This window comes from Olivibacter sitiensis DSM 17696 (assembly GCF_000427965.1).
GTDB classification, from domain to species: domain Bacteria; phylum Bacteroidota; class Bacteroidia; order Sphingobacteriales; family Sphingobacteriaceae; genus Olivibacter; species Olivibacter sitiensis.
In genome coordinates this window covers 1-115,343 of the sequence record NZ_ATZA01000004.1, presented here as the reverse complement: position 1 = coordinate 115,343, position 115,343 = coordinate 1, and the positions used below count along the sequence as shown (strand labels likewise).

General features: G+C 44.5%; 106 protein-coding genes, 5 tRNA genes and 1 pseudogene (1 of these 112 running past the window's edge). 59 read left to right on the top strand and 53 right to left on the bottom strand.

What is annotated here, in order from left to right; translation table 11 throughout:
- The 3 genes in view from A37S_RS0103880 to A37S_RS0103870 are tightly spaced (at most 23 nt apart) and all read right to left on the bottom strand, a layout consistent with a single transcriptional unit that may run on beyond the window.
- A protein-coding gene (locus A37S_RS0103880) for a LytR/AlgR family response regulator transcription factor (RefSeq protein ID WP_028295846.1) crosses the window boundary here: on the bottom strand, positions 1–306 show its 5' portion. It extends 441 nt beyond the left edge of the window; only the first 306 of its 747 coding nucleotides appear in the window; the start codon lies at positions 304–306; its stop codon lies off the left edge, out of view.
- The gene (locus A37S_RS0103875) at positions 303–1,346 is read right to left on the bottom strand and encodes a sensor histidine kinase (protein ID WP_028295845.1); all 1,044 of its coding nucleotides are present in this window, start codon (positions 1,344–1,346) and stop codon (positions 303–305) included. Before A37S_RS0103875 ends, A37S_RS0103880 begins: the two co-directional genes overlap by 4 nt.
- Positions 1,347–1,369: 23 nt before the next feature.
- Positions 1,370–2,251, bottom strand: coding sequence for a LiaF transmembrane domain-containing protein (locus tag A37S_RS0103870; RefSeq protein WP_051292705.1), 882 nt, complete (start codon positions 2,249–2,251; stop codon positions 1,370–1,372).
- 69 nt (positions 2,252–2,320) lie between these two features.
- Here A37S_RS0103870 and A37S_RS0103865 point away from each other — a divergent pair, with 69 nt between their 5' ends.
- The 23 genes from A37S_RS0103865 to A37S_RS0103750 all read left to right on the top strand — a co-directional run bounded on the left by A37S_RS0103865 (position 2,321) and on the right by A37S_RS0103750 (position 23,737).
- On the top strand, positions 2,321–2,569 hold the full coding sequence (locus A37S_RS0103865) for a hypothetical protein (protein WP_028295843.1): 249 nt from the start codon (positions 2,321–2,323) through the stop codon (positions 2,567–2,569).
- Positions 2,570–2,571: 2 nt separating this feature from the next.
- Complete coding sequence (locus A37S_RS0103860; RefSeq protein ID WP_036601147.1) at positions 2,572–4,752, top strand: glucoamylase family protein; 2,181 nt, start codon at positions 2,572–2,574, stop codon at positions 4,750–4,752.
- Positions 4,753–4,808: 56 nt separating this feature from the next.
- Positions 4,809–6,122: an MFS transporter gene (locus tag A37S_RS0103855; RefSeq protein WP_028295841.1), complete on the top strand. Its 1,314-nt coding sequence runs from the start codon at positions 4,809–4,811 to the stop codon at positions 6,120–6,122.
- Positions 6,123–6,199: 77 nt separating this feature from the next.
- Positions 6,200–7,033, top strand: a complete 834-nt coding sequence (gene ygiD, locus A37S_RS0103850) for a 4,5-DOPA-extradiol-dioxygenase (protein WP_157278398.1) — start codon at positions 6,200–6,202, stop codon at positions 7,031–7,033.
- A gap of 114 nt (positions 7,034–7,147) precedes the next feature.
- Positions 7,148–7,336: a 30S ribosomal protein S21 gene (gene rpsU / locus A37S_RS0103845; RefSeq protein ID WP_028295839.1), complete on the top strand. Its 189-nt coding sequence runs from the start codon at positions 7,148–7,150 to the stop codon at positions 7,334–7,336.
- A 76-nt stretch (positions 7,337–7,412) separates the two neighbouring features.
- Positions 7,413–8,345 (top strand): tyrosine-type recombinase/integrase, encoded by a 933-nt coding sequence (locus A37S_RS0103840; protein WP_342663579.1) that lies wholly within the window; start codon positions 7,413–7,415, stop codon positions 8,343–8,345.
- Positions 8,346–8,360: 15 nt separating this feature from the next.
- A complete protein-coding gene (gene hpf, locus A37S_RS0103835; RefSeq protein WP_028295837.1) occupies positions 8,361–8,711 on the top strand; it encodes a ribosome hibernation-promoting factor, HPF/YfiA family in 351 nt (116 codons plus the stop codon).
- A 340-nt stretch (positions 8,712–9,051) separates the two neighbouring features.
- A tRNA-Thr gene (locus A37S_RS0103825) sits at positions 9,052–9,124 on the top strand.
- 14 nt (positions 9,125–9,138) lie between these two features.
- Positions 9,139–9,219 (top strand) — tRNA-Tyr (locus A37S_RS0103820).
- An 80-nt stretch (positions 9,220–9,299) separates the two neighbouring features.
- A tRNA-Gly gene (locus tag A37S_RS0103815) sits at positions 9,300–9,372 on the top strand.
- Between the two features lie 69 nt (positions 9,373–9,441).
- Positions 9,442–9,513, top strand: a tRNA-Thr gene (locus A37S_RS0103810).
- Positions 9,514–9,576: 63 nt separating this feature from the next.
- Positions 9,577–10,764, top strand: coding sequence for an elongation factor Tu (gene tuf / locus A37S_RS0103805; protein WP_028295836.1), 1,188 nt, complete (start codon positions 9,577–9,579; stop codon positions 10,762–10,764).
- A gap of 74 nt (positions 10,765–10,838) precedes the next feature.
- Positions 10,839–10,909 (top strand) — tRNA-Trp (locus A37S_RS0103800).
- A gap of 25 nt (positions 10,910–10,934) precedes the next feature.
- Positions 10,935–11,129, top strand: coding sequence for a preprotein translocase subunit SecE (gene secE / locus A37S_RS0103795; RefSeq protein WP_028295835.1), 195 nt, complete (start codon positions 10,935–10,937; stop codon positions 11,127–11,129).
- 37 nt (positions 11,130–11,166) lie between these two features.
- Positions 11,167–11,712 carry a transcription termination/antitermination protein NusG gene (nusG, locus tag A37S_RS0103790; RefSeq protein WP_028295834.1) on the top strand — a complete coding sequence of 182 codons (546 nt, stop codon included), beginning with the start codon at positions 11,167–11,169 and terminating at the stop codon, positions 11,710–11,712.
- Positions 11,713–11,908: 196 nt separating this feature from the next.
- Positions 11,909–12,352, top strand: a complete 444-nt coding sequence (gene rplK / locus A37S_RS0103785) for a 50S ribosomal protein L11 (RefSeq protein ID WP_028295833.1) — start codon at positions 11,909–11,911, stop codon at positions 12,350–12,352.
- 23 nt (positions 12,353–12,375) lie between these two features.
- Positions 12,376–13,074 carry a 50S ribosomal protein L1 gene (rplA, locus tag A37S_RS0103780; RefSeq protein WP_028295832.1) on the top strand — a complete coding sequence of 233 codons (699 nt, stop codon included), beginning with the start codon at positions 12,376–12,378 and terminating at the stop codon, positions 13,072–13,074.
- Positions 13,075–13,076: 2 nt separating this feature from the next.
- Positions 13,077–13,595 (top strand): 50S ribosomal protein L10, encoded by a 519-nt coding sequence (gene rplJ, locus A37S_RS0103775; RefSeq protein ID WP_028295831.1) that lies wholly within the window; start codon positions 13,077–13,079, stop codon positions 13,593–13,595.
- A 74-nt stretch (positions 13,596–13,669) separates the two neighbouring features.
- Positions 13,670–14,050, top strand: a complete 381-nt coding sequence (gene rplL, locus A37S_RS0103770; RefSeq protein ID WP_028295830.1) for a 50S ribosomal protein L7/L12 — start codon at positions 13,670–13,672, stop codon at positions 14,048–14,050.
- A gap of 200 nt (positions 14,051–14,250) precedes the next feature.
- A complete protein-coding gene (rpoB, locus tag A37S_RS0103765; protein ID WP_028295829.1) occupies positions 14,251–18,060 on the top strand; it encodes a DNA-directed RNA polymerase subunit beta in 3,810 nt (1,269 codons plus the stop codon).
- A 72-nt stretch (positions 18,061–18,132) separates the two neighbouring features.
- Positions 18,133–22,419 carry a DNA-directed RNA polymerase subunit beta' gene (rpoC, locus tag A37S_RS0103760; RefSeq protein WP_028295828.1) on the top strand — a complete coding sequence of 1,429 codons (4,287 nt, stop codon included), beginning with the start codon at positions 18,133–18,135 and terminating at the stop codon, positions 22,417–22,419.
- A gap of 174 nt (positions 22,420–22,593) precedes the next feature.
- Positions 22,594–22,902, top strand: coding sequence for a DUF3467 domain-containing protein (locus tag A37S_RS0103755; protein ID WP_028295827.1), 309 nt, complete (start codon positions 22,594–22,596; stop codon positions 22,900–22,902).
- A gap of 13 nt (positions 22,903–22,915) precedes the next feature.
- On the top strand, positions 22,916–23,737 hold the full coding sequence (locus A37S_RS0103750) for an SDR family NAD(P)-dependent oxidoreductase (RefSeq protein ID WP_028295826.1): 822 nt from the start codon (positions 22,916–22,918) through the stop codon (positions 23,735–23,737).
- Positions 23,738–23,772: 35 nt separating this feature from the next.
- Here A37S_RS0103750 and lysS read toward each other — a convergent pair whose 3' ends face one another.
- Complete coding sequence (lysS, locus tag A37S_RS0103745; protein WP_028295825.1) at positions 23,773–25,491, bottom strand: lysine--tRNA ligase; 1,719 nt, start codon at positions 25,489–25,491, stop codon at positions 23,773–23,775.
- A 358-nt stretch (positions 25,492–25,849) separates the two neighbouring features.
- On the opposite strand from lysS, the gene A37S_RS0103740 reads away from it, so the two are divergent.
- Together A37S_RS0103740 and A37S_RS0103735 are read left to right on the top strand one after the other, a co-directional pair.
- Entirely contained in the window at positions 25,850–26,452 is a 603-nt protein-coding gene (locus A37S_RS0103740; protein ID WP_157278395.1) for an RNA polymerase sigma factor, read from the top strand.
- A gap of 30 nt (positions 26,453–26,482) precedes the next feature.
- A complete protein-coding gene (locus A37S_RS0103735; RefSeq protein WP_028295823.1) occupies positions 26,483–27,880 on the top strand; it encodes a hypothetical protein in 1,398 nt (465 codons plus the stop codon).
- Positions 27,881–28,283: 403 nt separating this feature from the next.
- On the opposite strand, the gene A37S_RS0103725 is transcribed toward A37S_RS0103735, so the two are convergent.
- A complete protein-coding gene (locus A37S_RS0103725) occupies positions 28,284–28,766 on the bottom strand; it encodes a DUF4293 domain-containing protein (protein WP_028295821.1) in 483 nt (160 codons plus the stop codon).
- A 244-nt stretch (positions 28,767–29,010) separates the two neighbouring features.
- Between A37S_RS0103725 and truA the strand changes: the two genes are divergently transcribed.
- The 6 genes from truA (at position 29,011) to A37S_RS23520 (ending at position 35,953) form a co-directional block, all read left to right on the top strand.
- A complete protein-coding gene (gene truA, locus A37S_RS0103720) occupies positions 29,011–29,784 on the top strand; it encodes a tRNA pseudouridine(38-40) synthase TruA (protein WP_028295820.1) in 774 nt (257 codons plus the stop codon).
- Positions 29,785–29,786: 2 nt separating this feature from the next.
- Positions 29,787–31,559 (top strand): ABC transporter ATP-binding protein, encoded by a 1,773-nt coding sequence (locus A37S_RS0103715; protein ID WP_036601141.1) that lies wholly within the window; start codon positions 29,787–29,789, stop codon positions 31,557–31,559.
- A gap of 185 nt (positions 31,560–31,744) precedes the next feature.
- A complete protein-coding gene (gene sucD, locus A37S_RS0103710) occupies positions 31,745–32,626 on the top strand; it encodes a succinate--CoA ligase subunit alpha (RefSeq protein ID WP_028295818.1) in 882 nt (293 codons plus the stop codon).
- A 72-nt stretch (positions 32,627–32,698) separates the two neighbouring features.
- Positions 32,699–33,193: a methionine-R-sulfoxide reductase gene (locus tag A37S_RS23525; RefSeq protein WP_028295817.1), complete on the top strand. Its 495-nt coding sequence runs from the start codon at positions 32,699–32,701 to the stop codon at positions 33,191–33,193.
- A 38-nt stretch (positions 33,194–33,231) separates the two neighbouring features.
- On the top strand, positions 33,232–35,481 hold the full coding sequence (locus A37S_RS0103700; RefSeq protein WP_051292703.1) for a GH92 family glycosyl hydrolase: 2,250 nt from the start codon (positions 33,232–33,234) through the stop codon (positions 35,479–35,481).
- Between the two features lie 70 nt (positions 35,482–35,551).
- Positions 35,552–35,953, top strand: coding sequence for a septal ring lytic transglycosylase RlpA family protein (locus A37S_RS23520; protein ID WP_245586300.1), 402 nt, complete (start codon positions 35,552–35,554; stop codon positions 35,951–35,953).
- A gap of 81 nt (positions 35,954–36,034) precedes the next feature.
- Here the strand turns inward: A37S_RS23520 and A37S_RS0103690 are convergent, their stop codons facing one another.
- From A37S_RS0103690 to A37S_RS0103660, 7 genes are all read right to left on the bottom strand, one after another.
- Complete coding sequence (locus A37S_RS0103690; protein ID WP_028295815.1) at positions 36,035–37,144, bottom strand: outer membrane beta-barrel protein; 1,110 nt, start codon at positions 37,142–37,144, stop codon at positions 36,035–36,037.
- A 476-nt stretch (positions 37,145–37,620) separates the two neighbouring features.
- Positions 37,621–38,598, bottom strand: a complete 978-nt coding sequence (gene miaA / locus A37S_RS0103685; protein ID WP_342663578.1) for a tRNA (adenosine(37)-N6)-dimethylallyltransferase MiaA — start codon at positions 38,596–38,598, stop codon at positions 37,621–37,623.
- Entirely contained in the window at positions 38,516–39,133 is a 618-nt protein-coding gene (locus A37S_RS0103680; protein WP_028295813.1) for an IS1096 element passenger TnpR family protein, read from the bottom strand. Before A37S_RS0103680 ends, miaA begins: the two co-directional genes overlap by 83 nt.
- Positions 39,134–39,207: 74 nt before the next feature.
- Positions 39,208–40,629, bottom strand: a complete 1,422-nt coding sequence (locus tag A37S_RS0103675; RefSeq protein ID WP_028295812.1) for a CCA tRNA nucleotidyltransferase — start codon at positions 40,627–40,629, stop codon at positions 39,208–39,210.
- A 174-nt stretch (positions 40,630–40,803) separates the two neighbouring features.
- Complete coding sequence (locus A37S_RS0103670; protein ID WP_028295811.1) at positions 40,804–41,367, bottom strand: L-threonylcarbamoyladenylate synthase; 564 nt, start codon at positions 41,365–41,367, stop codon at positions 40,804–40,806.
- A complete protein-coding gene (locus A37S_RS0103665) occupies positions 41,364–42,491 on the bottom strand; it encodes a glycosyltransferase family 4 protein (protein ID WP_245586299.1) in 1,128 nt (375 codons plus the stop codon). The genes A37S_RS0103670 and A37S_RS0103665 overlap by 4 nt, the downstream gene beginning before the upstream one ends.
- Before the next feature lie 11 nt (positions 42,492–42,502).
- Positions 42,503–43,321: a 2,3,4,5-tetrahydropyridine-2,6-dicarboxylate N-succinyltransferase gene (locus A37S_RS0103660; RefSeq protein ID WP_028295809.1), complete on the bottom strand. Its 819-nt coding sequence runs from the start codon at positions 43,319–43,321 to the stop codon at positions 42,503–42,505.
- Between the two features lie 234 nt (positions 43,322–43,555).
- On the opposite strand from A37S_RS0103660, the gene A37S_RS0103655 reads away from it, so the two are divergent.
- The 4 genes from A37S_RS0103655 to A37S_RS0103630 all read left to right on the top strand — a co-directional run bounded on the left by A37S_RS0103655 (position 43,556) and on the right by A37S_RS0103630 (position 47,315).
- Complete coding sequence (locus A37S_RS0103655; protein WP_028295808.1) at positions 43,556–43,960, top strand: RNA-binding S4 domain-containing protein; 405 nt, start codon at positions 43,556–43,558, stop codon at positions 43,958–43,960.
- 760 nt (positions 43,961–44,720) lie between these two features.
- Positions 44,721–45,551: a glycosyltransferase family 2 protein gene (locus A37S_RS0103640; RefSeq protein ID WP_245586298.1), complete on the top strand. Its 831-nt coding sequence runs from the start codon at positions 44,721–44,723 to the stop codon at positions 45,549–45,551.
- 6 nt (positions 45,552–45,557) lie between these two features.
- Positions 45,558–46,343 carry a glycosyltransferase family 2 protein gene (locus A37S_RS0103635; protein ID WP_028295805.1) on the top strand — a complete coding sequence of 262 codons (786 nt, stop codon included), beginning with the start codon at positions 45,558–45,560 and terminating at the stop codon, positions 46,341–46,343.
- Between the two features lie 60 nt (positions 46,344–46,403).
- Positions 46,404–47,315 carry a glycosyltransferase family 10 domain-containing protein gene (locus tag A37S_RS0103630; protein WP_169719429.1) on the top strand — a complete coding sequence of 304 codons (912 nt, stop codon included), beginning with the start codon at positions 46,404–46,406 and terminating at the stop codon, positions 47,313–47,315.
- 72 nt (positions 47,316–47,387) lie between these two features.
- On the opposite strand, the gene A37S_RS0103625 is transcribed toward A37S_RS0103630, so the two are convergent.
- The 7 genes from A37S_RS0103625 to A37S_RS27000 all read right to left on the bottom strand — a co-directional run bounded on the left by A37S_RS0103625 (position 47,388) and on the right by A37S_RS27000 (position 55,177).
- Positions 47,388–48,503 (bottom strand): glycosyltransferase family 2 protein, encoded by a 1,116-nt coding sequence (locus A37S_RS0103625; RefSeq protein WP_028295803.1) that lies wholly within the window; start codon positions 48,501–48,503, stop codon positions 47,388–47,390.
- A 108-nt stretch (positions 48,504–48,611) separates the two neighbouring features.
- Positions 48,612–49,805 (bottom strand): glycosyltransferase family 4 protein, encoded by a 1,194-nt coding sequence (locus A37S_RS0103620; protein WP_028295802.1) that lies wholly within the window; start codon positions 49,803–49,805, stop codon positions 48,612–48,614.
- Positions 49,806–50,212: 407 nt separating this feature from the next.
- Positions 50,213–51,019, bottom strand: coding sequence for a glycosyltransferase family 2 protein (locus tag A37S_RS23515; protein WP_051292701.1), 807 nt, complete (start codon positions 51,017–51,019; stop codon positions 50,213–50,215).
- On the bottom strand, positions 51,016–52,269 hold the full coding sequence (locus tag A37S_RS0103605) for a glycosyltransferase (protein WP_028295801.1): 1,254 nt from the start codon (positions 52,267–52,269) through the stop codon (positions 51,016–51,018). Before A37S_RS0103605 ends, A37S_RS23515 begins: the two co-directional genes overlap by 4 nt.
- Positions 52,266–53,393 carry a polysaccharide pyruvyl transferase family protein gene (locus A37S_RS0103600; RefSeq protein WP_028295800.1) on the bottom strand — a complete coding sequence of 376 codons (1,128 nt, stop codon included), beginning with the start codon at positions 53,391–53,393 and terminating at the stop codon, positions 52,266–52,268. The genes A37S_RS0103605 and A37S_RS0103600 overlap by 4 nt, the downstream gene beginning before the upstream one ends.
- 4 nt (positions 53,394–53,397) lie before the next feature.
- A complete protein-coding gene (locus A37S_RS23510; RefSeq protein WP_051292700.1) occupies positions 53,398–54,474 on the bottom strand; it encodes a nitroreductase family protein in 1,077 nt (358 codons plus the stop codon).
- 535 nt (positions 54,475–55,009) lie between these two features.
- Entirely contained in the window at positions 55,010–55,177 is a 168-nt protein-coding gene (locus A37S_RS27000; protein ID WP_157278392.1) for a hypothetical protein, read from the bottom strand.
- Positions 55,178–55,255: 78 nt separating this feature from the next.
- Between A37S_RS27000 and A37S_RS26090 the strand changes: the two genes are divergently transcribed.
- Both A37S_RS26090 and A37S_RS0103580 read left to right on the top strand, forming a co-directional pair.
- On the top strand, positions 55,256–56,266 hold the full coding sequence (locus A37S_RS26090; RefSeq protein WP_051292699.1) for a helix-turn-helix transcriptional regulator: 1,011 nt from the start codon (positions 55,256–55,258) through the stop codon (positions 56,264–56,266).
- A gap of 178 nt (positions 56,267–56,444) precedes the next feature.
- Positions 56,445–57,068 carry a hypothetical protein gene (locus A37S_RS0103580; RefSeq protein ID WP_157278389.1) on the top strand — a complete coding sequence of 208 codons (624 nt, stop codon included), beginning with the start codon at positions 56,445–56,447 and terminating at the stop codon, positions 57,066–57,068.
- An 89-nt stretch (positions 57,069–57,157) separates the two neighbouring features.
- Here the strand turns inward: A37S_RS0103580 and A37S_RS0103575 are convergent, their stop codons facing one another.
- Genes A37S_RS0103575 through A37S_RS23500 form a run of 3 tightly spaced genes read right to left on the bottom strand, consistent with a single transcriptional unit; the run spans position 57,158 to position 62,240 of the window.
- Entirely contained in the window at positions 57,158–57,730 is a 573-nt protein-coding gene (locus tag A37S_RS0103575) for a TlpA family protein disulfide reductase (RefSeq protein WP_028295798.1), read from the bottom strand.
- Between the two features lie 5 nt (positions 57,731–57,735).
- On the bottom strand, positions 57,736–59,172 hold the full coding sequence (locus A37S_RS0103570) for a RagB/SusD family nutrient uptake outer membrane protein (protein WP_028295797.1): 1,437 nt from the start codon (positions 59,170–59,172) through the stop codon (positions 57,736–57,738).
- A gap of 5 nt (positions 59,173–59,177) precedes the next feature.
- The gene (locus A37S_RS23500) at positions 59,178–62,240 is read right to left on the bottom strand and encodes a SusC/RagA family TonB-linked outer membrane protein (protein WP_051292698.1); all 3,063 of its coding nucleotides are present in this window, start codon (positions 62,238–62,240) and stop codon (positions 59,178–59,180) included.
- Between the two features lie 147 nt (positions 62,241–62,387).
- Between A37S_RS23500 and A37S_RS26995 the strand changes: the two genes are divergently transcribed.
- The gene (locus A37S_RS26995; protein ID WP_157278386.1) at positions 62,388–62,573 is read left to right on the top strand and encodes a hypothetical protein; all 186 of its coding nucleotides are present in this window, start codon (positions 62,388–62,390) and stop codon (positions 62,571–62,573) included.
- Positions 62,574–62,709: 136 nt separating this feature from the next.
- The gene (locus tag A37S_RS0103555) at positions 62,710–63,111 is read left to right on the top strand and encodes a hypothetical protein (RefSeq protein ID WP_028295795.1); all 402 of its coding nucleotides are present in this window, start codon (positions 62,710–62,712) and stop codon (positions 63,109–63,111) included.
- A 7-nt stretch (positions 63,112–63,118) separates the two neighbouring features.
- Here A37S_RS0103555 and A37S_RS0103550 read toward each other — a convergent pair whose 3' ends face one another.
- The 10 genes from A37S_RS0103550 to porD form a co-directional block, all read right to left on the bottom strand.
- Positions 63,119–63,982, bottom strand: a complete 864-nt coding sequence (locus A37S_RS0103550; protein WP_028295794.1) for a HEPN domain-containing protein — start codon at positions 63,980–63,982, stop codon at positions 63,119–63,121.
- Between the two features lie 35 nt (positions 63,983–64,017).
- The gene (locus tag A37S_RS26990; RefSeq protein ID WP_157278383.1) at positions 64,018–64,167 is read right to left on the bottom strand and encodes a hypothetical protein; all 150 of its coding nucleotides are present in this window, start codon (positions 64,165–64,167) and stop codon (positions 64,018–64,020) included.
- A 170-nt stretch (positions 64,168–64,337) separates the two neighbouring features.
- Positions 64,338–65,249 carry an RpnC/YadD family protein gene (locus A37S_RS0103540; protein ID WP_028295792.1) on the bottom strand — a complete coding sequence of 304 codons (912 nt, stop codon included), beginning with the start codon at positions 65,247–65,249 and terminating at the stop codon, positions 64,338–64,340.
- Positions 65,250–65,476: 227 nt separating this feature from the next.
- Positions 65,477–65,980: a D-glycero-alpha-D-manno-heptose-1,7-bisphosphate 7-phosphatase gene (locus A37S_RS23495; RefSeq protein ID WP_036601137.1), complete on the bottom strand. Its 504-nt coding sequence runs from the start codon at positions 65,978–65,980 to the stop codon at positions 65,477–65,479.
- Positions 65,981–66,478: a D-glycero-beta-D-manno-heptose 1-phosphate adenylyltransferase gene (rfaE2, locus tag A37S_RS0103530; protein WP_028295791.1), complete on the bottom strand. Its 498-nt coding sequence runs from the start codon at positions 66,476–66,478 to the stop codon at positions 65,981–65,983.
- A 19-nt stretch (positions 66,479–66,497) separates the two neighbouring features.
- Positions 66,498–67,070, bottom strand: a complete 573-nt coding sequence (gmhA, locus tag A37S_RS0103525) for a D-sedoheptulose 7-phosphate isomerase (protein ID WP_028295790.1) — start codon at positions 67,068–67,070, stop codon at positions 66,498–66,500.
- Entirely contained in the window at positions 67,061–68,005 is a 945-nt protein-coding gene (rfaE1, locus tag A37S_RS23490; protein WP_169719428.1) for a D-glycero-beta-D-manno-heptose-7-phosphate kinase, read from the bottom strand. Before rfaE1 ends, gmhA begins: the two co-directional genes overlap by 10 nt.
- A 176-nt stretch (positions 68,006–68,181) precedes the next feature.
- A complete protein-coding gene (locus A37S_RS0103515) occupies positions 68,182–69,003 on the bottom strand; it encodes an enoyl-ACP reductase FabI (protein ID WP_028295789.1) in 822 nt (273 codons plus the stop codon).
- A gap of 150 nt (positions 69,004–69,153) precedes the next feature.
- A complete protein-coding gene (gene recN / locus A37S_RS0103510; RefSeq protein ID WP_028295788.1) occupies positions 69,154–70,806 on the bottom strand; it encodes a DNA repair protein RecN in 1,653 nt (550 codons plus the stop codon).
- Between the two features lie 11 nt (positions 70,807–70,817).
- On the bottom strand, positions 70,818–71,720 hold the full coding sequence (gene porD / locus A37S_RS0103505) for a type IX secretion system protein PorD (protein WP_036601187.1): 903 nt from the start codon (positions 71,718–71,720) through the stop codon (positions 70,818–70,820).
- 194 nt (positions 71,721–71,914) lie between these two features.
- Between porD and A37S_RS0103495 the strand changes: the two genes are divergently transcribed.
- On the top strand, positions 71,915–73,120 hold the full coding sequence (locus tag A37S_RS0103495; RefSeq protein ID WP_028295786.1) for a DUF763 domain-containing protein: 1,206 nt from the start codon (positions 71,915–71,917) through the stop codon (positions 73,118–73,120).
- Here the strand turns inward: A37S_RS0103495 and coaBC are convergent.
- The 6 genes from coaBC to A37S_RS0103465 all read right to left on the bottom strand — a co-directional run bounded on the left by coaBC (position 73,117) and on the right by A37S_RS0103465 (position 77,699).
- Positions 73,117–74,328 carry a bifunctional phosphopantothenoylcysteine decarboxylase/phosphopantothenate--cysteine ligase CoaBC gene (coaBC, locus tag A37S_RS0103490; protein WP_028295785.1) on the bottom strand — a complete coding sequence of 404 codons (1,212 nt, stop codon included), beginning with the start codon at positions 74,326–74,328 and terminating at the stop codon, positions 73,117–73,119. The genes A37S_RS0103495 and coaBC overlap by 4 nt on opposite strands.
- Positions 74,329–74,390: 62 nt before the next feature.
- The gene (locus A37S_RS0103485; protein WP_028295784.1) at positions 74,391–74,705 is read right to left on the bottom strand and encodes a DNA-directed RNA polymerase subunit omega; all 315 of its coding nucleotides are present in this window, start codon (positions 74,703–74,705) and stop codon (positions 74,391–74,393) included.
- Between the two features lie 18 nt (positions 74,706–74,723).
- The gene (locus tag A37S_RS0103480) at positions 74,724–75,632 is read right to left on the bottom strand and encodes an outer membrane protein assembly factor BamD (RefSeq protein ID WP_028295783.1); all 909 of its coding nucleotides are present in this window, start codon (positions 75,630–75,632) and stop codon (positions 74,724–74,726) included.
- An 84-nt stretch (positions 75,633–75,716) separates the two neighbouring features.
- Positions 75,717–76,250: a GNAT family N-acetyltransferase gene (locus A37S_RS0103475; protein WP_028295782.1), complete on the bottom strand. Its 534-nt coding sequence runs from the start codon at positions 76,248–76,250 to the stop codon at positions 75,717–75,719.
- A gap of 118 nt (positions 76,251–76,368) precedes the next feature.
- On the bottom strand, positions 76,369–76,536 hold the full coding sequence (locus tag A37S_RS27400) for a hypothetical protein (RefSeq protein ID WP_169719427.1): 168 nt from the start codon (positions 76,534–76,536) through the stop codon (positions 76,369–76,371).
- 92 nt (positions 76,537–76,628) lie between these two features.
- Positions 76,629–77,699 carry a hypothetical protein gene (locus tag A37S_RS0103465; protein ID WP_051292696.1) on the bottom strand — a complete coding sequence of 357 codons (1,071 nt, stop codon included), beginning with the start codon at positions 77,697–77,699 and terminating at the stop codon, positions 76,629–76,631.
- Between the two features lie 314 nt (positions 77,700–78,013).
- Here A37S_RS0103465 and A37S_RS0103460 point away from each other — a divergent pair, with 314 nt between their 5' ends.
- The gene (locus A37S_RS0103460) at positions 78,014–78,559 is read left to right on the top strand and encodes a hypothetical protein (RefSeq protein ID WP_028295780.1); all 546 of its coding nucleotides are present in this window, start codon (positions 78,014–78,016) and stop codon (positions 78,557–78,559) included.
- A gap of 82 nt (positions 78,560–78,641) precedes the next feature.
- Here A37S_RS0103460 and A37S_RS0103455 read toward each other — a convergent pair whose 3' ends face one another.
- Positions 78,642–80,102 (bottom strand): DUF4270 family protein, encoded by a 1,461-nt coding sequence (locus tag A37S_RS0103455; protein WP_084163738.1) that lies wholly within the window; start codon positions 80,100–80,102, stop codon positions 78,642–78,644.
- A 37-nt stretch (positions 80,103–80,139) separates the two neighbouring features.
- Positions 80,140–80,961 carry a glycogen/starch synthase gene (locus tag A37S_RS0103450; RefSeq protein ID WP_028295778.1) on the bottom strand — a complete coding sequence of 274 codons (822 nt, stop codon included), beginning with the start codon at positions 80,959–80,961 and terminating at the stop codon, positions 80,140–80,142.
- A 152-nt stretch (positions 80,962–81,113) separates the two neighbouring features.
- Between A37S_RS0103450 and panC the strand changes: the two genes are divergently transcribed.
- The 4 genes from panC to A37S_RS0103430 all read left to right on the top strand — a co-directional run bounded on the left by panC (position 81,114) and on the right by A37S_RS0103430 (position 84,985).
- The gene (panC, locus tag A37S_RS0103445) at positions 81,114–81,959 is read left to right on the top strand and encodes a pantoate--beta-alanine ligase (RefSeq protein ID WP_028295777.1); all 846 of its coding nucleotides are present in this window, start codon (positions 81,114–81,116) and stop codon (positions 81,957–81,959) included.
- Positions 81,960–82,006: 47 nt separating this feature from the next.
- Entirely contained in the window at positions 82,007–82,357 is a 351-nt protein-coding gene (gene panD, locus A37S_RS0103440) for an aspartate 1-decarboxylase (RefSeq protein ID WP_028295776.1), read from the top strand.
- A gap of 182 nt (positions 82,358–82,539) precedes the next feature.
- The gene (locus A37S_RS0103435; RefSeq protein ID WP_028295775.1) at positions 82,540–83,679 is read left to right on the top strand and encodes an acyl-CoA dehydrogenase; all 1,140 of its coding nucleotides are present in this window, start codon (positions 82,540–82,542) and stop codon (positions 83,677–83,679) included.
- A 67-nt stretch (positions 83,680–83,746) separates the two neighbouring features.
- Positions 83,747–84,985 carry a peroxiredoxin family protein gene (locus tag A37S_RS0103430; protein ID WP_028295774.1) on the top strand — a complete coding sequence of 413 codons (1,239 nt, stop codon included), beginning with the start codon at positions 83,747–83,749 and terminating at the stop codon, positions 84,983–84,985.
- 48 nt (positions 84,986–85,033) lie between these two features.
- Here A37S_RS0103430 and A37S_RS0103425 read toward each other — a convergent pair whose 3' ends face one another.
- Positions 85,034–87,256, bottom strand: coding sequence for a helix-turn-helix domain-containing protein (locus A37S_RS0103425; protein ID WP_028295773.1), 2,223 nt, complete (start codon positions 87,254–87,256; stop codon positions 85,034–85,036).
- A gap of 257 nt (positions 87,257–87,513) precedes the next feature.
- Between A37S_RS0103425 and A37S_RS0103420 the strand changes: the two genes are divergently transcribed.
- The 5 genes from A37S_RS0103420 (at position 87,514) to A37S_RS0103400 (ending at position 92,814) form a co-directional block, all read left to right on the top strand.
- Entirely contained in the window at positions 87,514–88,014 is a 501-nt protein-coding gene (locus A37S_RS0103420) for a cupin domain-containing protein (RefSeq protein WP_028295772.1), read from the top strand.
- An 80-nt stretch (positions 88,015–88,094) separates the two neighbouring features.
- Entirely contained in the window at positions 88,095–89,978 is a 1,884-nt protein-coding gene (locus tag A37S_RS0103415; protein WP_028295771.1) for a DNA topoisomerase IV subunit B, read from the top strand.
- Positions 89,979–89,980: 2 nt separating this feature from the next.
- Positions 89,981–90,820 carry a formyltetrahydrofolate deformylase gene (gene purU, locus A37S_RS0103410; protein WP_028295770.1) on the top strand — a complete coding sequence of 280 codons (840 nt, stop codon included), beginning with the start codon at positions 89,981–89,983 and terminating at the stop codon, positions 90,818–90,820.
- A gap of 158 nt (positions 90,821–90,978) precedes the next feature.
- Positions 90,979–92,124 carry a thioredoxin family protein gene (locus A37S_RS0103405; RefSeq protein WP_084163737.1) on the top strand — a complete coding sequence of 382 codons (1,146 nt, stop codon included), beginning with the start codon at positions 90,979–90,981 and terminating at the stop codon, positions 92,122–92,124.
- A 96-nt stretch (positions 92,125–92,220) separates the two neighbouring features.
- On the top strand, positions 92,221–92,814 hold the full coding sequence (locus tag A37S_RS0103400) for a YceI family protein (protein WP_028295768.1): 594 nt from the start codon (positions 92,221–92,223) through the stop codon (positions 92,812–92,814).
- A gap of 75 nt (positions 92,815–92,889) precedes the next feature.
- Here A37S_RS0103400 and A37S_RS23485 read toward each other — a convergent pair whose 3' ends face one another.
- On the bottom strand, positions 92,890–93,729 hold the full coding sequence (locus A37S_RS23485; RefSeq protein ID WP_084163735.1) for a murein L,D-transpeptidase catalytic domain family protein: 840 nt from the start codon (positions 93,727–93,729) through the stop codon (positions 92,890–92,892).
- Positions 93,730–94,044: 315 nt separating this feature from the next.
- Between A37S_RS23485 and A37S_RS26085 the strand changes: the two genes are divergently transcribed.
- The gene (locus A37S_RS26085) at positions 94,045–94,905 is read left to right on the top strand and encodes a GLPGLI family protein (RefSeq protein WP_051292694.1); all 861 of its coding nucleotides are present in this window, start codon (positions 94,045–94,047) and stop codon (positions 94,903–94,905) included.
- 39 nt (positions 94,906–94,944) lie between these two features.
- On the opposite strand, the gene A37S_RS0103385 is transcribed toward A37S_RS26085, so the two are convergent.
- The 4 genes from A37S_RS0103385 to A37S_RS26075 form a co-directional block, all read right to left on the bottom strand.
- Entirely contained in the window at positions 94,945–97,629 is a 2,685-nt protein-coding gene (locus A37S_RS0103385; protein WP_028295767.1) for a carboxypeptidase-like regulatory domain-containing protein, read from the bottom strand.
- Between the two features lie 12 nt (positions 97,630–97,641).
- Positions 97,642–98,460 (bottom strand): GLPGLI family protein, encoded by an 819-nt coding sequence (locus A37S_RS0103380; protein ID WP_028295766.1) that lies wholly within the window; start codon positions 98,458–98,460, stop codon positions 97,642–97,644.
- Positions 98,457–99,365 (bottom strand): GLPGLI family protein, encoded by a 909-nt coding sequence (locus A37S_RS26080; RefSeq protein ID WP_028295765.1) that lies wholly within the window; start codon positions 99,363–99,365, stop codon positions 98,457–98,459. Before A37S_RS26080 ends, A37S_RS0103380 begins: the two co-directional genes overlap by 4 nt.
- A gap of 206 nt (positions 99,366–99,571) precedes the next feature.
- A complete protein-coding gene (locus A37S_RS26075; RefSeq protein ID WP_028295764.1) occupies positions 99,572–100,465 on the bottom strand; it encodes a GLPGLI family protein in 894 nt (297 codons plus the stop codon).
- A 194-nt stretch (positions 100,466–100,659) separates the two neighbouring features.
- On the opposite strand from A37S_RS26075, the gene A37S_RS0103365 reads away from it, so the two are divergent.
- The 5 genes from A37S_RS0103365 (at position 100,660) to A37S_RS0103345 (ending at position 104,001) form a co-directional block, all read left to right on the top strand.
- Entirely contained in the window at positions 100,660–101,424 is a 765-nt protein-coding gene (locus A37S_RS0103365; protein ID WP_028295763.1) for an enoyl-CoA hydratase/isomerase family protein, read from the top strand.
- Between the two features lie 55 nt (positions 101,425–101,479).
- Positions 101,480–102,526: an AI-2E family transporter gene (locus tag A37S_RS0103360; RefSeq protein ID WP_028295762.1), complete on the top strand. Its 1,047-nt coding sequence runs from the start codon at positions 101,480–101,482 to the stop codon at positions 102,524–102,526.
- A gap of 151 nt (positions 102,527–102,677) precedes the next feature.
- Positions 102,678–102,947: a YtxH domain-containing protein gene (locus A37S_RS0103355; protein WP_028295761.1), complete on the top strand. Its 270-nt coding sequence runs from the start codon at positions 102,678–102,680 to the stop codon at positions 102,945–102,947.
- Between the two features lie 249 nt (positions 102,948–103,196).
- Entirely contained in the window at positions 103,197–103,565 is a 369-nt protein-coding gene (locus tag A37S_RS23465) for a phage holin family protein (RefSeq protein WP_051292692.1), read from the top strand.
- Entirely contained in the window at positions 103,555–104,001 is a 447-nt protein-coding gene (locus tag A37S_RS0103345) for a hypothetical protein (protein WP_028295760.1), read from the top strand. The genes A37S_RS23465 and A37S_RS0103345 overlap by 11 nt, the downstream gene beginning before the upstream one ends.
- A gap of 89 nt (positions 104,002–104,090) precedes the next feature.
- Here A37S_RS0103345 and groL read toward each other — a convergent pair whose 3' ends face one another.
- From groL to miaB, 7 genes are all read right to left on the bottom strand, one after another.
- A complete protein-coding gene (gene groL, locus A37S_RS0103340; RefSeq protein ID WP_028295759.1) occupies positions 104,091–105,728 on the bottom strand; it encodes a chaperonin GroEL in 1,638 nt (545 codons plus the stop codon).
- Positions 105,729–105,848: 120 nt separating this feature from the next.
- The gene (locus A37S_RS0103335) at positions 105,849–106,124 is read right to left on the bottom strand and encodes a co-chaperone GroES (protein ID WP_028295758.1); all 276 of its coding nucleotides are present in this window, start codon (positions 106,122–106,124) and stop codon (positions 105,849–105,851) included.
- 240 nt (positions 106,125–106,364) lie between these two features.
- Positions 106,365–106,730, bottom strand: a complete 366-nt coding sequence (gene secG / locus A37S_RS0103330; protein ID WP_028295757.1) for a preprotein translocase subunit SecG — start codon at positions 106,728–106,730, stop codon at positions 106,365–106,367.
- 15 nt (positions 106,731–106,745) lie between these two features.
- On the bottom strand, positions 106,746–108,473 hold the full coding sequence (locus tag A37S_RS26070; protein WP_051292691.1) for a putative sodium/potassium/calcium exchanger: 1,728 nt from the start codon (positions 108,471–108,473) through the stop codon (positions 106,746–106,748).
- Between the two features lie 30 nt (positions 108,474–108,503).
- Positions 108,504–109,034, bottom strand: a complete 531-nt coding sequence (locus A37S_RS0103320) for an LptE family protein (protein ID WP_028295756.1) — start codon at positions 109,032–109,034, stop codon at positions 108,504–108,506.
- Positions 109,035–110,273 carry a sigma-54-dependent Fis family transcriptional regulator gene (locus A37S_RS0103315; protein WP_028295755.1) on the bottom strand — a complete coding sequence of 413 codons (1,239 nt, stop codon included), beginning with the start codon at positions 110,271–110,273 and terminating at the stop codon, positions 109,035–109,037.
- A 73-nt stretch (positions 110,274–110,346) separates the two neighbouring features.
- Positions 110,347–111,780, bottom strand: coding sequence for a tRNA (N6-isopentenyl adenosine(37)-C2)-methylthiotransferase MiaB (gene miaB / locus A37S_RS0103310; RefSeq protein WP_028295754.1), 1,434 nt, complete (start codon positions 111,778–111,780; stop codon positions 110,347–110,349).
- Between the two features lie 699 nt (positions 111,781–112,479).
- Between miaB and A37S_RS0103305 the strand changes: the two genes are divergently transcribed.
- The 3 genes and pseudogenes from A37S_RS0103305 to A37S_RS27705 all read left to right on the top strand — a co-directional run.
- Positions 112,480–113,322, top strand: coding sequence for a hypothetical protein (locus A37S_RS0103305; RefSeq protein WP_028295753.1), 843 nt, complete (start codon positions 112,480–112,482; stop codon positions 113,320–113,322).
- A 148-nt stretch (positions 113,323–113,470) separates the two neighbouring features.
- Positions 113,471–115,093: a cation-translocating P-type ATPase gene (locus A37S_RS23455; protein ID WP_211229713.1), complete on the top strand. Its 1,623-nt coding sequence runs from the start codon at positions 113,471–113,473 to the stop codon at positions 115,091–115,093.
- 44 nt (positions 115,094–115,137) lie between these two features.
- A pseudogene (locus tag A37S_RS27705) lies at positions 115,138–115,343 on the top strand (hypothetical protein); the annotation flags it as partial.

The following is a 115,343-nucleotide window of genomic DNA, read 5'->3' as shown; positions in this document are numbered from 1 at the left end:
GGAAATGGGCTTCAACAGGTAATCCACCGCATGTTGCTCAAATGCCCGAATAGCATATTCGTCAAACGCCGTAGTAAATATGACCGCAGGGCGTTGATCGAGTAGTTCCAGCATTTCAAACCCGTTGATCTTAGGCATTTGTACATCCAGAAAGATGAGATCTGGCTGCTGTGTCATAATGGTCTTGGCCGCTTCAAATCCATCCCCGCACTCTCCCAATACGTCCACTTGGGGATACTCCTCCAGGTAGTCCAAAATAATGCTTCTTGCTAGGGGCTCATCATCTATCACTAATGCTCTGATCATAGTTGCGGTATTTTGATTGTGCTGGTAAAGATATGTGTTGAGCTAGAGGTATGCAAGAGGTCGGTACGGCCGAAGAGTAAAAAGAGCCTACGTTGAACACCGCGCAAACCAAAACCAGTTCCTTTCCTAGGCGGCGTGTTTTCCTTGTCGAATGGATTGGTAATCTGTACTACCAACAGATTGTCTTCTTTTTTCATCTCCAGATCTATGTTCACCCCCTCGGTGGTGCCATACAAGCCGTGTTTGATGGCATTTTCTACCAGTGGTTGCAAGATCATGGCGGGTAGTTTGCAATCCGCACAGTCTTCCGGGTAATTAAGCGTAGTAGCTAGTCGGTGGCCAAAGCGCACTTTCTCTATTTCCAGATAAAGCTTCAGGTGTTCTATTTCATCTTCTAACGGAATTAATTGTTGATCATCCTTCCGTAATGTGCCTCTCAGAAAGTCGGAGAGTTGAAAGGTCATATTTCGAGCTTGATCGGGTTTACGACCTATTAGCGCGATGATAGAATTGAGGCTATTGAACAGAAAATGAGGTTGTAGCTGCTGTCTTAGGTTATAGAGCTCGGCTTCTTTTGCCAGTCGTTCGGCATCCATCTTTCGTTTCTCATTTTCTTTTTGACTCTGTGCCATGTTCCAGAACATAAAAATGATAGACATAGCTCCTATTACGAGCGCATTGATGCAAAAGCGCAACGGTAAGGAGAGATGTACAAATGAAAGGTAGTCCACGTCTTCTACGAGCAGCGGTAACAGGTATTTCCCTAGCGCTATGCTAATGGCCGCAAGGCTTAGTACCCAAATAATGATATTGAAATAACTACCTCGCTTGGGCTGATAGTAGTTGAGCATATTGCCAATGGTGAAAGTGCCAAACGCTACAAGCGAAGCATTTAATAAGCTGTCTTGTAGAATATTCTTCCATGAATAGGCATACCAGAGCAACAATGCAACTTGCACCCCAAAATAAACTAACCACACGAACAGTATGCTCACTATGATAAGTCTATTTTTGGGGTTTTGATCGATCGCAGTACTCATGTGTGTTTTGTTTTTTGTGGCTCTTAGAAACCTTTTATCGTTACACCTCCGAAAAGAGTTACTCCTTTGATATATAGTGTTTTGTTGTTGTCTACGTTTGAGGGGTTGATCATCCTTTTGTCGTCTACGCCCCCAAATACGGCTGACATGTCGGAATATACCTTCCAATGGGAAGGAACGATAATGGTGAATCCACCGAATAACTGTACAATCTCTATAGCTATCGGTCCCTGTATATCGGCGTTCATTAGATTGATGTCCGTGCCGCCCATAATGTTCACTACATCCCCTCCTTTAAAGTTCTTGGAGAATATGATTTTCTTAACTCCTCCGAACACGGATACAGAATCGATGAAATCTTCCTGATCGAATTGTGCGTATGCTCCCGATTGTTTATTTTCTTCTTTGCGTTGTTCATCGGTTTCTGTTTCGAAAGGGATGTCCTGCGCAAAGTCATTGGTTTCACTGGCATTTTCGCTTTCATCTACCACACGCTTGTCCCAGTCTAGACCAGGTTCTTGCGACCTTTGAGAGAATGGTTGATTGAAAGGGCGGTACTGCTTCCTTTTTTTCTGGCGATTGCCTAGTATCAGATAGAAACCTAGGCAAATGATGGCAAAAGGCCAGAAGAAATGCCCCACGTTGACATTAAATTCACTCTGTACAAGAAAAAAGACACCCAGAAAGACGAGCACAAAGGATGCTGGTTTCTGAAAATTGGATCTGGAGCCTACAATCAGGCCAATGACAATAAGGATCATGGGCCATGAAAAAATCCAATTGGGAAAGAAAAACAAGTTGAATGACTTGATGAAGGCCAAGAAGCCAATCAGGATAATAATAAGGCCAATCATCACCCTGCTGTTGTTGGCCCCTGGTTGCCGAGGATTTATATTGTTGTGCATAATTGTTTGTTCTAATTTATTTGTTTCAAAAGTACAGGGTTATTTTACACATACAAATCATAAATAGGTGTGGAGCTCCAACTTTTCGGTAAAAGTCCGCTTTTTCTCGGTGAAAATCCAATTGAGCAGGCAGTTTTCAGGAATCGGCAAGGACAACTTATTCTAAATAGCATGGATTTTATAACTAACGACCAGCAACCCACAACGAAAATAGATGGCTTGATTTTTGATAATAAAGCCACGTTCGTGGCTGCTAATCTTGCATTTGATGAAGTAGCGCTGAATATACAGATACAAAATAAACAAGTAATAAATTGAAAATGAAAAGTGTTTGCCTTATATGCAAGTTGTTCTTTTTATGCCTGATTTCGGGCGTTTTGACGGTAAAAGCGGAAACTTACCCTGAAGTTTTGTTTGAGAATAGTCCTTTACCTGTCAGCTATTTCCATTCTGAGGTAGAGTGGAATGGAAAGAGTTTTGTGCGTAATGTAAACGGTAGATTACCCGTATCAGATAGCTTGTTTTTTACTCCTGGGAATAGTTTAGTATTGCAGTATTTTTCCTTGCCCGAAAGTAATTGGATGGCGACAATTGTTTATGGAGATCGTGACGGGCATAGGGCGAATAAAGCAGACTTGTTGGTTTTCAAGATGAAACTTCATCAAGTGAGCGACACGAGTTTGTTGCCCACTATAGCCCTGAAACAAGAAGGCAGTCTATACTCTGATAAATTACCTGTTTCTAAGTATCTAAAAGAAAGTGGAAAAGGCGAATGGGCTACAGTTGAAATACCACTGAGTGATTTTGAATACTTCGATGATAAGCTGTTAATAGAAGGTGTCTCCTTTTGTCAGGATGGCGAAGGAACTTCCGAAACCAAGCTGTTTATAGATCAAATAGAGTTTATGTCGAGAAAAGTGCCTCAAATGCCTTTAACGGGCAATGCGATGCTTACCAAGACAGAGGCCAGCGAGTACCATGTGGACTTGTATTGGCAGCTTCCCTTGACTCCAAGCATAAGGTATGTGAAGATATACCGATCTCAGGATAATGAACATTTCGTTCCCGTAGCTATTAGCCCGGTTTTTTACAGGAAGTATACCGACCTACTACCGGAGACCAACCGTGATTATTATTATAAAATCGTATGGGTAGACTACAATTACAATGAGTCGCCCAGCTCGGCAGTTTTAAAAGCCGAAGCAAAAACAATGAACGACGAGCAATTGCTCACTACTATACAAAAAACTTACATAGACTATTTTATAGATAAAGGAGAAGTGAACAGCGGCATGTTCAAAATGTCTCCATTATCGTCAGATACAAGGGTATCTGTGAAAGCTTCCGGTATAGGGATTTTGGCCTTGATAGTCGGCGCCGAGCGAGGCTTCATCGGCCGAAAGGCTGTGCTGGAAAGAGTGACGAAAATGGGTAGTTTCTTGCTGAAGGCCGAGATTTACCACGGCGTGTTTCCCGAAACGCTCAATGGAAGAAATGGGAAAGTAGTGGCGACAGATAGCTGTGGGATTGCAGCCGACTTGGAATCGACCGCTTTTCTCATGCAAGGTTTGCTTGTAGCCCGCAATTACTTCGATGGGGATAAAGCGGAAGAGGCAGCTGTACGGGATATGGTAGGCACCCTATGGAAACAGGTGGACTGGCGTGCGTTTAACGGAGAGCACAACGAAGGCCTTTATCTATATGATAAGTGGTCACCAACGTGCAAATGGGAGGTGGCTAATCCTTTGGGGGGCTATAATCATAGTTTTCTTCCCTACTTTTTGTCTGTCGCATCGCCCGTGCAAGAGTATGCAATGGATAAAGAGTCCTTTCAGTATGCCTGGAAACAACCGCTAAGTTATGAAGGAGTGGTAGAACACGGCAAAGCTAAGGTGCGTGGAAACATGGATACCTTGATTAAGGACGTCTTGATAAACGAAGAATATGCCTATAAAAAGGAATTGTTTTACAATGGTGACAGTTATGTCGGCATTGATTTGGCTATAGGGAATCCGGATTCCTCGCTGTTGGAAATGCAACCTTCTTTTTTGGCTTTCGATCCAAGAGGCAAAAGAGACTCTACAGTGAATTACTTTGATAATCAACGAAATTTGGCAAGGATTCAATACCGTTTGGCATCCTCAGAAAGCGAACGTTTTGTTGGACTTACCGGTGTTTTGTGGGGGTTTTCAAAGCGAGATAGCGCCTCCGTCAAATATGTTCCAGCAGCAGCGCTATCTTCGTACCCCTATCTTAAAAACGAAACGCTGGATGCAGCACGCAATTATTATAGGCAGTTAGGAAGACTGTTATGGACGGAATATGGTTTCAGAGATGCTTTTAATCTAGAAGAGAACTGGGTGTCTACAAGCTTCGATCCCTTGCATCAGGGGTCTGTACCCGTAATGATAGAAAATGGCCGCACAGGGCTTATTTGGAAGTTGTTTATGAAGGATGAGGATATCCAGCGAGCGGCTAGAATTCTTTTCACAACGGAGTGATGACCTATATATCGGTTTTTCTTATGTTTGGGAAGAATTTATGATATATCTCGAAGATGACTGAAAAAAGAAGCAAGATATCCAAACGACGACTGAAGGCGATTTTTGGTGGATCCGTAGGGAATCTTGTAGAGTGGTACGATTGGTATGCATATTCCGCTTTTGCGCTTTATTTTTCATCTTCTTTCTTTCCGGATTCCGATGCTACCGCGCAATTGCTGAACTCTGCGGCAATTTTTGCAGTGGGATTCCTCATGAGGCCCCTAGGGGGCTATGTTTTTGGTTTTATAGCAGATAAAGTGGGACGGAAGAAATCTATGACGCTGTCTGTTTTGCTGATGTCATTCGGTTCACTTATCATAGCGGCATGCCCCGACTATCATAGCATAGGTTTGTTTGCTCCAGCTTTTTTGTTGCTGGCGAGGTTGCTCCAAGGCTTAAGCGTAGGTGGGGAGTATGGGGTCTCGGCAACTTACCTCACCGAAATGGCCACTCCCGATCGGCGTGGTTTTTATAGCAGCTTTCAGTACGTTACGCTCATAGGTGGACAATTAATTGCCCTTGGCGTTCAGTTGTTGTTGCAGCGCGTGCTACTCACCGAACAGGAGATATTAGAATGGGGATGGCGAATACCTTTTTTTATCGGAGCCATTTTGGCTGTCGTGGCTCTATATTTGCGTAGGCATTTGGACGAAACCAGGGCCTTTGAAGCTTCAAGGGGAAATGTGGAAGAAACACGTGAAAGCCCTTCCGGCCTTAAGCTGCTTTTGAAATATCCTAAGGCAATACTTACCGTTGTCGGTCTCACTTTGGGTGGCACTCTTGCCTTTTACACCTATTCCACCTATATGCAGAAATTCCTTGTCAATACGGTTGGGCTGAGCAGAGGAGAATCAACAACAATATCTTTCTTTGGACTCTTTATATTTGCTTGTATTCAGCCACTGTTTGGACTCCTGTCAGATAAAATTGGCCGTAAACCATTGTTAATTGGTTTCGGTGTATTGGGGACCTTGTGCACGTTGCCCTTATTGCATGCCTTGGAAATGGCGAGCAATATGTGGCAAGCATTTTGGATCCTACTTGCAGGACTGATTATAGTAAGCGGATATACTAGTATCAATGCCGTTGTCAAAGCCGAGTTATTTCCCGCACAAGTCAGGGCCTTAGGTGTGGGCTTGCCGTATGCGCTTACAGTAGCCATCTTTGGAGGCTCTGCCGAGTATGTCGCTCTCTTGTTTAAAAAATTGGGGCATGAATCTTATTATTATTGGTATATCACCATATGTATCGCCATTTCGTTATCCGTTTATGTCCTTATGCCTGATTCGAAGCGTTTTTCCAGCCTAGATCAGGAACCCAATGGCTAGAGAGTGACAGTTTGACTGGTTTTTCATGCCGGTTCGAAATTTGTGTGTTTGAACATGTATATTTGGAGAGAACAATCATGATGGATACATTAAAAGAGCTGCATGCCCTGTCGAATCTATACGTAAAAAGAGATGCCAAAATGCCTGTACTTTTTGTAGGGCATGGATCGCCTATGAACGCCATAGAGGACAATGATTTTACGCGAAGGTGGGCTTCCATGGCTAAAGAGATACCTCTTCCTAACGCTGTCCTGGTAATTTCGGCTCACTGGTATGCCAGTGCTACACTTGTTACCGCAATGGAACATCCAAAGACCATCCACGATTTTTACGGTTTTCCGAAAGAGTTGTTTGAAGTTGATTATCCTGCGCCAGGTAATCCGGCCTTAGCGCGAGCTTTGTCTGAGGATGTGATGGGAGCATCGCTAATAATGGACCATGATTGGGGCCTGGATCACGGAGCGTGGTCTGTAGTGAAACATATGTATCCTGATGCCAATATTCCCGTTCTACAACTCAGCATCGATTATACTAAATCGCCTGCATGGCATTACGCCTTGGCCCAAGAGCTGTCCGTGTTACGAGAGCACGGCATATTAATTATAGGAAGTGGCAATATGGTTCACAACTTGCGGATGCTATCTTGGCAAATGATACAAGGCGGTGGCTATGATTGGGCCTATGAGATGAATGATACTTTTAAGCGGCTGATAAGTGAAAAGAAGCATAATGCCTTGATCCATTATGATGGTCTCGGATCGGCAGCTCAACTGGCCATCCCCACGCCAGAGCACTATTTGCCGCTGCTATATAGCTTAGCCATGCAGGAAGACCGAGAGGATCTGGCCTTTTTTAATGATAAAGTGATAGGAGGATCTCTCACAATGACCAGTGTGAAAATAGGAAAGTAGCCTCCTGGTTTTTGTAACTGAAAAACTAAATTAAAAAAGATGGTTTTGTTTTAACTTTTTTCCTTACCTTTGTAGTCCAAAAAAATTTGTAAAAGGAAGGGGGTATACAAGATCATGATTATCGTAAATGTAAAAGATGGCGAGTCGTTAGACAAAGCGCTAAAGCGTTTTAAGAAAAAATTTGAGAAGACTGGTGTATTAAGGGAGCTTCGTTCGCGCCAAGCTTACGAAAAGAAATCTGTTACTCGCCGTACTCAAATCAAGAAAGCTATCTATAAGCAAACATTGAATCAAGAAGCCTAGACAGGTATTCTTGAGAAATAGCATATAAAAAAGTCCTTTTCCACTTAAGTGGAAAAGGACTTTTTTTGTTTGCATTTTGTTTGCTATATTAGTGATCGACAAAGGCAGCGACATCATGGAGATTGCAAGCATTCTTAATCGTTTTTTTAATTACTTAGAGTTTGAAAAGAGATTTTCGCCCCATACACTTGTTGCCTATAGACAAGATTTGGAAGATTTTTTCTGTTTCTGTGCTCAGGAAAAAACGGATGTCCAAAAAATTGGACATCGGGACGTGCGCTATTACCTAGCCACTAAAATGGAAGCGGGGATCAAGGCGGTTTCTGTAAACAGAAAGCTTACTGCTATACGGTCCTTCTTCAAATTTGCACAGAGGGAAGGCCTCTACGAGGGAGATCCCACTACCCTGGTCAAAGCGCTAAAGGTGCCAAAGAAGTTGCCGGTTGTGATAGAGGAAGACAAACTGGAGCAGCTATTGGATGCGGTAGACTCCTTTCCGGACGACTTTATAGGTCATAGGGATAGGTTAATCATCGAGATGTTGTTTGGTACGGGGATTCGTCTGGCAGAACTGCTTTCAGTAAAGGAGGCAGACATAGATTTTTACACCCAACAGATTCGGGTGTTGGGCAAAAGGCAGAAAGTGCGATTGGTGCCAATAAATGATACGTTGACAAAGCAGTTGAAGCAGTATTTATTTGAAAAAAAAAGCCAAGATTTCGATAACAATTCCGTAACTTTAATCGTTACTAAAAAAGGAACTCCGGCCTATCCTAAGTTGATTTATGGAGTTGTTACTCGTTATTTGTCTTTGGTAACTAAACAAAGCAAGAAAAGCCCACACGTGCTGAGGCACAGTTTTGCCACTGCGCTGTTGAACAAAGGGGCGGATTTGAACGCAATAAAAGAATTGTTGGGGCATGCCAATCTGGCCGCAACACAGATTTATACCCACAATTCTGTTGAACGGTTAAAGTCGATTTATAAACAAGCCCATCCAAAGGCTTAAAAAAAAGGAGGAATTATGAACATTACCACTCAAGCAATCCAATTCAAGGCGGATAAGAAATTGATTGATTTCGTACAGAGAAGAGCAGATAAGCTGGAACAGTTTTTCGATCGGTTTATTTCAGGTGAATGTTACCTCAGGCTAGAGAATGTAGAAGATGAAGCCAACAAGGTTACCGAGTTTAAATTGAATATACCCGGAGGGCAGTTGTTCGCAAAGGGACAAGCGAAGAGCTTTGAAGAAGCTACGGATTTGGCGGTGGAATCCGTTAGAAGACAGATTAATAAATACAAAACCAAGAACAAAACCAAGATCTCCAATCACAAAGAGGCATTGGTAGAGGCCGTGCAGGCCGTAGGGCTGTAATAGGTTTTTCCAAATATATTGTTGCTAAAGATGTCCCTGATGTTAGGGACATTTTTATTTTATGTCTTTTTGGGATTTACCGCATGCCATATTTTCGGAATATCGTTCTGATAGCCAGCGAGCTTTATTTTATAGCGCAGTGGTTCTGCAAAATATTTTCACTTTTTTTTTGAATTAATGGTTTGTTGTCTATCTTTGCAGTCCCAAAGGAAAGACAGTATTTCTGAAGGGGAGAAAGTGGCTTGGATCACTTTTGTTTTTTGAAAAATATAGCTCCTTAAAAAAGGTTACATAAAACTTGCGGTAGTAAAGTGAAATGGGCCAGGGAATGACTATAAATGCCTCCTTAGCTCAGCTGGTAGAGCAACTGACTTGTAATCAGTAGGTCGCTGGTTCGATCCCGGCAGGGGGCTCAATGACGATTTTTGGGGGGATACCAGAGCGGTCAAATGGGACGGACTGTAAATCCGTTGCTTCGGCTTCGAAGGTTCGAATCCTTCTCCCCCCACAATGGAGTTTTAGATTGCGGGTTTTGGATTGACCAATAGGTGTAAATCATAAATCGTATTTGTAGTCTAAAATAAACAAGCGGAAGTAGCTCAATTGGTAGAGCGATAGCCTTCCAAGCTATAGGTTGCGGGTTCGAGACCCGTCTTCCGCTCGTAATTTGAACTAAAGGTGTTAAAGCCACATGCTGGTTTTAGCCTTTTTGGTGTTGAAGAAGAAACAAGCCGATGTAGCTCAGCGGTAGAGCACTTCCTTGGTAAGGAAGAGGTCATGGGTTCAAGTCCCATCATTGGCTCGTAAGTATAAAATAAGAATAAAATCCGAAATAAAATTAACTTACTAATAATTCGCATACAACATGGCAAAAGAGAAATTTGACCGCAGTAAACCACACTTAAATATTGGTACAATCGGTCACGTTGACCACGGTAAAACTACTACGACTGCTGCTATCACTAAGGTGTTGGCAGATAAAGGTCTTTCAGAAGCTCGTTCATTCGATTCTATCGACTCGGCTCCTGAAGAAAAAGAGCGTGGTATCACTATCAATACAGCTCACGTAGAGTATCAAACGGCTAACCGCCACTACGCTCACGTTGACTGTCCAGGTCACGCTGACTATGTAAAGAACATGGTAACGGGTGCAGCTCAGATGGATGGCGCGATTATCGTCGTTGCCGCTACTGATGGTCCTATGCCTCAAACCCGCGAGCACATCCTTTTGGCTCGTCAGGTAGGTGTACCTGCTTTGGTGGTGTTTATGAATAAGACTGACTTGGTGGATGACCCTGAGTTGTTGGATCTTGTTGAAATGGAAGTGCGTGAGCTATTGTCTTTCTATGAATACCCAGGTGATGATATTCCTGTGATTCGTGGATCTGCTTTGGGCGCGCTGAACGGAGAAACTCAATGGGTAGACAAAATCATGGAATTGATGGATGCAGTAGATAACTACATTCCTATCCCTCCACGTTTGACTGAGCTTCCTTTCTTGATGCCTATCGAAGACGTATTCTCAATCACTGGTCGTGGTACCGTTGCTACAGGTCGTATCGAGCGTGGTGTGATCAATACTGGAGATCCCGTAGAAATTTTGGGAATGGGTGCAGAGAACTTGAAATCTACTGTTACTGGTGTGGAAATGTTCCGCAAGATCCTTGATTACGGTGAAGCTGGAGATAACGTAGGTTTGTTGCTTCGTGGTATTGAAAAAACGGATATCCGTCGTGGTATGGTAATCTGTAAACCAGGTTCTGTAACTCCTCACACTGAATTCAAGGCAGAGGTTTACGTTTTGTCAAAGGCTGAAGGTGGTCGTCACACTCCATTCTTTAACAAGTATCGTCCTCAATTCTACTTCCGTACTACAGACGTTACTGGCGAAATCACTTTGCCAGAAGGAGTAGAAATGGTAATGCCTGGTGATAACGTGACAATCAATGTAAAATTGATCAACGCTATCGCAATGGAAAAAGGTCTTCGTTTCGCTATCCGTGAGGGTGGCAGAACTGTAGGAGCTGGACAGGTAACTGAAATCATTGCTTAAATAATTCTTTTTAAGCAAGCGATATAGAATTTCAAAACAAAGTACCCAGTGGGTACTTTGTTTTGAATAAATACACGGGCATAGTTCAATGGTAGAATAGAGGTCTCCAAAACCTTTGATCAGGGTTCGAATCCTTGTGCCCGTGCTAATTACTACACCTTAAAATAGACATGGCAAACGTACTAGAGTTTTTTAAAGAGTCCTATCAGGAGATGACACAAAAAGTGACATGGCCTACTTGGAGTGAGTTGCAAAATTCGGCGGTGGTTGTTCTGATAGCATCTATCATTATCGCACTAATCGTTTTGGCTATGGATCAGTCTTCAACGGCTGTTTTGAATTTGTTTTACGGCACTGGTGCCTAGGTTAAGTTCAAAATAGTTTAGAAACATCATAACAGTTATGGCAGAACAAGATCTTAAATGGTATGTAGTACGTGCGGTGAGTGGCAAGGAGAAGAAGGTAAAGCAATACCTCGAAGCCGAGATCAATCGCCTTGGTATTTCTCATATCGTCCCTCAGGTTCTCATCCCAATGGAGAAATACTATCAAATGCGGGATGGTAAGAAAATCGCTAAAGAGCGGAATTTTTATCCTGGATATGTCCTTTTGCAGGCTCAGTTGGACGGTGAGTTGGAGCATGTGATCAAGAACGTGAACAGCGTTATTGGTTTCTTGGGCGACAAAGAAGGTAATGCCATTCCGTTGCGTCCATCTGAAGTGAACCGAATTTTGGGTACTGTAGATGAGATGAGCGAACAAGGTGATGTAATGAGCGTGCCATACTATGTGGGTGAGTCTGTCAAAGTTACCGATGGTCCGTTCAACGGCTTCTCTGGCGAGATAGAAGAAGTCAACGAGGAGAAGAAGAAGCTTAAGGTAATGGTAAAGGTGTTCGGTAGAAAAACACCGTTGGAGCTCAATTATATGCAGGTGGAAAAGGAATAGCCTTTCCATTTCGCTTAGACACCATATTTGCAGTTAATTTCATTTTTTTTCGATTGCTGTTGCAATTAATTGAAATTAATCTGTATCTTTGCGCACTATTTTGACCACCTTCACTGGTGGTACTTGATATATAAATGTTACGTTATAATGCTTCCAACTTACTAACAAACATTTAGTAATTAAATCTTAATCAAAAATGGCAAAAGAAGTCAGTGCGTTAGTGAAATTACAGGTTAAGGGTGGTGCAGCCAATCCTTCTCCCCCAGTGGGCCCAGCATTGGGTGCAAAGGGGGTGAATATCATGGAATTTTGCAAGCAGTTTAATGCACGTACCCAAGACAAGCCCGGAAAGGTATTGCCTGTTGTCATCACGGTTTATGCTGACAAATCGTTTGATTTTATCATCAAGACTCCTCCAGTAGCAGTTCAATTGATTGAAGTGTCTGGTATTAAGGGAGGTTCTGGAGAACCTAACCGTAAAAAGGTTGGGCAAGTAACTTGGGATCAGGTTGCCACCATTGCTAATGATAAGATGAGCGACTTGAACGCTTTTACTGTGGAGTCTGCCATGAAAATGGTGGCTGGTACAGCGCGTAGTATGGGAATCACTGTTACAGGTGATGCGCCTTGGAAAAATTAATTCATTAGAAATCAGTTAAGACAGTGGCTAGATTAACAAAAAATCAAAAAGCGGCACTATCCAAGATTGAAGTTGGTAAAGCTTACTCTCTCCAAGAGGCATCTGCCTTGGTAAAGGAGATAACCATGACGAAATTTGATTCTTCAGTAGACATCGACGTGCGTTTGGGCGTTGATCCCCGGAAGGCCAATCAAATGGTTCGTGGCATAGCTACCTTGCCTCATGGAACCGGTAAGACCGTGCGTGTCTTGGTACTTTGTACTCCTGATAAGGAGGAAGAGGCTAAAGCGGCAGGTGCGGATTACGTAGGTTTAGATGAGTATATCAGCAAAATCGAAGGAGGATGGACCGATATCGATATCATCATTACCATGCCTAGCGTTATGGCAAAAGTGGGAAGATTAGGCCGTATTTTGGGCCCTCGTAACCTCATGCCAAATCCTAAAGCAGGTACTGTAACCCAGGATGTGGGAAAGGCAGTAACCGAAGTCAAGGCAGGTAAGATAGATTTTAAGGTTGATAAAACCGGTATCATACATGCTTCAATTGGTAAGGCGTCGTTTGATGCAGATAAAATTTATGACAATGCATTGGAGATTATCCAAACCATTTCTAAATTGAAACCCTCTGCAGCAAAAGGAACATATTTTAAGAGTATTCACCTCTCATCTACGATGAGCCCAGGGATACAAATCGAAACAAAATCAGTAGCAGGGATTTAATCATGAGAAAAGAAGAAAAACAAGTAATTGTTGATGCTCTGATCGAACAGATCAAATCTTACGGTAATTTTTATATTACTGATACTGCTAATTTGACTGTAGCGAAGATCAATAACATTCGCCGTAAGTGTTTTGACAAGGGCATAAAGATGCAGGTGGTAAAGAATACCTTGATTGCAAAGGCTCTTGAAGCTGCTGGAGTAGATTCAGAAGAATTGAAGGGAGCACTGAAAGGTGCATCTACGCTTCTTTTCTCCGAAACGGGCAATGCGCCTGCCAAATTGATAAAAGAACTTCGCAAAGAAGGGGATAAACCCGTCTTGAAAGGAGCTTATATTGATTCAGCTATATTTATCGGGGACAACCAGTTAGATGCGCTTGTAACCCTTAAATCTAGGGAGGAGCTTATCGGAGATATCATTGGATTGCTTCAATCTCCTGCCAAGAATGTTCTATCTGCTCTTCAATCGGGTGGAAGTACTATTGCAGGCCTAGTTAAAACATTACAAGATAGAGGTTAATGGATAGCCTGAATATATCCGTAGCATTTGGTTAATTAATTTTCAAAAAGTAAATTCTTAAAAAAATAATAAAAATGGCAGATTTAAAGGCGTTTGCTGAGCAGTTGGTAAACTTGACAGTAAAAGAAGTTAATGAGTTAGCTCAGATCTTGAAAGATGAATATGGTATTGAGCCAGCTGCTGCAGCTGTAGCTGTTGCTGGCCCTGCTGCTGGTGGTGATGCTCCAGCTGCTGCTGAAGAAAAAACATCTTTTGATGTCATCTTGAAAGAAGCTGGTGGTTCTAAATTGGCGGTTGTAAAACTGGTTAAGGACTTGACTGGACTTGGTTTGAAAGAAGCAAAAGACTTGGTTGACGGTGCACCTAAGGAATTGAAAACTGGTGTTGCTAAAGACGAAGCCGAAGCTTTGAAAAAACAATTGGAAGAAGCTGGAGCTACAGTTGAGATCAAATAAGATTCTCCATAGCTAAATTTATTGGTCTAGACTCCGGCTCTTTGCCGGGGTCTATTCCTGTTTATGCAATTGCCCAATATTGCGGACTGAACAATGGGGTATATTATACACTGTATGTCTCTGGACAACAGTTAATTCGGATATTCGAATTAGTGGTAATTTCAGTCAGAAAAGTTTTATAAACTAAAATCTATTTTCCCTTGGCAAATAAAGATATTCGTAGCGAAAGAGTCAACTTTGCGACAAGTAGGAAGGTCTTAGACTATCCTGACTTTCTAGATGTTCAATTGCAATCTTTCAGGGAGTTTTTCCAATTGGAAACAACATCTGATAACCGCCATCAAGAAGGTTTGTTTAAGGTGTTTTCCGAAAACTTCCCTATCTCCGATTCAAGAAATATTTTCGTGCTTGAATTTTTGGACTATTTTATAGATCCGCCACGTTATGATATTCAGGAATGTATAGAACGCGGCTTGACTTATAGCGTACCGCTGAAAGCTAAGCTACGTTTATCATGTAATGATGAAGAGCACGAGGATTTCGAAACTATTGTACAGGATGTGTATTTGGGTACCATTCCTTATATGACTCCTAAGGGTACTTTCGTGATCAATGGTGCAGAACGGGTAATCGTTTCTCAATTGCACCGTTCTCCTGGTGTATTTTTTGGACAGAGTAGGCATACCAACGGTACTAAATTATACTCTGCAAGAGTGATTCCTTTTAAAGGATCATGGATAGAGTTTGCTACCGATGTGAACAATGTGATGTATGCTTACATTGATCGAAAGAAGAAATTCCCCGTTACTACATTGTTACGTGCCATTGGATATGATTCCGATAAGGATATCCTGGAACTTTTCGAGCTTGCCGATGAGGTTAAAGTGAGTAAGTCCGGTTTGAAAAAATACATAGGTCGTAAACTGGCGGCAAGGGTACTTAAGCGGTGGGTAGAAGATTTTGTGGATGAGGATACAGGTGAAGTGGTTTCCATTGACCGTAACGAGATTATCCTTGAGCGCGAGACAGTACTTGAAGAAGACCATATTGAAATGATATTGGATGCCGGCGTAAAGTCCATCATCCTCACCAAAGAGGATAACGTGAACAGCGGCGACTATTCCATCATTTACAATACATTACAGAAAGATACTTCCAACTCGGAGAAAGAAGCGGTGGAGCATATTTATCGTCAATTACGTAATGCTGAACCACCAGATGAAGAAACCGCTCGCGGGATAATTGATCGCTTGTTTTTCTCCGATAAACGATATGATCTGGGTGATGTGGGACGTTACCGCATCAACCGTAAATTAAAACTAGATACTCCTGATGAGACCAAGGTTTTGACCAAGCAGGATATCATTGCAATCGTTAAATATTTGATCAATCTGATCAACTCAAAAGCAGAAGTTGATGATATCGACCACTTGTCTAACAGGCGCGTCCGCACCGTGGGCGAGCAACTATATGCGCAATTTGGTGTGGGATTATCCCGTATGGCTCGTACTATTCGCGAGCGTATGAACATTCGTGACAATGAGGTGTTTACGCCTACCGATTTGATCAATGCACGTACTTTGTCGTCCGTGATCAACTCGTTCTTTGGCACCAACCAGTTGTCTCAGTTTATGGACCAAGCCAATCCTCTGGCGGAAATTACGCATAAGCGCCGTCTTTCGGCCCTAGGGCCCGGGGGACTTTCTCGCGAGCGTGCAGGTTTTGAGGTTCGTGACGTTCACTATACGCACTATGGACGCCTGTGTACTATCGAGACGCCTGAAGGACCAAACATTGGTTTGATTTCCTCTCTATGCGTACATGCAAAAATCAATAGTCTGGGCTTTATCGAAACTCCTTACCGTAAAGTAGAAGAAGGTAGGGTTGTAGTGGAGGAACCCGTTATCTACCTATCGGCAGAAGACGAAGATGGTAAGACTATTGGCCAAGCCAATGCCGAATACGATGATAAAGGTAATTTCTTGACATCAAAAGTAAAGGCGAGGTTTGAGGGAGACTTCCCAGTCATTGAACCAGAGCGTTTGGATTTGATGGACATCGCTCCTAATCAGATTACCTCCATTGCTGCATCGCTGATTCCGTTTTTGGAACATGATGATGCCAACCGTGCTTTGATGGGATCAAACATGCAACGCCAGGCTGTTCCATTGTTGAGGCCTCAAGCACCCATCGTGGGTACTGGTTTGGAAGGAAGAGTTGCTCGCGACTCACGCACATTGATTAATGCCGAGGGTGATGGTGTAGTGGAATATGTTGATGCCAACGAAATTAAGATTCGCTATGATCGTGATGAGAATGATAAATTGGTGTCGTTTGACGACGAGTTGAAAACTTATCCTCTTATCAAGTTCAAAAAGACTAACCAAGGTACTTGTATCAATCTAAAGCCGATAGTCCGTAAGGGTCAACGGGTAGAGAAAGGGCAAGTACTCTGTGAGGGCTACGCTACGGAGAATGGCGAGCTGGCACTTGGACGTAACCTGAAAGTGGCATTCATGCCTTGGCAAGGATACAACTTTGAGGATGCTATCGTGATCTCTGAACGTGTAGTAAGTGAAGACATCTTTACTTCATTGCACATTGAAGAGTTTGAGCTTGAGGTTCGTGACACTAAACGTGGAGAGGAAGAGCTCACTTCTGATATACCTAATGTATCGGAAGAAGCTACAAAGGATTTGGATGAAAACGGTATTATCCGTGTAGGAGCAGAAGTGAAGGAGGGAGATATACTGATAGGTAAGATCACTCCTAAAGGCGAATCGGATCCTTCTCCAGAAGAAAAGCTGCTTCGCGCCATCTTTGGCGATAAGGCTGGTGATGTAAAGGATGCTTCTTTGAAAACTCCGCCGTCTATTCGTGGGGTTGTCATTGATACGAAGTTGTTCTCACGTGCCAAGAAGGCCGATAAGAAAGAAGAAAAAGCTTTGTTGGAAAAACTAGATTTAGGTCACGAAAGGGCGGTTCGCAATTTGCGTGAGAAGCTGATAGACAAGTTATTCAATATAGTGAATGGCAAGACGTCGCAGGGCGTGTACAATGTCTATAAGGAATTGCTTGTCCCTAAAGGCGTTAAGTTCACTCAAAAAATTCTTGCTGAACTTGATTTCAATAATATAAGCCCTTCAAAGTGGACTACCGACGAGGATAAAAATGAATTGGTAAAACAAGCTTTGCACTTCTACAATATAAAGCTCAACGAAGAATTGGGAGCCTACCGCAGGGAAAAGTTTGCAATTACCGTTGGTGATGAATTGCCTTCTGGTATCGTTCAAATGGCCAAGGTATACGTAGCTAAGAAACGTAAGTTGAAGGTGGGGGATAAGATGGCGGGGCGTCACGGTAACAAAGGGATCGTAGCACGTATCGTTCGTGATGAGGATATGCCTTTCCTGGCTGATGGTACTCCAGTTGATATTGTATTGAACCCATTGGGTGTACCTTCTCGTATGAACCTTGGACAGATTTATGAAACTGTGCTTGGCTGGGCAGGACAAAAGTTGGGTATGAAGTTTGCAACGCCAATTTTTGACGGAGCTACTACCGAGGAAGTTGAAGGTTGGGTGGCGAAAGCTGAATTGCCCGCTTCGGGACGTACCTATCTGTACAATGGACTGACAGGAGAGCGATTTGATCAGCCTACTACCGTTGGTGTTATTTATATGTTGAAACTAGGACACATGGTAGACGATAAAATGCACGCACGTTCTATCGGACCTTACTCCCTGATCACCCAACAACCATTGGGCGGTAAAGCGCAATTTGGTGGTCAACGATTTGGTGAAATGGAGGTCTGGGCATTAGAAGCCTTCGGTGCGTCCAATATACTGCAGGAGATTTTGACTGTGAAATCCGATGACGTGATTGGTCGAGCCAAAACATATGAGGCCATCGTGAAAGGCGACAATTTGCCTACACCATCTGTTCCTGAATCGTTCAATGTATTGGTACATGAACTTCGTGGATTAGGTTTGGATATCACATTAGATTAATTGAGCTAAAAGCTAAAAGACTAAAGCGGAAAGCTTTGGTCTTTAGTCTCTCAGCTTTAACCTTAAAGAGCTATGTCTTACAAAAAGGATAATAAAATAAAGAGCAACTTCACTTCCATTACCGTTAGTTTGTCTTCTCCAGAAGCGATTCTGGAGCGGTCGAGCGGGGAAGTGTTAAAGCCAGAAACGATTAACTATCGTACCTATAAACCTGAACGTGATGGTTTGTTTTGCGAGCGTATTTTCGGTCCTGTAAAGGACTATGAATGTCATTGCGGGAAATACAAACGTATTCGTTACAAAGGGATTGTTTGTGACCGTTGCGGGGTAGAAGTGACTGAAAAGAAAGTGCGCCGTGAGCGTATGGGACATATCAATTTGGTGGTTCCCGTAGCGCATATTTGGTATTTTAGATCTTTGCCCAATAAGATTGGTTATCTACTGGGCTTGCCAACGAAAAAGTTGGACATGATCATTTATTACGAGCGCTATGTGGTGATCCAACCAGGTATAAAGGAAGAAGATGGCATCCAGTATATGGACTTCTTGACGGAAGAGGAATATTTGGACATATTGGATACCTTACCTAAGGAAAACCAATATTTGGATGATAGGGACCCGCAAAAGTTTGTTGCAAAGATGGGAGCCGAAGCATTGGAAGAATTGCTTATGCGCCTAGATTTGGATCAACTTTCTTATGATTTGCGTCATCAAGCCGCAAACGAAACTTCGCAACAACGTAAGAACGAAGCTTTGAAGCGCTTGCAAGTTGTAGAGGCCTTCCGTGGCTCGCGCGATCGTATAGAAAACCGTCCTGAGTGGATGATTGTTAAGATTGTTCCCGTTATCCCTCCCGAGCTGCGTCCTTTGGTGCCATTGGAAGGTGGGCGTTTTGCAACTTCCGATTTGAACGACTTGTATCGTAGGGTTATTATCAGGAATAACCGTCTAAAGCGGTTGATCGAGATTAAAGCTCCCGAAGTAATTCTACGTAACGAAAAGCGTATGCTTCAAGAGGCCGTTGATTCCCTATTCGACAATTCTCGTAAAGTGAACGCTGTGAAAACGGAAGGAAACCGTGCCTTGAAATCTCTATCAGATATCCTGAAAGGTAAGCAAGGACGTTTCCGTCAGAACCTATTGGGTAAACGTGTGGACTATTCTGCCCGTTCCGTTATTGTCGTGGGACCGAGCTTGAAGTTGCATGAATGCGGGTTGCCAAAAGATATGGCCGCCGAGCTTTACAAGCCATTTATCATTCGTAAAATGATAGAACGTGGCGTGGTGAAGACGGTAAAGTCTGCAAAGAAGATTGTGGATCGCAAAGACCCTATCGTATGGGACATATTGGAAAATGTATTGAAAGGACATCCTGTATTGCTCAACCGTGCTCCTACGTTGCACCGTTTGGGTATACAATCCTTCCAGCCTAAATTGGTAGAAGGTAAGGCTATTCAATTGCACCCATTGGTATGTACGGCTTTCAACGCCGACTTTGACGGTGACCAGATGGCGGTTCACTTGCCGTTAGGCAATGCGGCTGTTCTGGAAGCGCAAATATTGATGCTGGCCGCGCATAATATCTTAAACCCAGCAAATGGTACTCCTATCACCGTACCATCTCAGGACATGGTATTGGGGCTTTACTATATTACCAAAGGGCGCAAGACCGATGCAGGTCGCGTGGTGAAAGGAGAAGGAATGACCTTTTATTCTCCCGAAGAGGTGATTATTGCATACAATGAGAAGGAATTGGACTTGCATGCCTTTATAAAGGTAAAAACGGATGTATTGGAAAATGGGCAAATCGTAAAGCGCATTATCGATACGACTGTAGGCCGAGTGCTTTTCAATCAACTTGTGCCTGCCGAAGTGGGTTATATCAATGAGCTGCTGACCAAGAAATCGCTGCGGGATATCATTGGTAATGTGGTGAAGATTACTGGTATGGCCCGTGCCGCCCAATTCTTGGATGATATCAAAGAACTTGGATTCCAGTTTGCCTTCCGTGGTGGATTGTCGTTCAACCTTCAGGATCTGAACATTCCAGATGCGAAAGCTGGTTTGATAGATCAAGCTACCAAGGAAGTAGAAGAGGTGATGAATAACTATAACATGGGATTCATTACCAATAACGAGCGTTACAATCAGATCATCGATATTTGGACTCGTATCAATAACCGTTTGACAGCAAATGTGATGGATATTTTATCCAATGACAATCAGGGCTTCAATTCGGTATATATGATGCTTGATTCCGGCGCACGTGGTTCTAAAGAGCAGATCCGTCAGCTTTGCGGTATGCGGGGACTGATGGCCAAGCCGCAGAAATCTGGTTCTTCGGGAGGTGAAATTATCGAAAATCCGATTCTTTCCAACTTTAAGGAAGGCCTTTCTGTATTGGAGTACTTTATCTCCACGCACGGTGCACGTAAGGGGCTTGCCGATACGGCTTTGAAAACAGCCGATGCTGGTTACTTGACACGTCGTCTGCATGATGTGGCACAAGATATGATTATTACGGAGCCAGACTGTGGTACTCTAAGAGGTATCTACACCACTGCCCTCAAAGATAATGAGGACATTGTAGAACCCTTGCACGAACGTATTTTGGGTCGTACATCACTTCATGATGTCTATCACCCAGTGACGAACGATTTATTAATTGCTGCTGATGCGGAGATCACCGAAGAGGTAGCACTTCATATAGAAGAAGCGGGTGTTGAAGGAGTTGAAATCCGTTCTGTCTTGACTTGCGAAAGTCAACGTGGCGTTTGTGCCCTATGTTATGGACGCAACCTGGCATCAGGTAAACGTGTTCAAATGGGTGAGGCTGTAGGTGTGATAGCTGCTCAGTCTATTGGGGAACCAGGAACGCAGTTAACATTGCGTACTTTCCACGTAGGAGGTACGGCCTCTAACATCGCTGCCGAATCGCAAATTATAGCTAAATATGACGGTGTCGTTGAGTTTGAGAACATGCGTTATGTTGAGCGCGAAACGGAAGATGGGCAGGTACATATAGTATTGGGACGTTCTGGTGAGTTTAAAATCCTAGATCCCGAGACCCGTAAGGTATTGATGACGAATAATGTGCCTTATGGTGCTTATTTGTACATCAACGATGGGGATAAGGTGTCTAAGGGAGACAGGATATGTTCATGGGATCCGTACAATGCCGTTATTATCTCTGAATTTGCCGGTAAGGTCGAGTTTGAATCCGTAATAGAAGGTATCACTTTCCGCGAAGAGTCCGATGAACAAACGGGCCACCGTGAAAAGGTGATTATCGAAACACGTGATAAAACGAAGAACCCTGCTATTAAGGTTTTGGACGATAATGGGGATGTCATACGTACCTATAACCTTCCCGTGGGAGCGCATATTTCCGTTGATGATCATGCCAAGGCTCGCGTCGGTGAGATTGTCGCCAAGATTCCTCGTTCTGCTGGTAAGACACGAGATATTACAGGTGGTCTTCCCCGTGTTACCGAACTTTTTGAAGCACGTAATCCGTCTAACCCGGCTGTAGTAACCGAAATTGATGGTGTTGTAACCTTGGGTGGTGTGAAACGTGGTAATCGGGAGATATCCATTGAGTCTCGTGATGGTCAGGTGAAAAAGTACTTGGTACCTCTCTCCAAGCATATTCTAGTACAGGACAATGACTTTGTGAAGGCCGGTATGCCTTTGTCCGATGGCTCTATCTCACCTGCCGACATATTGGCTATCAAGGGGCCAGCCGCCGTACAAGAGTATTTGGTAAATGGTATCCAAGAAGTTTATCGTCTTCAAGGTGTGAAGATAAACGATAAGCACTTCGAAACCATTGTACACCAAATGATGCAGAAAGTAATGATCGAAGATCCGGGAGATACCCGTTTCTTGGAAAAAGAAGCGGTGAGCAAATGGGATTTCAAAGAGGAAAACGATTATATATACGATAAGAAAGTAGTGACCGATGCTGGTGATAGCAATACGTTAAAGGCTGGACAAATCGTGTCTTTGCGCAAATTGCGTGAGGAAAACTCCAGCTTGAAACGTCGTGACTTAAAGCTAGTACAAGTACGTGATGCAGTTGCTGCGACTTCTAGTCCTATGCTGCAGGGTATCACTCGTGCATCCTTGGGAACTAAATCGTTCATCTCTGCGGCATCCTTCCAGGAAACGACTAAGGTGCTCAATGAAGCGGCTATTTCTGGTAAGAGAGATGACCTATTAGGGCTTAAGGAAAATGTAATCGTAGGGCACCTAATTCCATCTGGAACGGGATTGCGTAATTACGATCGTATTATCGTTGGCTCTAAAGAGGAATACGACCAGCTGATGGCTTCAAAAGAAGAAGCTGAAGTTGAATAAGCATTTTTCTGTAGCTAGATAAAAGCTATCAATAGATACTAAGCCCTACAATAGCAATGTTGTAGGGCTTTTATTTTTCTCATAGAATGAAAGAGGGGCTATCTTTAATAGCGGAGTTTTTTAATTTTTTTGTCTAACAATAGTATCTTCGTCCTAACAAATCTTTTTCGTATCATGGAAGAACAAGTAAACAATCAATTAAATATAGAACTTTCAGAGGAGGTTGCCGAGGGCATATATTCCAATCTGGCAATCATCACCCATTCCAATACAGAGTTTGTGGTAGATTTTATCCGCGTGATGCCCGGGATCCCCAAGGCCAAAGTGAAGTCGCGTATCATCTTGACTCCTGAACATGCCAAAAGACTGTTTAAGGCTTTTCAAGACAACATAGCCAAATTTGAGTCCATTAATGGGAAGATTGATACTCGTGACGAGCCTCCCTTTCCCATGAATTTCGGAGGCTCTATGGGCGAAGCTTAATTTCAGGTTTTAGATGGCTAGACTGAATTTTGAAGGCAGGTGGGTGCTGATTACTGGCGCCAGTGCAGGTTTAGGCAGAGAAATGGCTATGCAGCTCGCTATTAATTACGGCGCTAACCTGGTATTGATAGCTCGTAGGGGAGACAAGCTCGAGGAATTGAAAACTGCTATCTTGGAAAGGTGTTCGGTAAGTGTGCTTTGCATACCCTGCGACTTATCGGATTTGCCTGCCTTTGAGCGGCAATTGGATGCCGTGCTCGATAGTGTACCTCTCTATGCGGCGATACTTAATGCGGGCATGACATATTTTGGGCGCCATCTCGACATGGAGTGCGGTATATTGGGCTCAATGCTTGATTTGAACGTAAAGAGTGTGGTAATTGCCACCAATAAGTTAGTGAACTACTTTGAAATGCATGAGAAGGAGGGTGGACTGATGTTGGTGTCGAGTATGGCCGCTCAGTTTCCAACTCCCTATCAGGCCGTATATTCTGGGACGAAAGCCTTTTTGTTGAATTTTGGATTAGCACTTGGACAGGAATTGCAAAACAAGCGTTTTTCTATTATGGTATATTTGCCCAGCGGAATTGCTACTGACATGACTTCGGGCGAAAAATTCTCTAAATTGAAGGGTTTTTTGATGCCCGTTACACAAGTGGCGCAGGAGGGGCTGGATGCTTTCTCCAGAAAAAGAAAATGGTGGATCCCGGGGGTGTGGAATCGGATAGGCGCCCGGTTTTCTTGGTTTATTCCCCGAAAATTGGTTCTTAAGCGCATGGCAAGGGTTTATCAGGCATCTCTTTTGGCTGCGGAACAACAAAAAAAGGATATCTAAGTAGATATCCTTTACATCACAGGAGTGATCATCTGCTAGTCAAACCATTTCAGTACTTCTTCTTTGGACGGCAATGGTTCTTCTATTTTTGCCTTTTTGCGTAGCCCCCCCAAGTCGTTAAATACTTTGTTGGGATTTGCTCCTTTTAATGCTTCAATGGTTGTAAGCCCCATTTTTTGAAGTAGCGGAACCCAGGTTTTCGGAACGCCCTGTTTTTCATAATCCTCTTCCGATGCTGCACGAACTACTTTTTCGGGTCTCATTTGTGGGAAGAAAAGGACATCCTGAATGCTGGCCTGACTGGTGAGCAACATGGCCAATCGATCAATGCCTATCCCGATGCCAGAAGTTGGTGGCATCCCATATTCAAGCGCACGTAGGAAATCATAATCGATAAACATCGCCTCGTCATCACCTCGTTCCATCAGTTTGAGTTGGTCTTCAAATCGCTTTAACTGATCGATAGGGTCATTCAATTCGGAATACGCATTTGCTATTTCCTTACCATTGATCATTAGTTCAAAGCGTTCTACAAGGCCCTCCTTACTACGATGTTTTTTCGTGAGCGGGCTCATTTCTACGGGATAGTCAGTGATAAAAGTAGGCTGTATGTAATGCTTTTCGCACTTTTCGCCAAATATTTCATCTATCAGCTTACCTTTTCCCATGCTGGGATCAACAGGGATTTCCAGTTTTTTGCACACATCCCGAAGTGCTTCTTCGTCCATTCCGCTCACGTCAAAGCCGGTATGCTCTTTTATGGCATCATATATAGGCACTCTTTTGTAGGGGGCAGCAAAGTCGATTTCCTTGTCGCCCACTTTCACGGTAGTCTTGCCATTAGTAGCCAAGGCGATTTTTTCGAACATTTGCTCGGTGATATTCATCATCCAAAGGTAGTCCTTGTATGCTACGTAAAATTCCAATACCGTAAATTCAGGATTATGCGTCCTATCCATACCCTCATTCCGGAAATTTCGGCTGAATTCATAGACCCAGTCATAGCCACCTACAATAAGCCGTTTTAGGTACAGCTCATTGGCAATGCGAAGGTATAGCGGTATATCCAGGGCATTGTGGTGCGTGACGAAAGGACGAGCCGCCGCTCCGCCAGGTATACTCTGCAATACGGGGGTATCTACTTCAAGAGCTCCCCTTTCGTTGAGGAAATCTCTGATTGCGGTTTTGATCTTGCTAATTTTAACAAATGTTTCCCTTACCTGTGGGTTTACCACCAAATCCACGTAGCGTTGGCGATATCGAAACTCTGGATCTGTTACGGCATCGAACACTTTGCCTTCCGCTTCTTTGACTACGGGCAAGGGTTTGAGCGATTTGGACAGCAAGACGAGTTCTTGCGCATGGATGGATATCGTTCCCGAGTTGGTAGTAAAGACGAAACCTTTCACGCCAATGAAATCGCCTATATCCATTAATTTTTTGAATACGGTATTGTAGAGGGTCTTGTCTTCCGAAGGACACAATTCATCTCTATTGAGGTATATCTGGATGCGGCCAGTAGCATCCTGAAGCTCCACAAACGAAGCGCTTCCCATTACCCGTCTGCTCATCATTCTGCCTGCAATGGATACCTGTTTGTAATTTAGCTTATCTCGTTCGTAATTTTCGTGAATATCCTGTGCCGTGACATTGACGTCAAAAGCCGCTGCCGGATAAGGGTCGATTCCCAATTTTATCAATTGGTTCAATGCCTCACGGCGTTGTAATTCTTGTTCTGATAATAAACTGCTCATCCTGGTTTTATTTGGGGCAAAAATAGCTATTAGATTACGATAATAGAAGGTTTTGCAATAGATAAAACAGCTGACCTCATTGGATGGATAAATCATGAGGGGATGTAGCGTATTCCCAAGAGAATCCGTTCTATATGCAAAAAGGCGAAATATAGAAACTGAAGGATGTTTACTTGCATGTTCGTACTACAGCAATGTCGTCTAGCCTCATGCGCAATAAGTTGAATGGTTCGGTTTGTTGCGGGGGTGTAAGATTGAAATTGTATTTTTGTTATCCTGAATCCGTGTTGTGAGGTGAAGATTAGAGTTCTATGCTTCTATGATTCACGGAAAAGGTTGTGTAAAATAGGCTGCTGTAGTGAATTATCGATTGGGTGTAATAAAGAAGACGAAGGTACTGTCATTGGAAAGTGCTTTGGCCTCCTGTGCCCAAGTAGGTGATGAACGTTCTAAGGCTTTTCTATATAAGAGGTATTACGGCTATGTAGCGGCCGTGGTGCGCAGGTATGTGAAAAATGATTTTGATCTTGAAGAGTTGGTGAATGAAACCTTCGTAAAAGCATTTTCGAGCATAAATAGATTTAACCGCTTGGGGGAAGAAGACGCGCTGGACAAATCATTTCGTGCATGGCTTGCACGTATTGCAGCCAATAAGTCGATAGATTTGCTTAGGGCGCAGAAGCCTACGTTGAATTTGGATGAAGTAGGCGAATATGAAGTGCAGCCCGTAATGGTAAATGTCCAAGATGACTTGTATGCGGAAGATATTCTGAAACTGTTGGAGATGCTACCAGAGATACAGCGGTTGATTTTTAACATGTTTGAGATAGAAGGGTATTCGCATGAGGAGATAGGCAAGGCATTGCAAATCCCTGACAGCACTTCTAGAACATATTTGACAAGGGCAAAACAAAAGCTGAGAAAATATTATTTGGAGACTTTTGTTCAGAAGACTTCTTAAAATTAAAAAAAATTATAGTTTTCATTTTTGATGAAAAGCAGGCAAAAAAAAGAACTTATTGAGCACATGGTGGAGCAGCTCCGCGGACACCAATTACCTTATAAAGAGGGTGCATGGGAGCGTTTTGCGCAAGGGCATGGAGACTCTCCTAAGGCGTCGAAACCGGTATTGTGGCGTTATGCTGCGAGTGTGGCGGCAGCAATTTTATTGGGTTTTGGTTTGTTTATGTGGTATGATGCACCTAAAGAAATCGATGATCAGTTTGTTGCGATAAACAGTCCAGACAAGGAGAAGCATGCAGACAAAGGTGGCAATAGCCTGGATAAAGAAGAGCATGCTTCGAAAGGTAAAGGCCAGGATCAGGACGCTGAAGGAAATCGGGCTGTGAATGGGGATGGAATAGAACGAGGCAATAACAAGAAAAAAGCGGAAAAAGAACAAAGTCTAAGTGCTAGACTACTGGCCGTCAATAGCCCACAGAGACATGTGGTGTCCGAGAACTCCATTTCTGATGAATTGCTGGAGAAAAAGGTCAACGATATTGAAGGCGGAGATATTTGGAGCCCAAACAAGGAACAGCTGGCCACTGCCGATATAGCAGCAAAGGAAGACAGCAATTATGTTGGTTCAAAGGAGGAAGTGGAAAATACTTTAGCCGATGCTAGCGTGAGTGGAAAATCCTCTTTAGAAATGATGTTGGAAAAAGATTCATTTCAAGAGGATAGAAGCATGGTGTCTGTGAACAAGGCCGATAAAAGTAGGAAGTGGGGCTTTGGCGTAGTGGTATCGCCAGTTATGACTGAAGAGAAAGTGAATCTTGGGGGTGGGGTAACTTTGGCTTATCAAATAAGCGATAAGTTATCTGTAGGGTCTGGCTTATCCGTGGTGGATTTGAACGTGGCTAACAACAGTGTTAACGGAAGTAATAGCAGGCAGGTTTTGATGAATGCTGCCGCTCTAGAGGATAGCAGGTTGGAATCGAAAACAATGGCTGTGGTTGGGCAAAAGGAATTGACATCCATAAGTTCCAATGTAATTGGTTTGGATATTCCCATCGATTTCAAATACAATCTAATGCGGAATCTGTATGTAGGTGCAGGCGCTTCCGTATTTACCGTGCTTAGGGAAAATAGGTTTAATAATTATGTTTCCCAGTTTGACAATAGTCAGGTGGTCCTTGCTCAGGGATTGGCTTATAATAGTGTGCCGGAAATTAGGACGGTCAGAACTACTGAATCTACTGCTGAGACCCCATTAAAGGAAAGTGGATATTCGACGTTTTTGAATTTTTCCGTAGGACAGAAAATCCCTTTGTCAAGCAGAATAGGCCTATCCGTGGAACCTTTCTATAAATTGCCGGTTGGTAGGATCAATAATCAAAACATGAACTTCCAGTATGGTGGAGTGCGTATTGTCACATCCTTTTAGATCGCTTATAAAGGGAGCGTAAATACAAAAGTGGGGAGCTGGAGGATTCTATTTTTGCTTTCAAACAATTGGAACTATGACGCCATATCCTTATGGCCATTTATTCTTGTAAAGAAAAATTTTCGTCACAAGGGCATTGCTCCATCATTGCTAAGGCATGAAATGATCCATTGGAGGCAGCAGCTGGAACTTCTGGTATTGCCATTTTATCTTCTCTATTTTTTTGAGTGGCTACTAAAGCTACTTTTCTACCGCAGTTGGCATAAGGCGTATAGATCGATCAGTTTTGAGCGAGAAGCGTACCTATTTGAGCATACATCCACCTATCTGAAAGATAGGTCTCCCTTTGCATTCGTCAAGTTCATTTTTAAGTAAAAAATCAATTTGGAAGGCCCTAATAGGGCTAGCGTAATCTATCAGCCGACTTTATTAGAGCGATGTCTCTCTTGATATTTTGTATAGCTAAGATAAGAAATACGATATGGACAGGTACTAGAAAGGTGCCCAGATCCATATGGCTGATCTGTAAAGTCATTCCCACATTATTGAGCGCACTGCTGGTGGCAAAATACATCCACATGGCCAGCAATACACTGAGTGCGATACTGACGTAAGCCAACTTGATCTGTAGCGGTCTGTTTTTATATTGAAAAATGGTATATAGTGGAAGTAATGCTATTAGTAAGGTGTACAATGCCATCATGATGAAGCTAAATCCATGTGTCGTGGTGATTTTTCCACTGTCGACCTCAAATTTGGAGATGCCATATACGTTCACCTCAAAATATTGGCTGCTAAGGCCCGTTTTGGCAAATGGAAAAATAAACAAAGCAAATAATAGTAGGCTGGCGATTAATAACCAAATTGTTTGTATGCGCTGTATCATGCTGTGAAAAAGTGAAAAAGTAAAAAATTTAAAGAGGCTGTCTAAAAAGGTCCACTTCGTCATCTCGACTTCGCTCGAAATGACGAAATCTAATGCTTTTTAGACAGCCGCTATCGTTTACAGGGCAAATATAAATGAATTGTCTTGCTTAATAACAAGGTATTAACGAAGAAATTGCCAGATAGTTTTTTCGGGATGCTTTGCGTTCGCTTCTTGTGGCAGCGGGAATTTGTATATTTGCCTTGTGAATGAGAAATCGCAGAGATACTTTATTGAAATTGCTTATGACGGCACACGCTATCATGGATGGCAGATTCAGGAGAATGCCGTAACCGTACAGCAAAAACTCAATGGAGTATTGCGTACTCTTCTAAAAAGGGATATAGAAACGATCGGTTGCGGCCGTACAGATACTGGGGTACATGCCCGTTGTTTGTACGCTCATTTTGATAGTCCTGCTGGAGAAATAGATGATCTGAACCGTATTTTGCATTCCATTAACGCATTGTTGCCGCCCGATATTGCTGCAAAAAGTCTGTTTCCCGTTGCCAGCGATGTACATGCCCGATTTGATGCCATAAGCCGATCGTACGAGTATCATGTGCATGCAGGAAAGGATCCTTTCCTTAGCGGTTATTCCTGGCAATTGAGAGAACTTCCAGACATGGAGCGCATGAACGAAGCCGCTGCGGTCTTATTGGAGTATGAGGATTTCAGCTGTTTTAGCAAGGCCCATACTCAAGTGTTTACCAATAATTGCCTTGTCTCCAGGGCAAAATGGGAGCCCTTGGGTGAGCAGCGTATGGTTTTTTATATTAGCGCCAATCGCTTTTTGCGCAATATGGTACGAGCTATAGTAGGGACATTGATGGATATAGGAAATGGTAAGTATCTGCCATCGCACATGAGGACTGTGATAGAAAGCAAAAACCGAGGAGTGGCAGGAGCCTCGGTACCCGCTTGTGGTCTATATCTCAGTGAAGTGGAATATCCCAAAGAAAAAGTACACATTGGATAGGTATGGGTAAAGCACAAGAATCTAAGGTTTCTGGAAATACCTATGACATGCAGCTGTTAAGGCGCATGTTGCGCTATGTGAAGCCGTATCGGCATATTTTTGTATGGTCTGTTATACTCACGGTCTTGATAGCTTTTTTGGCACCGGCGCTACCCATGTTGGTTGAGTATACCTTAGATAACTATATATTCCGCTCCGATTACCAGGGGCTTTATACCATGATGGTTTTAATGGTCGTAATACTTTTGCTGCAGACCTGTGCCCGCTACTACCACACTTTGCTGACCAATACTTTGGGACAATCGGTGATTCGAGATTTACGTATTGCCACATTCAACCACATCAGTCAACTTCGCCTTAAGTATTTTGATAGAACACCTATCGGGAGGCTCATTACGCGCACTGTTTCCGATTTGGAGACCATCGCGGATATCTTTTCTGAGGGCTTAATTCAGATTATCGGCGATGTTTTACAGCTGATCGTGATTATGGGCGTAATGTTTTATACCGATTGGCGCTTGACCTTGATTGTGCTTATTCCTATGCCTTTGATGGTTGCCGCTACCTATGTGTTTAAAGAGGCTATGAAATCGGCCTTTCAAGACGTCAGGCATTGGATTTCCAATCTGAATACCTATCTTCAGGAACATATTTCCGGCATCAGTATTATCCAGTATTTTGCTCGTGAAGAGCAAGAGATGCGCAAGTTTAAAGAGATAAATGCAGAACATCGAAATGCGCATATTCGATCAAATTGGTACTTTTCCATTTTTTTTCCGGTTATTGAGGTCATTATGGCCATCGCTCTGGGGCTGTTGGTCTGGTATGGATCTGGTTCTATTTTGGAAGGACGGATCAGCCCGGGCGTTGTCGTTGCGTTCATCATGTACATCAATATGATTTTTAGGCCCATTAGGGAATTGGTTGACAAATTCAACACCTTACAAATGGGTATGGTAGGAGCGGAGCGCGTGTTTAGCGTATTGGATACCAATGAATTTACGGCCAACAATGGAAAATACCAACCCACGGATGTGTCGGGAGCGATTTCTTTTAAGCATGTATGGTTTGCATATGACGAAGAGAAATATGTGCTGAAAGATTTGAATTTTCATGTCAAGGCGGGAGAAACGCTTGCTCTGGTAGGAGCAACCGGGGCTGGAAAATCCTCCACCATTAATATCCTCAGTCGTTTTTATGAGATCAACAAGGGAGAGGTTTTGCTTGATGGGGTAGACATCAGGTCATATGAGCTTGGCTATTTGAGGAGGCATATCGCAACTGTACAGCAGGATGTCTTCTTGTTTTCTGATAGCATTGCCAATAACATTAGTTTGTATGATCCTTCTATCACGAGGCAGATGATTGTGGAGGCTGCCAAGCGGGTGGGAGCGCATGAGTTTATCATGCGACTTCCCGATGGCTATGACTATCAGGTAAAGGAACGTGGCAGCACTTTGTCCGTGGGGCAAGCACAGTTGATTTCATTTGTACGGGCATTGGTTCGCAATCCGCGTATACTCGTGCTTGATGAAGCCACCTCGTCCGTCGATACCGAAACAGAACTGCTGATCCAGAAATCTATAGAAGCCTTAATGGAAGAGCGTACGGCAATAGTCATAGCACATAGACTTTCTACCATTCAAAAAGCCGATAAGATTATTGTATTGGATCGTGGCGAGATTAAGGAAATGGGCAGCCATCAAGAACTACTGCAATTAAACGGTTTGTACAAACGGCTTTATGACTTGCAGTTTCAGTCTGCGGGAGTGTAAACGTAGAATTGTTGCTCCATGATTGGCAACCAGTCGATGTGGTGAAGCGCAACAATGTTCATACTGCTCTTGTCTTAGGGAGATATCATATAGTTTTATTTATTATATTTAGCCAAAGGTTTTTGAAAAATTAATGTTCCTTTTGAAATCAAATTAGTATGTTTGTGGTCTATAAATATTGACCAATGAGTGTATTAGTAAATAAAGATTCGAAAGTTATTGTTCAGGGATTCACTGGCAACGAAGGAACGTACCATGCGTCACAAATGATAGAATACGGTACCAATGTGGTTGGGGGTGTAACACCTGGCAAAGGTGGACAAACACATCTCGATCGTCCTGTATTCAACACGGTACAAGATGCCGTAGATGCTACGGGTGCGGACGTTTCCATCATTTTTGTGCCGCCTCCCTTTGCTGCTGATGCCATTTTGGAAGCCGCTAGCGCAGGTATAGGAGTGATTGTTTGTATTACCGAAGGCATACCTACCAAGGATATGATTGCTGTAAAGCAATATCTTCAAGGTAAAAACTCACGCCTCATCGGGCCAAATTGCCCGGGAATCATCACAGCAGGTGAGGCAAAAATAGGCATCATGCCTGGTTTCATTTTCAAGAAAGGAAATATCGGTGTAGTTTCCAAGTCTGGTACGCTTACTTATGAGGCGGTAGATCAAACCGTAAAGGCTGGGCTGGGCATCACTACTGCTATAGGTATTGGTGGGGATCCCATCATTGGTACCACAACCAAGGAAGCTGTAGAACTGCTCATGAACGATCCAGAAACCGAAGGTATCATCATGATCGGCGAGATCGGCGGAGGTATGGAAGCAGAAGCAGCGCGTTGGATCAAAGAACATGGTACGAAACCGGTAGTAGGTTTTATCGCTGGACAGACAGCGCCTCCGGGACGCAGAATGGGACATGCTGGTGCCATAGTGGGTGGAGCGGATGACACCGCTGCAGCCAAAATGAAGATTATGTCCGAATGCGGCATACGCGTTGTTGCGTCTCCGGCAGAGATTGGTGTGGCAATAGCTGAGGAATTGTCTAAGGTGAAAGCCTAGCGCTATAAAAAGAAGTTTGTATAGGTGATATTAAGCCCAGCATGTTGCCTGGGCTTTTTTTTGTAATAAAAAATGGTTAGGTTAGTCTTGTTTTTATGGTTTACATCACTCTGCTTGGTAGCGTGTGGACAAACCAAAGGGAAAAAAGAAGTGTTACAAGGTGGGGGAAGCTCCAGTAATAAGGAAGAACACATGACTGAACAAAAATTCAATAAATTGACTCCTGAGGAGTCATATGTCATAGACCATAAAGGAACCGAGAGGCCTTTTACGGGTTCGTTGTTGAGCAACAAGGTGAAAGGTACTTACATATGCAAAAAGTGCAATGCACCTCTTTATCGTTCTGAAGATAAATTTGAGTCGCATTGCGGATGGCCCAGTTTTGATGATGAGATAGCGGGAGCGGTAAAGCGTATTCCCGATCCAGATGGCATGCGTACAGAAATTGTATGTGCTAATTGTGGTGGGCATTTGGGACATGTTTTCTTGGGAGAGGGGTTTACGAACAAAGATACTAGGCATTGCGTCAATTCTATCTCGATGAAATTTGTGTCGGATAAAAAATAGTTTTTTTAGCATTAAATGACGTTTTTTGAGTTTTAAAGATGAATAAATTTTACTTTATATTGGTTTTTGCCGTGCTTTTTAAAGCAGCTTCGGGCTATGCGCAAGAAAAGGACTTGACGCAGTATGTTGATCCTTTTATAGGCACCGGCGGGCATGGACATACGTTTCCTGGGGCTGTCGTTCCTTTTGGTATGGTGCAGTTGAGTCCAGACAATGGACGAGGAGATTGGGATTGGTGCAGCGGCTACCACTATAGTGACAACAAGATAGCAGGTTTTAGCCATACGCACTTGAGCGGAACGGGTATTGGAGACTGGTTGGATATATCGATCATGCCTTTATTGAAGCTTCGCCAAAAGGGTGAACGAGCTGAACTGGCAACTTTTAGTCATGACAATGAACAGGCTTCCCCAGGATATTATGGCGTCACGTTGGACAACGGTATACATGCCGATCTTTCCGCTTCGGAACGGGTGGGCTATCATCATTACGAGTTTCCTGAAAATAGCGAACCAACGGTGCAGCTTGACTTGGCCTTTAAGCAAAATTGGGATACGCCGATAGAAACGCACGTTGAGGTTTTAAATGACTCCACGGCCATTGGTTATCGCTATTCTACTGGCTGGGCGTCCTTGCAACGTGTCTATTTTGCCATCGTTTTCTCCAAGCCCTTTAAAGATGTCCTTTTGAGTGGTGAGAATGCGGTTATTTCTGACAACATGTATGCGGAAACAGAAGGAAAGGGCAATGGTGTCTTGGCACAGTTTCTTTTGACCGATAAGACGATCGATCTAAAAGTGGGTATTTCCATGACTAGTAGCGAGCAGGCCTTGGCGGCTATCAATGAAATCCAAACTTGGGATATCAATGAGGTTAAGGAAGTGGCTCGAAAAAAATGGCAACAGGAGTTGCAAAAGGTACAGGTGATCAGTCAAGATGAGGAGAAGTTGAAGATTTTCTATACAGCACTTTATCATACCGCCATAGCCCCTTGCTTGTTTTCGGATGGGGACGGTACGTACAAAAATATGCAGGGGGATATCCTCAAGATGGCTAACGGGGGGCAGCGCTATACCCTGTACAGCCTTTGGGATACTTTTAGGGCGTTGAATCCTTTGTTTACCTTGACGCAGCCAGTTCGTTATACAGATATGCTCAACAGCATGTTGGCTTTTTATGACGAGAATGGCTTGCTACCGGTATGGGACTTGAGCACCGCAGAAACCAATACCATGACTGGCTATCATGCCATTCCTGTATTGGCCGATGCCGTATTGAAGGATTGGCCGGGAGTAGATGCTTCGCGGGCTTACAAGGCAATGCTGGCAAGTGCATACCAGTCTGGCAGAGGTGTACCTCACTATATTCAATATGGCTATATGCCGCAGGATCTATATGGGCACAGCGCTTCGGTTACACTAGAGTACGCATATGACGATTGGTGTATTGCCCAAGTGGCTAAGAAGTTGGGCGATGAAGGGAAATATAAGGAATTTATTGAACGGGCAAGGTCCTATGAACGTATTTTCGATAAGGAAACGGGCTTCATGCGTGCTAAGAACAGCGACAGCAGCTGGGCACAACCTTTTGACCCTTTTCTTTCCGAGCATGATGAAAAGAAGGCACAGTATGTAGAAGGAAACGCTTGGCAGCACTCTTTTTTTGTGCCACATGATGTACGGGGCCTAGCAGCTTTGCATGGAGGGGGCAATAAGCTTTCTCTCAAAATGGATAGTTTGTTTAGCATCAGTTCTGAGCTTACCGGCGAAAATGTGTCTCCCGATGTGAGCGGGCTTATCGGGCAGTATGCCCATGGCAACGAGCCCAGCCACCATATTGCCTATATGTACAGTTATATCGGTGAGCCATGGAAAACCCAGGAGAAAGTAAGGCTGATTGTAGATTCTATGTACCATACTTTGCCAGATGGATATTCCGGCAATGAAGATGTCGGGCAGATGAGTGCTTGGGCTATATGGAGTATGGCAGGGCTCTATCCTGTCAATGCAGCTATAGGAGAATATGTTATAGGTAGCCCGTCTTTAGAAGAAGTAAGATTTCAGCTGGATGGAGGTAAGGAGTTTGTGATAAAGACATCTGGACTTTCGGCCCGCAATATCTACGTAAAATCGGTCAAGCTTAATGGGAAAAAATACGAGAAAACCTATATCACTCATCAGGATATGATGTCAGGAGGTGTATTGGAATTGGTAATGAGTGATAAGGCCAATAAGAAATGGGGACAAAAGTCCGAAAATTGGCCTCATTCGTTAATAGATTCTGAATAGTATGAAGTTGGGCCTTTCGTTCAGATTTGGAATGCTTGTACTTTTAATGGTTGTGGGCTGTTCTCCTAAAATGTATGAACGGGGGACAGCTGTCAGTGAGCGGGGAAAGGCATCTTACTATGCCGATCGATTTCACGGAAAATCTACTGCCAGCGGGGAGAAGTATAATAAAAATAAGTTAACCGCTGCGCATCCTAGTATCCCGTTTGGTACTATGGTGACAGTGAAAAACATGAATAACGGCAAGATTGTTCAAGTAAAAGTGAACGATAGAGGTCCGTCATCTGGTGGGAGGATAATGGATATTTCCAAGGCAGCTGCTATTAAACTGGATATGATACAAGCCGGTGTAGTCCCGGTAGAGATCAGTTACGGAAAGTCAGGGTCCAACTCTACCGTCAGTCGAACAACAGTAAAAGAGCAGAAAAGTCCAAAGAAAGGCCCTGTTTTTCGAAGAGGAAAAAAGAAATAATGGAAGGAAGGAGGGGCTGTCTCCTATGTTTGCTTGCAAGCAAGCAAACATAGGAGACAGCCCCATTCTTATTTTTAAGTGCTAAAAACGGAATTTGAACCCTAAGCTCACGCCTAGGCCTCCAAAGGTCAACCGATTTGAGACTTCATCGGCAGGCCTATTGGGGTCAAATTGACCGCTGGCCACAATATTGTGCTCATTGACATTGATATGATCATGATAATTGATAGTCTTGGATGCCTCCGATGCAGCATCTTTGGACAAAGTACCTTGTCCTAGCACAAAAGGTGCGCTGGTGCTAGGATTGTTGTTATTTCTATCAATAACCACATAGCTGCCCGATACAGATTGCATTTCCCGTTTTTTGCTCGATACGGTTACGTTTCGATACTCCACCTCGATGTTGATGCTCAAGGTCTTGCTCAGCAAAAAGTCTGCGCCAAGGGCTGATTGAAAACCGACAGTAGGTTTAGACCTGGTTCTGTCTACACGTTCCACTCCGCTCAATAGCATTTGAACATTTGGTGTTTGGTAAGGAAAACCCGCATTTGTGTACTGCTGTATGGCCGCTTGCGTGATAGCAGCCCTCATTTCGGTTGTAAGTAGTCCTTGCGAAACAGCAACGGAGCCCGTATTATCCGTTATTTTGGTGACGTTTTCGGAATAGCCGCTTACTGGGATTATGACTCCCACCTTGGCATATGGCTTGAATGTCTGGCTTTGGTTGGGGATGTACAATACCAGTGCTGGGGCAATGTCAAAGGCGGTAACTTGGCCCGTAGCTTCCATAGATAGGGCCGTTGTGCCATCCATGGGCGACCCGGTTCCCGTAAAGGTTCCGTTCTGTTTGGACATGTCTTGCGTATTGCTTTTATAATAGTTAAAAGCCATTTCTAGCCCTAAAACGTTGTTGAACTGATACCCCCCCACAAGGCCTATGCGGTAGCCCGCACCAAAGGATCCGGTCATAATATCTTCGCTCTGTGTGGCTTGTTGCCCAGTTACGGGATTGACCGTAAATACCCTGTCTCGTGAAGGCATTCCACCAATGGATGGATACTCGACCGGGGTTAATGAGAAGAAATAACTTGCATAAGGCTTTACATACCATTTTTTTTCAGGCTGTTCCTGTGCTTTCAGTGCCGTAGTTGCGATCAGCAAGATAGACACCAATGTCGTTGTCGTTTTCATAGCTTATTTGGTTTTACAATGTAGAATGCAGGGTCTGCCTTCATTAATATAATTGGTTTTGTTAATTGCTATGCTTGCATAGCAATTGTGATTCGAAGATAGCCAAGGGAAATGAAATTATCAAGCAAAAATGAATAATAATTTTGCTTATAATAATAAATTAAATATCTGAGGGAACTTAATGACTTAAAGAAGGCAGCAGTGATCGTCTAATAAGCAAAAGAGACAGGCAATAGTCCTGTCTCTTTTATTGTTAGGTTTATAATTGGGTAAGTGGTTACATTTTCTTAACACAGTTCAAATATAAAGACTAAAAAAGAATGAAGCAAATTTTGTGATAAAAAAATGGCTTTTTTTGATAAAATTGTTACGTAGTCGTGTTCTTATTTGTGGCCTGTTTTTAATCTGGAAAAACCTGTATCGGTTCGCCGAATGGATTTTCGTGAAAACTTGAAATCTGGTCTTGAAATTAGCCGTTATAAGTGCACAGACTCAAGGTGTTTTATGATGTCATTTGCCTGATGGGGATGGAACCACATTGTCGTCTCGTTGCGCTTGAACCAGGTCATTTGTCTTTTTGCGTATTGTCTAGTATGCTGTTTTATTTTTTCGCCAGCCGTTTCCAAGCTATATAAGCCATCTAAGTAATCGAATAGTTCTCTATACCCCACGGTCAATAACGGGGGCAAATCGCGATAATCGATTAGTTGTTTGACTTCATCGATTAATCCATCGGCAAACATATTATCCACTCGTTGATTGATCCTTTCGTATAGCGCTGGTCTGGGCATTTCCAATCCTATGGAGACAATGTTAAAATCGCGTGGTTTTGTTTGCTGTTTTCGGTAGTCGCTGAAAGGAATGCCCGTGCTTTGAAAAACTTCCAACGATCGTATTATTCGCTGTGGATTGGATAGGTCTACCTGATGATAATATTTTGGGTCGCTTTCCATCAGCAGTTGCTGTATATGAGCCAGCCCCTTTTCCTTATACAGATTGTTCAATTTCTCCCTTATCCCTTCCGTGGGCTTTGGCAAAATATCAAGTCCGGAACAAACAGCATTTACAAACAGTCCGCTACCACCTGCCATAATAACCAGGTCGGTATTTACAAATAGCCGATTTAGAAGTTCCAGAACCTCTTTTTCGAAATCGCCCGCACTATACTCGTCATAGATATTTAGGTTATTGATGAAGTGGTGAGGTACGCGTAGTAGGTCTTCAGCACTCGGCTTGGCCGTTCCGATAGTCATTTCCTTGTAGAATTGCCGCGAATCGGCAGAGATAATCTCCGTTCGGAAATGCTCGGCAAGCTGTATGGCTAAGGCCGTTTTTCCGATAGCTGTGGGGCCTACTATGGATATCAGAGTTTTAATAATCCTCCTCGTATTTATCGTTATCCCCAAATTCTCCGGAGAAGTCGTCATTTTCGCTTTCCGAGCTTTCTTCGTCATCCATCAAGTCCATATCTTCTGTATCGTCTGTGCCATATTCCATTTCGTTGAGAAAATCAAATTCTTCCTTTGGATAATCTTTCTCCTCGGACTCAGCGGCATCTGCTGCTGGCAATACGGAAGAGCCAAATGGCTTGGGGGCTGTACCTACCGTTTTGAATACACTGGGGTAGCTTTTTCCACTCTCCTCTTTCAGGATTTTTATCAGCTGGACGTGAAAGTCAAATGGGCGATCGAAATTGTATGTATAGTAAAACTTCTGATGGGGATCGTCAATGTATCTGCTCAGTTTTGCATTTTCCATCAATAGGACTCCTCTTTCCAGCTTTCTTTCGGTCGGAAGGTATGCTATTTCTTCTCCCTTCATCCATTGTTCATTACTGATATAGAAAGAAGATGGAACTTCGGCATTGTAGCCGGTCGATTGCTGGATGATTTTGTGCAGGTGAAGGAACGTGTGCGTAGATAACACATCTACCTCTCTCAAAACTTCATCATAGTCCTCAAAAATCACCCGAAATCTATAAATTGCCATGTTTTTTGTTAAAGAAAATTTGCTGTTACGAATATCTATAAAAAAATGGAAAGCTAAAAAAGCTAGCGATAGAATTATTCCTTGCCTTCGCCATCGACAGGTTTTAACCCAATTTCCGTGCCCTTTTTTAGCATAAACTGATAGGCATCTTCACGGTTGTTGGGGATCTCTCCTTCCAGTATTGCCTCCCGGATTGCGCTTTTTATGATGCCCACATTTGCTCCGGGTTCCAAACCGAATGCGTTCATGATGTCCTGTCCACCAATAGGGGGTTGCCAGTTGCGGATCTGATCGCGCTCTTCCACATCCTTGAGTTTCTGTTTTACGAGTTCAAAGTTTTGGCGGTATTTTTTCTTTTTATAGTCATTTTTTGTGGTGACATCGGCATGGCACAGGAGCATGAGCGAGTCTATATCATTGCCTGCTTCAAAGAGCAATCTCCGTACTGCTGAGTCCGTAACTATATCTTGCGCTAGCACAATGGGGCGTAGATGGAGTTGTACTAATTTCTGAACAAATTTCATCTTTTCGTTGAGCGGCAACTTCAATGAGGCAAAAATCTTGGGAACCATGCGCGCACCGCGGTCTTCATGGCCATGGAAAGTCCAGCCGGCCTTTTTGTCGAACCGTTTGGTTGCTGGCTTGGCTATATCATGTAAGATAGCCGCCCATCTCAGCCAGAGGTCATCGCTTAGCTCGGCAATATTGTCCAACACCTCCAAGGTATGGTAAAAATTGTCCTTGTGGCTCTTTCCATTAATGGTTTCCACACCGTGGAGCTGCACCATGAGCGGAAAGATGATTTCCAGCAAGCCCGAGTCAAAGAGATAGGTAAAGCCAACACTGGGCTTTTTTGAAAGAATGATCTTGTTCAGCTCATCTGTGATCCGTTCCTGTGATATAATGGCTATGCGATCTCTTTGCGAAACGATCGCCTTGAAGGTAGGTAAGTCTATCTTGAACTGCAGTTGTGACGCAAAGCGAATGGCTCGCATCATACGCAAGGGGTCGTCAGAAAAAGTGCGCCCTGGATCAAGTGGTGTGCGGATAATTCGATGGGCAATATCTTTTTGGCCATCGAATGGATCTAGCAATTGGCCATATGTTTCGCTATTGAGGCTGATGGCCATTGCGTTGATTGTAAAGTCCCTCCGTTGCTGGTCATCTGTTAAGGTACCATTCTCCACGATGGGTTTTCTGGAATCCCTACGGTACGATTCTTTGCGGGCACCCACAAATTCGATGTCAATCTGCTCATGACGTAGCATGGCTGTGCCAAAATTTTGGAACACGGAAACCTTTGCCTCGAGATACTGTCCTACTTGATTGGCAAAGTCTATGCCGCTGCCAATGACTAGGATGTCGATATCGTTCTTGAAAGGTCTGTCCATAATCCTGTCACGTACATAACCTCCTATCACGTATATTTCTGTGCCGCTTTTCTCCGCAATATCCCTCAGCAATTCGAATATTAGATGATGCAAATATGCTTTCATTTTTTGCAAAAGTACGAAATTTTGTTGTGAGTTTTGAGTTGCCAGTTGTGTGGGGTGTGCAAGACAAATTTCCGTTTACAATCGGCCGTTCGCAACTATCCGTAGTCTGTAGCGAGGGGGACAGCGTGTTTGGGACTACGGATTGGAACATGCATTTACTCTTGTGTCTTATGTCTAACGTCTGATAAAGGAAAACTTGCCCGAGGCATCCAGTTTCATAATGGTGGAGGGCATGTGTTTACTTAGGTCATTTTGGCCGTGTTGTACAATGTAATCGACCCCCTGTTTTATTTCTTCGCTGACTTCGCCGAAGTTCGTAGGTGATGGCGTACCGCTTATATTGGCCGATGTAGACACGATGGGCTTGCGGAACCTTTGGATAAGCTGCTGGCAAAAAGGATGCTTCACAACACGAATGGCCACACTGCCGTCGCTTGCTATCAAGTTGGTGGCCAGGTTTTTTGCTCCATCATATATAATGGTGAGTGGTTTTTCGCTGTACTCGATGAGTTCATAGGCTACATCTGGCACCTCTCGCACATAACTTATCAGCTTGTTGTCTGTGTCCAATAGCGTGATGAGGCTTTTGGACTCGTCGCGTTTTTTTAATGCGTATACCTTTGCCACGGCATCTGCATTGGTAGCATCGCAACCTATGCCCCAGATGGTGTCCGTGGGGTAGAGGATGAGACCTCCACGTTTAAGAACCTCTAGGGCACTTTTAATGTCTTCATTCATTTTGATATTTCTTGATAGATATTCATTAGCTGCTCTGCAATCACGCTGCTTTCAAATCGCTTAACATAGGTATATCCGCTTTCTTTCATCTCCATTCTCTCTTTCTGATCTTCCAATAACCTATTGATCTGACTAGCAAGTGCCATTTCGTTGTCCGGATCTATATAGACGCTACTTGGGCCACCAGCCTCTTCCAAGCAGGATCCCGTGGCGGCGATGACTGGAGTTCCGCAATGAAGTGCTTCGATAATAGGAATACCAAAGCCCTCAAATTGGGACGGGTATAAGAATATCTTCGCCAAATGATAAATGGCTGGAAAATCGTTGAAATGAGCGTCATGATAGAAATGGACACGTTGATTTAATCCCAGGTCATTGATGAGGTGTGTGATCTGCTGAAAATAGTCTGTTTTCCTCCCTATGGCTACTAAGTGTATGTCTTGGGGTAAACGAGATAAGGCTTTTATGCTCAATTGTAGGTTTTTGCGTGGCTCTATCGTTCCCACTTGAAGCAAGAAATTGCTTGGAAGGGAGTAGCGCAGTGCTACTTCTCTGAGTCTTTGTGTACTTATCTGCTCCTTAAATATAGGGTGGCAATCCTGATAGACTACTTGGATTTTATAGGCTGGCAACTCCAGGTATTCCACGAGGTCGCTTTTTGTCTGTTCGCTGATGGCTATGATGCAATCGGCCTTTTGGCAGGCTTTTTTGAGCTTATAGGCGTAGATTTTGGTGTCTATCCATTTGAAATAGTGGGGGAAACGGATGAAAATCAAGTCGTGTACGGTGAGCACCCATTTTGTATTTCCCTTTGCCGTCCCAAATGGCAGTTCGTGGCTCATTCCATGGTAAAGGTCTAGCTCTAGGTCCTGGGCAATCTTGTCGATGGAGAAACTTCTCCAAAAAGAACTGAACTTTTTTTGTAACCATGTACTGGGCTGTATTTCTATGGTGCCATTAGGTGCCTGAAAATATTTGTCAGAACTTTTTGGATTGAACAGGTAATAACTATTGAAAGGATATTGGGAAGCTATAGCTTCTATAAGCGAGCGGCTATAGTTTCCCAATCCTGTGCCATTATGAAAAGCCCTTTTGGCATCGTATCCTATTCGCAATGTTTTCAATTTGTCTCTTATTAAACGGCTACGTTATGCTCTCGCAGAGCATCGTTCAGCGAAGTCTTTTTATCGGTAGACTCCTTGCGTTGGCCGATGATCAACGCACAAGGCACTTGGTACTCACCGGCAGGGAATGTTTTGGTGTACGATCCGGGGATTACCACGGAGCGTGCGGGCACCAACCCCTTGTATTCAACGGGAGAATCACCCGAGACATCGATGATCTTGGTAGAGGCCGTTAATACTACATTGGCCCCTAAGACAGCTTCCTCCTCTACGCGTACTCCCTCTACTACGATAGCTCTGGATCCGATGAAGCAATTGTCTTCGATGATGACGGGCGCTGCTTGTACGGGCTCCAACACGCCGCCTATCCCCACGCCACCGCTTAAGTGCACGTTTTTCCCGATCTGGGCGCAGGAGCCCACTGTAGCCCATGTGTCTACCATGGTGCCTTCATCCACGTAGGCACCTATATTGACATAGGATGGCATCATAATTACGCCTCTGGCGATATAAGCTCCATAGCGAGCCAAACCATGAGGTACCACGCGTACGCCCTGTTCCTTGTAGTTGGTTTTTAGCTTCATTTTGTCGTGAAACACAAAAGGCCCCACTTTGATTTCTTCCATGTTGCGTATGGGGAAATACAGGATAACGGCCTTTTTTACCCAATCGTTGATATGCCAACGTCCGGCAACTTTGTCGGCAACGCGCAAAGTACCTTCGTCAAGACGTTGGACGGTTGTTTCAATAGCTTGTCTATATTCCTTGAAGTCTATCAAGTGTCTTTCTTCCCAAGCTTCTTCTATCAGCTTCTTTAGTTCTGCAGTCATTTAAAAAAGTAAAAATTCAAAAGTAAAAAATAAAAAGCTATCAGCATTCGGCTATCAGTCGTCAGCTATCAGCAATGAGCCTTCAGCTATCGGCCGTCAACTAACTACCAACAACGATTAGCCATGGCAAAGAAAGAAAAAAAATATCAGACATGAGACATTGGATGTGAGACATGAGACATTTACGAAGTATCAGGCATCGGATTTAAGTACTATATTTGCAATAACAGTGTTATGAAAGAAAGTGAAAAGCTAAGAATAGACAAGTATCTGTGGGCTATTCGGATATTTAAGACCCGCAGTTTGGCCACTGAAGCCTGCAAGGCCGGGAAGGTAAAGCTAAACGGGCAGAACGTGAAGCCTTCTTACGTTGTTAAGGTGGGAGAAGTGTATCATATCCAGAAAGGCATCGAAAAAAAAGTGATTCTCGTGACTGGACTACTGGACAAACGCGTGGATGCCAAGACTGCCGTCACCTATTATGAAGACCATACGCCCGTGGAGGAAACCTATGGCTATAAGTCCATGTTCCACGCACCTGTACTGAAACGCGATAGGGGAACAGGAAGGCCCACCAAAAAGGACAGAAGGGAGATAGATGAACTGAAGGGAGATTTGTGGGAGGAATCGGAAGATTAGTTGTCTTGAGGGCGTATTCTATATTTTGGGGGATTGATATCGTTCTTGTTATTCATATATTGTATTATCTATAGGCGCGATAGTACCAGCGTGCTTTCCGCAACCAGATTCGAATTTGGGGTTCGATATTACCGCCGAGTAGTTCGAAGAACAGCTCCATTAGGCAATAGTCAGGCAGCCTTTTTCCCAGCGATGCATTCATAGAGTCATTTGTTCATGTGCGTTTCGTATAAATGTCTGCGGGGTGCTCTCTTGCTTATGTGTACATGAGGCACATTGCTCCATAGATACTTCATTAATGTCTGAACATAGCATGCCGATTTAAAGTTTTTGTGTCCTAATTTGAGGTTAGGCAGAATCATTTGCAGTGTGATGATAGCTGTAAACAAAAAAATAATTTCAATATGTGGTAAAAGGAAAAACAGCATCGGTTTGTGTGTGGACACTCTGGTATAGGTAAACTCTCTGCGGTATTGGTCGATTAGTTTCTGTTGAAGTGAGGAATACGAAACGGATTGTAGGTCGATTAGCAAGACCTAATTTGATTTTTGATATTGGAATAAAACAAACTTTTGTAAAAATTCAAAAAAATGGCAGGGTTCTTGAAGGTTTCCTTTCGTAAACGGTGCGGTGAAATTTCTTTTGTCAATATTTTTTGCATCAGAAGAAATGTTAACAAAATGTAGCATTTTTGTTAAGGCGTTCGTTTTATCTTTTGAAGAGAAACAAGAGTATCATATATCTTATTTTTAAATTTATTTTGAAAGCTATTACATATCCAACATCATCTTTGGTGGTTTCCACCTATAATTGGCCAGAAGCTTTGCGGCTCTGTTTGGAAAGTATAATGATTCAAGAAGAGCTCCCAAATGAGGTGATTATAGCAGATGACGGTTCTGCAAAAGAGACTGGAAGGTTGATTGCAAAATACCAAAAGATGTTCCCTATTGCCTTGCGTCATATTTGGCAAGAAGATCTCGGTTTTCGTAAAACGGTTATATTAAATAAGGCAATAGCAGCAGCCTCCGGTGATTATGTTATTCAAATAGATGGCGATATTGTTCTCCATAGTCGATTTGTTAAGGATCATTTGGTACACGCACGCAAGGGGGTTTTCGTGAAAGGTAGCCGTGCGCTTATTGGAGCAAAAAGGTCAAAACAATTGCTTAGAAACAAAAAGGCATGCTTTACCCCTTTTAGCACGGGCATAAAAAATAGGTTTAATGCTCTTAGAATCCCGTTTTTATCAAGCCTTATCATCACCGATGAATGTAATCCTAGGGACGTGAAAGGGTGTAACATGGCTTTTTGGAAAGCCGATTTTGTGGGTGTGAACGGTTATGAAAATAACCTGAATGGCTGGGGTCATGAGGATATAGAATTGGCAGCGCGCTTCATCAACAAGGGAATTCGCAAATATCATCTGAAACTTGCGGCCATATGTTATCATATACATCATAATTTGGTAAGTAGAATATCCGAATCAAGTAATCTGAACTATTACGAATACGTTGTAAAACATCAACGTGTCAGTGCATTTAGCGGGTATCACGAAGTGCTGAGGCCGGTACCTGTCCGCGTTAGCTTATAGATTTTCATGAAGGTTGCGCTATTGATTTCTACGTACAACTGGCCAATGGCCTTGAGAAGGGTGCTGGAAACTGTTGCCTATCAAAGCTATATGCCGGATGAAGTATTTGTTGCAGACGATGGCTCTGGAGACGAGACCAGAGCCATCACTGAGTGGGCAAAAATAACTCTAGCCATACCCTTACATCATGTTTGGCATCCTGATGATGGCTTCCGCAAAACGATTATCCTGAACAAAGCGATAAAAATCTCAAAAAGTGACTATATCATCCAGATTGATGGAGATATCGTGTTGAATAGGCATTTTGTTCGCGATCATGTTCGAGTAGCTGAGCGCGGTTTTTATGTAAAGGGAAGCCGTGTGTTGCTGTCCGAGACGAAGACGGCAGAGGTCTTCTTGGGACGGGGAGCGCCGTATTTTCATTTTTTCACAAAAGGTATCACCAATCGCATAAATTCATTGAGAGCGCCCTTTCTGGCTCCGTTTTTTGAGAAAAAAAGCAGCCGCTCCGATGATTTAAGAGGATGCAATTGCGCCTTTTGGCGTGATGATTTTATGGCAGTGAACGGCTACAATAATGACTTGGAAGGTTGGGGGCACGAGGATATCGAGCTGGCAGCCCGATTGGTAAACTATGGCGTGATGCAGAAAAGAGTCAAGATGTTGGCGGTATGCTATCATTTATTTCATGCCTTTAATGAGAGGAGTCGCGAGTCGCTAAACTTCCTTAATTATCAAAAAGTGCTTGAAAGTGGTGCGAAAAGATGCGTTAATGGAGTAATGCCTAAATAGTTGAAAACTTTAAACAAAATTATACGGCTACTTCAAAAGCTTCAATTGTATAAGGAAGACGTGGAATATACATATGCGCCAGATGATTTACATATAGAAGTTCTAAATTTTTGGAAATCTCAAAGAAAGGAAGATGTCTGGTTATATCAATTTGTAGTGCATCATTGTGCGGATTATCTTACAAAGAGTAATAGCTTGCTTTTATCGTCCGTTTTTGGTCCAAGACGAGCTATTGATAAAAGCAAAAGTAAAGTAAAGCTGTTTTATACTGGCGAGAATGTACGGCGATTTCATGAGTATCGCGATTATTGCTTGTCTAGTGTTGATATCTCTTTGGGGTTTGATTACATTGATGCTACTAACTATTTGCGGTTTCCCATTTGGCTGTTTTACTTTTTTGCCGTAGATTTTCACCAAAGAGACATACAAGTAGTATTGGACAATTTTTATCAACCAGGAAGTTCTGCAAAAGACAAGTTCTGCGCTATGGTATGTAGTCATGATAAAAACGGGATACGAAGCAGGTTGTATCACGCCCTTAGTGAAATAGAACAGGTGGATAGTGCGGGTTCCTTTATGCCGAATACGAATGAACTGAAATCTAAATTTAATAATGATAAAATAAGCTTTTTAAAGCAATATAAATTTAATATTTGCCCAGAGAACACAAACCATGATGGATATGTTACGGAAAAATTATTCGAAGCAATACGTGCTGGTACTGTTCCCATATATTGGGGTGCAAAGGGTCAACCAGAGCCCGATGTGCTAAATCATGATGCTATAGTGAGGTGGGACGACAAGTTTTCGGTAAAAAAAGTGATGCGGATAGTAGAAGATTTACATAGCAGCAAAAAGCGGTACCAGGAATTCACAGCTCAACCGAAATTTAAGGATACGGCTGCTGAATATATTGCCGATAGATTTTCAAGACTCAGAAACTTATTGATAGAGAAATTCGAACATCACTAGCGCGCTGCCGTATATTATAGTTTTAAACGCTATAATTTCACGTACAATAAGTACAGAGATTAATGATTGTAACTAAACAATCATTAATATAGAGGCGGCTAGTAAAAAATAGAGTATCCATTTTGTGATTTTATAGGTGTTGAACTTAAAAAAAGCATTTCTCCCGGGCTTGCCAAAATAATCAAATCTCTCACCTATTCCCTTCAGTCTGTATCGTGATAGATTGCCCATTAGGAGACCCATTTGATAAGCCAATCGTAATACAATAATATATGTCAATACTTGCAGGTCTACTTTTTCTTTTCGCTTAGTCAGTTGTATTGCAAGCGCCAGTACATCGATTAATAGCATTATAGGAATCAGCGAAAACAACAAAAGGGCGAATTTTGAATTGAAGAAAACGGTGATTAGTGCCATGACTGCTAATAGGCACAAAGTTTCGACTGAATTTGGGAAATCATAATAAATATATCTGCTATTATGCTGTCCTAAATAACTGTTGCCGACTCCGTACCTAAAAGGACGCTGTAGATCTACCTTGCCACTATGCCACCAAGGATGGTATACAACTGCTTTCTTGAGGGTTTTATAATTTTTATAATTGTTGTTATCCCTTACCTTTAGGAAGAAATCTACATCTTCACCTCCTCCAAATTTTGGGTATTCATTTGAAAATCTTATGTTTCCAATTGATTTCCTTCGTATAAGGATATTGGCTGTTGCTCCCCATGCAAAATAGTCCTCTTTTTCCGCAATGCTAAACACGCTCATTGAACCATTGACCAATATGGCTTGCGTAAAGGCATTGATTGGTTCAGGCAATTTCACTAGACCAATGAAACCTATTTCATGTGGATATCCCTTTATGGCATTGACGTATTCGAAGAGTAACGACGGGGCTATTTGGATATCATCGTCCAAAAATAGCAACCATTCTGAATTTCCTAACTCAATTCCTATATTTCGGGTTTTTGCGGCTCCCTTGTTATCCTCGTTTATATGTAAGACAATATCATCTCTATTTGCAATATGTGATGCCAGCGATCTTGAGGGTGTGATATTGGGATTATCAACAACAAGATAGTAGGTGAAGCTCGCATTGTCTGGTTTGGGCAAATTTAATATAGGAAGAATATATCGATCTTCTAGACGGAACGACGGAATAATAATATCAATATTTATGTGCATAAATGTAGTAAAAGGATTAAGAATGCCAATGAAATACTTTATTGATTTTGCTTTACAAATGTAGTATAATAAGAGATGGTTTCTTGTGACGGGTTTTTATTTCGACCTTTAATCAATAGACTCATTGCTTGTGTCGAGTATCAATTTTTTATAAGCTTGTGAAAACTTGTCCGAATTGAATTCTCTTTCTACTAATTTAGCACAATTTTGGGAATATTTCAACAAGATTTCCTTGTTATGAACTATAACACTTATCTGTTTGTAGAACGAGGTCGTCAACTGGACCGTATCGTGAGTATTGCTTATTAAAAAGCCGGTTTCTCTATCCTGCGATATATAATTAGGGATTTCTCCCACGTCGACCGACAGTGGTATTACTCCAAAAGTCATAGCCTCCACAAATACCATTGGGAACCCCTCAAAAATAGAAGTGCACACTATCAAATGAGCCGAGTCATATATAGCGTATAGCTCGGACTTCTTGGTAATGTGTCCCTTAAAATCTATCTGTGGATGGCTTTTTCGATAGATGTCAAAATCTCCTACTACGGTGAAATGGACAGGTAGCTTTTTGTCGATACAGGTTTGGGCAATACTAAAGAACACGTCAGGACGCTTTTCCGGACTATTTCTTGCTACGAATAATATGTGTAACTTTCTGCGAAACGAGTCGACTGTCTTTGTTTTTTTGTTAATGATAACGGGACCCTTATTGGATATGATATGGATGTTTTTAGCCAGGCTTTCCTTTCTGTGGTGCCGTTCATAAAGAGCAATGAGTTTACCTTTGTGGTACTCACCGAGCACTATTCTTGCATTTATCCTGTCCGCAACTGGCAAACTATAGTTCTCTAACCCTTCGTTATCCTTCTCAACAAAAGAATGGATTAAATCTATTACCCTAACGTGCTCCTGAAGGAAAGGTATCAGGTCGTAAAAGAACTGGCTGTTGCTACCGAAAACCACTGGTTTTTTCCTCTGGTTAATTACTTTGGCTATCTTTTGAGCCATTTTAGGTACAAACGAGGCCTTTGTACCCCATCTGCTCAAGTAGATTACTGTGGAAACTTCCATAAATTCCGTCAGAAATCCTGAGTTTTTTGATGCCTCCGTGATGAAACAGGCGGGTTTTGTTCCATTGCCAATCAGCTTGAGGATTTCCAAGTGTACTCTTTCTGCTCCTCCAGTGGCATAAAAGGGAAAAACAAAAAAATAATCGGTATCTAAGTGCTGTAATTTGTACGAGATATACGGATAACGCAATAAGGCGTCCAGCGTACCAAATTTCTTTTTATAATTCATTAGTTGCTAATTGCAAGGCATTTTTAGAGTTTTTCTAAATGCCCATATGCTTACGTTTATAACGAAGATTATGTACACGGTGTTACAAAGAGAATTTATTTTCTTTGTCGCCATGGTTAAGCACCAGTCGCAAGGCACGTGATCGTTCGTTAAAGCGGCCAGTAGTGTTGAATCGATCTCTTGCGTGTACACGATGGAGTATGTGGGATTGGGAAGATATGGCGATCCGTTGGAAAGCAATTCTATGAGGGCGGTTGCTTTTGGTTTAAAAAGAAAGACGGGTAGCGTAATGTAAACCATTCGCTTCTTAGCAGGACTAGGAAATCAAATGCTTCAATATGCCTTCTATCGGGCGCTTTCTGGAAAATTTGATTGTGTAAGGACGTGTGATGTAAGTTTGGTGCTGTTTATTGATCGATTTTTAGGTACTTTAATTTTTTTAACCATCGAAATAGTCTTTTTTTCTCCCATCTTGTCAATTGGGATTTCAGAGAGTGGTAATCTTCGTAGTCGGCTATAAAAGCACTGAACTCTGACGATAAAAGATGATTTCTTTCTTTTTTTATCGTTTCTTGCTGATCTACCTGTGCACTTATGCCTTCGGTGTTGTAGACTGAGATAACCTGATCAATGTGCAAATAGCTTACACTGTATCGGCAAATAGCTCGCATGAAAAACACCCAATCTGCACATATCTTGTACGTCTCGTCATACACGCCCAGCTTGACGAGCGTTTCTCTTTTTATGAAGGAGGCAGGATGTGGCAGATAGCTTTGATACAAATAGTCGAAGGTAACCCTATCTGGATAACGAGATAAGCTAAGTTTGCTATTTCTATCGTATATCAAGTCGCCATAGACGATGTCATGACTACCCAGCTGCTTGCTTACTTTTAAAAGGGTATCCTCCTCATAGAGTACATCCCCACTGTTCAAAAACAACAGGTATTCTCCTTTGGCCATCTCGATCCCTTTGTTCATGGCATGGTAGATGCCCCTATCGGGCTCACTTACCCAATGGGAAATCTTGTCTCCAAAACTTTTGACCGATTCTACGCTTCCGTCCTTGGATCCTCCGTCCACCACGATGTATTCTGTTTGTGAGAAAATGGTCTGTGATACAACAGAGCGTATAGTTCTCTCCAGTCCTTCTCGGTTGTTTAGGTTAACGGTGATGACACTAATCTGCATAATCTTCTTTTGTTTGTTATTCATATCAATGCTGATGGCACACGATGCCTATGCTCTGCCAACAGACGTGCATATAGTTCAATGTACTCGTCTGCCTTGTCTGCAATGTCAAAACGTTCTTTGACATCTGCTAGAAGCGCCTCTTTGTCAAAGTCTGTAGCCAAAGCCCGTTTGAGGGCTGCCGCAAAACCTTGGGAGGTGAAATCTGCCGCTAATGTACCATTCAATTCTTCCCTGACAATGTCTAAGCTACCTCCCGTGGGAAAAGACACAATGGGCGTGCCACAAGCCAATGCTTCGATACTTACCTGGCCGAAGGCTTCTTCTATGGAAGGCATCACAAAATAATCGGCCGCGGCATACAGCACAGAAAGCAACCTTTTATCGGCTATTCTGGCTAACTGTATTAAAGGAAACATAAATTCAGTGGGGTCTAATGCATCACGACCGAAAACTACCAATACCACGTCTTCTTCTAGGGTATATAAGGCTTTCTTCAGCAGGTCGAAACCCTTTCTTTTGTTTTTGACATTTGCAGCGCCAAACAGCAATATTTTCTTGCCCTGTGGTAGATTAAACACCGATCTTGCAAAAGCTTTATCATGGGGTTTGAACAGCGTTCTGTCCAAGCCGTTGTTTATCATTGTTTTGTTCAATGGACCCAGTATTTCGCTTTCTTCAGCCTTTCTTTTCACCCAGTTGGATATGGGGACCATGTGCAGCTTTTTCCCTTTTAAGGTAGCCAGGCGGAGGGCATGGTTGATCTCCAGTTCTGGGCGCAAGGCATCGAAGGGAAATCCTTTCTCGTAGTGGTAGCCACCCCCACAGGTATAGAGGTCAGCCATGCGCCATATGACGGGTTTGGTGTTCTTGGCAAAAAAAGATGGCTCGTCCAGAAAGCCCGATACCCAATTGAGCTGGATGATATCTGCCTCTTGGTATAACGGCGACTGTGTGATGTCATAGGGTGAAGTAGGGAAGGAGAAGATCTCGGCTCCTTGCTGTCTGGCGTTAAGGTCTGCCAGTTGGCGTTGTTGCTGTCTTGCCCGGCGTTTGGCCAGTGGCGATAGCTTGGTTAGCTTTTTGCGTAGCCGTTGCATTTTGCTTACAGGCGGGATAGTGGGTTCAAAGAGGTAGGTTTCCGGTATTTCTCGGTTTTTGCCCAAGAGCAACACCTTGGAATCGATGCCTTTTTCAAGTAAAGCTAGGTGTATTCGTAGGCAGGCCGTGGCCGCTCCTCCCGTGTCTACTGTATTGATATGGAGTATTTTCATAGCGGAAGTTGGCTGATTTCGTCCCACATTTGCCTCACTTGTTGCTCCTGAGAGGAGACGGCAAGTCGATCGGGGTGGAAGCGCTCTTTATCTTTTGATTCCATTGCCTGGACAATTTTTTGGTAAGAGCCGTGCAGGTCGTTTACTTGTAGGAAATTGCTTTCCACGCCATAGTCTTTTAGCAATTCCTGATATTTATGGCTCCAGCCGGTACAGAATGTGAGCACTCTTTGTGCCAGTCCGCTTGCTGCCCCGTGAAACCGGGAAGACACCACGGCCTTGAGACGGCCAATGACGGCCTTGATTTCAGCCGCGTTCAGGTTGTTTAAGTAGATTACCTCCTTGGGCAGTTCGTCTTTTATGGTACGCATGATCTCTTGGTCTCCTTTACCTTCGTGATTGATAAGGACAATGGGGTGTCCTTTTCCCATCAGCTTTTTACAGAGATCAACCATGAAGGTCAGGTAACTTTTGGAAACATTGGTAGGAGTATGGGTGACCATTTTTTGGTTGGGTATGATGCCTATATATGCTTTGAAGGGGAGGAGATCTGCCATGGGTACACTTGGTTTGTATATGTTGGTGAAGTCAGGACATAGCCTGATTTTTTCCTGGGTTCCCAGTAGTTCGCACAAATGATTGTAGGATGTTTGTTCGCGGGCATAGAACAAGTCGGCAACCGCATAAGCATCCTTAATCCTTTCAATGGCTAGCGGTAGGGTGAATGGCCCTAGTGCCTGTGGTAGAAAGACAATTTTTGCGCCACCCGACTTCAGGGTACTGTAGTATTGTCTTAGCATTTCATTTGATTCCTCGGTATAGGCTTCTATCCACTGATCGGAAAACTGGAAGCCTCCAGCATCCAATACCAGATCGATGTTCCGGGGCCTAATGAAGTGCGCATAATGGGTGTATTTGTCGGGAATGAAACGCCGTTTGTCTTTAGGGTGTGATAGTATATGAAAACGCTTTTTAACGATTTTATCCTTGGGAATGGCAGCAATTTCTTCTTGGATGACAAATTTGGCATCGGGAAAAAGCCTTGATGCACTATCGCGTGTGGCGTAAAGCATCAGCTCTGCTCCTTTGTTTATAAATCCGGCATGGTCTATCAGTATGTTCATCGCCTCACTTTACAAATGTTAACACTTCGTTGACTTGTTTTTTTGCCGAGAATGGTATAGGGCTGTCCTCATTGGCATAGCCAATGGATATGAGCATAACGCCCTTTTGGTAACGCTGTAGATCCAATATCCTTTCTATTTCGTTGTCCAGCCAGCTCATGTCCGGATAATTAATAGGGCAAGAGGATACGCCCATGGTTTCAAGAGCGAGCATCAAGGACATGGCGAACAGGCCGCCGTCTATATAAATCAGATGCTTGTCCCGCTCTTCTACATAAGCGCTTAGGTCGCCCACGATGAAAAGAAAAGTATGTATATAATCGGCAAATATTTCGAAGCCCAATTTTAATCGTTTGATATCTTCTAGTTTATCGCCTTGGAGACAATAGACCTTGAATGCTTGTCTGTTGCAGGCACTGGGTGCTGTCAAAGCGGCGGACACAGCTTTCTGAATAATGTCATCTGCAACCCTTTTTCCGTTGTACCACCTAACTGAATGCCTGTTAACGAGCAGGGAATTCAACTGCTCAAATGTCGGTTTTGAACTACGAACGGTTCCATATGCGTAAGGAATGGACTTAATACTATGGTTGTCGCTTTTGGACAGGTCAATGGACCGGAATTTCGTGTATAATGCTTCTATGCTGTCTGTTTGAGTTACTATGGAAAAATAGGTTTCCAGTACGTCCTTTCCCCATTTTAAAAAGTATGGATTTGCCCCATTCTGGGCAAGCGCAGAAAAATCGTCGATGGTTTCCGAGATGTAATCTGTTGCAAAACTATTACGCCGATCTAACATGTTTGCAGCAATCCCCTTTTCGAGCCGATGGATGTTGCGGCGTGTTTTGGAATATACACCCAACGATTTGGGGTCATCCAAAAAATGGGATTTCCCATTTAATAGCCTGAAATGTATATTGTCGAACTCGGCGCTAAATAAAAGGTAATAAAGGGTGCTTCTAAAAGGGCTGGCCGTGCCCCAAGAAATATAATGCGATTGCTTAGCACTGAAATAGTTTCTAAGTTTCCATAGCCACTGAGCAAGCAAATTCAGAAAAAAAGAAACGATTCTTTGTTTCATGTATGTAACCGTTCGGCTATAATTGTTCTAAATAATATGTTAGTTGTTTGTTAAAACGAAGGTTGTTGGCTGAACAATACAGGCTGTTTGTAACAAAGCTGTTGTGATGTGCTGTTTCAGAGTAGGCGTAGAAGGGGCTACGGCTATTCGTGGTCAGAAAACAAGTTAAGAACTAGAACTATAGGGAGAGAACAGCAACATTACTTCGGTGCCATTTTTTTAGGTTTAGGCAATATCGCGATTGTAAGCCTAGTACCAGGGTTTTGACTTTTTTATTTGTGGTTAATATTGTTTCTTTCGTTGGAGTTGATTTAGTCTTTTTTCTGTCTTTTTTGTGTTTTACCATGCTTTTTTTGCCGGACTTAAAGGTGAAATTCCAAAAAGAGGGCCAAACTTGAGAAAGTTTGACCCTCTTTTTGAAAACTGAGGCTCTCTTCTTCCGAAAAGAGAGCCTCAGTTTTGATGTGTTTTTGTGCAGAAACACCTATTTAAACGCGCTTTAGCAGCGTTTTGTGTTTATCTGGCGAAATACGAGCTATTGACAGGGCATAAAGGGCTCATCCATCAGTTTGTTGAGGGTGGCATTTCTTTTGTTGAAAACATATTTCTTAAGAGTAATTTTTGGGATATTCGGTAACCGGTTATTTTCTTGCTCCATCAGATCAATACCTTGGCCGACGTATCCATCAATCTGCTGCTCCATACGGCAAATTTCGGAATAAAATTTTGTGTTTTTTGATAGAATATGGCGTATTTTTTATTTTTACGACAATGAAAATGATTGCTTACCGCTTATTTTGACAATGAAAATGGACTTACGGTGATGATTCTCATTTTGGTAAAAAAGAACTCGCTTATGCACATACATTTTACCCAGATACAAGACCTTACCCTCGCCTTTATCGCGCTGGAGCTCATCATGCTCGGTGGGCAGTCTGTCTTGTTGCTGCAGAAGCCGGAGGAGTACCATAGGCGCTGGCACTTTATCCTGCTCGTCTTGCTCATCCTGCACAACCTCACGACGGCCATTTTTCCGGATAGTTCCATCGGGCTTATACCCCTGCACGTCCAGCACATGATTCCCTTGTGCATCGGGTATCTTATGGTCACTTACCTGCCGCTGTACTTCCGCGGTGCCTTTGCGCTGCGCATCATCTTTCCCTATGCCTTTTATGGCATGGCGGTTATTTTTCTGCTCGGCTATGCGTCGTTTTCCCTAGCAAATGCCTTGCTTAGCAGGGAGCTGGCCGCAACGCTGCATGGTTATTATTTCTGGTTTGTGATAGGCTATTGTATCTACCTGCTGTTTTCCGTGCTGGACGACCTGCGCCAGGAGTACCTCCAGGCCCCTCGCAAGGGTATGAATCAGGAGCGCGTGGTGGCCCTGCTCACCCTACTGCCCTGGTGTGCACTGCCCCTGGTGCTGTACCTGCCGCTGAGCCAACTGACGGACGTACTCTTTACCAATAGTTGCTACCTCGTGGCCACGGCCATACTGCTGTACCGCTCTGCCATGCAGGCGCGCGAGGAGCAGCGCCTGCTGCTGCGCCTCAGCGATAAGGGCATAGACCAGATGCGCTTTGATGCCAACTGCCTGCACCACGGCCTTAGCCAGGCCGAGGTGAGGGTGGCCCGCTACCTCTTGGACGGCAAGAGCAATGCCGCCATAGCCGATGCGCTCTACGTATCGCGCAATACGGTGAAGACCCACATCCGCAATATCTACAAGAAAACGGGCGTCAATGACCGTACGGCGCTGGCAGCCGTCTTGGCAATGGAGCGCCCAGACTAGGCCCAAGGGCAGTTCCCAAAGGTATCACCCACCCCTGGTGAGCAGAAAATCACCCTTCTTGGATGAGCCGAATCACCCCGGTGGGCGATTGTTTTGGCCCTGTTTCGTGTACTACTTTTGTTCCGTTGGCCGGTGAAACGGCAGGAGGATAAAAAAATGGGACACAGGACGGGAAAATTTGGATGGACAAAGTGGTGGGCATGGCAGCAAGCCCACGACCGCAGGTTCGCGCCCTTCCCGCGGGGAAGCGGTGACTAACTATCCCGTCATGCTGAGCAGCTTGCCCAGCTATCGAAAGCCGCCACCTGTGTACGATGGCTTTCGGGACATGGCCCGACCGACGAAAGGGGTCATAGAAATTAAAACTTATTACTTAAAACCAAAAAATATGGTACGTATTTTAAACGCGAGATTATATATCGTCGCATCATTATTGATTTTATTGTTTATATCCTTTTTCATGATCCGTAGTTTGATGGCGGGTGAGAAGGAGGGCATTTCCAATGAGACTGCAGAAAATGAGGCAGTGCAAACTAATTATGTATGGTATCAGACACCGGGGAATCAGGTTGGATGCTCAACGAGTGGTATGGATAGGACATTATATCCAGTAGAGGATTATGAAACTGTGGACGATTTACCGCAAACTCCAAATCCTGCGGTTAGTTGCTCTGGGACTGCGTACTGCTGTGCTAAAGGTTATGTGAGAAATGAAACTAACTTCACAATAGAAAACATCGATGGCGTAGAATATTGGGTTCCGTCTTCCAATACTGCCGATGCAGAAAGAAGTAAAAACTAGTAGTTTTAAGCTTGGGTGAGCCCTAACTCTTAACGAATGAAACGATTTCATGAGTGGTAGCACAAGCCAGCTACCACTCATGTTTGAATCTATTTTATTTTGTCAAATGCTCCACGCAGCTTTTCCAAACGTCTATGGTCATCGAGGTAAATTTGTATCATTTCTGACGTCAAGGCATGATGGGAGGTAATTCCTAATACTGTACCTGAATGGTCTATCCATATCAGGTACGGAACTGCCGAAAAGGGAAATAGCCTCCTAAGCAATGTGTCAGTTTTCATATCCTGTACGGCTGAAGGGATTTCAATCGGGTTCCCCATGGATATTCGCTGTTCATAAAAGTGTTCTATGTTATCCCATTTCATATCTGTTTGATAACCTACAGGCAAAATAAAAATGCCGTCACCAAATTCGTCTTGCAGTTTTTTGACCTTTGCGAACTGTGCAATACATACTGAGCACCACTTGGACCAAAAATCAAGAATGAGCAGTTTACCTCTAAAGTCGCTCAACTTTACGGTTGGAGCCTTGTAGTTGATCATTTTCAATTCCAGTTCTGGCACCGTATCGTGAACACTTAAAGGTTTGAACTTTTGTTGTGCAATAGCGGATTGTTCACCAACAAAATACAAAACGGTCAGTATCGTAATCGTTAACTTCATTTTCTTTAGCGTGCGTTCTGGGGCCAGGTCGGATTGAATACCATAATATTGGGAGGGATGGGGTAAGTATACCTAGGGTCATTTGGAGGCAGTGAATAGGTCCGGCCACGGAATTTTCGACTAATAGTAATGTTATACCCTTCTTCATTTAAGCGACGCAAATCCGTCCATCTCAATCCGCGCATCAACAATTCCTTTCTTCGTTCGCTCAATATTGCATCGAGGATATCCAAACTTGAAGATGCAGATATCCCGTTAAATGTAGCATCGTGTCTTTTTATCAGCAATGAGTTTAGGTCGTCCAGTGCTCCTGCATGGTCACCGAGACGAACCTTTGCCTCGGCCCTGACGAGGTATATTTCATCCGTGGCCAATCCTGAGAAATGCTGGTAATAATTATTGTTGCTATAACTTCCTGAATACGTAATTCCCCATTCCTCATTATGGAAATATAGTGTTTTTCTTAAGTCTCCACTCCCATATTGATTAAGTAACGTTGCAGGTGTAACAGAGAAAAAACCGTCCTTTAAGTTGGCATTTTGGTTCACCATCAAACTAGAGAAAATAATTTCCTTATTTTCTCTAGCGTCTCCAAATGGATAAAGCGATTGCTCCCCAGACTGTTGTAGAACTTCATTGTAATCAAGCAAATCATCCTTTATCATTAAGCAAGAATCCGCGTGATCTTTTGCTTTCTGGTATTGATGCATCACCAGATAGGTTCTAGCTAATAATGCATGAGACGCTGCCTTAGAGGGGCGTGTATTGAACTGTGCTTTTTCTGGCAATAAAGGTATGGATATTTCGAGATCAAGGATTATCCTTTGGTACGTGTCTTCCAAATTGGCTATCTGCAACGGTTCATTTATGTCGCTATCGAGTCGTAATGGAATACCTAACAGTAATGAAGCATTTTCGTTAATCGGATATGGCGGTGCAAAAATCTGCGCCAACTGATAAAAGGCATGTGCCCTATAAAAAAGAGCACTTCCTCTTATCTTCTCATATTCCCCCCTATCATTCTCTGTTATATGAATGTCTTTTATTCCGTTCAACACCATATTGGCATAAAGAACTGTTCTATAAGGTTCGGTCCAGTCGCCATGAATACCGCTCCTCTCAAAAATGTGGCTTTGCCAAGTATATATGTTTGCATATTCATTATCCATGATGGGGTGATCTTCAAAACTCTCCAACAACACATAATCATCAGCTCCCATATCTCCCAGTGCGGGTGTCACACCATAATTCGAGCTAACGCTTCCGTTCATAAACCTATCATTGTCCAAAATGGCCTGGTAGTCATCCAGTGTATGTGGGATGACCAAACTTTTATTGGGCACGGCATCGAGGAAGCTGGAGTCCGTACAGGCAAGTTGCATAAGGCAAAAGATAAGGGCCATCAGGTGGCAATAGCCCATGGAGGTTAATCTATTTTTCATAATTCTTATAAACTAAAGTTGAGTCCAAACGATATTCTCTTGCCCAGTACGGGCGAATTTTGGTAGGAGGGGTCTATGCCTCTGTCGTTTGCTGCCCAGAGCAACCCCAGATTGCTTGTGTATGCATAGAACGTAAGCTGTCGAAAGGGCAGATTGCCCATGAGTTTCCTACCGACGGTATACTGTAGCCGCACGTCCTCCAGCCGAATGTAGTCCCCTTTCTCTACCAGCACCTCCGCATTGGTATAGAAGTTGTCTCGCGAGCTGTTTGCTGGATAGACCATCGATGGCACCTGCGTGCTTAGCTCGTTGCCGGGCTCCTGCCAGCGCAACCCATAGTCGGAGTGTCCCGTCCAGTTGCTGTACAGCGTGCCGTAGTAGACGGATGTCCTCCTGAAATAGTGCCCAAAGCGGTAGTTGACCGTAAACGAGCAAGAGAAACCGCCCCAGGTGAACCCGCTGCGGAAAGCGCCAAAATAGGGAGGCTGCACGGCACCGTTGTAGACCAGGTCTTCTACCGCGATATTGGTCAGTGCCGTATAGTCCTCGCTAGGCTCACCATGGATATAGCCCATCGGGTTGCCGTTCTCCGGGTTCAGCCCCGCCCATGCATAGCTGTATACCGTCTTTATGGGCCTGTCCAGTATCGGTGTCACGCCACTGTTGGAACCAAGCACCAGATTGGTAGGAGGCATGGGCAGGAGGTATTCCGTCACCCTTGTCTGCGCATAGCTAAAAAGGAAACTTCCCTGCCAGCTGGAGCGGGATGACAGGGGGAGATTGGCATTCAGCTCCACCTCCAATCCCTCCCCTTTCATGCTGGCCACGTTCCCATAAAAGGTGGATACACCCATCGTTGGGTCTACGGGAGCCTCTGCCAGTATGTCCCTGATGTTCTTTTTGTAATATTCCAATGTACCTGACAGCCTATTGCCCCTGGTGGCAAAATCCAGCCCGAGGTTGGCTATCCTGGTCTGCTCCCATCGCAGCAAACTGTTGGGAGGGGCACTGATGGTCGCCGATGTAGTGTTGTTGGTCGATATGCCATAGGAAATGGTGGACAGTGCGGATGCCCGCCTGCTAAAATTGCCGTTGCTACCGTACGTTGCCCGTAGCTTGAGGTAGGGAAGGGCGAGAAAAGGATAGAACGGTTCGTTGTGGATTTGCCATCCAAGTCCTGCCGACCATAAGGGGACGCCGCGCTGGTTGGTATTCACGCCGAACAGGTTGGCGGCGTCCTTGCGTATGCTGCCCGTCAAGGAATAGCTGTTTCTATACTGGTAGCCCACGTTGCCGTAGTAGGAGATGAAACGATCTGCCGATTGTGAGATGCTCTGTGAATTGGGTATCATACTACGTGAAGCTGTATTGTTGAACTGCGGATAGCTTTCGTTAAAATTGATCAGTGTGTTTACCTGACTGCCGTCGTCCTTCACCCCGTACATGGTATAGGACCTGCCCCTTGTGTCCGTCCGTTTGATCTCAAACCCCCCAAGGGCACTCACTTCATGGTCTGTGGCGATGCTTTTGCCGAAGTTCAACTGCCCACGCAACTGGTGCGAAACGTTTTCGTTATTGCTCGCCGTAAGGATATCCCCGATCGGAATGGGGTATTGATTGGTGGCATTGGGTTGGTAGAAGCGGTTTATCCGATCTCTCGTGTAATAGGACGCCACGTCCGATTGGTTGACACTGGCGGTGGAGGAAAAACCATACTGGTAGTTTACCTGGGCATTCAGGCCGGGTATGATGTCATATTCAACCCCACCGTTGACCACATAGTCCCTATAGGTGTTCGTGCGCTCTTCCGTGCCCAGATCGGCGTATGGAAAATAGCGCCAGTCCAGCGGCGAAGAAACGGTGTCGACGTATATCCGGCGGAAGTCCCTCACCAGTTGTAGCGGATTGCCCTGCTCGTCCACCAGGTCGGCATAGGGATAGAGCCCCTTTCCGGTGCCGCTGTTGATGTTCCTGCCGGGGTTGTTGCCGATGCTGCGTGTGTTCTGCAAAAAGGTAAGCCCGGTCTGCACCTTTAGCTTTCGGCCAATTTGGAACGTGTTTCTGTTGCGGAGCGTGATGCGCGAATTGTCCGTGCCCTGCACCAGTTCGTCCCTGTCCCTGTCGTGGCCTGCCGACATGTAGTAGTTCACCGTGGGCGTGCTGCCACTGACGTTCAGCGCCTGTTGAAGGGCGGTACTATTCCTGTAGAAGTAGCGCATGAGATCTTCCCTTACGTCGTTGGCTTTCAGTACGTCGATGAGCGCGTTTGCTTCCGATTCGGTCAGTTCCCCCAGGCGTTGCCGCTGCAATATCTCCACTACGGGCGTCAGCGGAGCCTTGGTCCGCTCATTGGTAATCTGCGTGTTGTAATAGTTCCTGGAGAAGAGATCCTTTTCCAGCTCGATGTAGTCTGCCGATGAGATGATGGGCAGACCGTACAGGTCGGGCCTGCCCTGCACGCTGTAGTTGGAGTTGAAGGCCACTTGTGGCCTGGCCGTCTTTCCCCTTTTGGTGGTGATGACAATGACGCCGTTGCCCGCCCTGGCGCCCCAGATGGAGGCAGCGGCCGCATCTTTCAGCACGGTGATACTTTCCACGTCGTTCGGGTTGATGTTGTCCAGGTTGCCGTCAAAGGGGAAGTTGTCCACCACGATGAGCGGGTTCACGTCGGCATAGATGGAGTTGCGCCCACGTATTAGCAGCCCGTCGCCGGGCGTGTTGTAGGAGAGTCCTGGCACCAGGTCGGCTATGCGGTCTACCACGTTGCTGCTCACCTTGCGGTTGTACAGCTCGTTGTCGACATGAGAGAAACTTCCCGTAGCGCTCTCTTTCGGCATAGTCTGATACCCCGTGCCCACTTCCACCTCCTGCAACTGAAAGGTGGTGTCTTGTAGGCTACGTTTGATGATTTTCTTGATGGTATCCACGACCGGTGGCCTTTGCGTGGTGTCTTTGACCTGCGCAAGCGCAGGTTTACATAATAGGAATAAAAGTATCGTCGATAATAGATGCTTTATAATGAATGGGCTAGGGCAATAGCATGCCCGAAAGCGTAAATTTTGCTTCATTTCTTAAATTGATACGGTTAAGCAATTAGTTGATAAACAACGAAAAATACCGATACAAATCGGTGGAACGTGTCAAATCGTTACACTGGGTTTTTAGGTTTGCAGATGAACAAGAGGTCAAACAAAGTGAAGTGCACCAAAGGATAAGTGTCTTTACTCCAAAAGCTGGCATTCGATGAAAAGGGATTTAAGGCGAGGCCCATTTCTGTTTTACCGAGGCGTGAGAAAATGCTCACGGAAGATAGAAATGTGGCCCCGCACTTAAAAGTCTTGCTATATGTTCTTTCTTTTTCCGTCATTGCTGGAGTTTCTCACGCTCCCGGTAATGACTAAAAGAAATATATTATTTACTAGCTATTGGCAAATATAACACATATATAGTCAAAAAGCAATAAAATGTTTACTATATGTAATTATATTGTGTATTTATTTATTGAATTAAGTAAATGCCTTTGCCAAACTTTGGCAAATGGATATTCATATCGGCAATATTATAAGAGATTTTGTAGCCAATGTAAAAATTGACAACATGGATACTTTCTGTTTGCAGAAACTGCATATGACCAAACAGAACTACTACCGTATAATCAAAAAATCTAGCATCAACACCGAAGTGCTACTAACCTTCTGCAAGGCTTTTAATCATGACTTCTTCCAATATTATTATGACTTCGAGCCCTTAAGCTCTATTTCGAAAATTGATTCACATAAGTTGACCATGGAAAATCAAGAGCTTAGAGGCATTATAGAACGAAAAGAAGATCTCCTGAAGGACTATGAAAGAAAAATCATGATACTGAAAGAGGAAAATCAGTTGCTTAAAGAATCCGCCCAGTCAAATACCCTCATCAAACGGAAGAAAAACAAATAAACAGAGCTTATGGCTCCTTGCCAAGTTCAAGTATATGCAGCCGGCATATTTTCTCCACAAGGGACACCATGAGGCTAACTCTTTTGATCAAAATCAACAAGTCCTTTTCAACAATATGAAAATCCTGCCCGTATCGCGCATCTATGTATCCCTGTTTTAGCAATTCAAATAGTTGTTTTTCACTTTTATCGGTCTCCGTCCTGAACAGAAGGAACAGCGTTTCGGAATGTGGCTTGGACTTTTTGCGCAGCTTCCAAAGGTTGTGCGTCTTGGGTTTATAGCCAGAGAAGACCAGCAAAATGGTATTAAACAAACTTTCTGCTGCTTGATGGAGTTGAAATAAGGCGATTTTTAAATTGCTTCTATTGAGATAAAAGTGTGCTCCCTCTAAAAATTCGCTGCCTTGGAAAAACCATGTGTCAAAATACCGTTGTGCTTTTTCCTTTTTCTCTGCGCTCGTCAGTTCCTTGGGATCTGCAAATTGAATGGTTCCCCTATCATACAAAACGATGCCTTCGGCAACGATATCTACCCAAAAATATTCACCCCATTCCAGCCCTTTGTTGACATAATCCAGCCCGTGTATTTCCAGATTTACCGGCGGGATAAACCCGTCCGTCAATTCTAGGATTTGATTTTCCTGCAGGTGCACTTTCTCTGGATCACCTTTCGTTATTGCCAGAAAGTCATAGTCGCTGATATACTCGTATTTGATACCTTCTGACACATAGCGATGTTCCACATAGTTGCCCTTGGCATAGCTGCCAAAGAGGATGATCATCTCCGGTTTTGTTACATCCTTGATGATTTCGGTGATCCGTCTGATTTCATCCTGCTTGATGTTTGGCAAATGTGAAATATCGGTTCTCATGAGGTAAAGATAGGGAAATCTATTGGCAAAGTGAGTTACCCGCTAGCTCTTTCCTTGGAAATAGTCTGATACCCCGTGCTCACCCCCACCTCCTGCAATTGAAAGGCCGAAACATATTTGAACCAAGGGTAGTACTTGCATGTGCTCACCCCCACCTCCTGCAATTGAAAGGTCGTATCCTGCAAGTTGAGCTTGCTGACTTTCTTGGTGGTGTCCGTGGCCTTTGCGTGGTGTCTTTAACCTACGCTTGCGCAGGTTTACATTTTTTTGGCGTAACTTCAGTTCAATATTTTCAAAAGATTTACAGACAACAAAAGCCGCCATAAGGTGGCTTTTGAATATAGCTAAGAAAAGTCTATTTCAGCTTCTCCACCTGTTCTACTGTCATATCAAGGATGTCCGCCACTAGCTGCACATCAAAACCGCTTTGTAGCATTTTCTTGGCGGCTTTGTTTTTCTCGGCCAATTTCTCGGCTTCGGCTTTGGCACGTTCTTCCTTTCGGGCTATGTCCAGCAATTGTTCCTCTATACCCATGGTTTCGCTCCTTCCTATTATTTCCCTTTTGTGTTCCTCAAAGATAGCACTTATTTCCTCATCCTCAAAATGTACATAGTAGGTGAGGAAGTTCATAAGCACCCTGATCTTCTCGGTGGGCATGCCGCGCGATACCAGTTCGCGCATCAGCCTGTCCTTTGCGGCCAGTAACGCACCGTCACGCTGCCCGCTTTCCTTCATGTTGCTGCCCGCAAAGGCCGTCTTGGCTATCAGCACCACCAGCGCAAAGGGATTACCATTGGCCAACAGCTCCTCGTCTGTCTGCCGGGAAACCTTAAAGGTATTGAACGTATAGCGAAGTCTGGTGCCAAGGAAGCCCTCCTCGTAGGTGTCGGGCCGCTGCCTGGTGCTAGCCTCGGTGAGGATGGCAAAGGCCGTGATGGACACGCCGTACTTGTCCCTTATCCGCACGTAGTAGTCCAGCATCCTCCTGGCCAGGTTGTTGCGGTACTGGTGCTGTACTTCCACGTGAATGAGTACCCATTCCTCCTCGCCCGTGCGCCTGTACACCCGCGCCAATTTGTCCACCACCTTGAGGGAGAACTCGTCTCCCTCGGGAGGAAAAAGCTGCTCCATTTCCTTGTCGAGAAAATCCAGACCCCGCTCGAAATCGAAGATCTCATCGGCATTTGGTACCATGAAGCGAAGGAACTCGATGAACAGGTCTTCGAGTATGCCTTTCCACAGGATATCCAGTCGCTTTCTTGCCATTATAATCATTGGTCCAGTATAACGCAAATATAAGCATTCCAGCCGATTATAGTGATACTGCCTATGCAAATCCCGGTTTACGGTTCAGCTCCCCGCCGTCCGAAACGGGCAACCCTACCACGCCAATATATTATTGACAATCCGTTGAAATGGCAGGGGGATAGGTGCCATCATTCACGCTATAAATAAATCAAGGGGAAATAGACGACGGAACGAAAGGGAACCGTTCAAATTTTGTGTTCACTTGCTTTTTCCAGGAACTCTCGATAAATATTTGGTTTTTTGCCAAGTAGCAAACGCAAGGTTACTCCTGCATTTTCTGCAGCCAGCATATCACTTTCCTTGTCGCCTATCATCACGGAAGTGCTTAGATCTAGGTCAAATTCTTGTGCTGCTTCCAGCAACATGCCCGGATTGGGCTTTCTGCGCTGGCTAGGACCTGTGATGTCGGGATGGTCGGGACAATAATAAACTTTGGCAATATGGATGTTTTTTTCCTCGAATTTTTCGTTCATCCAGCCGCTAAGGATTTGGAAATCCTTTTCGGTATAATAGCCTCGCGCAATGCCCGACTGGTTGGTGACGACGATGAGGAGATACCCCCTCTCTTGAAAATATGTACATAGGTCAAAGATGCCATCCACAAAGTCAAAATCTGCGATACGGTGCACATAACCCTTGTCTAGGTTGATGATTCCGTCTCTGTCCAGAAATAGCGCTCTTTTTTTCATTTACGGCTGCCTTATCTTTGCGATCAAAGAACTGGACGAATATCCCTCCAAGAACTTCAATACCTTGACTTCTCCGCCATTTGCCAGCACTTCCCTGGCACCAACTATATTTCCCAAGTTATAGTCGCCGCCTTTCACCAATACGTCTGGACTCAGCGATTGTATCAATTCCAATGGCGTATCCTCCTCAAACAGTACGATCATGTCAACGAAATACAGCGCAGCAAGTATTGCAGCCCTGTTGCGCTCATTGTTGACAGGTCGTGTTGGCCCTTTCAACCTACTGACGGAGGCATCGGCATTGAGGCCTATCACCAATTTATCGCCCAGATTGGCTGCTTCCAACAGGTAGTTGAGGTGCCCGGGATGCAACAGGTCGAAACAGCCATTGGTAAAGACAACATGCTTGCCTTCTGATTTCCATTGTTTTACCAGGTGGACCGCATCCTTTTTTTTCAAGAACTTTGAATCCAGTAGTTTATCTATTTCTGTTGCCATTGTGTTCTCTTCTGCCTATTTAATAAAGTGAATCTACATATTCGCAAAGGAGATGGCCAATGAGGATATGCATTTCCTGTACACGTGCCGTAGCTTGGTGGGGAATGTTTATGTGCATATCGCAGATCTGGCCCAGCGTACCTCCATCTTTTCCCGTGAGGCCGATGGTCTTGATCCCTTTTTCTTTGGCTACTTCTACCGCTTCCAGTATGCTGGGACTATTTCCGCTGGTAGAGATGGCGATCAGTATATCTCCCCCTTGCCCTAGGGCGGCTACCTGCCTGGCAAAAACCTGTTGATAGCCATAGTCGTTTGCGATGGCGGTAAGTGCAGATGTATCGGTTGTTAGGGCAATGGCGGGCAAGGGCCTACGTTCCTTTACGAACCTGCCGGTAAACTCGGCGGCGATGTGCTGTGCATCTGCAGCACTGCCTCCATTGCCTATAAGTAGGACTTTATTGCCTTTTTGTATTGATTGACCTATTTCCCCCGCTACTTTTTCTATCAATGGCAGCAGGGATTCCCTTAAGGAAGTAATAAGCCCTATGTGATCATCTATGGAAAGGATAAAGGAATATGTTTTCATAGCCATCTTTTTTTCATGTTATCGATTTCTGTTAGGGTAGCCGTAGCACTGCCCGTTTTGGCAACTACGACGGCCGCAGCGTGATTGGCAAAGTCGCAGGCTTCCTGCAAGGTCTTATTGGCAGACAGAGCATAGGCTATAGCGGCAATGACCGTGTCGCCGGCACCCGTTACATCAAATACTTCCATCGCCTTGGTGGGAATAATCTCTAGCCGTTGATCTTGGTATATTGCCATTCCTTCTTCTGATAGGGTAACCACTACGGCGCGGCAGTCCGTTTTTTCGGCGATGGTCTTGCAGGCAGCTTCCAAGCTGCTGTTGTCGGTAATCTCTATGCCCGACATGGCTGCCGCCTCTTTTTTGTTCGGTTTGACGATGTCAACACCTTTGAAGCGTTCGATGTGCTTTTGCTTGGAGTCGAGCAAGGTGATTGCTCCTTGGGCTTTGCATAGTTTCACGACATCATGCGCTAGCTCTGTGCTGAAAAGCCCCTTGCAGTAATCCGATAGGATGACAATGTGCGCTTTGTCCAAACGTTTTTTTAGCTCATTCAGTAGGAGTTCGCTCAATGCGGGAGAGGGAGCTTGGACGCATTCGCGGTCTATGCGGAGCATCTGATGGTTACCAGCCAATATCCGGGTCTTGACGGTGGTGGGCCGCTCCTTATCTCTTGCAAGGAAGTACGAGTCCGCTGCTTTTGCTTGGAGCAATGTGTCCAGGCGGTGGGCGGAGTTGTCATCGCCGCATATGGAAAGCAAAAAGGCAGGTATGCCAAAAGCCCCGAGGTTTTCGATCACGTTGCCTGCACCGCCAAGGGTATAGCTTTCCTTCGTTTGGTTGACTATTGGCACTGGAGCCTCTGGCGATATGCGCTCGCATTTGCCATAAATGTAATGGTCTATCATCACATCGCCAATGACGATTATATTACTTTCTTTCATTTTGATATATGCTTTCATAGAAGGTAGTAACCCAAGATCGCAATTAAAGGAAATTTGTCGAGATTGGGCGAGCCATATATCCCGCAAATTGCATTAAGTAGTAAAGCCCATTCCTGTTTTCAGGAATGGGCCTATATTAAATCACTCGTTTAGAAACGGACGAGTGTGTATTGTTTTTACTCTCCCCCAATTCCCAGTTTTTCCAATACTTTGGTACTTACTCCGGTAGAAGTATAGCCTCCGTCATGATAGAGGTTTTGCATGGTAACCATACGTGTAAGGTCGGAGAATAAGGTAATGCAATAATTGGCACAGTCTTCCGCGCTTGCGTTGCCCAGTGGAGAGATGGCGTCGGCATAATCGAAGAAATCGCCAAATCCCTTGATGCCGGAGCCCGCCGTTGTTTTGGTAGGCGATTGTGAGACGGTATTGATCCTTACTTTCTTTTCTACGCCATAATGGTAGCCGAAGCTGCGGGCAATGGATTCAAGCATCGCCTTAATGTCTGCCATGTCATTGTAAAATGGATAGGTGCGCTGTGCTGCCGAGTAGGTAAGGGCTACCACGCTTCCCCATTCATTGATTGCATCCAGCTTTTTGGCGGCGGCCAACATGCGGTGCAGGGACAGGGCAGATATGTCTATCCCCTTTTGGAAGAAATCGTAATTGGCTTCTGTATAAGGAATGTTTTTACGTACATTAACGCTCATGCCTATAGAGTGAAGTACAAAGTCGATTTTTCCACCCAGTATTTCCTGAGACTTGGTAAATAGGTTCGTCAGGTCGTCGGTGCTGGTTGCATCGGCAGCAATTATTTCAGCTCCTGTTTTTTCAGCAAGCTCATTGAGCTCTCCCATGCGCATGGCGATGGGGGCATTTGTCAGTACGAAGCTGGCGCCTTCTTCATGTGCTTTTTCTGCTACTTTCCATGCAATTGAATTGGAGTTCAGTGCTCCCGAGATGATCCCTCTTTTCCCTTTCAATAGGTTATAAGCCATAGTTATTTTTGTTTTACTTTAAGTCTTAATGTTTTTAATCTGGTAAAAGTACAGTTTTTTTTCATTCGGAAATAATTATTTGTGAGTGTAAGTGCTCAATGGCATCCTTGGTGGCGACGAAGCAGCTGAGTTGTTCATTCCTTGGAGGATTTATTCTAACAATTCTTTTGCATGTTGTATTGCCGCATCACCCGGGTTGCTCCCGCTCAGCATTTGAGCGATTTCCAGTATACGCTCTTTTTGAGCCAATACTTTCATGTTTGTCAGTGTTTTCTCTTCTCGGTCTTCCTTGTATACCTTGTAGTGAGTGGTTCCCTTGGCAGCAATTTGGGGCAAGTGGGTGATGGCTATGACCTGCATATGCTGAGCCATTTTTTCCATAACATCGCCTACCTTGAGCGCCACTTCCCCAGAAATGCCGGTGTCTATCTCGTCAAAAATGATGGTAGGCAGGGCCGAAGTATTGGCTACCAATGCTTTGATGGCAAGCATGAGGCGTGATAGCTCTCCTCCCGAGGCTACCTTGTTGAGTGGTTGTGCTTGTTGCCCTTTATTGGCAGAGAAGAGAAAACGAACGTGGTCCCTCCCGGTAGGCCGTAAATCATCTGAATAAGTCAATTCGATATGGAGTTGGCTATTGGGCATGCCCACTTCCGCTAAAGTGTCCAGGATAAATTCGGATACTTTGGCTATGCTGTTTTTTCTCGCCTCGCTCAATTGCAAGGCAAGTTCCTCGCATTTGGCATATAGCCTGCTACTTTCCGTTTCCAGATGGGTCAATTCTTCCTCGTTGTCGGTGATGGCCCCGAGTTTTTCGCTCAGCTCTTGCTGTATGGACAGCAGGTGGCTGACATCATCTACATGGTGTTTTTGTTGAAGATTGTAGATGAGGCTGAGTCTTTCCGATACTTCTTCCAGCCTTTGTTGATCAAAGAGCGTTCCGCTCTCCAAGCGAGACATTTCGTCCGCAATGTCCTTCACCTCTATGATGGAGGAATTAAGGCGTTCGGCCAATTCTGGTGCAAGTGGAAGGTAAGGCTCTATTTGCCTAAGCTGGTGCAAGGCACTTCGCATCAGGCTAAGGGCGGACTCTTCTTGCTCGCCGAGGGCATAGGCGCCCTCCAGAAGGGCTCTTTTTATTTCTTCCGCATGGCTTAGCTGCTGTTGTTCCTGCTCCAATGGCACCTGCTCGTCGGCTTGCAACTTGGCTGCTTCCAGCTCATTGTAGAGAAACTGGTGATAATCTGCCTCCGTTTTTGCCTGTTGCACCTGCTCTCTCAGTTGTTGCAAGGCCTTTTGTACCTGTTTGTATTGCGAAAAATGGGATTTATAGTCCTGGAGTAAGACGCCGTTTTGTGCGACACTATCTAGGGTGAGTAGCTGGAAGGATTCTGTGTTGAGCTCCTGTGTAGCATGTTGCGAATGAATATCTATTAGTTTTTCGCCTAGGCTTTTCAACTGATTGAGCGTCACGGGAGTGTCGTTGATAAAAGCGCGCGATTTTCCGTCGGCACTGATTTCACGTCTCAATATGGTCTCGTTTTCGTAATCCAGTTCTTGTTCGTCAAAAAAATCCTTCAGATCATAATGGCCAATATCGAACCTGCCTTCTATGATGCATTTCTTTGCCTGATTGAAGAAATACTTGCTTTCGGCTCTTTGTCCCAAGATGAGCGATAACGCACCCAATACGATGGATTTGCCCGCTCCTGTCTCTCCGGTAAGTATATTGAGTCCGGCGCTGGGCTCAATTTCAAGTTGGTCTATCAATGCGTAATTGTGTATGGACAGTCTTTTGAGCATGTAGGATAAGGTTATAATTTTCTGATTGCTTCGTATTTGTTGATATTCCCTGGGTCTATCTCCATCAAGATGTTAATGGCCTTCAGTCGTTCGGTTGGCGAAAGCCCACTCAATACAGCCGCCAATTCCTCTGATTTCGCCGTGAAAAATAGCTGGTTGTACATGGCGCCCTGCGCCAGGCGATCCACTTTATGGAGGCTAGGCAATAGTTGTCCTATGGTATTTCGTGCCTCGCTGGGCTTGTCGGCCAATTTATCTAGGCCGTCTATATGATATTCATATGAAAAGGTTCTTATTGGGAGGTAATTAGGGTCCAGTAGGTTGTTCATCAGCCAATAGCGGTTTCTGAGGCCGTCCAAGGGCTTCCAGCCTGTAAAAGAGGAGTTTTGCGCATTGTTGACAATCTCTTGAGCCTTCAGGAAATAGGGGGTACCTGCCTCTATGGAGAATGTATCTGCATCTAGGCCAATGATGATGTAGGCGTAGTAGGCCAATAGTGACTGCAGGTTGCCTATGAACTGATTGTCGGCAAAGTCCAATGGATCACCTTCATTGTAATTGAAGTTAAAGTCTTTATCGGAAATGCTGAGCACTGGGCTATTGTACGCGCTATTGTATACGGGCCTGTTGGAAATTATCTGTGCTTCCGCGCTATAATTGCTTGCTCCATCCCATTCCAAGATATTGATGACCAAGGAACATTCTATTCGTTCGTTGGGGCGCACTTGGTGGCCGGTCCAGTTTCTGGTGTTCAAAAAGTCCGTAACCGATTTGCCGAGCTGGTCTAAGGCATTCTTGTTCGCGGTTTGCACCATAGGTGATAAGATCTGCACGCGCGCAAAGATTTCCTGGGCCTGAAGATGAGCAAAGGAAAATAGACCTACAAAAATTGGTAGCAGCTTGATTGTTTTCATCCGCATTGTTTTTCGTGTTTTTGTGTCATCCGCTTTTTTGAACAAATAATGGTAAGCCAAAGATAAGGTTTATAGATGGATATTGGGAATGGTATGCTGCTGTGGAAAAAACGCCTTGGCATGGGGTGTCGAGGGAGGAATAAAATTTTCGATTTCATGGCAGGTATTACTATTAAAATTAGTATGTTGCGTCCATGAAAAGTGGACATGCCGATTTGCCGCTGCACTACGGTAGGGTGCCTAAATGGCTAGCGGAGCGTATGGCCTTGCTGGGAGGCGCCATCGTGGAGGCCATTGTGCTTGAATATGGACGGAAGGCTTTTTTTTCTCGTCTCAGTGACCCTTTTTGGTTTCAATCTTTGGGTTGCGTAATGGGGATGGACTGGCATTCTTCCGGAATTACAACCTCGGTGATGGGGGCGTTGAAGCGTGCTGTCAACGAACGATCGAAGGAGCTGGGACTTTATTTCTGCGGTGGTAGGGGGAAGCAATCGCTCCAGACTCCGCAAGAATTGCGGCAAGTGGCGATGAAAACGGGCATAGATGGCGAAGCAATGGTTTATAACAGCCGGTTGGCGGCCAAGGTTGACAATACGGCTATTCAAGACGGCTTTCAACTTTACCTGCACCATTTTGTGGTGAGTATAGATGGCGATTGGACCATCGTACAGCAAGGTATGAATGAGGATCTCAAATTAGCCAGGCGCTATCATTGGCACTCGGCAAAGGTACAGTCCTTTACAGAAGAACCTCATAGCTTTATTTATGGAAAGCGCCGCGGACCTCTATTGAATTTGACGGATAAGGCCGCTAAATCTACAAAGCAAGGGATGCTGGAAATTCTTAAGATCGATCCTCGTGAAGTGATGGAAGATGCCAGGAAACTGGTGATGCCCAATCGCCATGATGTACGTGCGGAGGACGTGAACTTGAAGAGGTTGGGTGCCATTCTTGCTTTAGCGCAAGAGCAGCAGGTGGCCGATACGGAGTCACTCCTGCTGCTGCCCGGCGCAGGGCCAAGAACGATACAGTCCTTGGCACTGATTAGTGAAGTCATCCACGGTACTCCGTCGCGCTTTGATGACCCAGCGAGGTACAGCATGGCGCATGGCGGGAAGGATGGCCATCCTTTTCCGGTACTTACAAAGGTTTATGACGAAAGTATCCAGCATTTGCAAGTGGCTATAGAGGCGGCAAAGCTTGGCTTTCGGGATAAGTCTGATGCACTCGTTAACCTGGCCAAGGCGGCGCGGTCTATGGAAAGGGACTTTGAAGTGGCTAAAAATGGATTTGACAACTATTTGAAACAGGAGCGCGACAATGCTTGGAAGCACGGAGGAAAGACGGTTTTCGGCGATGCGAAGAAACCCAAGGATGGAGAACAGTTAAGTCTTTTTTAAATGGTAGATGGTATTAATTTGATGGCATAGTCGATAATGTCTTTTGCGACATCTTCCTTGGACTTGAGGGGGAGCTCTGTCTTGTTGCCTTGCTTATCCAAGATGGTCACTTTGTTTGTGTCGCCGGAGAAACCGGCTCCTTTATCCCGCAAGGAATTGAGCACGATAAAATCCAGGTTTTTCCTTTTTAACTTTGAAAGGGCATTGTCCTCTTCATTGTCGGTCTCCAGCGCAAAACCTGCCAATAGTTGTTTGCTTTTCTTTCTCTTACCCAGCTCCGCCAATATATCGGTAGTTTTTTTGAGCTTTATTTCGAATAGGTCTTCGGTCTTCTTGATTTTTTTATCGGAGACCTTTGCAGGTGTATAGTCAGCAACGGCGGCGCTCATTATGATGATGTCCGCCCCATCGGCGGCAGAAAGGCAAGCCGTGAGCATTTCGCCGGCAGAGGTGACATCTATGCGGTGGCAGCCCTTTGGCGTGGGCAAATTGGTAGGGCCGGAGACTAGGGTGACAGAGGCGCCCAACTGTGCACATAGCTTTGCAATGGCATAGCCCATTTTGCCGCTGCTATGATTGCCGATGAACCGTACGGGGTCTATGGCCTCGTAGGTGGGACCAGCGCTGACTAATATGTTTTTACCACTTAGCGGTAGTGAGTCGTCGTCAAAGAAACGGATAAGGAATTGTATGATTTCCTCTGGCTCGGCCAACCTTCCTTCCCCAGAAAGGCCGCTGGCAAGTTCTCCTGTGCCTGGAGGTATCAGGTGGTGCTTGGCGAAGCCTTGCAATAGGGCCACGTTGCTTTTTGTCGTGGGATGAATCCACATGTCCAAGTCCATTGCCGGAGCAAAGCAGACTGGGCATTTGGCAGACAGGTATATGGCCAGTAATAGGTTGTCGCAAAGGCCATGAGCCATCTTGGCCAGCGTATTGGCGGTGGCTGGGGCTATGACCAGCAGGTCGGCCCAGAGCGCTAGTTCAACGTGGTTGTTCCATTCGCCGTTTTCTGGATCGTAATAAGCAGTGAGTACCGGTCTTTTGGAAAGTGTAGAAAGCGTGAGTGATGTAATAAATTGTTGAGCCTCAGGCGTCATAACCACCTGCACCTGAGCACCCTCCTTGATCAATAATCTGATCAAGAAGGATGTTTTGTACGCAGCAATGCCACCGCATACTCCCAACAATATCTTTTTGTCCTTTAGCATGGCCAAAGTAGGGAAGGCTATGTCATGATGAGCGGACTCGTATCACGACATTTTACATAGCCCTATTTCTCTTTAGAAGGATTCCTGAAGTAAATCTTGTCGTTCAAGAACTCATCTATGGCCACTAGAGTGGGCTTTGGCATACGCTCATAGTGTTTGGAGATTTCTATCTGCTCGCGATTTTCAAATACTTCTTCCAAATTGTCATTGGATGTGGCAAATTCAGCTAATTTGGCGTGAAGTTCTTCCTTCACGTTTGCCGCGATTTGATTGGCTCTACGTGCAATGATAACAATGGATTCGTAGATGTTGTCTGTAGATTTGTCCAATTCACGTAGATCACGTGTTATCGTTGAATTTGGAATGATGTTGCTCATATCTTGATTTTGTTGTTTTTATCGTAAAATAATGCTGTTTTCTTTTTCCTGCTCCGCTTGCTTTTCCTTTGCATCTTCTTCTATCTTTTTGGGAGTATAGGCGGCGATCAGTTTTTGTACGCTTTCAATGTTCTTCAAGGAGTTTTCCTTTAAATTATCTGCGTCCTTTCTATACTTGCTTTCAGGATAAGCTTCCAAAAAGTCGTTATAGAAACCAATGGCCTCGTTGAATCGTTTTTCCTGGCTACGCAGCATGCTGTTCTGGGCATAGAGATATTGCGCTCTTATTATCAGGTATTCCATTTCTTCCCCATATTTGGTATCGGGATAGTCCCTAAGGGCATTTTGGAATGCAATTACGGCAGCTTGATAATCGCCAATATCCAAGTAAAGCCTGGCATTGGCATAGGCTTTTCTTTCCAGCTTGTCGCGAAGGTCGTCAATGAACTTGGACGCTTCGGCGGCGCGGTCGCTCTGTGGATATAAGTTGATAAATAGCTGCAAGGACTCGATGGCTTTGCGTGTGTTGTCTTGGTCGAGACTGAACACAGGAGATTCCAAATAATAACAGTAAGCCCCCATAAAGCGACATTCCTCGGCCCGTGCACTTTGCGGGAAATTGTCCGTGAATTGCTTGAATTGATAACGTGCCGATGTGTAGTCGCGTAGTCTATAGCTAGTATAGGCATAATAGTATTGCAGCTCTTCAGACTCCGCACTTCCTCGGTACTTATTGGCAAGGTCCTCGAATAAGATCAATGCCTTGCTGTATCTCTTTTTGTTGTAAAAATTGATGGCCTCGCGATACTTTCGGGCATTGTCGTTGCTTAGGCGCAATTTTTCGAATCTGCTCTTGCATCCCGAAGCAATAACGGATAGTAAGAGAACGAAGATCAAGCCTAAAGTTAAAGGACTGTTTTTAAACATGCTGCAAAGATAAGTTAAATGACGTAATGTCGCAATTATTTTTAATCGTGCAAGTTAGCCTCAATACATGGATGCTGCAAGTATTTAACAAATATTAACAGGAGGCACGGTTTTTATTCCCAAAATAACCAAGCTTCTTGGGATGCCGTCCAACACCGCCACATCTGGGAAAGTGCCCCAAGTAGCAAAGCCATGTTTCTCAAATAAGGCTAAACTGGGAGCATTGTGAGCAAAAATAAATGCCAGTAAGGTGTGTATTTTCAGTGATGGCGATTTTTCAATGGCATAGCTCAATATGCAATTGCCATATCCTTTTCCCCGATGGCTCGGGTGGAGGTAAATGCTGATTTCGGCCGTACCGCTGTAGGCTGGTCGGCCATAGAAAGACTGAAAGCTTACCCAGCCGATTTTTTCGTTCGCTTGATCCCGTATAATCCAAAGCGGCCTAGTGTCGGGATGGTGCTGTGCAAGCCAATCGCGCTTGCTTTCTATGCTTACTTTTTCGGTATCTGCCGTAACCATGCGACCAGCTATGGTACTATTGTAGACCTCCACGATAAAAGGAAGGTCATTTTCCTGCGCGTATGTATAAACGAGATGGCAATGGGAGGAGGACATGCTGCTTAAATATAGGGGCAAATATACTGCGCTTTGTCCATAAAGAAAAAAAGCATCCCACCAGAAGTGGAATGCTTTTTACTAGAATGCGTATAAGAAAATTGTTTTACGTAAATGTCTATGCTATTTTCGGAGTAGATGAACTGCCCATTTGAGACGATCCGTTCCTCAGTCTTTCTAGTTCCGTGCCAAGAATTTCCCTTAATTGAATATCAAAAAACTTAGCTAAATCATTGAGTCTTTTAACTGTTGCTTTTTTGTTTGTTCTTTTAGTTGTATTTTTCATGGCGTAATAATTATTTGTTTAGTAAATATTTAATTCGTCTTCACTTTGATAAAAACGTTACTAAGACCGTGCCAAAAAAATAGTTGGCTTAATTAAATATTTACTTGACGAATCACATTTTTAATGTTCATTTCTATTATGTCGGTCATATTCAGGCAGTTTTCGTATTTTTTGTCATTATAATGTAAGGCCAGCGAAATTTTCAATTTTTCTATGTTTTCAGGAGTAGACAACTGTTCCTTGCGCGATACATCCCTCAAATCCGTCAATCGATGTCTCTCGCTGCGTACACGATGCACGATGGACGAGCGCTCTTCCTGCTGGTATTGATTGACCGTTTTTTCCGTCAAATGAGCCATGGAAAGTTTCACATAGGGCAGATTTTCCTTGAAGAACTGTGGCATGTAAACTTTCATATTGCCCTCGTAAAATTGTTGATCGAAGTCAATGGCGCGGATGCGAAATTGGAAATCGTCAAAATCTGGAGTTATCTGCACCACGTAGTTGTAAGCGCGCATGTCGCCCAGGAGCGTGATGAGGCAGCGTTCGTTGAACTTGACAAATTCTTTTGCAATACGTATCGGGTTGTAATCGGGGCTGTTCATCAATCTCTTTGTGAACACATCTCCAGGTATGCCCACGATGTGTTCTTCCACCAAGGTTGCTTTATCCACCAGAAAATTGACCTGATTGGGTGAAAGTATCTCTTCCAGTTCCAGTCCATATACGCGGGAAGCGTCTGCTCGTTTGATATAGAAATAATCATATACGTCATTGAGCCTGTTGACGATACGGATGCGGAATGGGTGCGTATTGCCGAAGGTACAGTAATCTATTCGATCGATGTACTTGTGCTGCACGATGCGCGTGTTGCCCGAAGCCTTCAGCTGCGCATAGATGGTTTTCAGGTTATCGTTAATCTGGTCTATCTCATGCGGTGGATAGAGTGGGGTCTCCCACAGGGTGTCATTGCCGTTCTTGTCATATACTGGTACTGCTTCATTGAAATTCATCAACTCGTCATAGCCTAGGGGCAGTCTTGCTTCCCGCTGGTACATGCGGAGGTATTTGTGCAACTCAGGCCTGATTGGAAAGATGGGCTTCTTGCGCGAAATCTTCACGTCATCTACAGGTACCGGTCTATTGGCAGCATTCAGGGTCATGATGAAAAGTAAAAATTAAAAAGTCAAAAGTAGAAAAAGTATACCCCCAAAAATCGGGATATTTTAATCGTTCAAAAACAACAGGTTGCATAAAGTAATTATGCTAATTTACATATTCTTCTTTTAAATACATTGCTTTTGTACCTTTACTTTTCAATAGTGTCCGTCTATAATGTCGCCTAGCGTCGTTGCACTCGCTCGAAAAATGCTCATTTACTATCGGTATACTGCGCTTTTTCTCGTTTCGTGCACCTAGCCAGACACCATTCTAACTCGGCCACTGAATTATGGACAGACTCTAATTAAGAATTAAGATGAGGTTTTGGAACAGATTGCTGGTTTTGATATGGTTTGTATGTATAGCTATTACCTCTTGCGGTTCTTCTTCCCATGTGGCAAAAGGAAGCGACGCAGAATTGGCGACCTTCTTCCATCATTTACAGGATTTGGTAGCGAATGATGAATTGGATGAAATCAAAAACATGATTGCCTTTCCGTTGCAAACGTTGTATTGGATAGATGGAGACGACAGTATCTCCATGGAGGAGAAGCAACAAGGGTTGATGAGTGAAGAGGACTATGAAGAGTATAAAAACGACCTTTTCTACGAGCCGGTATGGACCTATATGCCCCAAGCCTCCGAAACGGAAGTAAGGCAGATAAACGTCGCTTCAAGCGGAAGCTACTACAAAGAACTGCAGCAGAAATTGGATGTTAATAGTCCCATTTATGAATACTATAGGCAATATACCCTCGATGGCAAGGTGGACGGCGATTTCTTCGCTTTTGTTTTTGGAAAAGTGAACGGGCAATATAAGATAGTAGGTTATTATAGTAAATGGCCCGTTATGGGCGAATGAGGAACGTGGAAGGATAATACATCCAATTGACATCAGCGCAGTCCTGATGTCAATTGGATGTTAAGAAGCAAGCAAGCTTCGGTTAATTATGTGTTTTTGAATAATAAATATTCAGTTTTGTCCGAAACTTCTGATTGCTACCACCTGCCAATACGGAACGGAACGGGGTGTTTGCATCAGGAAAATAAGGCAGTCCGCTGGCGTACTCTATAGCAGGTGAAAGGTAAACATCCGAATGGTTGAGCTTGCCGAGTAGTATGTCCTGTACAAAAGAGGTCATAACGAAAGTATATCGTTTGTTGGCGCTGTCGTAGAAACCGCCAAAAGCATAAGGACTTCCGGAATACATAGGAAGTACAAATAGCGAGCGAGGATCCGGCTGCAACCTGGCGTCACCATCTGGTATGGGTTGGTTTCTGCGTGCAATATCTTGACGATATAGGGTAAGCCTAGGTGCAGGCGCAAGTTTTGCGTCTCCCGTATTGTCTTCGTCTATATATACCACAAGTTCTGCCTTGTTGATCACCAAGTTCTGGTCTTTAAGTAAATGCAGATAAGGGAACGACAGTTTGGTGCGTAATCCACCCATGCCTTGAGCATATACCGTGGTGTAGGTTCCGTTGGGATTGCTTAATTGTTCAAGGACGTTTTCAGAATAATCGTGCTTTGTGCTCATTGACATGAGCCCCATATTGGCTGGGTAGCGTCTAAATACAGTGTCTGCGCTGTCTGCTGTATGTCTTATTTTGTATGAAATTTCCAACCCGGTAGAATCATTTGCAACTAAGGTCGCCAAGCTGCCAAGGTTGGTCGTTTGCTCTTTGCTAACAGAAAGGTATAAACCTTTTAGATAAGAGAAAAAAGACGCGTCTGTATTCATAGTTGTGGAATCCAGTTCATGCGAAAATAGCTGCTTTACGTAATTGTTTGGCAGTGCAATACGCAATTGTGGAGGGACTCTCAGTACGCTGTCTTTACCATTGATACGTCGTACTACACTGATGCTATCTCTTATGGCGAAGCGGGATATGTTTTTTGAACTTATCAGATCTTCTTCTATGTTCCATGTCTTTGAAGTGGTGAAATTGTTCGAACTGGCGTTGAAAGCCTCAGCAAGCCTTCTGATCTGTAGCGTGTGTGCAGCGATAGAATCTCCGAACAGCGATCTGCCGTAATTGAATACCAGTATGGCAGAATCTATTTCTGCATTTTCGGGAAGACGCACATCACCGCTGGTGGGTCTCTGTAATAAAAAAGCTATGTCTGACGAGGTTTCTCCGATGACAGGGTCATTGATATAGCCCAATCCCAATTGGTTTACCGTGAATGCTGGTTTGTTTAGATTTGAGCTGTCTACAGAGCTTCTCGTATTAGCAGGAGCATCACGTTGCGTAACAGAATGTATGGTAACGGTATCCGTTAAGGTTCCCAGTATTTCGTCGCCGGGGTTTACATCTAGCCCCACATTGCGTGGGTTTTCACATGCATTGAAAATAAAGAGACTTATTAACAGGGTTAATAAGCCTCGTGATTGGTATTTCATAAATAATTAAATTCGTTCAACTATACCTGATTCTATACTAGGCAACCGTCTCAAGTTCTTCGCTTGAAAATTGTTCGTAAAGATTGGAATAATTTTCGAATTCAGCATCATTTCTACAGTCAGTGACTGGAATTTCCGCCTTTTTAACAATATTTAACAGTTCCTCGTCCAAGTCATCGTCACTCAAGACAACGGCGTCTGTGTACTGCAAAGCACCCTTGTATATGCCAATGTAGTCGGCGCTGTAGGAGGCGGTGTTTTCTGGCTTCATGTTGCCAGTCAAGGCCTTGTTGGCAAAATTCTCACTTAATGTATGCTCAAAACGATCATTGTATAAGGAGTATATTACCTTTGTATTCTTAAAGGTAGGATCGTCCTTATAGGCCGTTTTTACATAGGCGGGTACCAAGGCACTCATCCATCCGTGGCAATGTACCACGTCTGGAGACCAGCCTAGTTTCTTGACGGTTTCCAGCGCGCCCTTGCAGAAGAAAATGGTACGTTCGTCATTGTCGTTAAAGAATTTGCCTTCTTTGTCTGTAAAGACATGTTTTCTCTGAAAATACTCTTCATTGTCCAAGAAATAAACCTGCATTCTGGCAGCAGGTAAGGACGCTACCTTAATGATGAGTGGATTGTCGTTGTTATCGACAACAATGTTCATTCCCGACAAACGTATTACTTCATGCAAACGGTTTCTACGCTCGTTGATGTTTCCAAATCGCGGCATCAATATACGGATCTCAAATCCCTTTTCTTGCATTGCCTGTGGTAACTGCCTCGTGATTTCTGAAATTTTACTTACTTCTAGGAAAGGCGACATCTCGTGAGTAATAAACAATATTTTCGTTTTTGCCATCTCCGATAATTTATATTTGAAATTTGTTGAAAAGTATAAATAGTGTGCAAATATACGGATTATCTAGTATAATATCAACGATTTAAGGAAAATGCTTTGTAATTACAAGTAAAATATACAATTTTGCCGCCTTGCATTGAGGGCATGCTATCTTGAAAACCATTAGAACAAAATCGGCCTTAAAGGCGTATCTACAGCCTTTAAGGGATAAAAATAAAACCATAGGTTTGGTGCCCACCATGGGGGCTTTGCACCCTGGGCATCTTAGTCTGCTGCGGAACGCGAAATCCAGGTGCGATATCGTTGTGTGCAGCATTTTTGTCAATCCCACCCAATTCAACGATGCATCGGACTTGGAAAAATATCCTCGGCCTATAGAACAAGATACGGCCTTGCTGGAATCCATTTCTTGCGACGTGCTGTTTTTGCCGGATGTTGAAGAGATGTATGGAGAAAACGAGCACTGGCATATTGATTTGGGAAGCCTGGAAACGATGTGGGAGGGCGCTTTTCGTCCGGGGCATTTTCAAGGTGTAACCCAAGTGGTGTATAAGCTATTTCAAATAGTGCAGCCCCACTATGCCTTTTTTGGGCAAAAGGATTTTCAGCAATGCATGGTTGTACGGCGACTTGTGGACATAATGCAGGTGCCTGTACGGCTTGTGATATGTCCTATTGAGCGCTCCAGGGAGGGCTTGGCTCTTAGCTCGCGCAATGTACGGCTTTCTGATCATGGACTGCGAGATGCCCTAGACCTTTCTAAGGCGCTGAGGTTGGTAAGACATGGGGCCAAGGAGCAAGGGCTCTCCAAATCAAAATTGGCTGCAAATGCCCTGTTGGATGAAAACCCAAATATACAAGTAGAATACTTTGCTATTTGTAAGCCAGATACCCTTTTGGAGGTAAAGGAATGTGAAGGGGAACAACTGGTTGCATTGATTGCAGCATATATTGAAGGAGTGCGCTTGATAGACAACATGTTGATAGATTGTCAATAAATGGAGCAATCATAAAACCTGAATGGGATTTTTCGTAATTTTGTATCATGATTATTGAGATTTTAAAATCTAAAATCCATCGTGTGAAGGTCACGCAAGCTGAGCTGAACTATGTGGGCAGCATCACTATAGATGAGGATTTGCTGGATGCGGCAAACATCATTCCCAACGAAAAGGTGGCAATTGTCAACAACAATAATGGCGCCCGTTTCGAAACCTACGTCATCAAAGGCGAACGTGGTTCGGGTATGGTATGCCTCAATGGCGCCGCAGCAAGGTTGGCGCAGGTGGGCGATATTTGCATTATTATTAGCTATTGCCAGATGCCTTTTGAAGAGGCCAAGCAGTATCAACCCCTTTTGGTTTTCCCAGACGAGAATAATAGACTGATAAAATAAGATACCCTTAAACTGAATAAAGGGCCTATTTTCACGATAGAGAGATGGTAGCCAGCGTGATTTCGCTGGCTTTTTTTATTGGAAAAAAATAACCAAAATATTATGCTTGCATAATATTTTGGTTATTTTTGATGCTCCAATAGTAGTGGATTGTATAAAACTAATTGATAATCCAAGTTATGATGAATTTCGAATTGACCGAAGAGCAAAAGATGGTGCGCGATGCCGCACGAAGTTTTGCGCAAAATGAACTGAAACCAGGTGTCATTGAGCGCGATGAGCAACAAAAATTTCCTGCAGACCAGATTAAAGAGCTTGGCGAACTGGGCTTTATGGGAATGATGACCAAGGAAGAATATGGAGGGGCGGGACTGGATACCATTTCCTATGTCTTGGTGATGGAAGAACTGTCCAAGATTGATGCCTCGGCCTCGGTGGCTGTGTCGGTGAATAACTCGCTGGTATGCTACGGTTTGGAAAAATATGGGACCGAAGAGCAGAAGCAAAAGTATTTAGTTCCCCTGGCTTCGGGACAAAAACTGGGCGCGTTTTGCCTCTCGGAACCAGAAGCAGGGTCGGATGCTACCTCGCAACACACGACGGCTATAGATATGGGCGGCTACTATCTGCTCAACGGTACGAAAAACTGGATTACCAATGGAAACAACGCTTCCATCTATTTGGTGATTGCGCAAACCTACCCCGAAAAGGGCCATAGGGGTATCAATGTGCTGATAGTGGAAAAAGGTATGGAGGGATTTACCGTGGGGCCAAAGGAAAATAAACTGGGAATTAGGGGTTCGGACACGCATTCGCTGCAATTTACGGATGTGAAGGTGCCTAAGGAAAACCGCATCGGTGACGATGGTTTTGGTTTTAAGTTTGCCATGCAAACCCTCGACGGAGGTCGTATCGGTATAGCGGCCCAAGCCCTTGGAATAGCTTCTGGCGCTTATGAGTTGGCCCTTGCCTATGCCAAGGAACGCAAGACCTTTGGTCATCCTATTGCCGACCACCAGGCCATACAGTTCAAGCTAGCCGATATGCATTGCAAGATCGAGTCTGCGCGTCTGCTCTGTCTAAGGGCCGCATGGCTGAAAGACCAAGGCCTGCCTTACGGCGAGGCGGCAGCCATGGCCAAGTTGATGGCTTCCGAAGCGGCCATGGAGGTAACGGTAGAGGCGGTGCAGATTCATGGCGGATATGGATACGTGAGGGAATATCATGTGGAGCGCTTGATGCGCGATGCCAAGATTACACAAATTTATGAAGGAACGTCCGAAATACAGCGCTTGGTCATAGCAAGGAATATTCTCAAATAGAGAACCTGTCATATTTTTTGCATGCTATTTCTTTCATCCGTATATTAGTCGACCAAAGTTGTAGTTTATGTATAGAATGTTTTTTGTGCTAGTGGTTATAGCCACTTGCTTGGCTGCTTGTACACAAGAGCCCAAATCATTGACCGATGGGGTGTGGCGTGGCGTGTTGTTGACCGACTCGGCTGTTGAAATTCCTTTTAATTTTGAGATATACGATTCGCTTGGTAGCAAGCAATTGGCATTTATAAATGGCGATGAAAGATTGAACATCAATGAGGTGAGCGTGGAAGGTGATTCCGTATTTATCAAAACACCCTTGTACGAAAGTGAGATCAAGGCTGCCTTTACCTCCGAAGGTTTGTCGGGCCGTTGGTTGAAGCATTTGCCCGATCGTACCATAGAGATGCCGTTTAGCGCAAAGCCGAACGTAACTTACCGTTTTACGGAAGATCCCAAAAAAGCATTGTATGATGTGTCGGGAAGATGGTCTGTACAGTTTCTCCGCAATGGAGGGAAAGACACGGCACTGGCCGTGGGCGAGTTTACGCAAAAGGGCAATATCGTCAACGGTTCCTTCCTGACGCCTACAGGCGATTACAGGTACCTGAACGGTGTCGTGGACGGAAATATGCTTTTCTTGTCTGGTTTCAGTGGTTCGGGGGCCTCACTTTTCACGGCAGAACTGGCAAGCGATAGTGTTAACCTGATTAATGGACGCTCATTCAGCGGACCATCTGGCGTGACATCCTGGTTGGCAGGAAGAGATAATGATGCGGCCCTGCCCGATGCATACAAAATCACCTACTTGACGGAAGGAACGGATAAGATAGATTTTACTTTCAAAGACCTGGAAGGCAACGATGTTTCCTTGTCTGACAACCAATTTAAGAATAAAGTAGTCGTTGTACAGTTTATGGGGTCCTGGTGTCCCAATTGCATGGACGAAACCGCCTTTTTGGCTCCCTTTTATGATAAGTATAAATCCAAGGGATTGGAAATCATAGGGCTTGCCTATGAACGCTATAAGGAGCCTGAAAGAGCCAAAGCAGCCGTACTGAATTTAAAGAAGCGATTCCATGTGAATTATCCCTTGTTGCTTACGGGCTATACCAATGACAAGAAACTGGTGGAAGAGAGTATCAAGGGACTGGAAAACTTTGCTTCTTTCCCTACCACGATTTTGATAGATAAGACTGGAAAGGTGCGAAAGATTCATTCGGGCTTCTCCGGCCCGGCGACGGGACATTTCTACCATGAATTTGTGGAAGAATTCACAAGTGAGGTGGAAGGGTTGTTAAACGAGTAAACCATCCGTAGTCCCCGTCGCACGAACCTTCCCGGCAGACTCGGATAGTTACTGGTTGTTAAGGGTCTTCATCGCAATCCTCAGTTCATCATAGCTGTATTCATCATGCAACTGGTTTTTGATGGCGCTGAGCGATTGCTCAGCGGAGAAAGCTTTCAATTCCGTTAATAGTTTTTCTAGCCTATCGGCAGGTATGAGGTCTTTTCCTTCTAGCTCGGTTCCCAAAAAGCCGATGAGGTGTGACATGATGGTGCTCTCTGCAAATCCACGTTCTTTGGCGATTTCTTGAATGGTTTTGCCTTCTTTGAATAATGTCAAACTTATTTGTTTGGAATCGCCTTTTTTTGCGGATGTAGTTGAAATTCCAATTTCATCTATAGGGACGATTACCCGTTTGGTTTCGGCTGCATCTTGTAGTACACTGGAAAGGTTTTTTCCGGACGACAGGGCTTCAGTGATGGAAGTGCTGTGCTTTATTTGTGCTTCCTTCCGCTTAAGACTGATAAGCAGGCTGTTTATTTTTTTCGAAAATGCTTTGTTTTTCTTTGTGGATGCCCATAGCTTGGATTGCTCCGTAAAGGGGCGTATCAACTGTCTATCTATTTCCTCCTTGAACCATCCTACTGCTTTCAAGGTACGCTCGTGAATTTCATCATAGTCTATGTTGTCGTGCTCAAAACGTTTTCCTAGCCAGGTTTTAAACTTGTCGCCCACCTGGAGCATCTCTGCACAGTGCCTAGCCAATGGAGCGAGGGCCTCCTGGGCAAGCTTCCGGTCTACGGCTAACTTCTGAGGTGCACCTTGCAACAGTTCCTGAGCCTCTCGGCATAGCTTACTGAAACTAAAGGTTTCCAATAGGTTTCTCGCTAGAAAATACTTTTGCTCTGTTTGTAACAGATCGTCTACCTGCTCTTTTTGTAAGAACTGCTTGGAAAATGCCAGTACCTGTTGGTCGCTTTTGATACTTATGGAGGTGATCGGCGAACTTAGCACCAAGCCCTCCATATTGGTGAGTCGACTGAGTGCCACGTACACCTGACCGGGGGCAAAACTCCTGCCTGCGTCGATGATAGCCCTGTCAAAAGTAAGGCCTTGGCTCTTATGTATGGTCACCGCCCATGCCAAGCGAATGGGATATTGCGAAAATATGCCCAGCGTCTCCGATTCTATCTTGTCTTCTTGCTGATCATAGCTATAGCGGATGTTTTCCCATTTTTCGCGTTCCACTTCTATACCGCCCTCTTCTCCTTCAAAACGCACCTGAATTTTTCCGTCCCTGGAGATGTCCGTAATCGTGCCTATTTTACCATTGTAATAGCGTCTTTCTTCTCCCTTGTCGTTTTTGATGAACATGACCTGTGCTCCTTTTTTCAAGATCAACGTGCTCTCCGTGGGAAAGGTCAGGTTGCTGAATTCCCCCTTGATCTCGGCCTCGAACTTGTATTCTTTGTCGGGCAATTTGTCCAGTTCGCGTTGATTGATGGCATCAGCTAGGCGGTTATGCGAAGTCAAAGTGATATAGCTTTCTCCCTTTGTGGGAACAAAGCTGGGGATATGTCGTTGGTTAAGCAGGTTCAATTGTTCCCGTGTGCAGCAATTGTCGCGGACATTGTTCAGTAGCTCAATGAATGTCAAATCACTTTGTCTGTATATTTTATCCAATTGCAGCATGATGGGTGGACTCTGTTTTACGGCCAGGGCCTCAAAGAAAAACGGACTTTGATAATAACGTTGCATCAGTGCCATTTCATGGTGCTTGGTGACGGGTGGCAGCTGAAAAAGATCGCCTATGAACAATACCTGCACCCCACCGTAAGGAAGGGCACTTCTGCGTATGGAGCGCAAGATGGCATCTACCGCATCCAAGGCGTCTGCCCTGAGCATGGACACTTCATCTATGATCAGGAGTTCTAGTTCCTGGAGCAGTTGACGGCGTTCTTGGCTGAACCGCAATTGACCCAGTAAGCGGCGCCTATTGTAGATATGATTGTCACTTTCGTTCCATGCCAGCTCATAGTCATGCAGGTAGAGACCAAAAGGAAGCTGGAAAAGCGCATGCAGGGTAGTGCCACCGGCATTGATAGCCGCCACGCCGGTAGGGGCTACTATGACCATGTTCTTATGGCTATGTTGCCTGATATATTTCAGAAAGGTCGTCTTTCCCGTACCGGCCTTACCGGTCAGAAAGATGGAGCGTGCCGTATGGTTCACAAAGGATACAGCCTGTTGGAATGCATGGTTGTCTGGGTCGTAGTGTATCGTCTCGCTCATGGTGCTGATCAAAATAGGAAAAATAGAAGTAGCTGTCAAGGGATGTTGATATTTAAAGTGGGGAAAATTAAAATATCTTTGAGGTTATTTCCCTGTTGATTTTTTGGGACGAGAAATAAGAGGAGTTTTTTTGAGGATGAACAGGTCACCCCTTCGCAAAGACGCTTTTTTCAAAAACGGATTTTACCGTGCATCCGTTCTCACTTCCGGATTGACAGAAATGACAAATAAATGCTATATTAGCCTCAAAAAAATTTATGGCACTAGAAGAAAAAGCTGAAGTATTTTCCGAGATAGAGAAAGAATTGACCGATAAAGGTTTTCATATTGATAAGCAAGATCAAACCCGCCCTTGGGGAGGCTTCTTTGTCATAGATGAAAGCCAAGCACAGCAATTTGCCGATACGTATTTTGATGGACTGGACGTACAAGAGCTGAAGATTTCTGGTAAGCTGAGCCCCAAGATACTGGTGGTGGCACCGCAAAAGCGCCTTTCTTGGCAATACCACCATCGCCGTGCGGAGATATGGCGGGTGATTAAGGGAGAGGTAGGTGTAGTGGTAAGCGATACGGACTTGGAAACGGAAGTGGTGACCAAGTATCCAGGCGATATCATCAAATTGGAAAAGGGCGAGCGCCATCGTTTGGTAGGCCTCGATGGATGGGGAGTTCTTTCTGAAATCTGGCAACATACTGATGCGGAGCATCCTTCGGATGAAGAGGATATCGTGCGCGTGCAGGACGATTTTGGCCGTTAGGGTTCTGGGTATCCGTTAATTCATGCATCTAAAATCGTAACTCTAAAATCGTAACTCTAAAATCGTAAATTTCTCATACTATGGCGGAAAACGCGAACAATTACAATGAAGATAGCATCCGTTCCCTGGATTGGAAAGAACATATCCGCTTGCGCCCGGGGATGTATATCGGTAAGCTGGGCGATGGCTCGGCATATGACGACGGTATCTATGTCTTGCTGAAGGAGGTCGTTGACAATTCCATTGACGAATTTGTAATGGGTGCTGGCAAGACCATAGAGATATCGGTAAGCGATTACAAGGTGGCCGTGCGCGATTATGGGCGTGGTATTCCCATTGGTTCGGTAGTGGATGTGGTTTCCAAGATCAATACCGGAGGTAAATACGATAGTAAGGCTTTCCAGAAATCTGTGGGACTAAATGGCGTGGGTACAAAAGCGGTGAATGCGCTATCCAGCAATTTCGTAGTTCAATCCTATCGGAACGGGAAGACGCGGATTGCCGAATTTAGCAAGGGTGAGCTGCTGCATGACGAGGAGAAGGATACCACGCAAAGGAACGGTACGGCAGTCACTTTTGTGCCAGACGATTCCATTTTCAGAAACTACAAGTACCGTCCCGAATTTGTGGAAAACATGATATGGAACTACGTTTTCCTCAACACGGGATTGACGGTCAATTTCAATGGGCAGAAGTTTATCTCCGAGAACGGGTTGAAGGACCTTCTGGAGAGAAACATCGATACGGAAGCCATGCGCTATCCCATTATCCATCTCAAAGGGGAAGATATAGAAATTGCCTTGACCCACGGGCAGCAATACGGGGAGGAGTACTATTCCTTTGTCAATGGCCAGCATACCACGCAAGGAGGAACACATCAGGCCGCCTTTCGCGAAGCGATCGTGAAGACCATTAGGGAATTTTATAAAAAGGAATATGATGCCTCGGATATTCGTGCTTCTATCATTGGGGCAATAGCCATCAAAGTGCAGGAGCCGGTGTTTGAGTCGCAGACAAAAACGAAATTGGGCTCGCAAAGCGTGGGACCCGATGGGCCAACGGTACGTACCTTTATCAATGATTTTATCAAGAAAACCCTAGACGATTACCTGCATAAACATAGCGATACGGCAGATGCCCTGCTCAAACGCATCCTCCAGTCGGAAAGGGAACGCAAGGATATTGCGGGTATCAAAAAACTCGCCAACGAGAGGGCCAAGAAGGCTTCCCTACACAATAGGAAGCTGCGCGACTGCAAGGTTCATTTTGACGATAAGCACGAACGCAATCAAGAAACGACGCTCTTCATTACCGAAGGGGACTCTGCCAGCGGTTCCATCACCAAATCGAGGGATGTATTGACACAAGCGGTATTCAGCCTGAAAGGGAAGCCTTTGAATGCCTATGGGCTGACCAAAAAGGTGGTCTATGAGAACGAAGAATTCAATTTGCTGCAACATGCTCTGAATATAGAGGACGGACTGGATGGCTTGAGGTACAACAATATCGTCATTGCCACTGATGCCGATGTGGATGGGATGCATATTCGCTTGCTGCTGATGACCTTTTTCCTGCAGTTTTTCCCCGATCTGGTCAAGGCGGGGCATGTTTCCATCCTGCAAACGCCGCTGTTTCGTGTGCGCAACAAAAAGGAAACCATCTATTGCTATAGCGATGAAGAACGCCAACGAGCCATATTGAAATTGGGTGGCAAGCCAGAGATTACCCGCTTTAAGGGTTTGGGCGAGATCTCGCCTGAAGAGTTTGGTTTGTTCATCGGCAAGGATATGCGCCTGGATCCCGTGATTTTGTCCAAAGAGCAAAAGATAAAACAGCTGCTGGAGTACTATATGGGCAAGAATACGCCAGACAGGCAAAAGCATATTGTCAATAACCTGCGTATCGAACAAGATATAACGGAAAAGGAAAACGAATCCAGAGAAGAACTTGACCAAGCGGGATAGGCATGGAGCAAACGCTGATTCTGATTCAATGCAGGGATGAAGTGGGTTTGGTGTCATCCGTTTCACAGGTGGTTGCACGACATGGGATGAACATCATTACCATGCGTGAATTTGTAGACGAAACACAATCCCTGTTTTTTGCTAGATTCGTCTGTACAGGTCTAAAACACGAGGCAGATCTTATCAAGAACAGACTAGAAGAGGTGCTGCCGAAAGAGGCTTTGGTGAAGGTGCATCCCCCCAGTACCAAAAAATTGGCCATTATGGTGACCAAAGAACCCCATTGCCTTGGAGATATATTGGTAAGGCATTTTTTCCATACGCTTGGGGCGGACGTGGTATGTGTATTGGGCAATTATGAGGTACTGCGATCCTTTACAGAAAAATTTGGGATACCTTTTCATTTTGTAGATCATGTAGGCAAAAATAAGGAAGACTTTGAAAAGGAAATCCATCGTATATTGCTTACCTACGAGCCAGATTACGTGGTCTTGGCCAAGTTTATGCGTGTTTTATCTCCCGTTTTCATTAAGCACTATCCAGGGCGTATCATCAATATCCATCATTCGTTCCTTCCGGCTTTCGTGGGAGCCAATCCCTATAAGCAAGCTTTTGTGCGCGGCGTAAAGCTGATAGGGGCTACCGCCCATTTCGTGACGGACGATTTGGATGAAGGGCCTATTATAGCGCAGGATATCCGGCCTGTTAATCATACCTATAAGGCCGAAGATATGCGCCGTGCGGGAAAGGAGATCGAGAAATCGGTTTTGATCAAGGCCATCTCCCTGATTTTGGAAGATAGGGTATTTATGACGGGTAATAAGACCGTGGTGTTTGAATAAGGTAGGAGGGGTAAGGTTATGAGGTAGCTTTATAAAATGGCGGCTTTGGCCGACGCTAATGGAAAAATCACGTAAGCCATCAAAAAGAAATTAAACAATGTATATGATGTAAATGTTTAGAAAGTAGTGGTTTCTATATTCCCAACAGAACTGTTTGTATGATATTTAAAAGAATAGTACAGCCTTTTATTGCCTGTTTATTGATGATGTCTTTTTCATGTACCAACACAAAAGACGGCGGACAAGAAGATAGTGCAAAACAAGCTGCCCCCTCTCAGCAAGACATTGTCGTTGTGGGGCAGATAACTTATATCGGTGGTCTGCAGGTGCTGGTGAGTGACGAGAAAACAAATGCAAGATTGGGAGGGGGAAATCTCGTTGGTGATTCCTTGCGTGTCGTGGCAAAAGGACTTCGACCCAATATCGTCTATTACCTTACTTTAAAAGGTGCTAACGACGACATGCAACAACAGATTCCCTTTTTTCTAGCGGAGGGGCAAGATACGGTTGAAGTCGAATGGGCAAAAGATTCGCCAACAATAAACAGAAGGTTTTCCGTAGTTGCCCAGCACAAGGATCAGGAACTTCTAAATGCCTATGTGAGAGAAGTAGGCAAAAAGGAAGAGGAGCTAGCAAACCAAGTGGTGCAGGGTGGCAATGTGATGGTTGGAAAGATGGAGAAAGCAAAGACTATACAGCAGCTTATCCCAGAGATAAAGAAGGATCTTGTGCTGAAAGGAGAACCCTTGGTATCTACACTTTATCTCATGCTGCAACTGGACGATTTGAGGGCAAACGCTAAGCAATACGAAGAAATTTATCAAACGACGCCCGAAGCTGTTAAACAATCGATATACGGCAAGGATCTGGCTGCAAGATTTGAGATTATTTCCAAGCCGCCTACTTCTATTTCCTTCAAAGAGGAGCTGCAGGCAAAAGACAAAGAAAGGAAGGCCTTCGGTCCGGATGATTTCCCAAGAGCAGATCGTTTTGTGCTCTATTTTTGGGCTTCTTGGGATAGAACGACAAAAGCCCATATTTCGCGCTTGCAATCGATGTCCAAGCTTAACGATGATGATAAGGCACAATGGATTTTTCTGTCTATGGATGCACGGTATAGTGATTGGGATAAGACAAATCTGGGATTGCCGTATAATTATATGCTGGATGCAGGAAGTCAACAAACGCTGGTCAAAAATTGGTATATGACGGAATTGCCTTTTTTGATCGTAACGGATAAAGGAGGCAAGGTGCTGAGAGCGAGTAGTTCCCTGGATGAAATAGGAAATTACTTGTCACAATAAAGGTGTTCGAACAAATAATGGTGCAGATCCTTGTGACCATGCTTTTTTATGCTATTTTTGTTCTTATTTAAAATTGTTTTAAACAGAAAAAACAGCATGAATCGTATTTTTAATTTAATCCTTTTAATGGCTGTAGTGGTCGTGGGGACTGCTTTTATTAACAAAAGGGCCGATAAGTACACACTAGATGTACAAAAATCGAAAATTTCTTGGCAAGCAGACAAAATTGTGGGTAGTGGACACAAGGGAGAAATTCCTTTTACATCGGGTAGCTTGTTGGTAGAAAAGGAAGCTTTAGTGGGCGGAGATTTTGTAGCCAATGTAGATGGTCTGAAAATCACTGGCGAGTCCAACCCCGGTAGGCTGGAAGGCCACCTTAAAAACGAAGATTTCTTCGAGACCAATAAATATCCGACAGCTACCTTCAAGATTACAAAGGTGGCTTATAGCAGCAAGGACAAGGCTACCGTCACGGGTGATTTGACCATTAAGGGCATTACCAACGCTATTAGTTTCCCGGCTACGATACACAGTTCTGCGCAACAGATACATGCTGTGGCCGAAGGTATTAAGATAGATAGGACAAAATTCAATGTGAAATACCGTTCAGGTAGTTTTTTCTCTGATTTGGGAGACAAGGCTATTAAGGATGAATTTACCTTGGATATTGAATTAGTTGCCAAGAAATAGGAGTCGCAAGATTTATTTTCTTTTATCTAATGGGGCTGATACTATGCGAGTGCAAAGGTATCAGCCCCATTTTTATTACATCACGTTTTCTGTACTGCTTATCAGGTCGTCACCGTTCATTTCCTCCTGCATGGCCATCAGTGTTCTATTGGCTACTTCTTCATCAAGGTAGGCCGAGCGGTAATTGCTGGATATACCATTAATAAATAGCACCGAGCGGCCTTTCACCATATTGATAACCTGATCGACCTGCTTATCCGAAACAGCCGGACATCCCAAGCTGCGCCCCATTCTATTTTGGCTTTTCAGCATATGTTCGCCTACATAGGATGCTCCGTGCAGTACAATGGCCCTGCCTCTGGCGTTGCTATTGAATCCTTTGTCCAGTCCGTCCAAACGCAATGAACGTCCATGTTTCCCGCGATATTCCTCTCCTGTGAGGTAGAAACCTAAACTACTTTGATTGGAATTATTTCTGTCTGAGAATACGGTGGCCTCTTCATTTCCACTCCCCCTGCCGTGGGCCACGTAAGTCTTAAGGAGTAGCCGTCTGGTGGCTACATCTACGATCCAGAGCCTAGGGAGCCTACTTGGCAGACTAAAGTCGGCAATGGAGATGATGGACGATCTCGCCTTGCCTTGCGCTTTCAGGTTGAGGTATCCCGTATATGCTTTACGAAAAACCATGCTATCCAAACCGGATTCATCCAGCAGGGCCCCATGATATATTTTGGATGTTTGGTTTTCCATGAGCCTATGACTCTTGTTTTCTTCCTCTAGGTTTGCGTGCTTTGTCGTTTTCCTATTATTTTTGGCGTGTGATAAGGTCGATCCGCTGTGGTAACTTTTCCATCCCAGACTGCCAATGAGGCACACAATCAGGACAGGTAAAAGGCGTTTTTTTCTAAGAGTCATGTGGTATTTTTTGTTGTTCTATGCTGTTCGCTTTTCAGCAAGTTCCATTTATAACGATATCAATGGGTTGTTATTGTGTAAGATACAAAATTAGGTAGAAAAAATATATCTTTCTAGGATAAAAGGATAAATAATGTAAACACAAATTCAGTTTTTCAATTCTAGTGGATTGTTTTCGTTTTCAATGCTGCATCTCTAGCTCACTACTTGCCAGACGGGACAAGGGGCAGTATCGCTGGCAACAGATGACTTGTTTTATTGAACGCGATTATAAATCTAATTTTTTATCTAAATTTGGTTTATCTACGACTACGTATGCGTCTTTTTTCTATAATACCGCTCTTCCTATTTTTGCTTGCTTTCGGCGAGCCGTTGCATTCTTTTTCTCAGTCAAAGGATCGCGTTATCGCAGTGGCCGAATATCGGTATGAACACGTCATGGATACCTCGAGACCGTCAGATCGCTATATGGAGCATATGGTGTTAACCTTGAGCAAGGAAAGCTCGGTTTTCTTTAGTGGGGCGCTGGCAGAGGCGCAGGGGAACTTCAAGGCTAGGCCAGTACTAACAGAACAAAACGGCGCGACTACGGTCAAGGCAAACGTCAAGAGATATTACTTCCCGCAGGAACTATATGTTGACCATGTCAAGGGTACTCTGTTTGTTGTGGAGAAAATAGTAAATCCTTTTTTGTATGAAGATGCCTATCCCAAGATAAACTGGGACATATCTTCTGATAGTCAGGTTATCCAGGGTGTTGCCTGTCAAAAGGCAGTTGGAGGGTTTGGGGGAAGGACCTGGACGGTTTGGTTCAGTTCGGAGATTCCCTTTTCGGCCGGGCCATGGAAATTGGTTGGTTTGCCTGGGCTGATCGTGAAGGCGACGGATGAAAGGAACAGTATCAATTTTGCATTGATCTCTTTCCAGCGTGTTGATGAAGGAGAAGGGCAGGTCGCAATCCCTGAGACACGGCTAACTACCGCTATTCCTGATGATGCACGCATCATAAAAACAGATAAAAAGCATGTGGCAAGGCTCTGGGATGCCTATTCCAAAAACAAGGACGAATTTGTCCGTTCGCAGATACGAGCTGCAAACGGGGTTATTAGCGATCTTATTTCCCTAGAATCATTGGCATCAAAACCCTATTGCAACAATCCGATTGAATTGCGGTGATATAGCTCCGTACCATGTGCCAAAATCCCTAAGTTTAACTTACAAATTGAAAGTCGCCCTCAATATGGCCATCCTTCCCCTGATCTCGTATCGGTTGACGGAGAAGCGGTTGGAGGAGAGGGAGAAGACCTCGTAGTCGCGCACGTTGGCCAGGTTGGTGAGGTCCAGCTCCAGGTCGGTGCGCCATTTGCTCACCTTGTAGCGGACGTTGGCGTCGGTGAAGAGGTAGCTGATGTCGGCGGCGTTGGCCTGTGTGGCCTGGATGTGCCTGGCCCTGGCGGTGAGGAAGAGCCCCCTGGCGGGCGAGTAGCCCAGGGAGGCGTTCTGGTCCAGGCGCCTCATGCGGTTGTCCAGCGCGTTGCCGGGGCTACCGTCGGTAGACAGCTGGCGGCTGGTGTTCCAGGTGCCCGTGCCGCTGTAGCTCAGCGAGACGCTGCCGAAGAACTTGCTCTCCAGGCCGAGGGTGGCGCTGAGGGCATCGTTGTTGAAGGGCAGCATCTGCCCGTTGATGAACTGGTTGTAGCGGGTGCGCCCCCAGCTGGACTTGAGCGAGGCGGTGGTGCCCAGGCCGAAGAGGTACTTGCTGATGCCCGCATTGGCGCTCAGGGTGCTCTGGTCGTTCTGGTAGGGCAGCAGCACGGTGCGCTGCACGTTGTCCGTCAGCTCGCTGGCAAGGATGGAGTTGACGCTGACGCGGCTGTAGTTGATGCCGGCATTGGCGAAGAGCATGGTGATGGAGCGCTGGAAGTTGTAGTACAGGCCGGTGCCGGAGGTATTGGTCTCCTGCAGCTCGGCATCGTTGGCCCGCAGGGAGCGGTAGTTGGTCAGGACGGTGCCCCTGTACACGCCGCTGATATTGCCCACATTGTTGCTGTACATGTAGTTGGCCTGCAGGTAGTCCTCGGCGTTGAGGAAGTACTTGAGCCTGGCGTTGGGGTTGAGGAAGAACTGGTCCTTGCGCTCGTCCAGTCCGTACTCGTCCTGGCTGTAGCGTATGCGCTGGGCGATGAGCGGCAAGGAGAGGTTGGCCTCCCATTTGCCCTTTTTGAGTTCGTAGGAGGCGTTGAGGTAGGCACGGTCTCGCGCCCAGCGCAGGGCGTTGCCCACATCCCCGGCATAGTCCGTGACGGTGCCGTCCGGCTGCGCCAGGTCCAGGTCGGAATTGAGCCTCTGCCGCTCGTTCATCACCCCCAGCTGGTAGCTCTGCTTGATGAGGTGGCGGGTGATGCGGTAGGCGGCCGATGCGTTGCTGAAGAAGGTGGGCGTCTCGGCATACTGCGATATGGCCGCATAGGGCAGCCCGCCGTTCAGTATATCGGCGTTGAGGCCACTGCCCACGTAGAGGCGCTGGGGGCTGTTGTAGTAGTTGGCGTACCAGCGCAGGTCCACGATGTCCCTGTTCTTCAGCGCGGGGGTGAAGGCCAGGTCGTTGGAGATGTCCCTGGTACGCTCGCGCAGGCGCTGGTCGAAGGCCTCCCCGTTGAAGTCCATGTAGCTGGAGTTGCCCTCGCCCGAGAAGTTGAGGCTAAGCTTGTCGTTCAGGAAATAGGATTCCTTGTTGGCCATGGCCGTCAGCGAGGTGTTGACCTGGAAGGGCTTTCGCACGGCCCGCTGCAGCTCGTCGTAGCGTATGGTATCTCCGGCCAGATAGTTGTCCACGCGGCTGGTATAGTTGAGGGTGTTGCGGTCCAGGAAGCCCTGTATGTTGGACTTGAGCTGCAGGCCGCCCTTGGTATTGACGAGGTTGTTGGCGTTGATGACGCCCGAGTTGTTGAGGTAGTAGTTCCTGCGGGGCAGGTCGGGGTTGCCGGCCGTGCCGGCCGATAGCAGGGCGCCGGGGCGGGTGTTGCCCACCCCGCTGAGGAAGCCCGACAGGCCGAACTGCTCGAAGTCGCCGCGGTAGTCCACCCCGCTGTTGTTGGCCTTGGCCGAGTTGAGCATCTTGAACTTCTTGTTGAAGAGCATGGTGTTCAGGGCGGCGTCGTACTGCTCGGGGAGTCCCCCGCCCAGCATGGCCTGCCCGGAGAGCTTGAGGCTGTTCTCGTCCTTGAGCACCAGGTTCATGGCCACGTTGTCGGTATAGGTCTTGTTCTGCAGCACCTTGATGGGCTGGTGGTGCTGCATGATGTCCACGCTCTTGATCATGTCCTTGGTGATGGCCTTGGTGGCCAGCCCGTAGCGGCCGTCCATCAGGTCGTCGCCGTGAATGTAGAGGTTGGAGATGGTCCTGCCGTTGTAGGATATCTGGCCGCTCTCGGCCACCTCCACGCCGGGCATGCGGCGTATGACGTCGCCTATGCTGCGGTCCTCGGCCTGTGCGAAGGACTCCACGTCGTAGCTCAGCGTGTCGCCCCTGCTCTCGATGCGGGGCCTGCTCTTCACCTGCACCTCGGAGAGGTCGATGGCCTTTTCCTCCATGGTGATGTCGTAGGCGTACCTGCCCTCGGTGAGCCGCTGCTGCACCCTTGCGTAGCCCAGGTGGTTGATCTCGATGGAGAGGGAGGACAGCCTTGCCGTGTCGGGAAGGGCAATGGCGTACCTGCCCTCGGCATTGCTGTTGTTGAAGCCGATGATGCGGCCCTGGGCGTTCTTCAGCATCACGCTGGCATGGGCCACGGGCTTGCCGGTAGTGTCCTTGAGCTGGCCCGAGAGCCGCTTTTGTTGGGCAAAAGTGGATAGATGCATCAAGGATAGAGCAACTAGGGTAAGGTAAAGGCTTTTCATGCTTGTGAGGTATTAGTTTTCCAACTCTAATGGATTGTTTTGTTGTTTCGGTTTGAAGTTTGCACCAGCACCGGCTGGCCTTCCGGCCGCCACCGAGGTGGCACCGGTGGTAGCCTTGATGAACGAGCTGGGGTCGGCTAGAAATGCCTGATGAATTTTGTTGAAATTTTTTTGACTTAACTTTTTGATTTTGATATCTTTCGGTACAGCGATGACGGTGTTTCGCTGCGGCAGTTGTTCAAAACCGAGGTATTGAAATGCCACTTCCCCTTTATTGTCGGCTGCTTCGAGTATCAATCCGGGCAGACCTTGCAGTTTCCATGGGCCGAATGGGAAAGGAACATCGGCAGAAAACCATGCCGTGTAGGTTCTTCCCTTGAAATGTGCAATGGCTTTCTGTGCGTTATAACCGCCTATTTCCTTGTTTTCATCTACTATCTGCCACGGTATATTTGGGAGGGTGTCCGATATGAGGAACATGCTCTCTATGATGCGTTCTACGGTGTAGCTTTTGTTTTCCTTGGGAAAGGAAATTTGTGAGGCAGTTTTTTCCAATAGGCTGTTCAGGTCAAAATTGGCGTCCGATCCGCCGGCAGCTTTGTGCTGGTAAAATTGCGATTCTTCTTCGGCTACTCTTCTATAGAGACTGGCCTCTTTTCCTAAGTATAACACCATATCCTCTTGACGTGGCTTATCGCGTTGCGTAGTGTCATCTATATAGACGAAATGATAGGTTGCCTTGGCAATGATCGTGTTGGCCTGCTGTGCGTTTGCGCTGAATGCCAGTATGGCGTTTAGTGCGAGTATCCAATAGTTTTTTTTGCTTTTCATTTTGCTCCCTTCAATTCTAAAGGATTGTTTTTGTTTTTCTTTTTGGCGTTGGGGTTCGAGGTGGTACCACTGCTGACAGTGACCGATCTGATGCCGGCTACTTCGGCGGACGTAGGGGATGTAACGTTGGGTGTACTCATTGTGACACTACTCCCTGGTCTCACATTGCTGCCAGCAGCCCTAAAAGCAGCACTTGGATCTTTTCTAAAGGCCTCAAATGCTTTGTCAAATGCTTTTTGATTGGTCTTGATGGCTTTTTCCGATGCCAGTAGACTTTCCTGTTGCTCTCCCTCTAGTTTGTCAAATGCGAGATACTTGAATTGAACTTCCTGTTTGTCGTCTTCGGCTTCGATGATGAGGCCAGGCAATCCGCTCAGTTTCCACGGGCCAAAAGGAAAGGGAAGTTCAGTGGTAAACCAGGCCGTGTAGTTCCTGCCCGCATAATTGGTGGTGGCTTTTTGGCAGGTGTAACCGCTGATATCCTTGGTCTCTTCGCTGATTTGCCAAGCTAGTTCCGGATATTTTTCCTCGATAAGGTATTCCGTCCCAGCTATACGGTCTGTTTTGTAAAATTTATTGTCTTTAGGCTGGTTATAGTATATGGTGTTGGAACGGCTTTTTCCGCCAAGATCAATATTGAGCTTGATATCGCTGTTTCCTTTTTGTTCTTCCATCTGCCGTTTCAGCTCCTGCTGACCCTTGATAGCGGTATAGCTTTTATACACGCTAGAGCTAGGGCCGATGAGCAATAACATATCCTCCATGTAGGGGTTGTCTTGCTGCGTGGTATCGTCTATATGGATGAATTCGTATTTGATTTGGGCCATGGCGGTGTCTTCTTCCTGTGCACGAGCGGAAGTTAAGGCACTAAGTAGCAGTATTGCTGAAATGAGGTGTCTTTTCATGTTGGGAACAATAATATGTCTAAAAATATTTAATTATTATTCTACGAATATATCGTAATTCTATGGTTTTGCCAAATGAAATATGTTAAAATTGTTGATGCCATGCAATTAAGAAGGCAAAAGGGGCAATGGTTGATGTCCCGTTTTACCTTGATCTTGCGGAGCGGACATAGCTAGTTGTGGAACTGCCACTACTTGCCTTTCGTCTATCTTTTGGTGTTCAGTTCTATCGGGTTGTTATTTCTCTCTTTGGCTTCTTTCAATGCCCGGAGACGATTGGCATTTGCTTCGTCTGCCGAGATCTCTCTCCCAGATTGGTCCTTAAAAACCCTTTTGACTATGGCTCCGGGAGGTGCATTCATTCCAGCGGTCGGATTTTGCTCAAAAGCTTCTTTGGCATTGGCAAAATTCTTTTCGGTAGTCTTCAATGCCCCTTCGGGTAACGCGATTTGCGGGGCGTCTGTTTCCAGCTTTTGGAGCTCCTTGAACCTGAATATAACCTCTTCCTTGCTGTCGGCTATTTCAAGTATGACACCCGGAAGCCCTGAAAATTTCCAGGGACCTGCCGAGAAAGGCAGTTCCGGGCAAAACCATGCGCTATAATCGCGACCGGCATAATGACCAGTAGCCAGTTGACAGTCATAACCACCTATTTCTTTCGTGTCCTCCTTTATTTGCCAGTCTATCTTGGGCAAGGGGTTTTCTATAAGGTAATCGTTCATGCCCAGTTTACTGGAAGTTACGAGCTTTCCTTGCCCGGGAAATTGAAAGAGATCATCGTTCGACATCCCCGCTCCTCCAAAGGAGAAGCTTCGACTGGTTGTGAAATTCCTGGCCCGCTCGGGACCAAGTGTCTCCAGCAGTTTTTCTTGTGCAGCTTTCATGGCTTTTTCTTTCGTAAGACTTTTGTAGACACTTCCTTTTTCTCCCAAATAGAGGATCATTTCTTCTTTGATCGGCTTTTCCCTGTTAGTCGTATCGTTGACATGTACAAAATCATATGTGATACTGACGAGTGCAGTGTTGGCTTCCTGCGCCAGCGCGTGGCAACCGCCCGTAAGCAGCTGTGCAATAAAGAAGAGTGTAGCGAAATGTTTCATATGATACTTGTTATTCTCTGAATGATTAATTGATTTACGAAAATATCGTAATAATGTGACAATTACAAATGTAGAGCATGTTAAAAATTGTTAAGATTTCTAAAGAGGCGAACGAATAGAAAATTTCACTATATTGGACGGAAATAGAGTTGATGTATATCAAAAATGTTTAAACCAAAAAAAGCTGCATAATTATGTCCTATATCAATCTTATAACAGAAATAGAAGGGAATATAGCCACTATTGCAATCAATAGGGAAAAAGCACTGAATGCGCTGAATAAGGTCACCTTGGATGAATTGTACTCGGCTTTCAGCGAGGTCTTCAACGACGATCGGGTTCGTGGGATTGTTTTAACAGGGCAAGGGGAGAAGGCTTTTGTAGCGGGCGCTGACATCAAGGAGTTTTTGGGTCGTACAAAGGAAGAGGGCATGGATATGGCCCGTGCAGGACATCGGCTGTTTGACTTCATACAGAATGCACCGAAACCAGTAGTTGCTGCCATCAATGGCTTTGCCTTGGGAGGTGGCTTGGAGTTGGCTTTGGCTTGCCATATACGTATCGCTTCTACTACAGCCAAGATGGGCTTGCCCGAAGTTTCACTGGGCATTATCCCCGGATACGGTGGTACGCAACGTCTGTCTCAATTGGTGGGAAAAGGCTTTGCATTTGAAATGATCCTTACGGGCAATATGGTAGAGGCAGAACGAGCGTTACAAATAGGTCTTGTCAATCATGTAGTCTCGGGGGAGGAGCTGCTGACCAAGGCAAAGGAAATGCTTGATGTGGTTGCCAGTCGCTCACCCAAAGCCATATCAGCGGCTATTCGGGCTATCAATGCAGTATTTGGCCAAAAAGGATTTGAAGTAGAGATCCAGGAATTTGGATCTTGTTTTGGCAACAGCGAGTTTCAGGAAGGTGTTTCTGCCTTTTTGGAAAAAAGAAAACCAAAGTTTTAAATTGCGGTTTAAACATAAGCCTTGTCCATTATGGAGGTTTTATTTAACGAAGTATATGTCAACAAATCTATTTAGTCAAAAGCAAAGAAACAACATCACCTTGGTACTCATCCTGGTGTTGGGAGGGTTCATTATTTATTCTATTCGGGGTATTTTTGGTGCCATCTTGGCTACATTGGTGATGTATACCATATTTAGACCCATCAATGTGTTTTTGATAGAAAAATGGCGGTGGCGCCCATCCTTGGCTGCTGTCTCCTTGATTGTCGGTTCTTTGTTTGTCATCGTGCTGCCTGTTTATGGATTTATCAGCATGATAGCCAAGAAGGTGATTACGTTTACCAAGAATCCAGAACAAATAAATGAGATCGTGGAGCAGGTTAATAAGTTCATGGGAGATAAATTAAATCAACCAGACTTGATTTCCGATAATATACAACAAGGCATAACCTATGCGGGGGGGCTATTGACGTCCGTACTCAACAGTGCGGCGGGGCTTTTTCTGGATATCACGGTGATGTACTTCCTCCTATATTTTTTGTTTGTCAATTACAAAGGATTCGAAAGGGGGCTACTTCGGTATTCGCCCTTTAGGGATGAAAACGCCATTCGCTTTGGACTGGAATTAAGGAATATCACCTATTCAAATGTGTTGGGCCAAGGATTTATAGCCATAGTACAGGGTAGTTTGGTGGCTTTGGGCTATTATATTTTCGGTTTTGGGGATCCGATTTTTTGGGGAGTAATTTGTACTATCCTTTCGTTTATTCCCGTGGTGGGGGCCCCCATGGTAGTGATACCAGCATGCATTATAAAATTTGTGGATGGAGACACGGCTCATGCATTAGGCATGCTACTCTGGACATTGATACTGGTCATTAATGTGGACAATGTGCTCCGGTTAGTTATTGCCAAGAAAGTAGGCGACATCCATCCTATCATTACCATCATTGGTGTCATCATCGGTATTCCAATGTTCGGTATCATGGGCTTGGTTTTTGGCCCGCTGTTACTTTCTTATTTCCTGATCACCATAAAAATATATGAGACAAATAGATTGGCGGAAGTAAGAGACGCTGAAAGAGGAATTAGCAAAGAATGAATTTTTGGCAAACTGTTTGCTGTTAAGTTTGTATTCCTTGTAAGAAGTTTATAAAAGAAGCTTTTTATATAATTGCGCTGAAGGGATGGCGTAATTTGTTTAGATTTAGTGGATATTATTGTTTTTTTTAACCTTATAATTTTTAAAAGCTATGAATGATAATGGGAAAGTGGTTGCAGCGCTTTTGGCTGGCCTAGCGGCAGGAGCAGCATTGGGAATCTTATTTGCACCAGAAAAAGGTGCCGATACAAGAGATAAAATCAGCGATTCCTTGAAAGATTTAAGCGATGCTATTAAAGAAAGAACCGCTGAACAGGTAGAAACATTGAACGACTTGAAAGAACGTGTGGTGTCTACTATCAAATCTAAGATTAACAAAGGTGAAGCGGAACTAGAGGACGCTATAGAAGAACACGCCTGAATATAGAAGCAGGTAATTGTTAATAAGAAGAGGGTTGCCTATCGCTGTTGTTAGAGAATAGGCATAGGCAACCCAATATATAAGGCTTTCGTAGCCTAAATTTTTCTAGCCTTTATTATGAAGAAACGTTATATCAGATCAATCCAGAGAAAGGATATGTAGGATGTCTTCATCCCTTTTACTTACGCAAGGGAATGTTAATCGTTGGGTAATTGGGCCTATATAAAAGGCAAAATTTAAAAAGTATTTATGGAAAACGAAAAATTTTCTCTTAAAGGCGTAATACACAAGCTAAAGGAATACATACAAACGAATAAAGATCTTTTTGTTTTGCAATCCGTAGAGCGATTGTCACAGATTGTCCCAGTTATATTGCTTACAATCGTAAAGCTTGTGTTTGCATTTTTCCTTCTCGTATATCTAAGCATATCACTCGCATTGTTTTTAGGAGAGCTCATGAACAGCTATGCTTTGGGCTTTTTGGTTACGGGAGCCGTATTTTTTCTGTTAATCATCTTATTATCCCTTTTTGGAGGGGCTATTAAGCGTAGTATTGGCGGTTCGATGGTCAATTCGTTTTTAAGGAAATGGAATGAAGGAGGAAACAATGAGAAATAAAATAAACAATATTACTGAGCTGCATGCCGAAATTGCACGATTGAAGCAGGTGAAGAGTGAGCAAGAACTTTTCCTTTCAAATCAGGTAGCTTTGGCAAAAGCGAAAGTAAATAAGCCTTTTGGATTCATTAAAAGTCTAGGCTCTTTTTTTATAGGTGGTGGCGAGTCCTCCACGTCAAAAGGATCTTCCGAATTCCATCCCGATAGCATCACTGGTTTATTGCAGTTGGGATTGCCGTTTTTTGTCAATAAGGTATTGTTCAGGAAGGCTGGTTTTATTAAGCGCATTGTCCTGGCATTTGCATCTAATCAAGCAGCAGGCATGCTGAATAAAGATAGGATTGCTGCTGGGATCAGCAAATTAACTTCCTTTATAAAACCTAATAAGACCAAGAGAAGGGTAGTGGTGAAACCTACTCAAAAGACAGGCTTATGATCTTATGTTTTCGGGTTGTCTTAGATAAAAAATAAAAAAAGCGGAACATTTTAACAAATGTTCCGCTTTTTTGTGCATGAATGTTACTCTTACATCATGCCGCCCATGCCACCGCCCATACCTGGAGCAGCAGCACCTGCTTTTTCTTCCTCTGGTTCGTCTGCCAGTACACATTCGGTAGTCAATAGCATAGCTGCTATGGAGGCAGCATTTTCCAAAGCTACACGAGATACTTTAGTTGGGTCTATGACACCGGCACCGATGAGGTTTTCATAGCGATCGTGGCGAGCATTGTAACCGTAATCGCTCTTGCCTTCTTTTACCTTTTGCACAACGATAGATCCTTCTATACCTGCGTTGTTACAGATTTGACGAAGAGGTTCTTCTACTGCGCGTTTGATGATATTGATACCGGTAGTTTCGTCTTCGTGGTCGCCTTTAAGGCCTTCCAGCGCCTCGATGGCACGGATGAAGGCTACGCCACCACCAGCAACGATGCCTTCTTCAACGGCAGCGCGTGTGGCATGCAATGCGTCGTCTACGCGGTCTTTCTTTTCTTTCATTTCCACTTCTGTGGCAGCGCCTACGTAAAGAACAGCAACACCGCCAGATAGCTTAGCAAGACGTTCTTGCAATTTTTCGCGATCGTAATCAGATGTAGTTGTCTCTATTTGAGATTTGATTTGACCGATACGAGCCTTGATTTGTTCTGTTTCGCCAGAGCCATTGATGATAGTTGTGTTGTCTTTGTCGATAACTACTTTTTCTGCCTGACCCAAGAAAGAAAGATCTGCGTTTTCCAACTTGAAACCTCTTTCTTCAGAAATAACGGTACCGCCGGTCAAGATGGCGATGTCTTCCAACATGGCCTTACGACGATCGCCAAAGCCAGGAGCCTTAACGGCTGCTACTTTCAGCGCACCACGAATCTTGTTTACCACCAAGGTCGACAATGCTTCGCCGTCCAAATCTTCTGCAATGATCAACAATGGTTTGCCTGTTTGCACTTGTTTTTCTAGGATAGGAAGCAACTCTTTCATATTGCTGATCTTCTTGTCGTAGATCAAAATGTAGGGATTTTCCAGTTCTGCTTCCATTTTGTCGGTATTGGTGACAAAATAGGCAGAAAGGTAGCCACGGTCAAATTGCATACCTTCTACGGTTTTGACTTCGGTTTCCGTACCTTTTGCTTCTTCTACGGTGATGACACCGTCCTTGCCTACCTTTTCCATCGCCTCGGCAATCAGTTCACCGATTACTTCGTCGTTATTGGCAGAGATAGTTGCTACTTGTTTGATTTTTGCAAAATCTTCGCCAACGGTTTGAGATTGCTTGCGCAAATCGGTAACTATAGCAGCTACGGCCTTGTCTATACCGCGTTTCAAATCCATGGGATTAGCACCAGCGGCTACGTTCTTGATACCGGCACTTACAATGGCTTGTGCCAATACGGTAGCGGTAGTAGTTCCATCACCTGCTTGGTCGGCTGTTTTGGACGCTACTTCTTTTACCATTTGGGCTCCCATGTTTTCCAAAGGATCTTTCAGGTCGATTTCCTTTGCTACAGAAACACCATCCTTAGTGATTGATGGCGATCCGAATTTCTTTTCGATAATGACGTTACGCCCTTTAGGTCCTAGGGTTACTTTCACGGCGTTAGCCAAGATATCCACGCCTTTTTTCAATGAGTCGCGTGCTTCGACGTTATATTTAACTAGTTTTGACATAATAAAATTAAGTTTGAAGTTTTATACAATATTCTTCAAGATTCTCCTGAAGCCGATCGTTTAAAAACTAATACTGTTTTTTGATTTTTTGTTTGTTAAAGGGATATTTTGTGCTCGCTCTTAAAGAACAGCGTAAATATCGGATTCGCGCATAATTAAATATTCCTTGCCTTCGTAAGTGATTTCTGTGCCGGCGTATTTGCCATAGAGTACCTGATCTCCAACTTTTACGGTCAAAGGTTCATCTTTTTTTCCTTCCCCAACCGCAACTACGGTTCCCTTGGAGGGTTTCTCCTTTGCTGTATCTGGAATGTAAATTCCTGAAGCAGTTTTTTCTTCAGCGGCAGCAGCTTCTACTACCACTCTGTCTCCGATAGGTTTAATACTTAGTGACATGGTTCTTTTAAATTATTTAATTGTTTAAAAAGATTAACGTTAAATTTCTGGTTGGTTATACTCATGAATTATGCCAAGAGATCTTTATGCTTGTTTCTTGCCAATTTTTCATTTTTGAATACACTCTCTATTCGGTAGGCGATGTCAGGTTGTCAGCATACTGACAAATAAAAAAGCATCTCCCATTGGCAGATGCTTTCTCTCTTTATAGTAGAGTCAACTATTTTTGTTGTGCGCAACCTATTTGCTAGTGTCAGCTTCGCTTGGCGCTACAGTGCCAGTAGCTGGTTCTGTGCTTGAAGTACCAGGAGTCAAGGGGCTGGAAGGAGCCGTAGTTGGCGTTATTTGCTGTTGTAATTCGCGGCCTTGGTTGCCGGACGAAGGGCCAGCACCAACGATATTTATTAGTAATGAACAAACCATGATGGTGATGACCAAGATCCAGGTTCCTTTTTCTAGGATGTCTCCAGTACGTTGAACCCCCATCAGGTTGTTGGTTCCAGCAAATCCAGAAGCCAAACCACCCCCCTTTGGATTTTGTATAAGCACGATTAATACCAACAGGATGGAGGCAACAATAATAAGTGTGAGCAGTAAATAATACATTTATTTGTTATTTAATTATTTTCTTTTTCTTAAGTCTTCGATACGGTCGGCAAAGTAAGCACTTTTTTCGGGATATTTCAAACTTAATTTGCTGTAAGTTTCTTCTGCCTTGTGGTATAGCCCCTGTTGGATATAAATAGTGGCGAGCGTTTCGGATACAAATTCCGATTCGTCCTCGGCACTTTTCCTGGCCTTGTTTTCCAAGGTTATTTTATCTGCGCGCGGTGGCGTGATTTGGGGCTCTTCCTTGATGAACCGATCTATGATGTCGTCTGTTTTTGACGCAAAATGAAAAGTTCTTTCCTCTTTGCCCGTGTCTTGGATACTTAATTTCTTTTCGGGTGCTTGCAGGTTAAATATATGTTGCTTTATTTGCTGATCCAATAGGGTGTCGATGTCATTCCCCGCAGGTTTTTTTGTCTTCGACAATCGACTGTCGTGAACATTATACGGCTGATAGGTATCTGCATAATCTATACGTGTCTTGTGCAACCACCAAAGAAAACTGTAAGGCATATGCTCGTCATCGTATCTGCTTACCTCTTCTTTTTCCTCCTTGCCGACAGCAGGCGATAGGTTGGTTTCGGTGCTTTGTTCTTTTTCAGGTTCAACAACAGGTGCTTCATCGGGTACTGAAGCAGTTTCAATTATGTCCGTTTCAAATTCGCCTTCTCGGGGCAGCTCGTTGACTGATGGATCTTCGAGCTCCTGGCTTTGGGGAATGATGGACGCCTCTTTTTCATCTTCCTGCTCCGCACTGCTATGCTCGTTGCTATAATGCGTTTCTAAAATCTCCTGCTCGTCGGTGGCTATTATTTCTTCTGGTGCTGCGCCCTCCTGGGAGATCTCCGAATTTTCTATGTAGTTTGAACTGTTTACTTCTTCTTGCTCCTCCTCGTCGATAGATAGGGTGGTTTCGGCGCTTTGTTCTTTTTCAGGTTCAACAACAGATGCTGAAGCAGTTTCAATTATGTCCGTTTCAAATTCGCCTTCTGGGGGCAGCTCGTTGATTGATGGATCTTCAAGCTCCTCGCGTTGGGGAATGGTGGATGCCTCTTTTTCATCTTCCTGCTCCGCACTGCTATGCTCGTTGCTATAATGCGTTTCTAAAATCTCCTGCTCGTCGGCGGCTATTATTTCTTCTGGTGCTGCGTCCTCCTGGGAGATCTCCGAATTTTCTATGTAGTCTGAACCGATTGCTTCTTCATTCTCTTGCTTGTCTACAATAGCAGCGTTTTGATCGTAAAGGGTTTCTTCCTCTTGCTGCGGGGATTCATTTTCGCCAGCTTCGGTTTCGTAGGCTGGCTGCTCGTTGGCGGTTAGGCTAGCATCCGTGACAAGTGGAGTTGAAGTTTCTTCTTCCGTGGGCAGCTCACTTAGGGCTGTCGTTTCGTTTTCGTCAACCGATGCGGCTACTTGTTCTTCGGCATCTGTAATGCGATTATCTATAAGGGATGAAGAGTTTTCAGAAGTTGCCGTATTTGGCTCTAGTGCAGGCGTTGTTCCCGTATAGAGATATTGAGCCAAAACATCGCTGTCGCCAGCCAATAGTGCAGCCCTGGTGAGCGCAGTTGTCTGCTGAGGATAAATCTCCGGCGAAGAAACCTCCATTTTAGCCTTAACAAACCACAATGCACGACTATATGGAAACACGTCGATCAGGGAATCGATTGACTCCTTGTCGGCATAGTTTGGTGTAACTAGTAGTTGATGGAAGATTTCTTTCAGAGATTGTTGCTTCATTGTCTGCTACGCTTATTTCGGTTTTGTGTGTTACCAATTGGCAAAAGCTCGATTGAAAATATCCTCTGTGAGCATATTAATAATGGCTGTATTCATGGTTGCTTCACTGGTTTGCAAGTCACCGCTAAAATCTTGATACCTGGAAAACGATTGTTCAAAGCTGTTGTCCTGATTGATGTTGTCGGTATATTTTACCTGAATGGTGATGGTAAGCCGGTTCAATTGAGCTTGATCATTTTGCCCTCCCACGGCTGCTTGTCCAATGGCATAGCCCGTGACCGCCCCGGTAAACATGGCATCTCCTTCTTGGTCTATTTGGCTCAATCGAGATTGGTTGCGAATGCGGTCCTTAAGTGCTTCTGTGAAATTTTGACTCAGTATGGGGTTGACGATTTGCGCATTGTTTTCGAAAAACTCCACGGTGAACGTTTTCATTTCTGCCGGAATGGATGCCCCGGCCAAGCTCAGTGAATAGGAGGCGCAAGAGGTGCCTAGTCCAACAATTAAAAGGAGAAGAACACAATGAGTGAATAGTTTTTTATTTTTGATCTTTATAATCATCTAATTCAAATTTAGATCTTTGATCTTCCTATAGAGCGTACGTTCGGATATGCCTAATTCCTGAGCAGCTAATTTACGTTTCCCTTTGTATTTTTTCAAAGCCTTTTTGATGAGGTCAGACTCTCTGTCTATTAAGGAGAGCGACTCTTCTACTTCTTCCTCATGCGGCACGAAATCATAACTGGGTTCTTTTTTCTCGTCTTTGTTATGGTGAATGGTCAGTGTGGCCGGTATCATGGATTCACCTCGATTGGCATTAACATCCTGATATAATTGGTTTAAGTAGGGACTGTTATCATTTATGGTATTGGCATTGATGCCATTTTGTAAAAGCTCTACTACCAACTTCTTCAAGTCCACCATGTCCTTTTTCATGTCAAAAAGCACCTTATATAAGATGTCTCGTTCAGAAAAATCTTCCTTGCTGCCTTCCACGCGCATGGGAAGCGAACTCCCCTGATCCATGGGAAGGTACTGCCTAAGTATCTGAGCGGTGATGAGCCTTTCTTTTTCCAGTACGGCTATTTGTTCAGCAATATTCTTTAGCTGCCTCACGTTTCCTGGCCAGTTATAGGAAACGAGCAGTTGTTGGGCATCATCTGTCAGTTGAACGTTCGGGCTTCTATATTTGTCCGTAAAGTCGGCAATAAACTTGCGGAAGAGCAGATAGATATCTTCTTTTCTATCCCTAAGAGGGGGAATGCGTAGTGGCACGGTGTTGAGCCTATAGTAAAGATCTTCACGGAATTTACCTTTTTTTACAGCCTCGTAGACATCCACATTAGTGGCCGCAACGACACGGACATTTGTTTTTTGCACTTTGGACGAGCCTACGCGGATGTATTCTCCCGACTCCAGTACACGAAGAAGGCGTGCCTGCGTGCCCAGTGGGAGCTCACCTACCTCATCAAGGAAGATGGTGCCTCCGTTTACGACCTCGAAATAGCCCTTTCTTGCCTCATGCGCTCCAGTGAATGAGCCCTTTTCATGGCCGAAAAGTTCCGAGTCTATTGTGCCCTCGGGGATAGCGCCGCAGTTGACGGCAATGAAAGGGCCGTGTTTGCGGGCACTCAATTGGTGAATGATATGGGAAAAAACTTCCTTACCGCTACCGCTTTCTCCGGTTATAAGTACGGAAATATCGGTAGGGGCCACTTGTCGGGCTACGTCGATGGCCCTGTTTAGTAGCGGTGAGTTTCCTATTATACCAAATCTGTTTTTAATATCTTGGATATCCATTTGTTAGTACTTAGTAAATAGTACTTAGTACTTAGAAAAGTACCAATCTATATATAATATTATTGTATGTTATTTAATTGTTGATTTTTCCAATCAATGTAGCCGATGTACATTTTTCCACAAGGACATGTACATAATCGCCTTTTTTGAAGCGCTCGTCTACAGGAAATACTACCATGGCATTTTGGTCGTTTCTGCCACAATAATCCTTGTCGGAACGCTTGGAGTAACCTTCTATTAGCACTTTTTGTGTTTTACCTACCTGTGCTTGCAAACGTAGTAGGCTGTGTTCCCGCTGTTTGGCAATAACTTCTGTCAATCGGCGATTTTTTACTTCGTCGGGTATGTCGTCTTCATAACGTTTTGCCGCCAAGGTGCCCGGTCTTTCCGAATAGGCAAACATATAGGCATAGTCATACTGCACGTAATCCATCATGGCTAGCGTGTCCCGGTGCTCGTCTTCCGTTTCCGTGCAGAAACCGGTAATGACATCGGTAGAGATGGCACAGCTGGGAATGATACGCCTAATGGCATCCACACGTTCCTGGTACCATTCTTTGTCATAGGTACGGTTCATTAGCTCCAGTATACGTGAGTTGCCGGATTGCACGGGAAGGTGTATATAATTGCAGATGTTCTCGTGTTCTGCTATGGCGTACAGCACTTCGTTCGTGATATCCTTGGGGTGCGAAGTAGAGAAACGTACCCTTAGAAGTGGATTTATCTCTGCTACCATGACCAGTAATTTGGCAAAAGTAATGGTTTCTGCTGCAGGTTCGCCTTCCGCAACAGGTGGGGTCCACTTATAGGAGTCTACGTTTTGGCCCAATAGCGTTACCTCCCGATAGCCTGCATCAAAGAGCGCTTGTGCTTCGCGGACGATAGATCGCGGCTCGCGGCTTCGCTCACGGCCCCGGGTGAAGGGTACTACGCAGAACGAGCACATATTGTCGCAACCACGCATAATGGAGATGAAGGCGGTCACGCCATTGGTGTTTAACCTCACTGGATTGATGTCGGCATAGGTCTCCTCGCGAGACAAAAGCACATTGACGGCACGGGTACCATCGTCGACTTGTTCTATGAGGCTAGGTAAATCGCGATAGGCATCTGGGCCTACCACCACATCGACCAGCTTTTCCTCTTCCAGAAACTTGGATTTCAGGCGCTCGGCCATACAGCCCAGCACGCCCACAATCATTCCCGGATTCTTACTTTTTGCCGTTTCAAATTCCTTGAGCCTGTTGCGTACCCTTTGCTCCGCATTTTCCCTGATAGAACAAGTGTTTATAAATACAACATCAGCCTCTTTATAGTCTCCCGTCGTTTCAAATCCTTTGTCCATCAATATAGAGGCGACAATTTCACTATCGGCAAAGTTCATCTGGCAACCGTAGCTCTCTATATAGAGTTTGCGGCCGCTGCGTCCTTCTTTCTTGTCCAATAGGAGCGCTTCGCCCTGGCGTGCCTCATCGTGGTCCTTCAATGTGATCTGTGATTCAAGCATCTCAATTCAAAATATGTTGCAAAGATAGTATTAATTTTTTAATGACAGTTTGTCAGTTTTTTTGTCTTTTGGGTTTTGTTCATCTCTTTTTGGGTTGATTTTGATTTGTTTATTAACACTGCACTCACCGTATGCGTGCGGCATTATGGGAGAGGAAATAAATGGTTGCTCAACATAGCTAAGAAGACAAAAAAATTTAAAGCCATAATTTACTGACAATCATTTTTCTTCAGATTGTAATACCGTTTTTGATATTGATAAAGATATTGAAATGCAAGATTTGTCTGGAGGAATATACTTTTGATATTAAGGTTAAACCGGTAAAAATGGGTGTTGATCCCGATCCATACATCCAGTGACTTATAGGATATGTGATTGTAATATCAAGGATATTTAATGCCATAGTGAAAAAATGATTAATATTTAAGAGGAATTGGTTAATCAAGAAGACTTGATCGTATCGATACCTGTTTCAGGTATTTGAAGATACTGGATTTTGGTCCATATCTACCAATTGACATCGGGTGTTTGTGCTTGTAATCAATCCGGCCTATAGGAGGTATTTTGCTTCGGGATCCGATTGATTTTTTATCCATGAAGATAACAATGCTGTGACGATAGTTCTTGTTGGCTGATTTACAGCGTAGAACCTTTTTTTGTGAGGGGATTTTAATTATATTTGAGTCAAATTGTAACCTTATGAAAAAGTTTGTCCCTTATTTATTCTTCTCGATTTTGTTGAGTAGCTGCTCCACGTATTACCTGAGTAAGGTAGATACGGCAGATGCACTAGTTAAAGATGACCAATCCGGCCTTTTTATTGTCGAAAATGATTCTCTGAAGATTACATACAATTTTTTCGGGGTAGATGCTCCGGTCAATGTGGAAGTGTACAACAAGCTCAACGAACCGTTGTACATAGATTGGCAACGTTCTGCTCTCATTGTGGACGATTACGCCACCAGTTACATGGGGGATGAAATCGATATTCAGGGTAATAGTTTCTCTTCGGGGTCTGGTTATGTCACACGTGATGGGTGGACAGGAGGAAGTTCCTTTGGTACCTTTAACGCACAGGCTACCTTGCCGCGGGGGATGGACTTTATTCCTCCAAAGGCCCGTGTGGAAAGGACCAAGCTGCGGTTGCCTGATGATTTTTTTAGAAATATTTCCAATAGCGAATATAAGAATCAAGAGATAGCCGATTTGGACGGATATACTAATACGGTGAAAGTCTCACAATTCTCGCCAGAGAATACACCGCTTACGTTTAAGAGCTACCTGACGGTCTATGTGATAGATAAAAGTTCCAATCAACCTAGGTTGATGAATTTTGAGCATGAGTTTTATGTATCCGAAGTAGTGAAAATGAAGAACCTAAGGCCTGAAAATATGCTCAATTATAGAAACCAGCGTGGAGATACGTTCGTGTTCAGGGAAGTAAAAGGTACGACTGCCGCTGTGCTCATAGGTAGCGCTGCCTTGCTTGGAGCGGCTGCCGCAGCAGACAATCAGATTAATAAGAAAAATTCGGCAAATTAGATTCCTTAATTAACCGAATATATTAGCACGGTATTAAAATGTGACTAATATCATCTTTTTTCTGGCGTAAATCATTGTTGTTCTTTTTGTTAGGTGTTAATTTTATTTCCTTGAATTTATAGGGAAATTGATGAACACGGGAAGTAGCATGAAACAACTAAAACGGCAGAATTTTTGGCATGCCATATCCGCAAGAGACGCTATCCATAGCCTACAGACTGATGCACAGCGAGGACTCAATATCCAGCAAGTAGAAGAACTACGTGAAAAATATGGCTATAATGAGATCCCGGCGCATGATGCCAGAACCTGGATTGAAATTCTACTAGCTCAATTCAAGAGTTTGCTTATATGGATTTTGTTGTTGGCAGCTGTTATTTCTTATGTGGGCGGGCATGTCATAGATCTATATATCATCCTAGCTATTATAATTATTAACGTCATCATTGCTTTCGTACAAGAAATGAAGGCTGAGCGGTCCGTGGCTTCCCTGAAATCCATGGTTGTGTTGATGGCCAAGGTGGTAAGGAGCGGCGAACGTCATGCAATAGATGCGCGCGAGCTGGTGCCTGGAGATATCGTGGTTTTGGAAGAAGGGGATAATGTTCCAGCCGATATTAGGCTTATCGGTGCCAAGAATTTTCGAACTATCGAAGCTTCGCTCACGGGAGAATCGTTGCCGATTAGGAAAGAGGTTGATATTCTAAAAACGGATACTCCACTGGCTGACAGGGCAAACATGATATGGAAGGGGACATTTGTTGCGGGCGGTTTTGCCACTGGGGTAGTGGTGGCTACAGGCGAACATACGGTGCTTGGGGAAATTGCGCGTTCCATGACTGCCATCAAACAGCATAAAACCCATTTTCATGAAAAAATTGATGTATTGGCTAAGCAAATGGGTACTATTGCGATAGCCAGTGCGACCATCATGTTCCTTATTGGCTATTTTTTGCGAGGAATGGGAGTGGAAACCTTGTTGTTTACTTCCATAGCCATGCTGGTTTCTGCTATTCCCGAAAGCTTGCCAGCCATTGTGTCCATTGTACTTGCCATAGGCACGCAAAGGATGGCCAAACGGAATGTCATCATTCGCGAGTTTTCGGCTATCGAAACCTTGGGGGCCGTGACCACTATCGTGACGGACAAAACGGGAACACTGACCCAAAATGTCTTAACGGTTATTCAGTTCCGCTCCGGATTTCAGGATGTCTTTGCCACCACTGGGTTGGGCTGGTCACCCTATGGAACTATTAGCGCCATGGATGGTAGCAGTGACAAGGAGAATAAGGCTTATCAAACATTAATGGCGATTGCTGGATATTGCAATAATGCGGAGATTAAGGAAAATGGTGATTCCTATGAACTCATTGGAGACCCTACGGAAGGGGCTTTGCTTGCTTTGTCCAGAAAATCTGGTTATTATGACAAGTTTTCTTCCACGATCAAACGAATAGATGACCTGCCTTTTGATTCGAAAATTAAAATGCGGGCAACACTAGTAGATTGGTCGGGGAGGCGAATGCTATTTGTCGTAGGTGCCCCCGAAATGGTACTGAAATACTCAATTGCACGAACGAATAGGGACGAGCGTATCCATATAGATCATGCGGAAAGAGAAAAAATCGATAGGGAAATTGAGGATTGGTCAAGTAGTGCCATGCGGGTCATCGCTTTAGCATATAAAGAGCTACCGCAAGAGATGGATGCGATTGATGTGGACAATATACATAGCTTAGGGTCTGCTGAAAAACTCTATTCGTTTTGTTAACCAATGAATTATAGTTATTTTTAGGTTGTCAAGTGCAAGGATTTATGAAAAAAGCATCAAAAAGGCGTGCACCTAGCCCTATTTATAGCAGTCCGAATCAGCTCATTATTGAGGGATTTGAGTCTCCTTTTGATCGTCATCTTAACCCAGAAAACCGTTGGGTTAAGTTAGCTCATCTGCTTCCCTGGGATAGTTTGTCGAACATTTATTACAAAGCATTTCCCAAGAAAGATACAGGTCGTCCGGGACT

Bases quoted from the DNA above. Each gene is read 5' to 3' on its own strand.
- A37S_RS0103480 (WP_028295783.1), bottom strand. From the start codon at position 75,632: ATGTTTAAAAACAGTCCTTTAACTTTAGGCTTGATCTTCGTTCTCTTA.
- lysS (WP_028295825.1), bottom strand. From the start codon at position 25,491: ATGAGCAGTTTATTATCAGAACAAGAATTACAACGCCGTGAGGCATTG.
- A37S_RS23465 (WP_051292692.1), top strand. From the start codon at position 103,197: ATGGAAAACGAAAAATTTTCTCTTAAAGGCGTAATACACAAGCTAAAG.
- A37S_RS23510 (WP_051292700.1), bottom strand. From the start codon at position 54,474: ATGAAACAAAGAATCGTTTCTTTTTTTCTGAATTTGCTTGCTCAGTGG.
- A37S_RS0103465 (WP_051292696.1), bottom strand. From the start codon at position 77,699: ATGACCCTGAATGCTGCCAATAGACCGGTACCTGTAGATGACGTGAAG.
- A37S_RS0103540 (WP_028295792.1), bottom strand. From the start codon at position 65,249: ATGGCAAGAAAGCGACTGGATATCCTGTGGAAAGGCATACTCGAAGAC.
- tuf (WP_028295836.1), top strand. From the start codon at position 9,577: ATGGCAAAAGAGAAATTTGACCGCAGTAAACCACACTTAAATATTGGT.
- A37S_RS0103460 (WP_028295780.1), top strand. From the start codon at position 78,014: ATGAGGTTTTGGAACAGATTGCTGGTTTTGATATGGTTTGTATGTATA.
- A37S_RS0103750 (WP_028295826.1), top strand. From the start codon at position 22,916: ATGGCTAGACTGAATTTTGAAGGCAGGTGGGTGCTGATTACTGGCGCC.
- A37S_RS0103515 (WP_028295789.1), bottom strand. From the start codon at position 69,003: ATGGCTTATAACCTATTGAAAGGGAAAAGAGGGATCATCTCGGGAGCA.
- A37S_RS0103575 (WP_028295798.1), bottom strand. From the start codon at position 57,730: ATGAAGTTAACGATTACGATACTGACCGTTTTGTATTTTGTTGGTGAA.
- A37S_RS0103355 (WP_028295761.1), top strand. From the start codon at position 102,678: ATGAATGATAATGGGAAAGTGGTTGCAGCGCTTTTGGCTGGCCTAGCG.
- A37S_RS0103430 (WP_028295774.1), top strand. From the start codon at position 83,747: ATGTATAGAATGTTTTTTGTGCTAGTGGTTATAGCCACTTGCTTGGCT.
- purU (WP_028295770.1), top strand. From the start codon at position 89,981: ATGGAGCAAACGCTGATTCTGATTCAATGCAGGGATGAAGTGGGTTTG.
- A37S_RS0103415 (WP_028295771.1), top strand. From the start codon at position 88,095: ATGGCGGAAAACGCGAACAATTACAATGAAGATAGCATCCGTTCCCTG.
- A37S_RS0103475 (WP_028295782.1), bottom strand. From the start codon at position 76,250: ATGTCCTCCTCCCATTGCCATCTCGTTTATACATACGCGCAGGAAAAT.
- A37S_RS0103725 (WP_028295821.1), bottom strand. From the start codon at position 28,766: ATGATACAGCGCATACAAACAATTTGGTTATTAATCGCCAGCCTACTA.
- rplK (WP_028295833.1), top strand. From the start codon at position 11,909: ATGGCAAAAGAAGTCAGTGCGTTAGTGAAATTACAGGTTAAGGGTGGT.
- A37S_RS23495 (WP_036601137.1), bottom strand. From the start codon at position 65,980: ATGAAAAAAAGAGCGCTATTTCTGGACAGAGACGGAATCATCAACCTA.
- A37S_RS0103870 (WP_051292705.1), bottom strand. From the start codon at position 2,251: ATGCACAACAATATAAATCCTCGGCAACCAGGGGCCAACAACAGCAGG.
- groL (WP_028295759.1), bottom strand. From the start codon at position 105,728: ATGTCAAAACTAGTTAAATATAACGTCGAAGCACGCGACTCATTGAAA.
- miaA (WP_342663578.1), bottom strand. From the start codon at position 38,598: ATGACGAAGAAAGCTCGGAAAGCGAAAATGACGACTTCTCCGGAGAAT.
- A37S_RS0103555 (WP_028295795.1), top strand. From the start codon at position 62,710: ATGGATATTCATATCGGCAATATTATAAGAGATTTTGTAGCCAATGTA.
- A37S_RS0103315 (WP_028295755.1), bottom strand. From the start codon at position 110,273: ATGGATATCCAAGATATTAAAAACAGATTTGGTATAATAGGAAACTCA.
- A37S_RS0103620 (WP_028295802.1), bottom strand. From the start codon at position 49,805: ATGAATTATAAAAAGAAATTTGGTACGCTGGACGCCTTATTGCGTTAT.
- secG (WP_028295757.1), bottom strand. From the start codon at position 106,730: ATGTATTATTTACTGCTCACACTTATTATTGTTGCCTCCATCCTGTTG.
- A37S_RS27400 (WP_169719427.1), bottom strand. From the start codon at position 76,536: ATGAAAAATACAACTAAAAGAACAAACAAAAAAGCAACAGTTAAAAGA.
- A37S_RS0103335 (WP_028295758.1), bottom strand. From the start codon at position 106,124: ATGTCACTAAGTATTAAACCTATCGGAGACAGAGTGGTAGTAGAAGCT.
- A37S_RS0103675 (WP_028295812.1), bottom strand. From the start codon at position 40,629: ATGAAAGCATATTTGCATCATCTAATATTCGAATTGCTGAGGGATATT.
- A37S_RS0103550 (WP_028295794.1), bottom strand. From the start codon at position 63,982: ATGAGAACCGATATTTCACATTTGCCAAACATCAAGCAGGATGAAATC.
- A37S_RS0103320 (WP_028295756.1), bottom strand. From the start codon at position 109,034: ATGATTATAAAGATCAAAAATAAAAAACTATTCACTCATTGTGTTCTT.
- A37S_RS0103380 (WP_028295766.1), bottom strand. From the start codon at position 98,460: ATGAAAAGCAAAAAAAACTATTGGATACTCGCACTAAACGCCATACTG.
- A37S_RS0103755 (WP_028295827.1), top strand. From the start codon at position 22,594: ATGGAAGAACAAGTAAACAATCAATTAAATATAGAACTTTCAGAGGAG.
- A37S_RS0103435 (WP_028295775.1), top strand. From the start codon at position 82,540: ATGAATTTCGAATTGACCGAAGAGCAAAAGATGGTGCGCGATGCCGCA.
- A37S_RS0103605 (WP_028295801.1), bottom strand. From the start codon at position 52,269: ATGAAAATACTCCATATCAATACAGTAGACACGGGAGGAGCGGCCACG.
- rpsU (WP_028295839.1), top strand. From the start codon at position 7,148: ATGATTATCGTAAATGTAAAAGATGGCGAGTCGTTAGACAAAGCGCTA.
- A37S_RS0103360 (WP_028295762.1), top strand. From the start codon at position 101,480: ATGTCAACAAATCTATTTAGTCAAAAGCAAAGAAACAACATCACCTTG.
- A37S_RS26085 (WP_051292694.1), top strand. From the start codon at position 94,045: ATGCGTCTTTTTTCTATAATACCGCTCTTCCTATTTTTGCTTGCTTTC.
- A37S_RS23455 (WP_211229713.1), top strand. From the start codon at position 113,471: ATGAAACAACTAAAACGGCAGAATTTTTGGCATGCCATATCCGCAAGA.
- rfaE1 (WP_169719428.1), bottom strand. From the start codon at position 68,005: ATGAAAGAAAGTAATATAATCGTCATTGGCGATGTGATGATAGACCAT.
- rpoC (WP_028295828.1), top strand. From the start codon at position 18,133: ATGTCTTACAAAAAGGATAATAAAATAAAGAGCAACTTCACTTCCATT.
- A37S_RS0103635 (WP_028295805.1), top strand. From the start codon at position 45,558: ATGAAGGTTGCGCTATTGATTTCTACGTACAACTGGCCAATGGCCTTG.
- A37S_RS0103345 (WP_028295760.1), top strand. From the start codon at position 103,555: ATGAGAAATAAAATAAACAATATTACTGAGCTGCATGCCGAAATTGCA.
- A37S_RS0103485 (WP_028295784.1), bottom strand. From the start codon at position 74,705: ATGAGCAACATCATTCCAAATTCAACGATAACACGTGATCTACGTGAA.
- ygiD (WP_157278398.1), top strand. From the start codon at position 6,200: ATGATGGATACATTAAAAGAGCTGCATGCCCTGTCGAATCTATACGTA.
- rplJ (WP_028295831.1), top strand. From the start codon at position 13,077: ATGAGAAAAGAAGAAAAACAAGTAATTGTTGATGCTCTGATCGAACAG.
- A37S_RS0103735 (WP_028295823.1), top strand. From the start codon at position 26,483: ATGAAAAGCAGGCAAAAAAAAGAACTTATTGAGCACATGGTGGAGCAG.
- gmhA (WP_028295790.1), bottom strand. From the start codon at position 67,070: ATGGCTATGAAAACATATTCCTTTATCCTTTCCATAGATGATCACATA.
- A37S_RS0103495 (WP_028295786.1), top strand. From the start codon at position 71,915: ATGAAAAGTGGACATGCCGATTTGCCGCTGCACTACGGTAGGGTGCCT.
- A37S_RS0103405 (WP_084163737.1), top strand. From the start codon at position 90,979: ATGATATTTAAAAGAATAGTACAGCCTTTTATTGCCTGTTTATTGATG.
- A37S_RS23520 (WP_245586300.1), top strand. From the start codon at position 35,552: ATGTATGAACGGGGGACAGCTGTCAGTGAGCGGGGAAAGGCATCTTAC.
- A37S_RS0103455 (WP_084163738.1), bottom strand. From the start codon at position 80,102: ATGAAATACCAATCACGAGGCTTATTAACCCTGTTAATAAGTCTCTTT.
- miaB (WP_028295754.1), bottom strand. From the start codon at position 111,780: ATGCTTGAATCACAGATCACATTGAAGGACCACGATGAGGCACGCCAG.
- A37S_RS0103450 (WP_028295778.1), bottom strand. From the start codon at position 80,961: ATGGCAAAAACGAAAATATTGTTTATTACTCACGAGATGTCGCCTTTC.
- A37S_RS0103660 (WP_028295809.1), bottom strand. From the start codon at position 43,321: ATGACTGCAGAACTAAAGAAGCTGATAGAAGAAGCTTGGGAAGAAAGA.
- A37S_RS0103400 (WP_028295768.1), top strand. From the start codon at position 92,221: ATGAATCGTATTTTTAATTTAATCCTTTTAATGGCTGTAGTGGTCGTG.
- hpf (WP_028295837.1), top strand. From the start codon at position 8,361: ATGAACATTACCACTCAAGCAATCCAATTCAAGGCGGATAAGAAATTG.
- sucD (WP_028295818.1), top strand. From the start codon at position 31,745: ATGAGTGTATTAGTAAATAAAGATTCGAAAGTTATTGTTCAGGGATTC.
- A37S_RS23515 (WP_051292701.1), bottom strand. From the start codon at position 51,019: ATGAATAACAAACAAAAGAAGATTATGCAGATTAGTGTCATCACCGTT.
- panD (WP_028295776.1), top strand. From the start codon at position 82,007: ATGATTATTGAGATTTTAAAATCTAAAATCCATCGTGTGAAGGTCACG.
- A37S_RS0103625 (WP_028295803.1), bottom strand. From the start codon at position 48,503: ATGCACATAAATATTGATATTATTATTCCGTCGTTCCGTCTAGAAGAT.
- A37S_RS26070 (WP_051292691.1), bottom strand. From the start codon at position 108,473: ATGAAGCAACAATCTCTGAAAGAAATCTTCCATCAACTACTAGTTACA.
- coaBC (WP_028295785.1), bottom strand. From the start codon at position 74,328: ATGCTAAAGGACAAAAAGATATTGTTGGGAGTATGCGGTGGCATTGCT.
- A37S_RS0103860 (WP_036601147.1), top strand. From the start codon at position 2,572: ATGAAAAGTGTTTGCCTTATATGCAAGTTGTTCTTTTTATGCCTGATT.
- A37S_RS0103600 (WP_028295800.1), bottom strand. From the start codon at position 53,393: ATGAACATACTGATAGACCATGCCGGATTTATAAACAAAGGAGCAGAG.
- secE (WP_028295835.1), top strand. From the start codon at position 10,935: ATGGCAAACGTACTAGAGTTTTTTAAAGAGTCCTATCAGGAGATGACA.
- A37S_RS0103385 (WP_028295767.1), bottom strand. From the start codon at position 97,629: ATGAAAAGCCTTTACCTTACCCTAGTTGCTCTATCCTTGATGCATCTA.
- rplL (WP_028295830.1), top strand. From the start codon at position 13,670: ATGGCAGATTTAAAGGCGTTTGCTGAGCAGTTGGTAAACTTGACAGTA.
- A37S_RS0103365 (WP_028295763.1), top strand. From the start codon at position 100,660: ATGTCCTATATCAATCTTATAACAGAAATAGAAGGGAATATAGCCACT.
- A37S_RS0103690 (WP_028295815.1), bottom strand. From the start codon at position 37,144: ATGAAAACGACAACGACATTGGTGTCTATCTTGCTGATCGCAACTACG.
- A37S_RS0103855 (WP_028295841.1), top strand. From the start codon at position 4,809: ATGACTGAAAAAAGAAGCAAGATATCCAAACGACGACTGAAGGCGATT.
- A37S_RS0103680 (WP_028295813.1), bottom strand. From the start codon at position 39,133: ATGGCAATTTATAGATTTCGGGTGATTTTTGAGGACTATGATGAAGTT.
- A37S_RS0103420 (WP_028295772.1), top strand. From the start codon at position 87,514: ATGGCACTAGAAGAAAAAGCTGAAGTATTTTCCGAGATAGAGAAAGAA.
- A37S_RS0103715 (WP_036601141.1), top strand. From the start codon at position 29,787: ATGGGTAAAGCACAAGAATCTAAGGTTTCTGGAAATACCTATGACATG.
- rfaE2 (WP_028295791.1), bottom strand. From the start codon at position 66,478: ATGGCAACAGAAATAGATAAACTACTGGATTCAAAGTTCTTGAAAAAA.
- A37S_RS23500 (WP_051292698.1), bottom strand. From the start codon at position 62,240: ATGAAGCAAAATTTACGCTTTCGGGCATGCTATTGCCCTAGCCCATTC.
- A37S_RS27000 (WP_157278392.1), bottom strand. From the start codon at position 55,177: ATGGAGCAGCAGATTGATGGATACGTCGGCCAAGGTATTGATCTGATG.
- A37S_RS0103570 (WP_028295797.1), bottom strand. From the start codon at position 59,172: ATGAAAAATAGATTAACCTCCATGGGCTATTGCCACCTGATGGCCCTT.
- A37S_RS0103425 (WP_028295773.1), bottom strand. From the start codon at position 87,256: ATGAGCGAGACGATACACTACGACCCAGACAACCATGCATTCCAACAG.
- A37S_RS0103655 (WP_028295808.1), top strand. From the start codon at position 43,556: ATGAAAGAAAGTGAAAAGCTAAGAATAGACAAGTATCTGTGGGCTATT.
- A37S_RS0103875 (WP_028295845.1), bottom strand. From the start codon at position 1,346: ATGAGTACTGCGATCGATCAAAACCCCAAAAATAGACTTATCATAGTG.
- porD (WP_036601187.1), bottom strand. From the start codon at position 71,720: ATGAAAACAATCAAGCTGCTACCAATTTTTGTAGGTCTATTTTCCTTT.
- A37S_RS26080 (WP_028295765.1), bottom strand. From the start codon at position 99,365: ATGAAAAGACACCTCATTTCAGCAATACTGCTACTTAGTGCCTTAACT.
- A37S_RS0103305 (WP_028295753.1), top strand. From the start codon at position 112,480: ATGAAAAAGTTTGTCCCTTATTTATTCTTCTCGATTTTGTTGAGTAGC.
- A37S_RS0103670 (WP_028295811.1), bottom strand. From the start codon at position 41,367: ATGAATGAAGACATTAAAAGTGCCCTAGAGGTTCTTAAACGTGGAGGT.
- A37S_RS26075 (WP_028295764.1), bottom strand. From the start codon at position 100,465: ATGAAACATTTCGCTACACTCTTCTTTATTGCACAGCTGCTTACGGGC.
- A37S_RS23525 (WP_028295817.1), top strand. From the start codon at position 32,699: ATGGTTAGGTTAGTCTTGTTTTTATGGTTTACATCACTCTGCTTGGTA.
- nusG (WP_028295834.1), top strand. From the start codon at position 11,167: ATGGCAGAACAAGATCTTAAATGGTATGTAGTACGTGCGGTGAGTGGC.
- A37S_RS0103700 (WP_051292703.1), top strand. From the start codon at position 33,232: ATGAATAAATTTTACTTTATATTGGTTTTTGCCGTGCTTTTTAAAGCA.
- A37S_RS23485 (WP_084163735.1), bottom strand. From the start codon at position 93,729: ATGACTCTTAGAAAAAAACGCCTTTTACCTGTCCTGATTGTGTGCCTC.
- recN (WP_028295788.1), bottom strand. From the start codon at position 70,806: ATGCTCAAAAGACTGTCCATACACAATTACGCATTGATAGACCAACTT.